Below are 115,343 nucleotides of genomic sequence, written 5' to 3' on the forward strand. Positions count from 1 at the left end.
GCCGGCCCCCTCGGCGTCCTCGCCCAGGCGCGCGATGTCGAAACGGTGCGGCTCGCACGCGGCGGAGATCGCCTCCGCCGTCTCGCGGGGGAACAGCTCCGCGTCGGCCGCCGCCTGGGCGAGCGCACTCTCCACGTCGAGCATCGCCTGCAGGACGGCGGTGTCGGACACCGCCGCGTCGACCTCGGCGTCCCCGAACAGCGGACCGAACAACCCAGGCACCTCAGGTCCGTCAGACCGCGAAGAAGCAGGTCTCATTCGCACCCTGCAGCCTGATGTCGAAGCGGAGCCCGTCCTCGTCCTTCCGGGCGACCAGTGTGGCGCGCGCCGCGGCTGGCAACGCCGCGAGCACCGGGTCGGCGGCGTTCGCTTCCTGCTCGTCGGGGAAGTAGATCCGGGTCACCAGTCGATCGAGCATGCCGCGGCCGAGAACCGACACGGTGAGGTGCGGCGCCTCGAGGTCGCCGTCCGGGCACGGCAGGCACCCCGGCTTGACCGTCAGCACCCACCAGCGGCCGTCGGTGTCCGTCGGGCTGCGGCCGAAGCCGCGGAAGCCCGGCACGGTGGGTGGACACGCGCCGCGCGGGTCGTCGGGGTGGTCGAAGCGTCCGGCCGGGTCGGCCTGCCAGGTCTCGATCAACGCGTCGGGGACGGGTACGCCGGCGCCGTCGACGACCTGGCCGCCGATCCGGACGGCATCAGGCGTCCCGGCGGGGACGACGTACGAACCGTCGGACCACGGCAGGCCGAGGGAGAGGTACGGACCGACCGTCTGCGACGGCGTGATCCCCCACCGGGTGAGGGATCCAGCGTCACTCGTCATCCTCTTCCTCCTCCTCGAACGGCGTGGCCTCGCGACCGCGCAGCACGATGTCGAACGAGAACGCGAGCGCCCACTCCGGCGTCGTACGGTCGTGGTCGTAGCGGGAGACCATCCGCTGCCGCGCGCCCTCGTCGCGTACGGACAAAAAGATCGGGTCCTGGTCGAACAGCGGATCGTCCGGGAAGTACATCTGCGTCACCAGCCGCTGCGTGAACGCCCGCCCGAACAGCGAGAAGTGGATGTGCGCCGGCCGCCAGGCGTTGGGGTGGTTGCGCCACGGATAGGCGCCCGGCTTGATGGTGAGGAACTCGTACCGTCCCTCGGCGTCGGTCATCACCCGACCCGCGCCGGTGAAGTGCGGGTCGAGTGGCGCCGGCCAGGTGTCGAGAGCGTGGCGGTAGCGGCCGGCGGCGTTGGCCTGCCACACCTCGACCAGGGTGTTCGGGACGGGCCGGCCGTCGCTTTCCAGGACCCTGCCGTGCACGAGGATCCGCTGGCCGAGCGCCTCGCCGCCCGGGTGCTGGCGGGTCAGGTCGTGGTCGAGCTCGCCGATGCGTTCCTCGCCGAGCAGCGGTCCCGTCATCTCGGTGAGCCGCTGGGGCAGCACGACGAGCGGGGCGTGCGGGAAACGCAACCCGGTCGACTTGTAGCCGGGCGAGTCCAGCGGGGGATGGACCCCGATGGCGGGCTCGTACCTCGGCAGGACGAGGCCGGTCTGCTGGTGCGTCATCCTCGCGCTCCCGTCACTGTGGATCGACCGTGCGGACACGTGGGCTGCCTGGGCTGGCGCGTCGGGATCATGGGCTCTCCAGGATGACGGCGAGGCCCTGGCCGACGCCGATGCAGAGCGCGGCCAGGCCGCGTCCGCCGCCCCGGCGGTGCAGCTGCCACGCCAGTGTCCCGAGGATGCGCGCGCCGGAGCAGCCGAGTGGATGCCCGAGCGCGATCGCTCCGCCGAGCGGGTTGACGATCTCGGGATCGAGCTCGCGCCATTCGGCGAGGCAGGCGAGCGACTGGGCCGCGAACGCCTCGTTCAGCTCCACGACGTCGAGGTCGGCCCAACGCAGGCCGGCGCGGCTCAGCGCCCGTTCGGCGGCATGCACCGGCGCGATACCGAAGAGCTGCGGCTCGACGGCGGCGACACCGCGCGCGACGATCCGCGCCAACGGCTCACGGCCCGCCGCGGCCGCACCGTCCGCGTCGCCGATGAGCAGCGCCGCCGCGCCGTCGTTGAGGGGTGAGGAGTTGCCGGCGGTGACGGTCCCGTCCGGCCTGAACGCCGGCTTCAGGGCAGCGAGCGCCGCCATCGAGGTGTCCGCCCGGATGGACTCGTCGCGTTCGAGGGCGGTGCCGGGCATGACCGTCACCTCGTCGGCGAACGCCCCGGCCTCCCACGCGGCAGCCGCCCGCTGGTGGCTCCTCAGGGCGAAGGCGTCCTGGGCATCGCGGCCGACGGCGTACTTCTCGGCGAGGATCTCCGCGCCCTCACCCAGCGAGACCGTCCACTCAGGCGTCATCGCCGGATTGACGAGGCGCCAACCGAGCGTCGTCGAGACCAGCGTCTCGTGCCCACGCGGATAGGCCCGTTCCGGCTTCGGCAGCACCCACGGCGCCCGGCTCATCGACTCCACGCCACCCGCGATGGCGAGCGACGCGTCGCCGAGCGCCACCGCGCGGCTCGCCTCGACCGCCGCCTCCATTCCCGACCCGCACAGCCTGTTGAGCGTCGCGCCGGGGACGGATGTCGGTAGGCCGGCGAGCAGGACGGCCATCCGGGCGACGTTCCGGTTGTCCTCGCCGGCGCCGTTGGCATCCCCGAGGAGTACGTCGTCGATGCGGGCGGGGTCGAGCTGCGGACTCCTGCGGACGACCTCGCCGACGACGTGGGCGGCCAGGTCGTCCGGGCGTACGCCGGCCAGGGCGCCGCCGTGCCTGCCGATCGGCGTACGGACCGCATCGAGGATGTAGACGTCCCGGCTCACCGCGTACCACTCCGTTCGGCCGGTCGGGTGCTCGGCGTCGTCGGCGTGGACTCCGTGGTCGGCCTGGGCTGTGTCGTGCCGTCGCCGCCGAGCATCGTGGCCATGAGGGTACGCAGGACGGCGAGTTCCCGCTCCGTCGGCGGTTCCGTCCGTTCGACCTGCGGCGCGACGGCGAGGTCCCATCCGGTCGCCGCGCGGGCCTCGTCGACACTCACGCCGGGATGCAGGTGGGTGAGGGTGAGTTCGCAGGTCTGCGGATCGGGTTCGAGGATGCCGAGGTCGGTGATGACGAGTCGGGGTCCCGCGCCGGTGAGGCCGAGCCGCTGCCGGTCGCCCGGGCCGGTGCCGAAGCCCACGGAGGTCACGAAGTCGAGCCGCGGGACGAACGTCCGCTGGGTCTGGCGTACGACGACAACCCCCTCCTGGCAGGACGCCGCGATCTCCGGCGCGCCGCCGGCTCCGGGCAGGCGGACCTTCGGGTTCGCGTAGTCGCTGCCGATCATCGTCGTGTTGATGTTGGCGTACCGGTCGATCTGCGCGGCCCCGAGAAAGCCCACGTGGACGCGGCCGGGCTGGAGCCAGTAGTTGAACACCTCGGGGACGCTCACCACGGCGTCGGCCGTCTCCGCGAGTACCCCGTCTCCGATGGACAGCGGCAACCGGCCGGGCTTTGCCCCGAGGCACCCGGACTCGTAGATCAGCACCAGGCCGGGCGCGTGCGTCGCACGGGCGAGGTTGGCGGCGGTGCTCGGCAGGCCGATACCGACGAAGCAGGCCGTGTTGTCGCGCAGCCGCCGCGCCGCCGCGACCGTCATCATCTCGTCGGAGGTGTACGCCTCACTCACCGCTGCCCCCTCCCGCACCGCCGCTCCACGGTTCGCTCCCGGGTCGTCATCGTGATTGGCCGTGCGGTTCGCCTACTCCGAGCACGTGGTCGGCAATCCAACGCTGGAAGGTTTCCCGGTCCCGGCTGATCGGATCCCACGCGACGTAGAAGTCGTTGTCGCGGACGGAATACCCCATGGCGTACGACGGATGCGCCCCGCCCGGGACTTCCGCGACCGCGGTGACCGCCCACGTGGGAAGCACCACCTGGTCGGGCACGGGCGTGAGTTCGTCGACGATCTCCTCGACGGTCACGAGCGACCGTTCCGCGGCAAGGACTGCCTCCTTCTGCACGCCGGTGATGCCCCACATCGAGACGTTGCCCGCCCGGTCGGCACGCTGGGCGTGGACGATCGCGACGTCGGGACGCAACGCCGGGACCGCGGTCAGGACCTCGCCCGTGAACGGACAGGTGATCGGCCTGATCGTGTCGGTGTACTCGAGCAGGTCGGTGCCCGTGTAGCCGCGCATCACCGCGAACGGCAGCCCCGACGCACCCGCGACATAGCGGTTGGCCATGCCGGCATGGCTGTGCTCCTCGATCTCGAGGGGACCCGGCCAGCCGTTCTGGACGGCATCGCGGAACCGGTGCAGCGATCCGACGCCGGGATTGCCGCCCCAGCTGAAGACGAGCCGGCTGGCGCAGCCCATGCCGATGAGCTGGTCGTAGATCAGGTCGGGCGTCATGCGGACCAGGGTCAGGTCGCGGCGTCGCTGGCGGATGATCTCGTGCGCGGCGGCGAAGGGGATGAGATGGGTGAAGCCCTCGAGGGCAACCATGTCGCCGTCGTGGACGAGGTCCGCGACGGCCGCGCTGAGCGGGAGGATCTCAGCCACCGCCCCACCCCCAGGAAGTCCTTCTCCGCCGCGACAGCGAGCCGTCGTCGTCGGGTCGATGTTCGCATCGCGGACGCATGTTCTTATCACGAACATACGGGCTCCTGGCTGTACGCGTCAACGTCTCGTGGCGCTCGGAGCACCTCCGGCGGCCAGTGTCGTCCTCACCCACTGCTGGGGCACCCGCGCCACGGCGGGCTTCGCGCGTCGGCAATGTGGCGGCTGCCATTGACGGCGGAGGCGGGATGTCTCTACGTTCTCATAGTGAACAGTCGTTCGTGCAGCGAACACTCGTCCAGAAGCGTCTGGACCTCCGCTTCGTAGGAGAGATCGATGCGGCGTCTCGTCAGCAGCACCACTGTCCACGCAGGTGCGGTCGCCCGGGTCGCTGCCGCGGCCGTCGCCACCGCCCTGCTGTTCGCCTCCGCCGCCTGCGGCAGCCTGTCGGAGAACGCACCCGGACCGCCGGGGGGCGGTGAGCGGGAGAGTACGAAGGACGAGAAGTCCGCCGGCGGTCTCGACAAGGTACGGGTCGGCGCGATCCCGATCGTCGACGTCGCGCCCCTGCACCTCGGCAAGGCCAAGGGATTCTTCGAAGAGCAGAACATCGACCTCGAGGTCGTCAACACCACCGGCGGTGCCGCTGCCGTGCCCGGTGTGGTGAGCGGTGACTTCGACTTCGCGTTCGGCAACGTGACGTCGCTGATCATCGCGCGGTCGCAGAACATCCCGCTCAAGGCCATCGCCAACGGCAACGCGTCGACCGGCGAGGTGGGCAAGGACTTCGGCGGCATCGTCGTACCCGAGGACTCACCCATCAACTCTGCCAAGGATCTCGCCGGCAAGACGGTCGCGATCAACAATCTCCAGAACATCAGCGACACGACGACGAGAGCGTCGATCCGCAAGGATGGCGGGGATCCGACCGGCGTTCGGTTCAGCGAGCTGCCCTTCCCGGAGATGCCGGCGGCCGTCGCCAACCACCGGGTCGACGCCGCGATGGTCGTGGAACCGTTCCTCACGATCGCGATGGACCAGGGTGCGAAACTCGTCGCGTCGAACTTCGCCGATCCCGCGCCCGACCTGACGATCGCGTGCTATTTCACGACCGAGAAGGTCATCGCGGAGGAGTCCGATCTCACCAAGCGGTTCACGGCGGCGATCGAGAAGTCGTTGGCGTACGCCGATGAACATCCGGACGAGGCCCGCGAGATCCTGTCGACCTACACCGAGATCGACCCCGCCGTGGCGGACAAGATCGTCCTTCCCGCATGGCCGCCGGACGTCAACGCCGATGCGGTGCAGACCCTCGCCGACCTGATGTACGAAGACGGCCTGATCAAGGAGAAGTTCGACGTCGGGGACGTCCTGCCATGACGTCGACGGTGGTGACGCGGCCCGGCGGCGGCCGCGCCACCGCACGCCGGCTGGCGGGTTCGAACGCCGTCCTCGGCATCCTGGGGTTCGGCGCGTTCCTGCTGCTGCTCGAACTGGTGCCCCGCGTCGGCCTGGTCGCGCCGGAGTACCTCCCACCCTTCAGTGGGATCGCGGCGGCGCTCGCCGAACAACTGGGCACGCCCGGGTTCTGGATCGCCGTCGCCGAGACGGTCCGCGGGTGGTTCGTCGGGCTGCTGGTGGCGCTCGTTCTCGGCATCGGGTCGGGCGTCGTCATCGGCACGGTCCCGGCGCTGCGCAGTATCACGGCGTCGACGATCGAGTTCCTTCGTCCGATCCCGTCCGTTGCCCTGATTCCCCTTGCGGTGTTGGTCTTCGGCACAGGGCTCGGCTCGACGCTCCTGCTCGTCGTCTACGCGTCGATGTGGCAGATCCTCGTGCAGGTGTTGTACGGCGTCCAGGACGTCGATCCGGTGGCGCGTGACACGGCGCGCACGTTCGGGCTGGGGCGGTTGGCGCGGATCCGTCATGTCGTGTGGCCGAGCGCGCTGCCCTATGTGATGACCGGCCTGCGCCTCGCCGCCGCGGTCGCGTTGATCCTCACCATCACCGCAGAGCTCATCATCGGTACGCCTGGGCTCGGCAACCGGATCGGCACGGCGCAGGCAGGTGGGGCGGTCGACACGATGTACGCCCTGGTGCTCGTCACCGGCCTTCTCGGCGTCGCGGTCAACCTCGCGGCGAGACTGCTGGAGCGCCGCGTACTCCGTTGGCACACGTCGGTCCGAGGGGAGCGGCCCGCATGAACGGCAGCAACGCAGGGGTCGGCGTCGTTCGGGCCGCCCGGTGGATCGGCCTGACCTTCGGGCTTCCCGTCGTCCTCCTCGCCTTGTGGTGGGTGGCGTCGGCGGACAGCGAGAGCTACTACCTGCCGCCACTGTCCGGCATCCTGGCGAGCTTCGACGACGTCTGGTTCGGGGAGCGTTTCGTCCAGGACGTGGTGCCGAGCGTGCTCCGGCTGGCCGCCGGCTTCGGCGTCGCGCTCGTCGCCGGCGTCGGTGTGGGGATCGTCATTGGTTCGTACCGCCGGGTGCGGGCTTTCTGCGAACCGATGTTGGAGTTCCTGCGCGCGATCCCGCCCCCTGTGCTGGTGCCGGTGCTGATCCTCTTCGCCGGCCTCGGGCACACGATGAAGGTGCTGGTGGTCGTCTCCGGTTGTCTCTGGCCGATCCTGCTCAACACCGTCGAAGGCGTCCGCGCGGTCGACGAGGTGCTGGCGGAGACGTGCCGTTCGTACGGAATCCGTGGCTGGGCAAGGCTGCGCCATCTCGTGGTCCGCGGGGCCAGCCCGCAGATCGTCACCGGCATGCGGCAGGCGCTGTCGGTGGGGATCATCCTGATGGTCATCAGTGAGATGTTCGCCGCGAACAACGGGCTGGGCTTCACGGTGATCTCGTTCCAGCGTTCGTTCGCGGTGACGGACATGTGGACGGGGATCTTTCTCCTCGGTCTGTTGGGTTTCGGCCTGGCGTTGGCGATGCGGGCCTTCGAGCGTCGCGTCCTCGCCTGGCATGCCAGTGCGCTGGGTTCCGTGGGCCGTCCCACGGACAGACACAGCGGCCGGGGCTGAACGTGGCAGGAGGTGAGGTGATGACGTCGGCCACCACCGGGTCGGTGCCGCGAACCGCGGGTGCGTTGCTGGAGGTCCGTGCGCTCGCGAAGGTGTACGAAGGGCCGGGCCGTTCGGTCGAGGCCGTGCGGGACCTGAGCTTCGGCGTCGCCAAGGGCTCGCTCGTGTGCGTCGTCGGGCCGTCCGGTGCCGGGAAGACGACGCTGCTCAAATGCGTGGCGGGGCTGCTGGCGCCCACGTCCGGGTCCGTCGTGCTGGATGGCCGGGACGTCGACGGGCCGCCGCCGGGAATGGCCGTGGTGTTCCAGGAGTACGCCAGAAGCCTGTTCCCGTGGATGTCGGTGACCGCCAATGTCGAGCTCCCGTTGAAGCAGAAGAAGCTACCGTCGGCACGCCGACGCGCACTCGTGGTCGAGGCGCTCGAGGCGGTGGGGCTGGGCGACGTCGGCTCGGCGTACCCCTGGCAGCTCTCCGGTGGCATGCAGCAGCGGGTGGCCCTCGCGCGGGCGGTGGCGTACGAACCCCATGTCTTGTTGATGGACGAGCCCTTTGCCGCGGTCGACGCGCAGACCCGCGCCGACCTGGAGGATCTGGTGCGGGCACTGTGGCAGCGGCTCGGTGTGACGATCCTGTTCGTCACCCACGACATCGACGAGGCGGTCTATCTCGGGCAGCGGGTGCTCGTGTTGTCCGCCGCGCCGACCGTGGTGATGGACGACGTACCCGTCGACCTGCCCGACGCCCGCGACCAGCTGACCACCCGGTCGTCGACCCGGTTCGGCGAGCTGCGGGCACATGTCTTCACCCAGATCCAGCGGGCGAAGCAGGGCCACCGGACGGCGGTCTCCGCAGCTGGGTCTGCTGAGGAGTCCGCGGTGGCGGCAGGGACCGAGTGGGCGGAGCGGGTTGAGAGGGGCAAGCCGTGACGACCGTCCGCGAGGCGACGGTCCGCGAGGCGACGGTCCGCGAGGCGACGGTCCGCGAGGCGACGTACGACGTCCTGCGTGACTGCGGCCTGCGGACGGCTTTCGCCAACCCTGGTTCGACGGAGGTGCCGTTCCTCGCCGGGATGCCGGACGACTTTCAGTTCGTTCTCGCACTGCACGAGGGTTCCGTGGTCGGGATGGCGACCGGGCACGCGATCGCGACGGGCCATCCGGCGTTGGCGATCCTGCACACGACCGCTGGTCTGGGCAACGCGGTAGGCGCGCTCGCGACCGCGCGGGTCAACCGCGCGCCGCTCGTCGTTCTCGTCGGGCAGCAGGACCGTCGGCATCTGGCGCTGGAGCCCTTCCTGGCCGGCCGGCGGCTGGACGCGTTGGCCGGCGCGTATCCGGTGTGGGCCGACCAACCGGTGCTCCCGCAGGACGTACCTGCCGCGATCCGGCGGGCCTGGCACGAGGCGGCGACGGGGCGCGGACCGGCTCTCGTCGTCGTTCCGATGGACGACTGGTCGGCTGAGATCGACCCCGCGGCCGGGCTGGGATTGGCTGCACCCCAGGTCGTACGCCGCGCGAGCGCCGCCGATGCCGCGACCACGGCGGAGATCGCGAAGCGGCTCGACGCGGCGCGGACGCCTGCAATCGTCGCCGGCGCGGGGGCCGATGATCCAACCACGTGGCAGGCGCTGACCGCCCTGGTCGAACGCCTCGGCTGCCCGGTGTGGCAGGAGTCCTTCGGTGCGCGGGCGGGGTTTCCGCAGGACCACCCGCTCTTCGCGGGTCACCTGCCGGCCGGGCGGGGAAAGCTGCGCAGGGTTCTCGAGACCTACGACGTGGTCGTGGTCGTCGGCGCGCCCGCGTTCCGGCAGTATCCGTACGAACCGGGGCCGCTCGTTCCGGCCGGCGTCAGCATCATCGTGGTGAGCGACGACCCCGCGGAGGTCCACCACAGTGCGGCAGCCCTGGGCGTCGTCGCCGACCCGGCCCTCACCTGCGCCCACCTCGCGACTCTCGTCACCCAGCGCTCCGGGCCCGCCGCCGAAGCGTCCCCGCCGGTCCGCACCGGCGAAGCACCCCAGGACCGCGGCGAACCCGTGGGCGGCCGACCCCTCCTCCGCGCCGCCCACGTTTTCGCCGCGCTCGCCCAACGGCTCCCCGCCGACGTCGTACTCGTCGAGGAAACCCCGTCGACCCGCCCCGACCTGCATCGGCTCCTTCCCGCTCGTGCGCCGCGCGGGTTCGTCAGCGCGGCGATGGGTGGCCTCGGTTTCGCGCTGCCCGCGGCGGCCGGCCTCCGCATGGGCGACCCGAGCCGGCCGGTGGTCGCGGTGGTCGGCGACGGCTCGGCGATGTACGGGATCCAGGCCCTGTGGAGCGCCGTGCGGTACGGATGTGGCGTGCTGTTCGTCGTCCTCTCCAATGGCGGCTACGCGATCATGGACCGGTTGGCCGAACGCCACGGGGGTAGGCCACCGTGGCCGGGTTTCGACGGCGTGGACATCCATGCACTCGCCGGCGGTCTGGGCTGTCCGGCCCGGCGGATCGACGACCACGCCACGTTGACCGCGGTGCTCGACGAAGTGGTACCGACGCTCGCCGGCCGCCAGGATCCCCTGCTCCTCGACATCCGCGTCGTCGCGGAGGAACACTTCGACCCCTGACGACCATCGACCCGCCTCCGACCCCTGGCCGCCTACGACCCCACGCCTTCGACCCCACGCCTTCGACCACGAGAGGGAGCCGAGCATGACACTCCTCGACGACAGCACCTGGTCCGGACGGATCTTCAGCTCCGGCTGGGTGACCGCGGAAGGCGGTGCGGCTCCCGTCGTGGAGCCTGCCACGGGGGAGGAGTTGGGCCAGGTCGGCCGTGCGGACGCGGGTGACGTCGCCACGGCGTGCGCCCGTGCGGCCGAGGCGCAGCGGGCCTGGGCGGCGACCGGATTCCAGGAGCGGGCCGCGGTACTCCGCCGGGCCGGAGCCCTCTGGGACCAGCACAAGGAGGAGATCCAGGGTTGGATCATCCGGGAGACCGGCTCGATCCCGCCCAAGGCGGAGTTGGAGACGCACATCGCGACGCAGGAGTCCTACGAAGCGTCCACGCTGCCGTCGCGGGCCCTGGGCGAGATCATCCCGTCGGAGCAGCCACGCCTCAGCATGGTGCGTCGACTGCCAGCGGGCGTCGTCGGCGTGATCGCGCCGTTCAACGCTCCGCTGATCCTGGGCATCCGGTCGGTCGCGCCGGCGCTGGCGCTGGGCAACGCCGTCGTTCTCAAGCCGGATCCGCGTACCGCCGTGTCGGGTGGGGTGACGATCGCGCGGATCTTCCAGGAGGCGGGCCTGCCCGATGGCGTCCTCCACGTACTCCCTGGCGGCGGCGACGCCGGCCAGGCGCTGATCACGGATCCACGGGTGCGGGTTGTCAGCTTCACCGGCTCGACGGCGGTCGGACGCAAGGTCGCCGACGTGGCCGGCAGGCACCTCAAGCGCGTCCACCTGGAGCTCGGCGGCAACTCCGCACTCATCGTGCTCGATGATGCCGACCTCGACCTCGCGGCGTCGGCGGGTGCGTTCGGTTCGTTCCTGCACCAGGGGCAGATCTGCATGACGACCGGCCGGCATCTCGTGCATGAACGCATCGCGACCGACTACACCGAACGCCTTGTCCAGAAGGCGAATCATCTCCCGGTGGGCAACCCTGCCGTCGACCAGGTGGCGCTCGGACCGATCATCGACACCAGCCAGCGGAACAAGATCCACTCCCTGGTCACGTCCAGCATCGGTGCGGGGGCGACGCTCGCGGCCGGTGGGACGTACGAAGGACTGTTCTACCGCCCCACCGTCCTATCCCACGTGACTCGCGAGACGCCCGCCTGGGCGCAGGAGGTGTTCGGTCCGGTCGCCCCCGTGACGGCGTTCGGCGACCTCGACGAGGCGGTCGCCCTCGCCGGCGACACGGAGTACGGTCTCTCGCTCGGCATCCTCAGCCGCGACGTCATGAAGGCGATCGCCCTCGCCGAACGCATCCCCAGCGGCATCGTCCACATCAACGACCAGACGGTGAGTGACGAGGCGGTCGCGCCGTTCGGTGGGGTGGCGGCGTCCGGGACCGGCGCGCGGTTCGGCGGTGCGGCGGCGAACATCGAGGCGTTCACCGAGACCCAGTGGCTCACGGTGCAGGGCGACATCTCGCCGTACCCGTTCTGAGCCGCGTGTACCGAACGTCGCCTGGTTGGATGAGGGCCCCTTCCTACGAACCTATTGGGTGAGGGGCACCCTCCTACGGAAGCGGACTGGATGAGGGGCACCCTCATGCGAGGGAAGGGAGCAACCGTTGCGGACGCAGGTCGGCATCATCGGCGCGGGCCCGGCGGGGCTGATGCTCGCGCACCTGCTGCACCTGCGCGGCATCTCCTCGGTGGTCCTGGAGATCCGCAGCCGCGACTACATCGAGCACCGACTCCGCGCGGGCGTCCTCGAACAGGGTGCCGTCGACCTGCTCGTCGAGTCCGGCGTCGGCGACCGACTGCTCCGTGAGGGGATGGTGCACGAGGGCGTCAACCTGCAGTTCGCGGGGGAGCGGCACCGGGTGCCGATGACCGAGCTGACGGGGAGGGCGATCACCGTCTACGGCCAGCAGGAGGTGGTGAAGGACCTCGTGGCGGCCCGCCTGTCCGCGGGGGAGCCGATCCTCTTCGAGGTTTCCGACGTACGCCTGCACGGTCTCGATGTCGACGAGCCCGTCGTCGCCTTCCGACACGAGGGCCGCGACGTGGAACTGCGCTGTGATGTCGTCGCCGGCTGCGACGGCTTCCACGGCGTGAGCCGGTCCGCCGTGCCAGAGGGCGTCCTGACGACGTACGAACGCACCTATCCCTTTGCCTGGTTGGGCATTCTCGCCGCCGCGCCGCCCGCGACGAATGAGCTGGTCTACTGCCACTCCGAGCGCGGCTTCGCCCTCGTCAGCATGCGTACCCCGGAACTGTCGAGGCTCTATCTGCAGGTTCCTCCGGACGAGAACGTTGCCGCCTGGCCCGACGACCGGATCTGGGCAGAGTTGCAGGCCCGGCTCGCGATGGCTGACGGGTGGCGGCTCACCGAGGGCGAGGTGCTGGAGAAGGGTGTCACCGCGATGCGCAGCCTGGTCGTCGAACCGATGCAGTGGCGGCGGCTCTTCCTCGCCGGTGATGCCGTGCACATCGTGCCGCCGACCGGCGCGAAGGGCATGAACCTCGCCCTCGCCGATGTCAAGGTGCTGGGCGAGGCGCTCGCCGCGTGGTACGCCGACGGCCGCGACGACCTGCTCGCGAGCTACTCCGACACCTGCCTGCGCCGGGTCTGGCGGGCGCAGCACTTCTCCTGGTGGATGACCTCGATGCTGCACCGGTTCCCCGGTCACGATCCGTACGAGGTGAAGCTCCAGCTCTCGCAGCTGCGCTATGTCACGACGTCACCGGCGTACGCCCGCAGTCTCGCGGAGAACTATGTCGGCATCCCCTAGGGGGTGCCGGCGCGCGACCTACTGCCCGAAAGGTAGGCGGTGCGCTACCATGCAACCCCTTCCACGGGGTTGTACGACGTGCAGGAGGTGCGCGATGCGGCGCAACGGCTCGAAGCGACGGCTCCGTTCACGCAACACTCTGGCCCGGCCGGCGGTCGCGGGGGTCCTGGGCGCCTCGGTCGCGCTCATGCTCGCGGTGCCGCCCGCCGGTGCCGCCGCGCGAAGCGTCGGTGGTGCCCCTGGTACCGGCGAGACCGCCCGGACCGCAGGCGGCGCGGCGGGGCGCTCCTGCGCGTTGCCCGGGCAACAGTGGACGGCGACGGCCGAGATCGACGAGGGACGCACCCAGCGGTTCGCCGACTACGGCAACAGCGGCGTCGGCTGGACCGGCGGGGACAGCACCTACTCGGTCCCGCTCACCAGTGGTCGCACCCTGTGGCTGTTCTCGGACACGTTCTGGGGTCCGGTCAACGACGACCTCAGCCGGCCGACCACCGTTCCGTTCCTCAACAACTCCTTCGTCGTGGAGGATGGCGACGAGCTCACGACCGTCAGCGGCGGCACGCCTGACGCGCCCGAGTCCCTGGTTCCGCCGGACGAGCCGGACACCTGGAACTGGCTGGGCGCCGGCACAGTCACGCCGAACTCGCTCGACGTGATGTTCCTGGAGTACGGCAGAACCGGCCCGGAACCCTGGGACTTCGCCTGGCGGGAGAACAAGCTCGGCCGCTTCGACCCCGACCGGTTGACGCTACGGGAGCTCGTTCCCATGCCATCGGCCGCCGGTGTGCAGTGGGCGTCGTGGCTGCAGCGGGTCGGCGGTTACACCTACATCTATGGAGTCGAGGATCTCGGCGCCACGAAGTACATGCACCTCGCCCGGGTCAAGGGTGGCGACGTCGCCGCCGGGCCGTGGTCCTACTGGACCGGGTCCGGCTGGTCGGCCACCGAGACCGACACGGCCCGGATCATGCCCGGTGTTGCCAACGAGTACAGCGTCGCACCCTTCCGGGACGGCTACCTGGTCATCACGCAGGACACGACCGAGCTGTTCAGCAGGAACATCGTGGCCTACGTCGGGTGCTCACCCACCGGGCCCTTCACTCGTGCGACGACCGTCTACGTCACGCCCGAAACCGGCGCGGACGGGTCCTACGGCAACCCGAACATCATCACCTACAACGCGCACGAACATCCCGATCTCCGCAGCGGTGACCGGCTGCTCGTCACCTACAACGTCAACAGTCTCGACCCCAACGCCGACCTGTACGACGACGTGACGATCTACCGCCCCCGATTCGTCGAGGTGACGCTTTCGTCAGGGTGACGCTTCTCGGGGTGACGCGTTCGTCGGGGTGACGCTTTGGGCGGCCGAACCGGCCGGGTTAGCCTTGTCTGTCGTGGTCGCTCGATGAGAACCTTCCGGCTGGCGCGATCGCTGTCCCCGGCGGTGCAGGTGTTGCTGGTCAACACGTTCGGCATCGCCTTCGGGTTCTTCGTCCTGATCCCCTTCCTCGCCACCTATCTTCGCGACGAGCGCCACCTCGCGGCGGCCGCGGTCGGTGCCATCCTCGGCCTACGGGTCTTCTGCCAACAGGGCCTGACGCTCGTCGGTGGTACGGCGGCCGACCGGTTCGGCGCCCGCCCGGTGATCATCGTCGGCTGCGCCCTGCGGTGCGTGGCCTTCGGAATGTTCGCGATCGTCGACCAGGTGGTCGGACTCGTCGCGGCGTCGATGCTGGTCGGACTCGCGGGTGCGTTCTTCAGCCCGGCGGCTCGTGCGTACATCGCGGTCGAGGCCGGGGACCGGCGGCTCGACGCCTTCGCCCTGCAGAACATCGCGAGCACCGTCGGGGCGCTGACCGGTCCCCTGCTGGGCAGCGTGATGGTCGCGGTCGACTTCCGGTGGACGGCGGGCGTGGCGGCGGCGATCTTCGGCGTTCTCACGATCTGGCAGTGCTTCGCGCTGCCCTCACGGCCGGTCGAGCCACTCACGCAGGGACTCGGCGCATCCGTGCGCGACGGTCTGCGCAACCGTGCGTTCACCGGATTCGCGGTGGCCACGTCCGTGCTCTTCCTGCTCTACAACCAGTTCTATCTGCTGCTTCCGCTCGAGGCGACCCGCGTCACCGGGTGGGCGGGCGCGGCCGGGTGCGTGTTCCTGGTGTCCACCGTGCTGACGTTGGCCGCCCAGCTCCGGATGATCAGGTGGCTACGCCGCCGCCTGGCGCCGGGTACGGCGATCACATGCGGCCTGGTCGCCACCGCGGCCTCGTTCGTGCCGTTGGCATGGAGTACGACGATGACGCCACTGGACGGGTCGGGCGACGATGGCACAGCGGTGGTCGCGGTCGTGGTGGCCGCGCTGCCGGTGTTGGCGGCGACACTGCTGCTGACGTTGGGACTCGACGTCGCGCAGCCCTACGCACTCGACCTGGTGAGCGGCTTCGCCCCCGTAGGGCTGACCGGAACCTACATCGGCCTCGCGACGACCGCCGCCGGCATCACCACAGCCCTCGGCAACACCGCCATCGGCTACGCCGAGGACCTCGGCCAGCGATGGTCGACGCCGTGGCTCAGCCCGGCCATGCTGGGAATCCTCGCGGTCGGCGCGGCGGTGACCGTTTATGTGTTGCAGCGACGCGGGCGACTGAGCCTCGGCCCGCCGGAGCCGACCTGATACTCCACTTTGGAAAGAAGTGAAACAGAAAGGCCTTTGCGGCGACGAATTCACCAGCTGCCGGAATTCGCTCCAAACCGATCGCCTTCTGATCTAGATTCGAGACGTTCATTTGCTTTGTCTTCGGCGCCGTCAATGTCGGGCAGAAGTCATGTGCTGCCGACAGAAGTCATCCGGTCACGGGGGTGTGTTCCCATGCGTGGGATGGGCCTGATCGTGGTACTCATCTCCGTCCTGTCGCTCACGGGGTGTGGCGGCGATCCGGAGCCTGCTCGATCCGGTGCGGCCACTCCGAAGCCGGCGAAGGCGACCCCAACCCTGCAGATCGGCAGCAAGGCTGAGCTCGCCGGCGTGCGGGCCAACTATCACGGCACGAAGGACATCACTGGTGCGCGCAAGGTCAGCATCGAGATCGAGGACAACTACTTCTCTCCGACGGTGATCAAGGGAACGCCGGGGCAGCGCATCGTGGTGTCTTTGGAAAATGAGAGCCAGTCGCCGCATACCTTCACGATCGCTGGTACGTACGTCGACATGCAGATCCAGCCCGGCGGCGTCTCCGAGGTGCCGGTGAGGTTGCCGAAGTCGGGAAACCTGTCGTTCTTCTGTACCTTCCAGAAGAAGAACGGCATGGCGGGTGTGTTCAATGCGTCCGGGCCGATCGACAAGCCCGGACCGAAGGCGACGGCGAGGCGTTAGCAACCTCTCGCCGCCCGTAGGTCATCGCGTCGGCTCACCGGGTCAGAAGATCGCGAGCGGATTGACCGGGGAGCCCGTCCCGCCAGGAACCCGCAGGGGCGCCGCCACGAACAAGAACTCCCAGCGGTCCTCTCGCACACACCGTTCGGCGAGCTCCTCGAAGTGCAGATAGTCCAACAGGTGGATCCCCATCGCGTTGATGGCGAGAACGTGCACGGGAAAGGCGACCCCGTCGGTCGTACTCGGTGCGGTGTCGCTGTTGGCGTCACACCCGAGCGCAGCGACCTCCCGCTCGGCCAGAAAGGTCACCGTTGCCGGATGCAAGCCGGCCTTGACACGCGCCGTGTCCCACGGTCCGAGCTCGTCGAGCCGGCGAGCATGCCCGGTGCGGACGAGCAGGATGTCCCCGGTGCCGACCCGCACCCGCTGCTCGTGTTCGGCGGCTTCGAGGTCCTTACGGTAGACGTGCTGGCCGGGTTCGACCCACCGGCTGCCGCGCACCCGCGGGATGTCGAGCAGAACCCCGCGGCCCACCAGGCCTCCGGCGAGCGTCGCGATCGAGGCGTGCTCGGCACCGTAGGACGTCACCGTCTCGGCAGGTACGCCACCGTAGAGCAGGCCGTCGAAGTCGACGTGGCACAAGGCATCGACGTGGCTGTGCGTGTCATGGTGGTAGTCGAGGCCCACATAGTCGGTGGCGAAGTGGACGGTGCCAGTGGCGTCGGCGTCGCTCTCGCCACCAGGTTCCGGTGTCGAGGTCATGACGTGCACGGCCGGCGACGGATTCGCCGGACCCCTGTGCGTGTCGAGGACCCGGCCGAGCGGCACCGTCACTCCCGTACGCACCAGTCGGGCGGCCGCGGCGACGCGGTCCGGGGTGAGATGACGCAGCGCCCCACGCTCGGCCGGTTCGCCTGCCCTGTCCCAGGCGGAGACGGCGGCGAAGAGCGTACGAAACTCACCGGCCGACAGGCGACCGGTCGTCTGTGCCATGGTGATCGCCTGCCCGCCGGCGGCACTGCTGTCGGACCGCTTCCTCGCCGGGCACACTAGCTCTGCTCGGCGTTGGCGGCCGCGAGCTGCTTGTCGAGCTCCCGCCCTTCGAGGTCGACCTCTTTCTCGACCAGCCGCTCGGCCCGGGTGAGAGCCTTGTCGAGCTTCTCCGCGAGTCGGTCCCGTCCGATGACGATCAACGCGGCCTCGCCGGTGTCGAGGGTCTCGCCGAGCTCCCGGACATCCTTGCGTGACATGCCGTGCGCGAAGTGCCCGACGAGGCCACCCGCGACGCCGCCGACGAACGCGGTGCCGACGATCGACGGCGGGAACAGGATCCCGAGTACCGCGCCGACGCCGACGCCCGTCCAGGTGCCTCGACGGGTCGGCGTCTCGACCTTGTGGACATGGACGTCCCCGTCGTGCCGGTCGACCACGGCAGCGTCGTACGTCCCGATCGCGCCCTCCCGGTGCAGGGTCTTCACCGCCTGCAGGTCGGCCTCGGCGTCGGCTTCGTTCGCGTACGTACCGAGATAGACGAATACGTCGTGGCTCTTCGCCATCACATTCCCCCACATCTGGTCGGACATTTTCCGACGCACTCTCACCATCCCGCCGCCGCACCCGCGGTCCCCTCACCCGGGCCGGGTGAAGTCGGGCATGACGTGTGCGCGCCGCAACCCCCGTCGATGGGTACGGGTCGGGTGGCAACGGGAGGAGAGCTGATGACCGCGCTCGGGCGTGTGCTCGTGGGCCCGCAGCGGCACGCGGTCGGCCGTGCGCTGCGTGGCGCGATCGTCATTCCCACGCTCTTCGCGTTCGCCCATGTGGTGATCGGCAACCGCCAGGTGGCGCTCTTCGCGGCATTCGGTGCGTTCGCGCTGTTGGTCATGGTCGAGTTCTCCGGCAGACGGAGTACGCAGGTGGTGGCGTACGCCGCCCTTGCGCTGACCGGTGCCGTCATGATCGCGATCGGGACGCTGTGCTCCGGGAATCCCTGGGTCGCGGCGTCGGTGACCACGGTCGTCGGCTTCCTCGTGCTCTATTCCGGTGTGGTCAACGGCTACTTCGCGGCGGCCGGCAACGGAGCGGTGCTCACGCTCGTCCTTCCGGTCTCGCTGCCCGGCGGTGTCAGCGACCTGCCGGACCGACTCGCGGGCTGGGGCCTGGCATGCGCGGTCGGAATTCCGGCCGCGATGTTCCTCCTGGCCGACCAGCCGACCGACCGGCTGCGGCTGGCGGCCGCCGATGCGTGCGTCGCCGTGGCGCGCCTGATCGAGGCGGCAGGGCTGGCGGGCCCGAAGCGCCCGGACGCGCTCGGTGAGGCGCCGCCGGTGAAGCGTACGGCGGCCGGCACGATCGCGGAGATGCGGGACATCGCCGTCGGTACGCCGTTCCACCGGACCGGCGCCGCTGGCACCGACCGGGGGCTCGCCTGCCTGGTCAACGAGATCGACTGGCTGTTCACCCTCGTGCAGGCCGCCGCCGCGACCAGGGACGACACACCCGCACCGATGGCGCAGGGCGAGAACCGCCGGGTCGGCGCCCAGGTCGTCGGCGTCCTCCAGGCGAGCGCGGACCGGTTACGTCGGGGGAACGGTGTACCGGATCTCGAGGCGCTGGAGCGCGCCCGCTCGCAGATGGCGCTCACGGTCCTTCGCCGGATCGACGAGACGTCGGTCGCGCGACCGGAGCCGGAGGACAGGGCCCTGCTCGCGGCGATCGAGCCGGCGTTGCGCATGCGGGCGCTGGCGTTCGCCACGGCGTCGGTGGCGGTCAGTGCCCTCCGTGCCACCGGTGGCGCGGTCAGCGAGAGCGGTGTCGGGGGGAGTACGCCGGCGGACAGCGCCACACGCGAAGCAGTGGCGGGCGGTATCGAGGCGCGGCCTGTGCCGTCCGCCGCGTTCGTCGGACAACGGGCCCGTGAGGGTCTGGCCGCGGCGGTGCGGAACTTCCGCCCGGACTCGCTGTGGTTCCGCAACTGCGCCCGGGGCGCCGTGGGGCTCGGCGTCGCCGTCCTGGTCGCCCACCTGGCCCATCTGCAGCACGGCTTCTGGGTCGTGCTCGCCACGTTGGCGGTGTTGCGGTCGAACGCCCTGCGGACCAGCTCGACGGTCGTCCGGGCGGTCGCCGGGACGGTCGTCGGCGTCGTGGCGGGCGGCGCCCTGATGGTGGCCATCGGATCGCACCAGGTGGTCCTGTGGGCGATCTTTCCGGTGGCGGTGTTCTTCGCGAGCTATGCGGCCGGACGGCTGTCGTTCGGTGCCGGGCAGGCGGCGTTCTCGCTCATGGTGCTCATCCTGTTCAACCTGATCGTGCCGACCGGCTGGCAGGTGGGCCTGGTCCGGCTCGAGGACATCGCCGTCGGCTCGGCGATCAGCCTGCTGGTCGGGATTCTCCTGTGGCCCCAAGGGGTCACGACCGTGCTTACCCACGACCTGTCCGCGGCGTACCGTTCGGCGATCGCCTACGTCACCGCATCCGTACGCCGGATCGCGGGCGTGCCGGGAGCCGAGCCGCTGGCCGCGTTCGCCCACCCGGCCATCGACGCGGGCCACCGCCTGGACGAGGCGTTCGGCCACTATCTGACCGACTGGGGTGCGCGGCCGATCCCGGTGGCGGACGTGGGCGCGCTGGTGGCGGGTGCGAACCAACTCCGGTTGGCGGGCCACTCCTTGCATCACCTGGCCGGAGCCGTTGACCACCGGGCCGATGCGTTCGGTGCGCGGGATCCGGCGATGGTGTCCTACGCCGAGGGGATCGAGGCGTGGTACGAGGACCTCTGCGGCGCGCTGACCAGCGACGACTCCATACCGCCACCGGCACCTGTCGATCCCGCCGACGAGACCCATCGGCTGGCCTGCCTGCGTCAGGCGGCGGCCGACGGCGGGCAGTCACCTGCCGGCCATCGGCTGCAGCTGCTCTGGATCCATCAGGTGCTGGACGAGCTTCGGCAGCTGGAGGCGAAGCTCGCCGAGCCGGCGGCGCGGGTGCGTCAGGCAGCCCGTCGCGGCGGCCGGTCTCAGGTGCTGCCGCGCGGTTTCAGGTCCTCGTCGTGATCGGCCTCCAGCGCACCCATGGCGTCCAGCCGGTAGAGCAGGACGAGCGGTGGGATGACGAGGATCGCCGCGACCACGACGACGAGCACCAGCCAGTTCAGTGAACTGCTGGGCGCCGCGCCCTGCTCGATGGTCAGCGAGGTCGGAAGGATGTACGGATGCTGGGCGACGCCCCACGCGAACACGGTCGCGCCGACCGCGCCGACCGCCGTCACGCGGGGGATCCGGGGGATGCCGCGGCTGACGAGAACGGCCGTGAGGACCGTGAGGACCGGTATTCCGAGGGTGAAGAGCAGTGCCCCACCACTCCACAGCCCGGCGAAGAGGCGGGGTGTGTCGAACCGCACCACGGCGAGAGCCGCCGCACCGACCACCATGAAGGCGCCCGCCGCCACGACGGAGCGGCGGCGGAAGTACGTCACCAGGTCCGGTGCACCGAACCGGCCCGCGTCGCCGGTCAGGAACACCGCCGCGATGAATGCGGTGGCGGCGAGCGACACGAGACCGAACGCGACGGACGTGGGATTCAGCCAGCTCGACACGATCGTGGCGTCACGACTGCCCAGCGGGACCCGCCCGGACGCGATCGCGCCGAGTGCGGCCGCGAAGAAGAAGGGCGTCAGGATCGAGGAGACGCCGAACAACGCGGTGAAGCGGAGCCGGCTCCTCGGGTGCCGGGTCGGCTTGCGGAACGCGAAACCGACACCCCGCAGGATGAGTCCGAGAATGGCGAGCGTGAGCGGGATCCATGCCGCGGAGAACACCGCCGCGAAGACCTTGGGAAAGCCGGTCCACGTGATGACGAGGACGAAGACCAGCCAGACGTTGTTGACCTCCCAGACCGGAGCCATCGCGTAGTCGATGAGCCGCCGGGGGCGGTCGCCGCGCTCGACGCCACCGGCCGCGAGATCCCACATGCCCGCGCCGTAGTCGGTGCCGCCGCCGCAGGAGTACGCCGCCACACCCAGGAGCAGGACGAGGGCGACAATGGTGGCGGCCGTCATCACGGGGCCCCGTCCCGATCCTCGTCGTCGCGCTGCGGGGGACCTTCGGCTGAACCCGGCGGCGGATTGTTTGCAGTCGTGGTTCCCGCCTCCGACGGCGGGCGCTTCCCGGCTTCGTGCGCTTCCCGCGCGGCGGCCTCCGCGTCGGCCAGCTGCCAGCGCAGCCGAAGCCGCAACAGCAGCCGGATGAACGCCGTCGCGATGAGGACGTAGAGGACGACGATGACGGCGAAGGTCGTCCAGATCGTCGCGGGTCCCACGCTGCGGGTCACCGCCTCGGACACCCGCATGAATCCGTACACGATCCATGGTTGGCGGCCCACCTCGGTCGTGATCCAGCCGAACTCGATGGCGAGGATGGCCGCCAGCCCGGACAGGGCGGTGCACCGGAAGAACCACCGCGACCGTGGCAGGTCGCGATGCCGCCACCAGGCAAGGGCGTACCACGCCGAGAGTCCGAACAGCAGGGTGCCGAGGATCACCATGAGGTCGAACGACGTGTGGACGAGCGTCGCGAGCTCAGGTGACGGGCGGTTGTTCACCGGTACGGACGCCAACCCCTGGACACGGGTGTCGGGGCTGAACCCGGCGAGCATCGAGTCGAGCCACGGAATCGGGATGCCGCCGGAGACGGTGCCGTCGGCGTTGAGCCGGCCGAAGATGTACTCCGGCACCCGCGTGTCGGTTCTCCAGACCAGCTCCATGGCGGCGAACTTCACCGGCTGCTCACGAAAGACGGCGCGGGCGATGATGTCGCCGACGATGAGCTGGATCGGTGTGGCGATCGCCGCCACCGTGAAGGGCACGGTGATGCCGAGCTTGTGATAGCGGTCCCGGCGCCCGCGAAGCCAGCCGACCGCATAGATGCTGGCGACACCGAAACCGGCGGCCATGTACGCGGCGAGGATGAAGTGCCAGTACTGCGGCCCGAGCAGGGGCGTGAAGAGAACCCGCCGGATGTCGATCGCGCTCGGGTTCCCATGGGCGTCGAGGGTGAATCCGCGCGGTGAGTTCATCCAGGCGTTCGCCGCGAGGATCCCGAACGCACCGAGCAGGGCGACGGCCGGCAGCGGCAGACCGACGAGGAAGTGTGTCCACGGTTTGAGGCGTCGCCAACCGTAGAGGTAGATGCTGATGAGGATCGCTTCCAGGAAGAACGCCCAGGCCTCGATGCCGAAGCCGCTGCCGAAGACTCCGCCCCAACGGCCCATGAGACCTGGCCAGAGCAGGCCGAACTCGAACGAGAGGATCGTGCCGGACACGACGCCCACCGCGAACTGGATCGCCATCACCACCGACCATCGGCGGGCGAGCTTCAACGCCACCTCGTCCTTCTTCCGCAGGCCACGCCAGTTCATGACCAGGGTGATGAACGGCAGTGCGACGCCGAGAGGCACCAGGATGATGTGCGTCATCAGGGTGAACGCCATCTGGAGGCGGGCCGGCAGCGTCTGCGGCGGCGGCTGGGCGAGGAACAGGTCCGCCGCGGCGGTCATCGACTGTGCCCCGATGTCGATCACTGGTGTTCTCCCGGTGGCCTTGGTCGCGCGGCAGGCGCCGGGGACGCCGGGGGCGCTGGTGAGCCCGGTCGCTCGGGCGGCCCTGGAGCCGTCGGGGCGTAGATCTCGCGGGCCGCTTCGAGCTGGCGGGTCGTGAACGCACGCTCGCGGCGTGCCTCCGAGGTGAACGCGACGAGCCAGCTGAGGACGGCACCCACCCGGTTGCGATAGCCGGTGAGGAACGCGATGTGCAGCAACAACCAGCCGAGCCAGCCGAGGAACCCGCTGATGCGGACGGATCCCACGGACATGACGGCACGTCCGCGCGCGATGTAGGCGGCTGAACCCAGATCCCGGTACCTGAACGGCTTCTGCGGTTTCTGTCGGCACTCGACCTGATGCCTGATCCGGGTCGCGGCGTACATCCCTGCCTGCATGGCGACCTCGGCGACGCCGGGCAACCGGTCCAGGCTCATGATGTCGCCGACGACGGAGATCTCGGGATGCCCCGGGATCGTGAGGTCCGGCGCGACCTTGATCCGGCCCGACCGGTCCTGCTCGGCTCCTGCGGCCTTGGCGAGGGTGTCCGCCACTGCAGGTGCGGTGACACCGGCCGTCCACAGGATCGTTCCCGCGTCGTAGCGGACGGTCCTGCCGTCCGCCTGCCTGACGTCGAGGCCTTCGTCGTCGACACTGGTGACCCGCGTGTGCAGGTGAAGTTCGACGCAGAGTTGGGTGAGTGAGCGCGCGGTCTTGTCGGCGAGCTTCGTACCGAACGACGCGAGCGGCTCGTCGCCGCCGTCGAAGAGGAGAACCCGCGCGTCCTCCGGCGTGATCGTCCGGTATTCGTTGCGAAGCGTGTGCGTGGCGAGTTCGCGGATCTGCCCGGCCAGTTCGACACCGGTCGGTCCGGCGCCGACCAGGGCGAACGTCAACCAGTGCTTGCGTTCGTCCGCGTTCGCCGCCGACTCCGCCAACTCGAACGCGCCGAACACCTTCTGCCGGATGGTCAGCGCGTCCAGGACCGACTTCATTCCTGGTGCGTAACGGGCGAACTCGTCGTGCCCGAAATAGGACTGCTCGACCCCGGCGGCGACGATCAGATCGTCATAGTCGACGCGTACCTCGAAACCGTGCGGTCGGCGGGCGATCACCTGTCGGCGGTCCAGGTCGAAGTCGGTCACTTCGGCGAGCAGGGACTCGACATTGTGATGCCGCCTGAGGACGCTTCGAAACGGCGCGGCGATCTCGCCCTCGGAAAGGATTCCGGTTGCGCACTGGTAAAGCAGCGGTTGGAAAAGGTGGTGAGCCGCACGGTCGATCAGCGTCACCCTGACCGGTGCGTGGCGAAACGAGCGGGCTGCGAAGAGTCCCGCGAATCCCCCGCCGACGATCACGATGCGCCGCGGCCTGATGTGATCGTCCATGATTCCCAGGGTGTCGGCCAGCCGTGAGCACCGGGACCACCCTCAGCGGGTGAAGCCGGGCGTTTGGTCCTGTTGTCTCCCGCGGTTCTCTTTCCCCGCTTGGCAAATCCCACAACCCGACGACGCGCCATTGTCTCCCTCAGAAGCAACGCGAAGCGTGCGGAATTGGCCCACAAGTGCTGGTCATGTCCGGTCATTGCTGGCGGACATTGAAGCCGCGGTTTCCGCACGGCCGTGAAAGGTCACACCTAGGATGACGAATCAGTAGTACGCAAGTCACAGAGCGTCTCGATGCGTGCAGGGCAACGAGCGGGATGCCATGCGGGGGAGGGGAATGATGAGCAGCACCGCTGGTCGCGAAGGCGGAAGCTACAGCTGGAAAGACCCACGGACATTCTTCGGACTGCTGTTAATCGTCGCGTTCGGCGCGTTCGTGTCGTACCTCTCGATGCGCGCGAATGCCTGGAACCAGTATCTCAGTCTCTATGCCGGCGTCACGGCCGTGATGACCGGCGTTCTCGGCGCCATTCTCGGAGCGGTGATCACCGCTAGCCGGGTGACGGACGCCAAGACCGAGATGAACCACGCCATCATCGAACGCCAGGAAGCCCAGACCAAGCTCGAGGCCATTTATCACACGCTCGCCGACGCCCGCGAAACCCTGGCGAAGGTCGAACTCGTGCTACGCGAAGCCGGTGCCCTGCGGCATGCGCGGAAGAACGACGGTACGAAGTTCGTCGAGCGGATCGGCTTCGATTCATCGGTGCTGAACGACGCCGTCAACCCGGTCAAGGCCAAGCTGCCGCCGGAGGCGGAGTTCGTCGACGCGACCCGCGTCCACGAGGTCGACCCCAAGCTCGACACGCTCGCGCTGAGCGCGGAGGAGCTTCTCGACGAGGTACGCAGCCGGCACCGGTACCTCAAGCGCCCGGAGTAGAAAGCCCGGAGTAGAAAGCCGGGCGCCCGGGCCGCCGCCAGCTCGGCACGTGGGATGAGGGGCCCCCTCGCGCGAACCTCGTGCGTGAGGGGGCCTTCTTTCTCGGTCGCCAGGCCCTATTCCGGCCTGATGTTCTGGTTCAGGTGGAAGAGGTTGGCCGGGTCGTACTTCTTCTTGATCGCGACGAGCCGTTCGTAGTTGGCGCTGTAGTTGTCTTCAGTACGAGCCTGGTCGTCGCCGGACATGAAGTTGATGTAGCCGGCTTCCTCAGAATGCGGCGCGATGGCGGAGTAGTAGTCGCGTACCCACGAGATGTTCTGTGCATTGTCTGCTGGGTCGGGCCAGATTCCGGCGATCACCGTGGCGAAGGTCGTGTCCCGATAGGCAAAGGCAGTGGCGTCGCCCGCCACCTCGTTGCACGCACCGTTGACGGGATAGACGTGCACGGTCGAGTTCAACGCCGGGAGCCGCGGTCCGAACTCCAGGTGAGCGTCGACCGCGGGATCAGTGAGCTCCCGGGCGAAGTTGGCCTTCCAGTACTGCTGCATACCCGGCGGGACGAGCGCATCGAACGCCGTGTTCAGGGCGGGGTAGGGCATCGGGCCGAGAGACTCCGCGACCACGGGAGCGACATCGCGAATCGGTGCCACCATCGAGGGACCCTCCGAGAGTGGTCCCGCCCAGCACGACACAAGGCCCACCAGCGGATCGCCGTGGCGACCTGGCGGAATGAACGGCAGCGGCGGCGCGATCTGGAACGCCGGAAAGACGGCGAGTCGATGGTCGGCCGAGGTGATGAAGTCGCGATAGAACTCCAACACGTCACGTGCCCTTTCGAGCTCGAAGAAGACCGGCCCGCCGTAGATGTCGACGACCGGGCTGAGCCGAAACTCGAACGACGTGACGACACCGAAGTTCCCGCCACCGCCACGGATGGCCCAGTAGAGGTCGGCATTGTCCTGCGCACTCGCCAGGAGAAACTGCCCGTCGGCGGTGACGACATCGGCTGCGACCAGATTGTCGCAGGACAGGCCGAGGCTGCGGGTCAGATAGCCGATCCCACCGCCGAGGGTGAGTCCGGCGATTCCTGTGGTGGAGATGATCCCGCCCGTCGTGGCAAGGCCGAACGGATACGTCGCGGCGTTGAAGTCGCCCCACGTCGCGCCGCCGTCCGCACGGGCCAGCCGGCGGACGGGATCGACCCGGACGCCGCGCATCCGGCTGAGGTCGATGACCAACCCGTCGTCGCAGGTGCCGAACCCGGGCACGCTGTGCCCACCGCCGCGGACCGCGAGGTCGAGAGTGTTGTCGCGGGCGAAATCGACCGCGGCCATCACGTCGCCGGAATTGGCGGGCCGGACGATGAGGCGCGGATGCCGGTCGATCATCGCGTTGTTGACGCGGCGCGCCTGGTCGTATTCGTCGTCCGCCGCGGTGATGACGCGGCCACGAAGGCGTTCGCGGAGTTGCTGGAGCGCGGAATCGACCATGATCGGTCCCCCTGATGTCGTAACATCCCGATGCGCTGGCGCTGGCCTGAAGTCCAACCTACGCCCGGACAACCAGGAGAATGGCCACGCGCCCACAACCCCTATGTCCCACTATCGTGTCGCCATGACGAATCTGCCTGAGCCGGTACACCCACGGGCGCACCTCCGCGCGTCCGACGCGGATCGCGAACGCGTGGTCCAGCTGCTGGGTGAGGCGCTTGCGGACGGGCGGCTGGAAACGCATGAGCATTCCGAGCGCCTCGACGCGGTCTACACCGCGAAGACTTTGGGGGAACTGGTACCGCTGACCCATGACCTGTCCGATGTGGTGGAAACGCCGGGAGCGGACTCGCAGGCGCGGGCCCGGAGCCCCGTGATCGACCAGGCCGGGGCGTCCACCGAGACCGACCACCTGATCGGGATCTTCGGCGGTGGCGAACGGAAAGGTCGCTGGCGCGTGCGGCGTCGGACGAATGCGGTCGCGGTGTTCGGCGGCTTCGATCTGGACATGACCGAGGCGACTTTCGACGCGCGTCGAGTCGAGATCAGGTTGTTCGCCCTCTTTGGTGGGATCAGCATCACCATTCCCGATGGCGTCGAAGTGCAGAACCAGTGCGGCGGCGTCCTCGGTGGCGTCAGCATCAACACCGGCGACACGCCACCCCCGCCTGGTGCGCCGGTCATCGTGCTCAAGGGTGTGGCGATCTTCGGCGGTGGCGATATCCACGTACGCCGGAAGTAGCACCTGGGTCGGAGTCGGTGGGACGGCTCCGGGTGGGCATAAGGTCCAAGGGTGCCACCGTGGGGTGAAGGAACTGGCTTGCTGAGGAGCCGCGACGCATGCAGGTGACGTTCGCGACCGTTGCCGGTGATCCCGCGATCCCGAACGAGGACTTCGTGGTGGCCTCCCCGGATGTGGTGGTCGTCGTCGACGGGGTGACACCGCTCGATCGGTCCGACACCGGCTGCCGGCATGGCGTCGCGTGGTACGCCCGGACGCTCGGGACCCGCCTCTTCTCCCTGGCGGGGAAGGGTTCCGAGCCACTCACCGACTGCCTCGCCGCGGCGATCGCCGAGACTCGGGACGCGCATGGCGGCGGCTGCGATCCCGCGCATCCGGACAGCCCGGCCGCGACGGTGGCGGTCGTACGTCTCCGCGAGGGGACGCTCGAACATCTGGTCCTGTCCGACGCGGCCATCGTCGTGGACACCGGCGGGGAACCGCGGCTCATCACCGACAACCGGGCGGGCCAGGTAGGTCGCCGGCTGCGCGCGGATGGGATACGCCCGACGGGCCCGGTGGTTCGAGCGCGGCGGAACCAGCCTGGCGGCTACTGGGTGGCGGCCGAACGTCCGGAGTCGGCGTACGAAGCGCTCACCGGTGAGTCCGCACTGTCGGGCGTACGCACGGTGGTGGCGGCCACCGACGGGGCGACCCGCCTCGTCGACACGTTCGGGTGGGGTGACTGGCGGGACGCCCTCGAGGCCCTGCGCGCGGGCGGCCCGCACGCCTGGATCGCCCAGACCCGGGCCGCCGAACGCGCGGACGCGGGACAACCGGCAGGCCAGCGCCGCACCACGGCGAAGGTGCACGACGACGCGACGCTGGCCCTCCTCCGCATACACGGAGACGCGTAGGCCGTGACTGGAGATACCCGCCCATTGACGCAACCGATCGGTTGCCATAAAGTAGCAACCAAACGGTTGCTACTTGTGGAGGCTGTCATGGCATTCCCCGATCGGATCGAGCGTGTCGTCGAGATCGCCCACCCGCCGGCCAAGGTGTGGGCGGCGCTCACCACGGCCGAGGGTCTGGGCACCTGGTTCGGCAACCAGGCCACCATCGACCTACGCCCGGGCGGATCAGCCCGGATGACCTGGACCAGCGGCGACACCGCCGACATGCGCGTCGAACGGGTCGAGGAGCCGACGGTGTTCGGCTTCACCTGGCACATCTACGGCCTGCCCGAGGGCGATCCGCGCCGCACCTATGTCGAGTTCACGCTCGAACCGGTCGGTACGGGGACGCGGCTGACCGTCGTCGAATCCGGCTTTGCCCAGTTGCCGGCAGACGCCCACCACAAGGCGTACGACGGCAACACCCAGGGCTGGGCAAGCGAGCTGGGCGAACTGGTCGACTACCTCGATGCCGCCTGACACCGAGGCGATCGCCGAACAGGTTTTCGTCGCCCTGGCCGACCCGACCCGGCGGGCCATCCTGGCCGCGCTGGCGTCGGGCGGACCGGCCACGGCCACCGACCTGGCCGGTCGCCTGCCGATCACGCGGCAGGCGATCGCCAAACACCTGGCCCTGATGGCAGAGGCCGGCCTGGTGACGGCCGAACCAGGAGAGCGGCGCCGGGTGCGGTACCGGCTCCACTCCGCCCCGATGCAAGTGGCACAACAGTTCCTGGCCGCGCTGGCCCGCGACTGGGACGGCCAGCTCGATGCGTTGAAGGACCACCTCAGCCGGTAGGCCCCGCGCGGCAGGTGGTCGCCCGGGCCCCCGGGGCAAGCCGAACGGGACCAGCCCGGCGCGTGGGTATGAACCTGAGCGGGAAGGAGAACATCACCATGAAAACACCACCGATCGTTTCGCCACAGGAGTGGGAGGCTGCGCGCGAGCAGCTGCTCGTGAAGGAGAAGGAGCTGACCCGGGCCCGTGATGCGCTGGCCGCGGCGCGTCGGCGGATGCCGTGGCTGGCGGTGGAGAAGGCGTACGAGTTCGACGGGCCTGCGGGTAGGGCGAGTCTGCTTGACCTGTTCGAGGGTCGTCGACAGCTGATCGTCTACCGCGCCTTCTTTGAGCCCGGTGTGTCCGGCTGGCCCGACCACGCCTGTGTCGGCTGTTCCATGGTGGCCGATCACGTCGGCCACCTCGCCCATCTGAACGCCCGTGACACCACACTCGTCTTCGCCTCGCGTGCGCCGCAGCCGGACATCGAGCGGGTGAAGGCGCGGATGGGCTGGACGATGCCGTGGTACACCATGACCGACGAGTTCGACGCCGACTTCGGTGTGGACGAGTGGCACGGCACGAACGCGTTCATCCGCGAGGGTGACAGCGTGTTCCGCACGTACTTCATCAACGCCCGCGGCGACGAGGCATTGGGAAACACCTGGAATTACCTCGACATGACCGCACTCGGGCGTCAGGAGCAGTGGGAGGACTCGCCCGAGGGCTACCCCCGAACCCCGCCGTACGAATGGTGGAACTGGCACGACGAATACGGCGACGCCGAACGGGCGCAGGGGTAGGTGGACCGGACCGGCCGAAGACCACGACGCCGGCGATCCTGAAAGCACCGCCGGAGGGCTGAGTGGCCGAGCGAGCCGGACGACAGGGAGCGGTGCCGAGGGCCGACCTCCTGGCCGCCGCCGGGAAGACGATTCCGGACGTCACGGCGCCCGGCCTCACGGTGCTCTTCTGCGGGATCAATCCAAGCCTCACCTCTGGCGCGACCGGTTGGCACTTCGCCCATCCGGGCAACCGGTTCTGGCGCGCCCTCCACGACGCCGAGCTGACACCACGCCAGCTGCGGCCGGCCGAGCAGCGGGAGTTGCTCGACTACGGGCTCGGCATCACCAACCTCGTCCCACGCGCGACAGCTAAGGCGAGTGACGTCGAACCGGCAGAGTTACGCGCTGGTGCCCGCCGCCTCCGCCGCCTGGTCGCGCGCCAGCACCCGACCTGGGTAGCGGTCGTCGGCGTGACCGCCTACCGCACCGCCTTCGACTCCCCCGCCGCGAAGGTCGGACCGCAGGACGCCACGCTCGGGGCGGCCCAGGTCTGGGTACTGCCGAATCCCAGCGGTCTCAACGCGCACTACACCCCGGCAGGTCTGGCCGCCGAGTTCACCCGGCTTCGCGAGGCCGCCATGTCCGGACGGCCGCCCTGAGGGCCGACGGCAACGACGTGGGACCGCGAGCCGGCCCTCTCGCCACGAGGTTCTGCACCTCACGGGGTTCCGACCGTCACGAGGCGAGACGGCGTGGCATGGCGACATAGCGGACGTCAGGCCGATCGTCGGCCTCGGGGCTGTCGCGTCCGGTGAGCAGGGCGGGACGGACTCCTTCGTTGAAGGAGAGTCGCGCGTAGGGCGCGTCGAGTACGTCGAGGCCGTCGAGCAGGTAGCCGGCGTTGAACCCCACCGTCGTACCGGATCCGTCGAGGTCGGCGGGCAGTCGTTCACGCCCGCGGGTGTCGACGTCGCCGGCGGCGCCCACCACGACCTCGTCGGAGCCGATCGACAGCTCGACCGCCGCGTAACGGTCGGCGACGATGCACACCCGCCGCAGCGCGGCGCCCAGCAGTTCGGCGTCGAGGGTGACCGCGCCCACGAACGAGGTCGGCACCTTCGACCGCAGCGCGGGATAGGTGTCGTCGAGCAGGCGGAGGGTGGTGAGTCGGTCGTCCGTGCCCAGACTCAACAACGGATCGCCGGCGCCGCCGACGCCCGCCGTGAGGACGTCGTCGGAACCGAGGCCCTTGGCGGCCTCGGCGAGGAGCCGGGCCGGGGCGACCGCCCTGGCGGGCAGCTCGGCATCGGTCGGCTTCCAGGGCAACTCCCGGATCGCGACCCGGAAGCGGTCCGACGCGGTCATGGTGAGCGAGTCGTCCGCGAACTCACACAGCGTGCCCGACAGCACCGGGATGACGTGCTCGCGCAGCGCGATCCGGGCCATCTGTGCGGCCACCTTGGCAAACGACCCACCGTCGACCACCCCGGTCGGTGCGGGCGGTGCCGGCAGCTCGGGGTAGTCGGCCATCGGCAGGGTCGGCAGCGTGAACTCGATCGTGCCGGCCGCGATCTCGACCGTGCCGCCGGCCGCGCTGACCTCGACCGATCCGGCCGGCAACGCACGCACGATCTCAGCGAACACCCGGCCAGGCAGGAGCAGCTCACCAGCCTCGCCGACCTCGGCGGGAAAGCTGACGACGGAGCTGGCCTCGTAGTCGTAACCCGTCAGGCGTACGACATCCTCGCGCGCCGACATCCGCAGTCCGGACAACGACGGGATGGATGCGCCGTTGCCGGCGGTGTGCCGCGCGGCGAAGGCGGCGGACCTGCCCAACTGCGCGGTGTCGCAGGTGAACCTCATCGGAGGGTCCTTTCGTACGAATGTGTGAAGGCGAGGCTAGGTGGCAGCACCGACAACGCCGGGGGTGCGCCTGTGGGCGGCACCCGTACCGCAGGGGAGTACGGGAGTTGTCCACAGGCACCTCGGCGCGCCCGGCGGAACCAGTGGAGAATTGACCTCTGACCACTGCAGCGGACGGGGGACGACGTGGCACCCAAGACCAACGCCCGCGACGACCTGCGCGCGGGCGCGAAGGGCTTTCGCACCTGCGGTGAGGACGTCGATACGGCGGTCAGCACGCTGAAGCGGGAGACGACGGGGACGAACTCGCCCTGGGGCGGCGACGACCTCGGCACCGTGTTCGGCGGCATCTACCAACCGATCGCCGACAGAGCATTCGCCTACTACCAGGAACTCGGTGAGGGGATCGTCGAGATCGGCGAGGCACTCGAGACCATCGCGAAGAAGTGGGAACGCACCGAGGACGGCGCGGAGCGCGACGTCGAGGACGCCGGCGGTGGCTGAGTAGCCAACGACCCGGTAACCCGTGACGCAGACCTCATCGAACGTATCGAGCACTGGGGGCGGCAGTGTGGATTCCCTTACCCGAGGAGCTGGGCGAGTTCCTCACCATGGTCGGTTTCATCTGGCCGCAGGCAGACGAGGAACTGCTCTGGGAGTGCGGCGACGCGTGGCAGAAGTTCGCCTCCACGCTGCGTGAGCTGAAGCCCGACGGCGACGCTGCAGGACGTAAGGTCACCGCCACCAACGCCGACGAGGCGATCGCGGCGTTCTCCGAGCACTGGAGGAAGTACGCAGCCGAGGAGGGGTACCTGAACGGCGGCGCGGATGCCGCCGACCTGGTGGGTACGGCGTTCTACACGGCCTCGATCATCGTGATCACCTTGAAGATCGCGGTGATCGCCCAGCTGATCTATCTCGCCTACACCTGGGCGGTCGCCATCGCCGGCGCCGTCGAGACCCTCGGTGCGTCGCTGGCGGCTGCCGCCGCACAGACCGTGGCAACCCGTGCGGCCGTCAAGGGTCTCTATCTGGCGGCCATCAAAGCGCTGAAGGAACTGGGGCCCAGGATCGTCGCCAAGGCGCGCGCCAAGCTCGACGACGCCATCAAGCGCGTACGCAAGGAACGCGAGCCGGAACCGAGGAAGCCCCGTGGCGGCCGGCCCACCCCGAAGAACCGCCAGGATGCCGAGGACATCCTTGACGACGGCGCCACCATCGAGAAGGAGTCGAAGGGTAAGGGGCATTCGAAGATCGCCGTCCGGAACGGCGGACGCACCCAGGCCGAAAGCGATTTCGCCGAGATTACGGAGGGCCTTCAGGTGAAGTCCTATCCCAACGGCACCAAGGTCGCGGAGCTGCCTGACGGTTCTGACATATCGCTGCGGAGTTCGAGCGACGGCAGGACGACGATCTCACTGCAACAGAAGGGCCAGCCGGATACCAAGTATCGATACGATCCGTGAGATCGGCCGCGATGACCGTGCCCATGAGGACGGCCCATGAGGACGGCCCATGAAAACGGCGCATGAGGGCTGCCCATGGGGACTCACGTAGGGAATCAGGAAGGACCAGGTAGGACAGCGATGTCGAGCAAGCAGATGCCGATCGACGAGGTGGCGCGTTGTCGAAGAACGCTGCTCGCCTCCGACCAGGAATTCCGCGCGGACTGGTTGGCCGACGGCGATAGGACGGTCGTTCCGATCGAGGAGTTCAACTCCTTTTCCGACGATCCGGCGGGGGAGCGCATTGTCTCCGCGCACCGCGCTGCGGGAGATGCCCGCCTCCTGTGCCTGACGACTGCCGACCTCGGGCCGGACGAACCATCCCAGGCTGCTGTCGTCACGCTGGATCCGGTCGAACTCGATGCCTGGTGGGAGGAGGTGCGGCCGTTCGACGTGGTTCTCGCCTCGCCTGACCTGGTCCGCGCAACCCTTGTTTCGGTGGACGAGTTCGCACTCGTCGCAGGTCCCGTGGCGTTCGTCGAGCACGCCGTGGGGATGTCGGTCGTGGAAGCGCGCAAGGCATTCGCGGTCTACGCCGACGACATGAAGAGTGCGTCACGGCATCTGCCGGCCCTTGCGGAGAAGTACGGCTGCCGGTGAGCACGAACAGGTTGAGCGCGACAGGTGAGCACAACCAGGTTGAGCACGACAGGTTGAGCAGTGGAGGATGCGATGACCGGCTTTCCGTCGTTCGATCTCGGTGAACTCGGCACCGACGGGCTCGAGGATCGGCTCAACGAAGTACGCGGTGACCCGACTTCCGCCGCGCGGGAGTTGCAGCAGGCCATGGCCGAAATCCGCGGCACGGGAGCGTCCGAGGACGGCACCGTGGCGGCGGTGACGTCGACGGACGGGACCTTGATGGAACTCACGGTCGACCCGCGCCTGCTCAGGAAGGGATCAGAGGTGCTCGCCGCGACCGTGATGGAGGCCGTGAACGCCGCCGCCGCGGACGCGCGTGGCCAGGTCGGCGAGCAGTTGCAGGGCGGAACGAATCCGGCAGCGAAGGCGGCAACAGACCTGCAGCGTGGCCTCGACAACGTGATCGACCAGGTCCTCGCCGACGTCGCCCGGATCCAGGACCGCCTCCGCTGAGACGGTGGGGATCCGACGTTCGTACGAAGGTCGGCCCCGTCAAGCGGTTCGGCCCTCGCCCCGTGCAGCTCGCCCCATGCGGCCCCGCCCTCGCCTCAGGCGATCGGCCTAGACGGCGGTGATGGTCCAGGAGGCTTCGTGGAGTTCGCCGGGCGCGAGCACCAGCAGGTCCGTGCGGGAGTTGAACGCGTCCGGCGGGCAGGTCATCGGTTCGACGGCGAGGCCGGACCGGTTGAGCTCCGGTTCCGGGCGGTCGGCCGTGTGCACCTGCACCCACGGGAGGCTCTCCGCGCTCCACGACATCTCCACTCCGCTCCCGTCGCCGGTCACGACCCGCACCCGGGTCCGCCCGCCCGGGTCGCGACCGAGGCCGGTGTAGGCGTGGTCGAGGAACGTGTCCCCGATGTCGTGCGCGCGGCGGAAGTCGTACGACGTCCCCTCGACCGGCGTCACCCGCACGGGCAGCAACCGGTCGGGCGTCACCTCGAGGTAGTCCGCCGCCGGCAGGTCCAACGTCCAGTCGTCGACCCGGCCCGGCCCGGCGACGAGGTAGGGGTGCGGCGCGCACCCGTAAGGCGCCTCGTCCACGCCGGCGTTCAGCGCCGTGAGCCGGGTCGTCAGCCCGTCGACGGAAAGTACGTAGGACACGGTGAGATCGAGCCGGAACGGATACCCGTCCTGCGGGAACAGCTGGTACCCGAGGACCACCCGGTCCGCTGAGCGTTCGAGCAGTGTCCAGGGCACCCAGGCGACCAGGCCGTGCAGGGCGTTGTGCCGGGCCGGTTCGCTCAGCGGCAGCTGGTGCGTCGTACCCCCGAAGTCGTACGCACCGTCCGCCACCCGGTTGGGCCAGGGGGCGAGCACGGCGCCACGGTAGGCCGGCCGGATCTCCTCGGCGTCGAAGCCGGCGACGAGCGCGCGTCCTTCGTGGGCGAGCTTGCGCAACGTGGCACCGACCTCGGTCACGGTCGCGGTGTAGCCGACCGCCGTCATGGAGTACTGCTCTCCGCTTGGCTGCACGAGTTCTGTCCTCCGCTCCAGGGCCATGCTTTCCGCCAGCCTAGAGGACTGGTTCCGTGGGGGGTGTGGCTGAAGCGGGTCAGGCGATCCCGCTCGGACTGACTCCATCCAGCGCGACCATGCAACTCGCCTCGCGTGGTGAGGACGGCACTGACGAGATCGCTTGCTACGTTGGCGGCACGGGGTCGTACCCCGTGCAAGGGGTGGCGATGTCAGGCGTGCTGGAGGGGCGGACGGCGCTCGTGACGGGCGGCTCGCGCGGTATCGGACGCGCGGTCGTCGAGCGCCTCGCGCGCGACGGTGCTTCGGTGGTGTTCAGTTTCGTACGACACAAGCAGGCGGCCGACGAGGTGGTCGAGACCGTGCGCGCGGCAGGTGAGGTCGCCCACACCGTGCCGGCGGATCTCGGCAGCGTCGCCGACCTACGACGGCTCTTCGACACGGCCGACGAACTGCTGGGCGGTCTCGACATCCTCGTGTGCAACGCCGCGACGAGCCGGCTGGCGAGCCTTGCCGAGGCGAGCGAGGACGACTACGACGCGGTGATGAACGCCAATGCCAGGTCGACGTTCATCGCCTTGCAGGAGGCCGCGCGGCGGATGCGCGACGGCGGGCGGATCGTGGCGCTCTCGACGCTCAACACCGCGTTGCCGGTGGCGGGCAACGGGCTCTACCAGGCGAGCAAGGGTGCGGTCGAGATGTTGACGCGTACGGCCGCGAAGGAGCTCGGCGCGCGCGGCATCACCGCCAACATCGTCTCGCCCGGTGCGACCGACACCGACCTGCTGCGGTCGACCAATCCGCCCGAAGTGCTGGAGCAGATTCCCGCGATGACCACGCTCGGCCGGCTGGGCCAGCCCGCGGACATCGCCGACGTCGTGGCGTTCCTGGTGGGGCCGGACGGCAGGTGGCTGACCGGCCAGAACCTCTGCGCCGCCGGCGGCCTGCCCTGACCCCGGCGGCCTCCACGCGCCCCGGCGTACGGCGTCAGACGACGGCACCGGAACCGGACTGGCGGGCCCGGCGCCGGGCAGCGGCCTCCGGTGCGCGCGACCGGGTCCTGGGCGGCCCGCTGGCACTCTTCGCCTGCAACGTGATCGCGAGCGGCGTCGCGGTGAAGACCGAGGAGTACGTACCGACGAGCAGCCCCAGCAGCAGCGCCACCGCGAAGTCGGTGAGCGACGACCCGCCGAGCACCGCCAGTGCGGCCAGGATGAACATCGCGCCCAGCCCGGTGTTGATGGTCCTCGGGACGGTCTGCAACGCCGCGGTGTTCGCGGTCGTGGCGAACGGCGTCCGCGGACTGCCCGCCCACAACTCCCGCACCCGGTCGAAGACCACCACCGTGTCGTTGACCGACAGGCCGATGATGGTGAGCGCCGCCGCGAGGTAGACGCCGTCGATCGGCCGGCCCAGCCAGGCGAACACACCGGTCACGAACAGGATGTCGTGGAACATCGCCAGCACCGCCGACACCCCGAAGGTCCATCGGAACCGGATCGCGAGATACGCCATCTGCGCGAGCAAAGCCACCCCGAGCGCGATGAGCGCCTTGATCCGTAGTTCGGTGCCGAGGCTCGGCCCGATGAGTTCGTCGCGTTCCTTGGTGACCTCGCCACCGACGTCGCCGAGCGCCTCCTGGACCTCGACGGCCTGCTGGGTGGTGAGTTGGCCGGTACGCACGGACACGTTGTCCTCGCCGGAGCGCTGGACGACCGCGCGCGGGAACCCGGCGTCGGCCACGGCCTCGCGTGCCGCGTCGATGTTGACCGGCCGGCTCGTGGAGTACTCGATCACCCGGCCGCCGGTGAACTCGACCCCCCAGTTGAGCCCGCGGACGAAGATGCCCGCGATCGCGACGATGACGACGGTGGCCGAGATAGCGAGCCAGAGGTTCTTCCGCGACATCAGGTCGGGGTTGCGTTCGGTGAGCCAGGTCCGCACCCGCCCCAGGGCGGCGAGCCCGGTGATTCCTGGGCGCTTGCGGACGAAGCTCCGCTTGACGGCCCACTCGGTGAGCACCCGGGCGATGATGAGCGCGGAGACGAGCGATGCGATGACACCGACCGACAGCGTGACGCCGAACCCGCGGACCGGTCCGGACGCCAGGAAGAACAGCAACCCGGCGGCGAGCAGCGTGGTGACGTTGGAGTCGATGATGGCGCTCCACGCCCCGGAGAACCCCCGGCTCAGGGCCGCGGTGAGCCCGCGTTTGGGCGCGGCGGCGTACTCCTCCCGTGCGCGTTCGAAGACGAGCACGTTGGCGTCGATCGCCATGCCGATGGCGAGGACGAAGCCGGCCAGGCCGGGCAGGGTGAGGGTGGCGCCGAGCGCGACCAGGGTGGCGTAGGACAGCAGGGCGTAGCTGGCGAGCGCGATCGTCGCGAGCGCACCCATCAGCCGGTAGACGACGATGATGAACAGGCCGGTCAGGGCGAGGCCGATCACGCCGGCCTTCCAGCTCGCCTCGATCGCCTCGGCACCCAACGTCGGCCCGACGGTGCGCTGCTCGATCCTCTCGACGGGCACCGGGAGCGCACCGCCCTTGATGAGGACTGCGAGTTCCTGGGCCGACTCCTGGGTGAAGTCGCCTGTGATCGTCGTCTCGCCGCCGGCGATCCCGACGTTGCAGGGGACGGTCGTCTCGACCTGCGGTGAGGAGATCACCCGGTTGTCCAGGACGATGGCGACCCGCCGCTTCGGATCACCGGGCTGCGCACACGCCGCCTCGCCCGTGACCTTCGCCCACGCGTCGCCGCCGGCTCCGGTGAACTTGACGTTGACGAACCAGCCGAGCCCCTGCTGCGGGTCGGTCATTCCGGAGGCGTCCGTGACACCCTCGCCGGTGAGGGCGGTCGGGCCAATCTTGATCCGCTGGCCCTGCTCGTCGGCGATGATCTTCTCGCCCTTCTTGGGCTTCTCCTTCGGCTGGGCGACGCCGACCACGGGATGGAAGGTGAGCTGGGCGGTACGACCGATGACCCGCTCGGCCTCCCGCGGGTCCTGCACACCGGGCAGCTCGACGATGATCCGGCGGTCACCGGACTGGGTGAGGCTCGGCTCTGACACACCCAGTGCGTCGACCCGGCGGCGGAGGACCTCCAGCGCACGACTCGTCGATTCGGCGTCGGCCTTGGCGGCGGGACCGTCATGGGTCTCGAGGACGATCTGGGTGCCGCCGCGCAGGTCGAGGCCCAGCTTGACCGGCGTACTGATCGCGAAGTACAACGCCGCGGCGAGGATGCCGAACGTCAGGATGGCGCGGAACAGAGGTGCGCGGGACACGGTGCCTCCGGGGAGGATCGGTGGGGTCGCGGGCCGAGGAAGGAGCCTTTCGCCTGCGGTACGCCCGAGTCAGCGAAGGGGTTCGTGAGGGTCGGCGTGATCCTGGTGTTCAGGCGTTCAGGCGGCGGAACCGACCTCCGGGGGAGCACGCTCGACGGGCGCTCCACGCCATCCGGTGGAGTGGACGACGTCCGCGCCGGAGAGGACTCCCGCGGCGTGGGTGGTGTCGCCGGCGGCCCGTGCGCGTTCGTGCGTCGCGCCGGCCGGATCGCTGGACGCGCTTGGTGAGCCCGAGCCGCTCATGCCGTGGACCGCAGAGGATTTCGGGGCGATATGACCGAGACCGCTCGGTCTGCCCCGCGACGTACCCTCCGACGCGCTCTGCGACGTGTCCTGCGACATGCCAGCGAATGCTCTCTCCGACGTGCTCTGCGATGCGGACGTCGCGCGATGGGTCCGTGCGTCGGTGAGCGGCTGGGCGGCGGTGCGGCTGTTGCCGCCGACCGGCTCCCGATAGGCGGCCCGGAGTCCGGCCATGCCCGGCTGAGCCACGCCGAGGAGGACGCCGAGCAGGATGCCCATGGCCGCCGCCGCGGGCCCGCGGATCCGGCTGTGCAGCGCGCATCTGCGTACCACGACCGGTCCTCCGCTGGTTCCGACGGCTTGGGGACTCGACAGTCTACGGCGAGGAGGGTCCGCGGACGTGGACCAGCCGGGGTGCCGGGTCGTCGCCCCGCGGTGGCACGATCAGTGGGCGAGCATGACACGGGCCTGCACACGTGAACGACAAGGGAGAGGGTGGGCCGGATGGGTGGGGCGTCCGAGCAGGTTTCACCGCTGTTCGATCCTGCCTCCTGGAAGGCGGTCGAGGGGTTCGACTTCACCGACCTCACCTACCACCGGGCGGTCGACCAGGGGACCGTGCGAATCGCGTTCAACCGTCCCGAAGTTCGCAACGCGTTCCGGCCGCACACCGTCGACGAGCTCCACCGCGCCCTCGACCACGCCCGGATGACCCCGGACGTCGGCTGTGTCCTGCTCACGGGCAACGGGCCGTCGCCCAGAGACGGCGGCTGGGCGTTCTGCTCCGGCGGTGACCAGCGGATCCGGGGTCGTACCGGCTATCAGTACGCCGACGGGGAGACCGCCGACGGCGTGGACACCGCGCGTCCCGGGCGGCTGCACATTCTCGAATGCCAGCGGCTGATCCGCTTCATGCCGAAGGTCGTGGTGTGTGTCGTACCCGGCTGGGCCGCCGGCGGTGGCCACAGCCTCCACGTCGTCTGCGACCTCACCCTCGCCAGCCGCGAACACGCGCGCTTCAAGCAGACCGACGCCGATGTCGCCAGCTTCGACGGCGGATTCGGCTCGGCCTATCTCGCCCGTCAGGTCGGGCAGAAGTTCGCCCGGGAGATCTTCTTCCTGGGCAGGGCGTACGACGCGGACGAGGCGTACCAGATGGGCATGGTCAACGCCGTCATCCCGCATGCCGATCTCGAACGTACGGCGCTGGAATGGGCCCGGGAGATCAACCGGAAGAGCCCGACGGCCCTGCGCATGTTGAAGTACGCCTTCAACCTGATCGACGACGGTTTGGTCGGACAGCAACTCTTCGCCGGTGAAGCGACCCGGCTGGCGTACATGACCGACGAGGCGGCCGAGGGGCGCGACGCCTTCCTGGAGAAGCGCGATCCCGACTGGTCGCCCTTCCCTTTCCACTACTGAGCCCTTGCCACTGCTGAGCCCTTTCCCACTGCTGAGCACATTTCCGCTGTTGCAACCCTCCACTACTGAACCCTTTCCTCGTTGAGCTTCTGTCGTTCGTTCAGCGTTGGTGTACGACGCGAAACCCTGCGACCACCGCATGGTCTCTGGTGGCGGCGGGTTGGTGAATGGGTCCACATCAGTGCCACCGCTGTGGTTACGCTGATCGGGCAGGAGTGCCGGAATGCCTGTCGACGTCGCGCCAGACGCGTCGCGAGAGGGGCACTCGTGGAGGAGATCTCCGGCATCCTCCAGCGGTCGGGGTCGGCGATCCACTACTGGATGGCCGGTCCCAAACGCGCACCGATGGTGGCTTTCACCCACGGTGCCTCGATGGATCACCGAATGTTCGCCGCCCAGCTGCCGGCCGTGTGGAAGGCGGGCTACCGCACGCTCCGCTGGGACATCCGCGGCCACGGCAGGTCGAAGCCACTGGGCAAGGTTCCCTTGAGGATGACCGATGTCGCCGAGGATCTCCAAGCATTGTTGGACAATCACCTGCTCGGCCGGCAGGTGTGCCTGGTCGGTCAGGCGCTCGGCGCGCAGGTGTCCCAGCAGATCGTGTTCTCCCGGCCCGAACGCGTCGCCGCACTGGTCGTCATCGGCGCCGGCTGCGTGACATTTCCGGCGGGGCCGTGGCACGCGTGGGCGTCGGCGTGGTCGCGGGCGGGGTGTCGGCTGCGTTCGGGACGTACGCTGCGGCAGCGCCTGGCGCGCGCGAGCGGCATCCTCCCGGCGGTGCAGACCTATGCTTACGACGCGACCCAACGGCTCACGAGGGGCGAGCTCCTCGCGGCCCTACGGGCCGGTGCCGGGAAGATCAGATCGGATCCGACCTATCGGATCGAGCAGCCGCTGCTGCTCGTCCATGGCGAGTACGACGGTACGACGGGAGTCCGCCGGCTGGCACCGCGATGGGCGGCGAGGGACCCGCGGTGTCGGTACGAGGTGATCCGCCGGGCCGGGCACCACGCCCACCAGGACAACCCCGCGGCCTTCAACCGACTGCTGCTGGAGTTCCTCGCCGAGCACTTCCCCCTGCCCCGCGGCCTCCACCCTTAGCCCACCCACCCTCCAGGTGACGGCCGGATCCCCAGCGCGATCAGGCTTGTGACCGGGCCCAGGCCTGACGGGCACGGCGGCCGCTGAGCACCGAACCCCGCTGGTCGTGGGTCGGGCTGATCGGTTCCGGCACTGTGGCCATCCGCCCAGCCGCACGCCGGTCAGATCCAGCCGCACGCCGGTCAGATCCAGCCGCACGACGACCAGACCTGAGCCGGGCCCGCACCTCCCGGATGCCGTCGACGTACCGGACGACCGGAGCGAGCCCCGCTCGGACGAACAACCGTTCTGCCCCGGGCCGGCCGGCGATCCCCACCGACACGACGTCCTCGATGCCCTCGCTCCTGGCCCTTCGCACGAGGCTCCGCAACAGCAGCGTCCCCACCCCACGTCGCTGCCAGGTGTCTACGACGACGAGGCCGATCTCGTGGCGGCCCGGCCGATCGCTGCCGGCGGGCCCCGGAGCCACATCCCCGCGTACGTCCTGATCGGTGTCCGGCAGGCACTGGGCCATGCCGATCAGCGCTCCGGTTTCTGAGTACGCCAGGACCGCGAAGCCCCCGGCCGGCGATGCCAGCCGCGCGAGCCACTCGTCCGACAGGTGCACCGTCGGGGACATGAACCGCCCCTGCCGCGTCGACTCGCTGCAGCGTTCGAGCAGGTCAGCCACGTCATCGGTGTCGGCGGGCGTACCGTCCCGGAGCCGCACTTCGGCGCCGTCGGCGAGGGTGGCGCTGTGCCCCGCCCTGGACCGTGCCCGGGCGATGCTTGCCGCACAGGCGAGGAACCGGTCGACCCGGGCGCGTTCGACGACGGTGAACGGCGCCCAGTCCCGCCGGATCACCATGACCTCGCCGGTGGGCGGCACGATCACGACGAGTTCGTGGTCGGACTCGGCCGGGATCCGGTACCTCGGCTCGACACTGTCGCCGCCGACCAGCTGGCACACCAGCTTGGGCATGCTCGCCGGATCCTCGACCAGTCGCTCGGCGAGGGCAAGTGCGTGGCTGGGGCCGTCGACAAGTTCCTGCGCGCGTGCCCGACGGGCGTAGACCGGCTCGGTCCCCTCCACCGCCGCGGCCAGCGCCCCGCCGAGCTCAGCCTGCGTCACCGAGTCAGGTACGTCGACGAACAGGTCGTCGTGCACGTGCGTGGTGTCGCAGCCCTGGACGTCGATGCCGACCACATTTCCTGGTACGGAGCCGAGCGCGGTCGCGAGGCGCGCCAGCGTGCCGGGAAGATCGCGAACCCGGGTGCGTACCTGCCACAACGTCATGAGGTCCCCCTCAGATCGAGCGTCCCGCGAAGCCCCCTCGCCCGCCTTGTGCGACCCAGCTTCGCTCGTCCGCATTTCGCCGGTCGACCAGGCATGTTGCTTCCAGGAAAATCCCCGTGCTGATCACCGGAGTACGCGACGGAGGTTCGCCGCGTACGGACCGCAAGCGGGGACAAGCGACCCCGCCGTTCGCTCGTCTACGTTGACTTCGACATGGGCAACGGATGGGCTTCCAGGCGGTGTGCGATGGCGGTGTGCGATGGCGGTGGACTGATGGCGGTGGACTACGAGGCGATGGTGCGGGACACCATGGCCGAAATCGCCCGCAGGCTGGACGATCCGCCCGGGTTTCGTGAGCTCGCCGGTCGGGTGTTCCTGTCGCCCTATCACTTCCACCGGATCTTCCGGGCGATGACGGGCGAATCGCCCGCCGAGCTCATCCGTCGGCTCCGGCTCGAACGTGCGGCCTGGCAGGTACGCAACACCTCCCGGCCGATCACGGAGCTGGCTTTCACCGCGGGATATGCCACCCACGAGGCATTCACCAAGGCCTTTCAACAGGCGTACGGAATGCCACCGTCAAGATTCCGCAACGGCCTGCGGACATGTCCGGGTATCCGGGCTCCCAACGGTCTGCATTTCCATCCGGGCGGACTGACCCTTTTCCATCTTGTCGATCGGGGAGGAGACCCGATGAAACTGGACATCGTCGAGGTACCGGCGAAACGCCTTGCGGCCGTACGCCACAAAGGCCCCTACTACCTGATCGGCGCGGCTTTCGGCGCACTCGCGCAGCAGGCAGGTCCGCTCGGTCTGATGGACGATCCCGAGGCGATGCGGCTCGCCATCTACTACGACGACCCGGAAACCAAACCCGCCGAGGAACTGCAGGCCGTCGCCGCGGTCAGCGTGCGTGACGACGCGAAGATCGGTGACCTCGAGGAGGAACGGTTGCCGTCGGGGAAGTTCCTCCGCGCGGAGTTCGTCGGCCACTATTCCGGACTCGGCGAGGCCTGGGCCCGGCTCTACGGCGAGCACATTCCGGCCGGTGGTCACACGTTGCGAGAAGGCGTCTGCCTCGAGGTCTATGTCAGCGACCATGACAGCACGCCGCCGGACGAACTGCGCACCGATCTGTACGTCCCGATCGACTGAGCGCGGCAGTTCGGAGGTCGACCCGGCGAGGGGAGACGCCGGCGACCGGGGTTCGCCATCGCGGAGCCTGTCGCCGGCATCGCCGGTCGGGCAGACTCGCTCGGGTGACGGTGCGACTGACCGAGGAGGCCGTGGGTGAACACCTGCGCGCCCGCGGGATCGCCCCGGCGGGCGCCGGCCTCCGGGTCACCACCCTCGCTGGTGGCGTGAGCAGCGCGACGTTCCTCGCGGTCGGTGGTGGGCAACGGTACGTCGTCAAGCAGCCGCTGCCGTTCCTGTCGGTCGCCGACGTGTGGCCGGCGCGCCAGGAACGTGCCGGTGTCGAGGCGCGGGCGATCGGCCTGCTCCAAACGCTGACACCCGGGCGCCTGCCGCGGCTGCTCGACTACGACCCGGAGCGGTTCATCATCGTCTTGTCGGCGGCACCGGAGGGCTGGTCGGAGTGGCGTACCTCCCTGCTGGGCGGCACGATCGCGGTTCCGGCCGCCATCACGCTGGGGCACGTGCTCGGCACCTGGCACGCGGCGACCCGGGGGGACGCGGACACGCTGGCAGCCTTCGCCGACCTGACGATGTTCCTCGAACTCCGCGGCGACCCGTACCACCGCACCGTCGCCGCCAGGTGTCCTGACCTTGCCGCCGCCGTGACCGCGTGTCTGGACGAGTTGCTCACCGAGCAGACCTGCCTCGTCCATGGCGACTTCTCGCCGAAGAACGTCCTGACCGGTGGCGACGACCTCTGGGTGCTCGACTTCGAGGTCGCGCATGCGGGCAATCCGGTGTTCGACGTCGCGTTCCTGCTGCACCACCTGGTGATGAAGGCGGTGCACCTCGCGACCCGGGCGGAGGGGGCGCGGGAGCGGCTGACGGCGTGCGCGCAAGGCTTCCTTGACAGCTATGCGGCGGCGGGTGGGCGGGCCGGTGCGGAGGAGTCGGTCGTACGCCACACCGGCGCGCTGTTGCTCGCCCGCGTTCACGGGAAGTCACCGGCGGCGTACCTGACCGCTGCCGAGGCGGCAGAGGTGTCGAGGCTCGGCACCCGTGCGGTCCGGGGCGAGGTCTCCCGCGTACGTGACCTCATGAACCGCAACAACTAGGGGCGCGCTCAGCGGGAAGACACAACCATTCGATGTGAGGCCGCCGACCTGGTGGCGGCGTTCTTCACCGAGCGGCGCACGCTCCACCTGTCCGACAGGCCGAGGTGATCGACGGTGGGTGATCCGGACACCCGGCGCGTGGGTGTCCGGATCTGGTGACCGTTGATCACCTGTTGGACCGTTCCGCGATCGTCACGCGTGTGACCGGGCCGCAGGTCTCACGCGGCGGACTTGCCGGCCAACATTCCGTGCGGGTCGAGGACGTACTTGCACGCCTCTCCCTTGTCGAAGTCCTCGTAGCCGTTCGGTGCGTCCTCCAGCGGGATCACCTTGGCGTTGACGGCTTTCGCGATCTTGGTCCGGTCGTGGAGGATCGCCTGCATCAGTCCGCGGTGGTAGCGCATCACCGGGCACTGGCCGGTCGTCATCGACAGCGACCTCGCCCAGCCGAGTCCGATCCGGATGGACAGACTGCCGGTCTTTGCGGCCTCGTCGGCGCCGCCGGGGTCACCGGTGACGTACAGCCCCGGAATTCCGAGCTTCCCCGCCGGCCGGGTGATCTCCATGATCGAGTTGAGAACGGTCGCGGGCATCTCGGTGTCGGCGTCCTGCCCGTGGCCGCGCGCCTCGAAGCCGACCGCGTCCACGGCGGCGTCGACCTCGGGAACTCCGAGGATCTGCTCGATCTGTTCGGGCAGGGTCGCGTCCTCGGTGAGGTCCACGGTCTCGCAGCCGAAGCTGCGTGCCTGTTCGAGCCGGCGCCGGTTCATGTCGCCCACGATCACCACCGAGGCGCCCAGGAACTGGGCCGCGTGTGCCGCCGCCAGCCCCACCGGACCCGCTCCGGCGATGTACGCCGTCGCCCCGGTCGTCACCCCTGCGGTAAAGGCGCCGTGGTAGCCGGTCGGGAAGATGTCGGACAGCATCGTCAGGTCGAGGATCTTCTCCATCGCCTGCGCCTTGTCCGGGAACCTCAGGAGGTTCCAGTCGGCGTACGGAACCATCACATATTCCGCCTGTCCGCCGACCCATCCACCCATGTCGACATAGCCGTACGCAGCGCCCGGCCGGTCCGGGTTCACGTTGAGGCAGACACCGGTGTTTCCTTCCTTACACATTCGGCACCGCCCGCAAGCGATGTTGAACGGCACCGAGCAGAGGTCGCCGACGTCGATGAACTCGACGTCACGCCCCTTCTCCACGACCTCGCCGGTGATCTCGTGGCCCAGCACCAGCCCGGACGGTGCCGTCGTACGGCCACGCACCATGTGCTGGTCGGAGCCACAGATATTGCTCGCCACGACCTTGAGGACGACGCCGTGCTGACACTGACGACCGACATTCGCCCGTGGTACGCCGGGGCCGTCGTGCACCTCGAGGGTGGGATAGTCGATCGTGCGTACTTCGACCTTGCCTGGGCCGATGTACTCCACTGCTTTGTTTCCTGGCATTTTGTGCTGCCTCCCCCTGCGGCGCCGCGTGGACACGATCCATTCGCATCCCGGCGTTCCGCGTTCTGCGTGGCCGGCCGCCCGGAAGGAGAGTGACGTACGACATCGCTTTGGACGTCGCCGGATCCCGGACACGGGTGGCCTGCGTGGGACACCCTCAGAACACTGCCGCGACGATCCCGTGTACTCCCCAAAAAGACCGGCCGCAGGGGGGACCTTCGCCCCAGGTGGGCTGCCTGGAGTCAGTGCGTACGAGCCAGTGCGCCCATCGGATCCCACGCGGGAAGCACGATCGGCTCCTCGCCGAGCGCCGCCTGGAGCTCCGCGGGCAGCCGGTCACGGCGTACGGCGATCTCGAAGACGTACTCGTCGAACCACGAGTCGTTCATCGTGTAGAAACCCTGGTCGGCGTCCTTGTCACCCCAGCTGTTCTCCACCCGCCAGCGCCGTGCGGACTCACCCTCGATGTCGACGCCGGTGAAGAGCATCGCGTGGGTCATCGCCGTCTCGTGGAAGAGCAGCCGGTCGGCCTTGCCGAGGTCGAACTCGGTGTCATAGACGGCGCCGACGTCGTAGAGCGCGGCGTCCCAGATCCCGATGTCGCGGCGCATCATCTTGCCGACGTCGCAACCGAACCACACCGGTTCGCCGTCGACGATCGTCTGCCTGGCAAGGGACTTCATGAGGGCGACGTCGACGTTGAGGTAGATGACCCGCGGGCCGTCGACGACGTTGCCGAGTCGGTCGACGGTGAACGTCCTGCCCTGAGGGCTGCTCTCGCGCGGGTCATGGACAAGGCAGACGTAGTCGTCCAGCGGAAGGTCGACGTACTTCTCGGCGAACTCCTGCGGCGTGAGCTCTCCGTCGCGGTGGAAGGCCCGGTCCTTGTCGGTCCACTGCCAGTGGAAGCGCTCCGGAGGAGTGCCGAGGTGCATGCAGAGAACGCGGTGCACCACCTCGAGAATCGCCTGCTTGCGTTGCCGGGCAGCGTCGACATCAGTCGCGGTACGCAGGTCACGGGCGCCCTGGCGCAGCACCCGGCGCAGAATGTCGTTCATCCGGGCCGTTGCGGACGAGCTCTGCGTCTCGGGCATCACCGACTTGGGCACGAGACCGTGCTTGCGGACGAGGGCGACGAACATGTTCCACTGCCCGCCGTCGCCCGCGACATCGCGCAGCAGGTGCGCGACCGTGCGGTCGTCGACGTCCCGGTCGGCGGTGTCGGTGATCTGTTCGAGAAAGTAGTTGGCCCGTTCTAGCTTGTCCCAGAACATCACGTGGTTCTGCGAGAACTCGAACTTCTTGAGGTTCATCTTCGTCATGGCGCCGACCCGCAGGAGGTTGAGGCCGGCGAAGAGCCAGCAGCGGCCGCTGCTCTTCTGGTTGGTCGCGCTCCAGTCGTCGAGCAGGTGGGACACCGACCGGTCCGTGCGTACGACGATCTCCCGGTCGAGCGCGAGGTCGTCGAGCGAGGTCTGGGTGAGCGCGTTCTGGGCGAGGCGGTAGGCCGGGTTGTCGGCGAAGCCCTTGCGCATCAGTTCGAGCTCGGCGGGCGTGAGGCCGGCGTCCATGTGGTGAACCCCCTGGGTGGCGATGATCTTGATGGCGCTGCTGGTGGTCTTGGTAGCGGTGGTCCTGGTGGCGGTGGTCCTGGTGGCGGTGGTGCCGCTGCCGTGTCGAAGCCTTTCCTGTTGACCATAGTGTCCCGAGGCGACATGCGGCGATCGCGCGGGCGAGGTCGCGGCGACGCGCCCTGTCCCGCTTGGGATCATCGAACGTTCTCGGGTGCGAGGATGGGACCGTGGCCGAGGACGCGAGGACGGCTGGCGGAGCCGGTGATCCGTCCGGCGAAGATTCGTCCGCACACAGCGCCCGCGTCCGAAAGGCCGGCGCCGAGAACGCCGACGGGGGCAACACCGACCGCGCCAACACCGACCCCGCCAACGCCGACATTGCCAGCACCGCGACCCCCAGCAGTGACACGGCCGGCACCGCGGACGCCAGCAGTGAGCCTGCCGGTGTGGACGATCCCGGCGTCCGCGAGCCCGACTACCGGTTCACCCTCGCCAACGAGCGGACCTTCCTCGCCTACGTCCGTACCGCGCTCGCCCTGGATGCCGCGAGCGTCGCGGCGATGCAGTTCCTCACAGCCGTCGAGGATCTGCGGGTCCGGCGCCTGATCAGCAGCGTCCTCGCAGTCGCGGGGATCGCGGCGTCGATCGGCGCGTACGTCAGGTGGCGGGCCAACGTCGCCGCCATGCGCCGGGATGCGCCCCTCCCACCCACTCTGATGCCACTCGGCCTCGCCGCATCAGCGCTGGTGGTGTCGCTGGCCGTGATCGCCCTCGTCGTCTTCGGGTAGGGCAAGTGGATCTTCGGATGGGTCAGTGGTCGGGGTGGGGGCACGAATGAGGGCGGCCGGACCGGCGGGCGACAGGGCCGCGACCCGGGTCTATGACCAGGCCGCCCAGTTGGAGCGCACGGCCATGGCCTGGAACCGCACCCTGCTCGCGCTCGCGGTCAACGGGGCCCTGCTGATCCGCAGCTCCTCGGCTACGGGACTGTGGGCGGCTATCGCCGGATTCGTCGTCCTTGCACTCACTGTTCCCGCCTGGGTGGTTACTCATCGTGCATATCGCGGTCTGATGGGAGGCCCTGCTGCGGTCCTGCTCGCCCGGGGTGGGTTCACTGTCTGTGCCGCTGCACTGGTCGTGGTCGTCGGCGCCCTCGACCTCGTGGCCGTCGTGACCCACCGTTGACAACCCCCCTAGCATTGGCCCGGGCCATCGCTGGACCGGACACGAAGACTTCGACAGGAGTTCGCCGTGCGCTTCCGACTCACACCGGTAGACACGACGTTCTACGATCTGTTCGCCAAGTCCGCGGCGAACCTCGTCGACGGCGCCCGTTTGCTGGCCGAACTGCTGGTCGACGACAACGACCGCACGGTCACCGCTCGGCTGATGAAGGACGCCGAGCACCGCTGCGACGAAGCCACCCACGAGATCATCCGGCGGGTCAACTCGACCTTCGTGACGCCGTTCGACCGGGAGGACATCTACCGCCTCGCCGCCGGCCTCGATGACGTCATGGACTACATGGAGGCCGCGGTCGACGCCATCGCGGTCTACGAGCTCGACATCCTTCCCGAAGGCATGGAGGAGCAGGTCGAGGTGCTCCAACGGGCGGCCGATCTCACGGCCGAGGCGATGCCGCGGCTGCGGACGATGCGCCACCTCGAGGAGTACTGGATCGAGATCAACCGCCTCGAGAACCTCGGCGACCAGATCCACCGGCAGATGGTCGCGAAGCTGTTCAGCGGTGCGTACGACGCCCTGACCGTCCTCAAACTGAAGGACGTGGTCGAGCAGCTCGAGCTGGCTGTCGACGCGTTCGAGAAGGTCGCCAACACGGTCGAGCAGATCGCCGTCAAGGAGTCGTGAGCAGGCGGTATGGAGCTTGCCCTCGTCGTGGCGGTCGTCGCGATTGCCCTGGTCTTCGACTACACCAACGGCTTCCATGACGCGGCCAACGCGATCGCGACCTCGATCTCGACCCGCGCACTGACCCCTCGCGTCGCCCTCGCCCTCGCCGCCGTGATGAACCTCGCCGGCGCGCTCGTCTCCGAAGGTGTCGCCAGCACGATCGGCAGCGGGATCATCACGCCGAGCGTCGACTCGCACGGCATGACCGTCGTCCTGTCCGGCCTGATCGGTGCGATCACCTGGAACCTCCTCACCTGGCGGCTCGGGCTGCCATCGTCGTCATCGCACGCCCTCATCGGCGGGCTCATCGGAGCTGGTATGGCCGCCTCGGTGACGGTGCACTGGGACGTGATCCTCGACAAGGTCGTCGTCCCGATGGTGATGTCGCCGTTGCTCGGCTTCACCCTGGCCTACCTCGTCATGGTCGGACTGCTCTGGATCTTCCGTAGGACCAGCCCGAACAAGGTCAACCGACACTTCCGCGCTGGCCAGTCGGTGTCGGCGGCGGCCATGGCGTTCGGTCACGGGCTCCAGGACGCCCAGAAGACGATGGGCGTCATCGTCCTGGCTCTCGTCACGGCCGACCTTCACACTGGTACGGATGTGCCGCTGTGGGTGAAGCTGTCCGCGGCGGGTGCGATCGCGCTCGGCACCTACTCCGGCGGTTGGCGGATCATGCGTACCCTCGGACGGCGGGTGATCAAGCTCGACCCGGCGCGGGGCGTCGCGGCGGAGACGACCGCCTCGAGCGTGCTCTACGTGATGGCCATCGGTCTCGATGCCCCGGTGTCGACGACCCACACGATCAGCTCGGCGATCATGGGTGTCGGCGCGACCAACCGTCTCTCCGCGGTTCGGTGGGGCATGGCGGGCAACATCCTGCGGGCCTGGGTGCTCACCATCCCGATGTCGGCGGCGGTAGCGGCGTTGGTGTACGCCTTCGCCCGCCTCTTCCTCCCGTAGGCCCGGCCCATCTGCCTGGCTCCATAGCTGCGGCACTTTGGCTGGCACACATGAGCAAAGCTCCATCCGTCGGGCGAGCTCCACTGGCTGCCGGTGCTGGTCCGCAGCCGGCGCAAATGACCACGCTGAGCTGGTCAGTGGTCTCCTCACAGGCGTCGGCACCTTGCCCGGCTGACATCCGCCTGGCTGACCTGGCCGCTTGCCTGGCTGACATGGCAACAGATGGCTCACCTGGGCGGCGTGGGGCCACCAAGGTGGCCGACCTGGGCGGCGTGGCGGCGGGGTGGCTCACCTGGGCGGTGTGGTCACTGGTGGCGGATCTGAGCGTTCGCGCCGAAACGGTGCGTCACTGCCGCTGACCCTTGCCGCATCAGCGCTCGGTTTCTTCCACAGGTGACGCACCGGCAAGGTTCTCCACAGGTCTTCTGCACGACCGCATGTGCCAGACAGCGAAGAGCCATCGTCTGCCGCATGACCGAATTCATCCATGGCCGGCTGCCGGTGACCTCCATCGCTGCCGGCGGAGGACTCTTCACCCGGCCCCAGGCGCTGGCTGCCGGCGTAAGCGACAGGGAGATCCAGCGGCTGGTCAGCTCCGGTGAGTGGCGCCGTATTCGCCGCGGCGTCTACATCGACGCGCACACGTACGAGACCATGTCCCCCAACCGCCGACACCTTGTCGAGGTCCGCTCGGCATTGCTGCGGGTGGACGGGCCAGCGGTGACGAGTGTGGCTCGGACTGTGCTGGACCTCGCGCGCCTTTCCTCGTTCGACGCCGGCGTCGTCGTAGCCGACTGCGGCCTCCGTCGAGGTGCGAAGCGGAGCGAGCTCGTGACCGAACTCCTCGCCTGCCGCGACTGGGCCGGCTCGCGGACCGCCAGTCGGGTCGTTGCGTTCGCGGACGGTCGCAGCGAGAGCCCGGGCGAGTCGCTTGCTCGCGTCGCCTTCGACGAGCTTCGCCTCCCCACGCCCGAGCTGCAAGCTGTCTTCCGGACGCGCGATGGATCCGTCGTCGCCAGAACGGATTTCCTCTTCCGGGAGTACGGGACAGTCGTAGAGTTCGACGGCCGGCGAAAGTACTACCGCGACCTAGGCAATGATGCGGACCCTGGCGAGGTCGTCTGGCGGGAGAAGCTGCGCGAGGATGCCCTGCGAGAGCACTTCGGGTTGGAGGTCGTCCGGCTGACCTGGGCCGACCTCGGTCCGGAGCGTCGTACGCAGCTCGCCAAGCGGATCCGGTCAGCGTTCAGCCGAGCCTCTGCGAGCACGAGGGCGGCGTAGCGGGCGGGGAGAGGCCTTGCCGACCAGGCGAGTGCACCCTTGCGAGGTGTCGACGCCTGTGCCGGCTGACACAGGCATGGGCAGCGTGGTCATTGTCGCCGGGAAGCGTGGTCATTGTCGCCGGGCGCTGGCAGGGCGGCAGGCCCCGGGCACGCCGCGACTGTCGAAGTGCCCGACTCGGGCGAACGCTCCGGTGGGTCAGCCGAAGCGGCCGGTGATGTAGGCCTCGGTCGCCTTTTCCGACGGGTTCGAGAAGATCTTCGACGTGGTGTCGAACTCCACCAGCATGCCGGTCCGGTTGCCGGTCGTCTCGTCGGGCCGGGCGGTGAAGAACGCCGTACGGTCAGACACCCGTGCCGCCTGCTGCATGTTGTGCGTCACGACGACCAGCGTGTACTGCTCGCGCAGCGACTGCATGAGGTCCTCGATCCGCGCGGTGGCGATCGGGTCGAGAGCGGAGCACGGCTCGTCCATCAGGATGACGTCGGGCTGAACGGCGATGGTCCGGGCGATGCAGAGCCGCTGCTGCTGGCCGCCGGACAGGCTGTAGGCGTTCTGGTTGAGCTTGTCCTTCACCTCGTCCCACAGGGCCGCGCCGCGCAGCGCCTCCTCGACCACGGCGTCCATGTCGTCGACCTTCATGCCGGTCACCCGGGGGCCATACGCCACGTTGTCATAGATCGACTTCGGGAACGGGTTCGGCTTCTGGAACACCATGCCGACCCGGCGGCGTACCTCGATCGGGTCGACCCCGGCGCCGTAGACGTTCTCTCCCCGGAACGTCACCTCACCCTGGACGCGGGCGCCCTGGATCAGGTCGTTCATCCGGTTGAGGCACCGCAGGACCGTGCTCTTCCCACATCCGGACGGTCCGATGAGCGCGGTGATCTCGTTGTGGCCGAACGGAAGGTCCACGTCGTGGACGGCATGGAACGCACCGTAGAAGACGTTGAGCTTGCGGCACTCCATCACCGCGGCCGGAGTGGTCGGCAACTGATGCTCCGTGAGGGGCGGTGGCTCGACGTACCGCTGACCGGTGCCGGTGCCGGTGCCGGTGCCGTTGGCCCCGGCGCGGTCCACCGGACTGGCAGTGCTGCCCTGACCGGCCGCGGTTTCGCCGCCCTGCTCCACGGCGCTGTCGCTGCTCGACGCCGTCGAGGTCGGGTGCGTGGGTGTCATGGGTTCCCTGTGTGCCATGTGAGAAGCCCTCATCGTTGTCGGGATCACCAGCGGCGCTGGAAGCGGTTGCGGATGTAGATGGCGAGGCCGTTCATCGCCAGCAGGATCGCCAGGAGAACGATGATCGCCGCGGAGGCGACCGTCTTGAAGTCGGCCTGCGGGAGCTGGACCCAGTTGAAGATCTGGATCGGCAGGGTCGTGAAGCCACTGAGCAGGCCGTTGGGGTCGTACGTGACGAACACGAGCCCACCGAGCAGCAGCAGGGGAGCGGCTTCGCCGATGGCACGCGACAAGGCGATGATGGTGCCGGTGGCGATGCCGGGCAGCGCGGCCGGAAGGGTCTGGCGCCACACGGTCTGCCACTCCGTCGCGCCCAGGGCGAGCGACCCTTCCTTGATCTCGGCGGGTACGGCGCGGAGCGCTTCGCGGGCCGTGATGATGATGACCGGCAAGATCAGCAGCGCGAGGGCGAGTGAGCCGCCGATGACGATGTTCTTGTTGGCGACGCCGAGGACGGCGAGGAAGCCGAGCGCCAGCATGCCGTAGATGATCGACGGTACGGCTGCGAGGTTCGCGATGTTGAGCTCGAACAGCCGGTTGTACCACCGGTGCCGGTCGGCGAACTCCTCGAGGTGGATCGCGGCGGCGACGCCGAGCGGCACGGCCAGCAGTGCGCAGAAGCCCACGACCATGAGCGAACCCAGGACCGCGGCCCGTGCCCCCGCCCGTTCGGCGAACGACGATGTGTAGTTGGTGAACAGCGTCGCGTCGAGGCGCGGGAGCCCGTCGATGAGCGTCGTCATGATCAGCGTCAGCAGGAACGCGAAGGCGAAGAAGAGGCTCAGCCACAAGGCGACCAGGAACACCAGCGACTTCGCGCTCCGTTCACCGCCGCTGGCCCGGCCGAGCGCGGCACCACCGGCGGTGGTTGTGACAGCGGCCATCAGTACGCCTCCCGGAACCGTCGGACCAGGCTGATGCTGACGAGGTTCACGACCAGCGTCATCACGAAGAGCAGCAGGCCGACGGCGAAGAGGGTGTTGTACTCCACCGAGCCGACCCGGCTGTCACCGAGCGCCGCCTGGGCGATGAAACCCGTCATCGTCTGGCCGCCCTCGACCGGGTTGAGCAGCATCACCGGCTGCTGACCCGAGGCGATGGCGACGATCATCGTCTCGCCCACCGCACGGGAGATGCCGAGCACGACCGCGGCGACGATCCCCGACAGTGCGGCGGGGAAGACCACCCGGAGCGTCGTCTGCATCCGGTTGGCGCCGAGGGCGTACGAACCCTGCCGCATGCTGAGCGGCACGGCCGACATGGCGTCCTCGGACAGCGAGGCGACCGTGGGGATGATCATGACGCCCATCACGAGCCCCGCAGAGAGCACGCTGAACGTCCCGAACGGCAGGCCGAGGATCTCGCGGAAGAAGATCCGGTTGACGAACTCGAGCGCGAAGAATCCGTACACCACGGTCGGAACCCCGGCGAGGACCTCGAGAATCGGCTTGAGGATCCGGCGCGCGCCCGCCGAGGCGTACTCACTGAGGTACATCGCGGCGCCGAGGCCGAACGGAATCGCCACGGCCAGCGCGATCACGGTCGCCCAGACCGTCGCGGTGATGAGAGGCAGGACGCCGAAGCTCGGGTTGGAGAACCGCGGTGCCCACCTGGTGTCGGTGAGGAACTCGACGACCGAGACCTGGCCGAAGAACTCCACGGCGGGCACGAGCAACGACACCACGATCCCGACCGTGATCACGATCGACAGCGCCGCGGCGCCGGCCAGGACGGCCTTGATGATCCGTTCGCCGTACCTCGGGCTCGAGGAGCGCAACGGGGAAGAGTTGCCGCGGCGGGAGTGCGACTCGCGAGTCGCACCCCCACCGGCGGCTGCTGTTGTCGTCACGGTCGGACGATCCTCCGTGGCAGGGTGGATACCGGTACCAGCGCCCGGCACGTGCAGGATGTCAGGCGCCACTGATCCCGGCGACCGCATCCTGCGCCGTGGTGCGCTGCTCGTCGTTGAGCGGGACGAACTTCGCCAGCTCGGTGATCTCCTCGTCGCTCTTGACGTAGAAGTCGACGAACGCCTTGACGTGTGGCTTGTCGGCGTACGCCTTCTTGGCGACGTAGATGAACAGCGGACGGCCCAGCGGGGCGTAGTCACCGGCCTGTGCGGTCTCGATCGAGGGCTCGACACATCCGCTGCCGCCGTCGATCTTCACGGCCTTCAGCTTGTCGGAGTTCTCCTCGAAGTACGAGAGACCGAAGTAACCCAGTGCGCTCTTGCTGCCCGCGACGCCCTGCACGAGCACGTTGTCGTCCTCGGAGGCGTTGTAGTCCGCCCGCGAGGCACCCTCCTCGCCGTTGATCTCGTCGGTGAAGTAGTCGAAGGTGCCGGAGTCGGTGCCCGGGCCGTAGAGGTCGAGCTTCTCGGCCGGGAACGTCGGGTCGACCTGCTTCCAGGTGGTGACCTTCTTCTCGGCCTCAGGCGCCCACATTGCGTTGAGCTGCTCGACGGTCAGGCATTCGGCCCAGGTGTTCTCCGGGTTCACGACCACCGTGAGTGCGTCGTTGGCCACCTGCACCTCGGCGTACTCGATGCCGTTCTTCTCGCACTCCGCCTTCTCTTCGTCCTTGATCGGGCGGGACGCGTCGGAGATGTCGGTCTCGCCGGCGCAGAACTTCTTGAATCCGCCGCCGGTGCCGCTGGTGCCGACGGAGACGTTCACCCCCGACTCCTGCTCCTTGAAAAGCTCGCCCGCGGCCGCCGTCAGCGGCTGAACGGTCGACGACCCGTCCACGCGGACCTCGCCGGAGAGAGCGGAGCCTTGGCCGCCTTCGCCGGTCGTGGACTCGGATCCGGTGTTCTGCCCGCCGCAGCTGGCCAGCACCAGGGCGCCACCCAGAGCGGCAGCCGCGAATGCGGCGAACCGGTTGTGGTTCACGTTCTTGCCCTTGCCCTTCGGGTCAATGGAAATACGCGGTCACCACGGAACGTAGGCAGTACAGGTGAAACCGCTCCCCGGCTCGCGTGAACGAAGGGTGAACGTCGGCCGGCGGAACCGTGACGCCTGCGCGACGCTGTGGCGGACGTCACGTGAACTGCCGGTCCGGTGCGCTTGCCGGCGCGCCGGCTGTCGAGGCCGCCGCCTCCTGCGCGGGCGGAGGCGGAGAACGGAAATGATCACGCAGAGCGTGATCATTTCCCGTCTGGGTGCTCCACCGCGAATGGGGCGTTGTCGTGGAGGTGTACGACGACGAACTCGGCCGGGTCGAGAGGGATCGGGGTGACACCGAGCGCCTCGAAAATGGCCGGAAGCGTCGGCCGGTGCGTACACAGCAGCGTCGGCTCGCGCACCCGCCGCAGCCCGACCGCCGCCGCCCGCACCACGGTGTCCGGGGCCTCTTCGGCGAACGCCGGGTCGACGTCGACGCTGAGGCCGTGGCGGATGGCATCGGGGAGAACGGTGTCCACGCACCGCCGCGCCGGCGATGACACCACGTGGCGGATGCCGTACGCATCGAGCGTGGGCCGTAGCTGCTCCGCCTCAACGATCCCCTCCGGGCTCAATGGACGGTCGGGGTCGGGGCCCGACCAGCGGGCGCGCTCGATGGCGTGGGCGTGCCGGAGAACGACGAGGGTCTGGGTGGCCACGGGGCGCAGGTGGCCGAGGAGGGCGCGGTCGCGAGGGTGGGTGAGCTGGTGCGCCGCTTCGCGCCGCCCGAACCACGCGCAGGCGTCGACCTCACGGTTGGGTTGGAACGACGGGTTGGCCATGGCTCCGGGGGTGCCAGCGGTGCCAGGGGCGGCGGCACCTGGGCGCGCGGCGGGTCCTGAGCGCGCGGCGGGTCCTGAGCGCGCGGCGGCACCTGAGGGGGCGGCAGGACCTGGGTGGGCGCTGTCGGAACGGGCCGTGTCTGGGCCTCTGCTCGAAGGGCCGGCGCGTGAGCGGGTGGCACCTGGGCCGGCCGGGCGTCCGGGGTCGTGGGGAGTGGCGGCCCAGTACCGCACCACCTTGTCCGACCCGTTCGCGAGCGGATAGTGGACGCTCGGCAGGACCGGGCCGAGCCGCACGTGGACGCCGGTCTCCTCCCGTACCTCGCGGACTGCCGCACCCTGCGCGCGTTCACCGGGTTCGAGCTTGCCCTTGGGAAACGACCAGTCGTCGTACTTCGGCCGGTGGATGAGCAGCACCTCGACCTGCTCATGTTCTCCTTGGCGCCAGACGACGGCGCCTGCCGCCTCGACCACGCGTCGGCCGCCGGACCCTGTCGTACGCCCGTCCATGGGTCAGTGCTCCTCGTCCAACCAATGGTGGTACCTCGGCCGGCCGGCTTCCCGCCACACGTCGCCGAACGACTCTCGGGCGACCCTGGCGGCAGCGCGTTCCTCCGCGTGGAGCACGCCGAGCCAGTACGCCACCCGCGCCGGGACCCGGCCGGAGGTCGCGAGCCGGGTGAGGGTGGCAGCGGCGACCACGGCGTCCTGGTGCTCCCCGAGCACGTCGGTGACCCGGGAAAGCTGGCCGGCCAGCCGCCTCGCGGGCTTGCCGAGCGCGGGTGCGCATGCCTCGGCGGCGTACCGCGCGCGCTTCGCGGTGATGCGTACCTCGTGCCACCGGGTGTCCGGCGCGTCCGCGTCGAGACCGCGGGTGGCCTTCTCCAGTCGTCCGTACGCCCGGCGCGCGAGCGGCGGCAGCACCTCCGCGCAGGGTTTCTTCGCGGCCTTCACTGTCGCGGGTGCGTCCGCGGCCTGGAGCAGCTGGTGGTGAAGAGCAAGGTAACGGTCGGTGTCGAGCACCGCCAGGCTTGCCCCGCGAGAGGTCGCGAGCTCGCGGCCGAGGCGCCGACGGAGGAACGTCTGGACCTCTTCCGTGGCCTCCGCGTCCGGTAGCCGCCCCGCCCGGTCGACCAGGCGGGCAAGCTGGACTTCGGCGTCGCGGGTCGGCGCGAAGCTGGTCGCCAGCCAACGCAGGTCGGTACGCAGCGCGTCCTCCCAGCCGGTCACGAACAGGGGCCGGAACGCCCGAAGCCCGCTGCGCAGCCGGCGGGTCGCCACCCGCAGCTGGTGGACCGAGTCCTCGGCATCGAGGCGTACGCGGAGATCCTCGCGCCGCAGCGCCCGGGTGTACGTCGCGAGGTGCGCGCGCACGGCCGCGGCCGCCGGTGCGTCGGGGGACAGCGATGGTACGGGCGGCACGGCCGGTGGGAGCTTGGCCGGGTCGCCGAGCACCTGGACGGCCTTGGACTCTGCGGCCGGCGGTTGAGCACCGGCGTCCGCCAGGTGGGTCGCCACGGCGTCGAGGAGCCGCCGACCTTCAGGCGTGGCCGCACCGTCGCGTTCCTCCAGCTCCAGCTCTCGGAACGCCCCGAGTGGAACGCCCGTCGCATGCGGGGTCCCCGGTGGTGACGCCGTTTCTGGATGCGGGATCCGTTCATCCAGATCGGCGGGGCCGACCGTCACGCGATCGTCGGCGAGTTCGGCGAGCTCGGCGCCGCCGGGTGTGAGGAGCGTCCGGCGGGTGCGTTCGGTACGGATCCGCCCCCGCGGGCTGACCTGGGCGCTGGCGAGGGCGACCCGGACCAGGCCGAGGAGCTCAGCGGGTGGCGCGTCCAGGTGGTCGCCGCGCCGTGCGGGCAGGCGTACCTCCGACCGCACCCGGGTGTCCGGCCCCGCACCTCCGCCCGCCGCGCCCGCCGCGCCCTCGCCGTCGGCGATCGCGGCCGGGAACTTCAGGTGCCAGCCTGCGTCCGGCCCACCGCTGCGGTGGCGCAGCACGATGCCGTCCCGCCACAACCGCAGGTCAGCGCTGTCGAGGTACGTCGTGACGAGGACGTCCGTTCCCTCCTCACGCACGGTCACGACATCGCTCAGGTCGGGGACCGCGTACGCCTCGTCGACACCGAACTTCCGCTCGACCTCGGTCCCGGTCTCGACCCCTGAGCCTGCCCGCCCACGCGCCACGACTAGCGCCGCCGGAGCTTGGTGGCGATCAGATGGTCCTGCAGGTCCAGGAGCGGCGCACCGTCCGCGTCAACCCGATGTTGCGTCCAGCCACCGCCACCACCGTCGAGCACCCACGCCGCCGTACCCTCGTCAAACGCCAGATCCAACAGGTCGGTCAGCTCGTCTACATGGTCCGGCGCCACGACCTGGACGAGCGCCTCGACGCGACGGTCGAGGTTGCGGTGCATGAGGTCGGCCGAACCGGTCCAGACCTCCGGTGACCCACCGCCGGCGAACCAGAAGATCCGCGAGTGTTCGAGAAACCGGCCGAGGATACTTCGCACCCGTACCGTCTCCGACAGCCCAGGTACTCCGGGTTTCAGCGCACAGATCCCGCGGATCAGCAGGTCGATGGGCACACCGGCGCGGGAGGCGTGGTAGAGCGCGTCGATCACCGCCTCGTCCACCAGCGAGTTGGCCTTGATCCGGATCCGTGCCGGACGTCCGGCCCGTTGGTGGTCGACCTCGGCCGTGATCCGGTCGATCAGCCCGTCCCGGATCGTCCGCGGCGCCACGAGCAGCCGGCGGTACTCGGTTGTCAGGGCGTAACCCGACAGGTGGTTGAACAGCGCGTTCAGGTCGGTGGTGAGCACCGGGTCGGAGCTGAGCAGCCCGAGGTCTTCGTAGAGCCGCGCCGTCTTCGGGTTGTAGTTGCCGGTGCCGATGTGCGCGTAGCGGCGGATGCCGTCGGGTTCGTCGCGTACGACCAACGACAGCTTGCAGTGCGTCTTCAGCCCGATGAAGCCGTAGACCACGTGGCAGCCGGACTGCTCCAGCTTGCGCGCCCAGCGGATGTTCGCCTCCTCGTCGAACCGCGCCTTGATCTCGACCACGACAAGGACCTGCCGGCCCGCCTCGGCGGCATCGATCAGCGCGTCGACGATCGGCGACTCCTCGTTGGTGCGGTAGAGGGTCTGCTTGATCGCGAGCACCTGTGGGTCGGTCGCGGCCTGCTCGATGAACCGCAGGACGCTGGTGGAGAACGAGTCGTACGGATGGTGCAGCAGCACCTCGTGCTGGCGGACGGCGGCGAAGATGTCCGGCGGGTGGGAGCTCTCGACCTCCGCGAGGTCGCGGTGGGTGGCGGGGACGAACGCGGCGTACTTCAGCTCGGCCCGGTCGAGGTCGGCGATCGCGGAGAGGCCCGTGAGATCGAGCGGCCCGGTGAGGTGGCAGACCTCCGCACGACTGACCCCGAGCTCGGAGACCAGCAGATCCAGGACGTGCGGGTCGATCGAGGCCTCGACCTCCAGCCGGACCGGAGGGCCGAACCGCCGCCGCATCAGCTCCCGCTCCAGCGCCTGCAGGAGGTTCTCGGCGTCGTCCTCCTCCACCTCGAGGTCCTCGTTGCGGGTCACCCGGAACGTGTGGTGCTGCAGGATCTCCATGCCGGGGAACAGCTGGTCGAGATGGGCCGCGATGACATCCTCGAGCGGGACGAAGCGACCGTCGTCGACGGGCACGAAACGGGGCAGGATCTGCGGGACCTTCACCCTCGCGAAGTGCTCCGTGCCGGTCTGTGGATTGCGTACGACGACCGCGAGGTTCAGTGAAAGGCCCGAAATATAGGGGAACGGATGGGCCGGGTCGACAGCGAGCGGCGTCAGGACCGGAAAGACGCGCGCGCCGAAGAGGTCGTGCATGCGCTTCTGCGCGGACTCGTCGAGATCGGCCCAGCGCAGGATCTGGATGCGCTGGCCGGCCAGCTGCGGGTGTACCTGATCGTGGAAGCAGGACGCGTGGCGGATCATCAGCTCCTGCGTATGGGTCCAGATCGCCTCCAGCACGTCGCGGGGGAGAAGCCCGGACGCGGCGCGGACCGCGACACCGGCCGCCATCCGGCGCTTCAGTCCGGCCACCCGCACCATGAAGAACTCGTCGAGGTTGGCCGCGAAGATCGCGAGGAAGCGGACCCGTTCGAGCAGCGGGATCCGGGAGTCCTCGGCGAGTTCGAGCACCCGGGTGTTGAAGTGCAGCCAGGACAGTTCCCGGTCGAGGAACCGGTCGGCGGAAAGGTCGCCCCCGGACACGTCGTACGGCGGCTCGATGTCGTACTCGGCGACCTCGGGGCGGATCAGCTGCGAACTCACACTGCCATCGTGACACCGCTGTGTGAACGCGGGGTAGCTCGCGACCGGGATCTCCCGGTCAGTCCGGTTCCGGCGGCCCGGTTCCGGCGGCCCGGTTCCGGTGGTCGGCGCTGATCAGGGGTGCCGGTACATCACGTCGGTGGCCGCGTGGGCGAACCCGAGTCTGGTGTAGAGGCCGACAGCCGGGCCGTTGTCGGCCTCGACGTACAGCATGACGGTCCGCAGACCGCGGTCGCGCAGATACCTGAGCCCGGCGACCGCGAGGGCCTTGGCGAGTCCGGCGCCCTGCGCCTCCGGCGCGACGCCGAGGACATAGATCTCGCCTACCGGGCCAGGCCCGTCGCCGCGTACCTCCCCTTCGTGCACCTTCGTCCAGTGGAACCCGACCAGGTGACCCGGCTGGTCGTCGCGTTCGGCCACGAAGAAACCCGCCGGGTCGAACCATGCCGCGCCCAGCCGCGCGTCGAGATCCTTCCGTGTCCACCGGCCCTGTTCCGGATGCTGCGCGAACGCCGCCGCGTTGAGGGCGAGCCAGGTGTCGTCGTCGTGGCCCGGACGGAATGTCCGGATCGTGACGCCCGCGGGGGAGGGTGCGTCGGGAAGAGCCCGCGCATCGGGACCAGCCAGCGGCCGCCGAAGCCAGGCGAGTTCGCGGACGGGTACGAACCCGGTCGCCGCGGCGAGTCGTTCGGCCCCGGGGTGTGGGCCGTGGGCCCACATCTGGACTGCCCGTCCGGCGGCGTGCTCGAGCAACCGGTCGAGGAGCAGGCGGCCGAGGCCACGACGGCGGTGGTCGGGGTGGACCACGAGGTCGGCGACCGCGTCGGGCGTCGGGGCGGTGCCGGATGCTGGGGCGGTGCCGGATGCTGGGGCGGTGCCGGATGCTGGGGCGGTGCCGGATGCTGGGGCGGTGCCGGTCCCCGGACTGTCGTCGGGTCCCGGCCCGGTGGAGAGCGTGGCGTCAGGATCGGCAGCACGTTCGAGTCGGGCGTACCCCGTGATCAGTCGCCGGTCGCCCGTCAGCAGATGGGTGGATCCTGGTGCGCCCAGGTGCAGCGAGGCCTGTTCGTCGAGGGCGCGGACACCGTCGACGCGGGCGGCGGCCGCCACCAGGCTCTCGACGCCCGCGAGTTCGCCGGGAGCGAGTTGACCGGTGACGCGTACGACATCCGGCGATTCAACCATTCCCCCACCGTACGGCTGGTCGTGCCGAAGATCGCCGTCCTGCCTGGCCCTGGTTTGTGGACGAACGCCGCCAACGGGACGTCAGCGTCGGTACCGTACGGCGTGCGGTGATCGAATGCGACGCCGCCTTCAGCGTTCTGGCGAGGAGAGGCGGAGGGCCGCATGGCGCGGAGGGGATCGGCTGGTGGACGTGGGATCCGTGCGGTGGCAGGTGTCGCAGCTGTCGGGATCGCAGCTGTCGGGATCGGTGTACTCGGGACCGCCCCGGCAGCCGGCGCAGGCCCTGAAGTTGGTGCGGGCCTCGAGTCCGGCACAGGCTCGGCGGCCGGCGCGGATGCCGATGGCGGTCGGGCCGACTTCACGCTGACGGTCCTACACACCAACGACGACGAGTCGCAGCTGCTCGGCGTCGACGGCGACACCGACGGCAACGGCACGATCGAACCCGACGAGGAACGCGCCTACGGCGGCGCGGCGCGCTACGCGACCCAGTGGGACCGCCTGCGCGAACACGCGCGGCTCGGGCCGGCCGACCTGCGGGGTGGTCGACGTGGACTGCTCACCCTCTCCGGTGGCGACAACTTCCTCGCCGGACCGGAGTTCTCGGCGAGTCTCGAGCAGGGCCCGCCCTTCTACGACGCCCTCGCCATCCGGCGGCTGGGCCTCGACGTGTCGGCGATCGGCAACCACGAGTTCGACTTCGGTCCGGACGTCCTCGCGGACTTCATGGCGGGGTTCGACGACCGGTTGCCGTTCGTGTCGGCCAACCTTGACGTGAGTGCCGAACCCAGGTTGCAGGAGTACGCCGACAAGCGCGTCATCCGTAGGTCGACAATCGTGCGTACGGCCGGCGAGCGGGTCGGCGTCATCGGCCTCACGACGCCGGAGCTGCCGACGATCTCCAGCCCGCGCGGGGTGAAGGTGCTGACCGACCTCGCCGGCATCGCGAACGCCGAGGCGCGCGAGCTGACTCAGCAGGGCGTCGACACGATCCTGCTCGTGAGCCACCTGCAGGACATCGACAACGAGTTGGCGCTGGTGCCGCAACTGCGCGGCGTCGATGTCGTGGTGGGCGCGGGAGGTGGCGAGATCCTCGCCGACGAGGGCGACGCGCTGATCCCGGGCGACGAGGCCGAACGTAACTACCCACTGTGGGCGGACGACGCCGACGGCCGGCAGGTGCCAGTGGTGACGACGACGGGCAACTACAAGTACGTCGGGCAGTTGGTGCTCCGCTTCGATCGCTCCGGTCGGCTGCTGGGAGTCGACGAGGAACGGAGCCTGCCGGTGCGCGTGTCCGGTGCCGGCGACGATGCCGTACGCAAGGACAGCTGGACCTTCGCCCGGGTCGAGGAGCCGGTGGCCGCGCACGTCGCCGCGCTGGAGGAGGCGGTCGTGGCGCAGAGCGAGGTCGGTCTGGACGGCGTCCGCGACCACGTGCGCAGCGGCGAGACCAACCTCGGCAACCTCCTCGCCGACGCGCTGGTGTGGGCTGGTGCGCAGCAGGCGGCGGAGTACGGCGTGCCCGAGCCGGTCGTCGGCATCCAGAACGGCGGCGGCATCCGCAACGACGCACTCATCCCGGCCGGTGACGTGACCGCGCTCGACACCTACGACGTGGCACCGTTCGCCAACTTCGTCGCCGTGGTGCCGGAGGTGCCGCGGGAGACGCTGCGTCAGCTGCTGGAGCGTGGGGTCGCGGGTCTGCCGTCGGCGGCCGGTGCGTTCACGCAGGTCTCGGGACTGTCATTCACCTACGACGTGGCCCGGCAGGCCCAGGTCGTCGACGAGAGCACCGGCGAGATCGTCACGCCGGGGGAGCGGGTGCGCCAGCTCGTGCTCGACGCCGGGACGGTCCTGGTCGAGGACGGTCAGGTGGTCGACGGACCGGCGGTCCCGCTGGCGACGAACGACTTCTCGGCGCGAGGCGGTGATGCGTACCCGCTGAAGGGTCTCGACTTCACGCCCGTGGGTACGACGTACCAGCAGGCGCTGCAGGCGTACCTCGAGGCCGGGTTGTCCGGCAAGGTCCTCGCGGCCGACTACCGCGAAGGCGGCGAAGGCCGGATCACCCCAGGCAGCTGATCCCCGACGCCGCCGATCCCCACGCCAGCTGCGGGGCAGCCCGCGGGGCGGCTGGTCGGCCGCGGGACGTCGGCGAGGACGCCAACGGCTGAGGCCGCCGCGTCAGTCCGCGGAGTCGTGGGTGAGGGTGCGGGCGTCGTCGGGAACCCGTGAGTCAGCCACCCGGGGCGCGGAAGCGGCGGCATCGCTGGCGTCCGACTCGTCCTCGGGTACGTCCTGGGCGATCTGCTGCGCGACGAAGCGGTAGCCGACGTTGCGGACAGTGCCGATCAGCGCTTCGTACTCCGGCCCGAGCTTCGCCCGCAGTCGCCGCACGTGGACGTCGACGGTCCGCGTACCACCGAAGTAGTCGTAGCCCCAGACCTCCTGCAGCAGTTGCTGCCGGGTGAAGACCCGCCCTGGGTGCTGGGCGAGGAACTTCAGGAGCTCGAACTCCTTGAACGTCAGGTCGAGCGTGCGCCCACCGAGTCGGGAGGTGTAGGTGTCCTCGTCGATCACCAGTTCACCGCGCCGGATCACGTGGGGCCGGTCCTGCTCGGCAGACTTCAGCGCGAGCCGCCCGATGCCGACCCGCAGCCGGGCGTCGACCTCGGCGGGGCCGGCGTTGTGGAGGAGTACGTCGTCCATGCCCCAGTCGGCGTTCACCGCTGCGAGACCGCCCTCGGTGACGATGATGAGGAGGGGAACGTCGATTCCGGTCGTACGAATGACCCGGGTCAGGCTGCGCGCCTGGACGAGTTCGGAGCGGGCGTCGACGAGTACCGCGTCAGCCGGGCCGACGTCGAGCAGCGCACTCGCCTCCGCCGGGGCGACCCGGACGTGATGGGCGAGAAGTCCGAGTGCGGGCACGATTTCGGCGGACGGCTGCAGCGCGTTCGTCAGCAAGAGAAGTGTGCTCACCGGGGCGTCTCCCTGCTGATGAGGGACCTGGAACCCGATGACGGCGATGTCGCCCAGGTCCGCCGGTTGGAGGCAGGATATCCCACGTGTCCCACGAGGTGACGGTCACTGTTCGTTATTGGGCGGCGGCGAAAGAAGCGTCCGGGCTGGCTGAGGAGCAGGTCAGCGCGGTGACGCTCGCCGACGTTCTCGCCGACGTACGCTCCCGGCACGCCGATCGGCCCCGGTTCGCGCAGGTTCTCCGGCTCTGTTCCGTACTGGTCGACGGTGACCCGGTGGGTGCCCGCGACCCGGCTGCGGTGACCCTGACGGCCGGTGCGCGGATCGAGGTCCTCCCGCCGTACGCCGGCGGGTAGGTGGTGCGGTTCGTGCGTGAGGTCGGTGACGGACTCCGGTTGATCAGGAAGCGGGCCGGCCGGGCCGATCTCCGCCGCCCGGTGATCATTCCGGTGCACCGTCACGGGGTTTCGTGCGACCATCACCCCCGTGCCGAATGAACCTCCGCAGCGGCCCACACGTGAAAAGGGTGTGGGGTCGGCGGTGTCACGCGGTGAGACCACCGACGACGAGTTGATCCGCGCGCTCTACGCCGAGCACGCGGGTGCGCTCTTCGGCTACGTCCTGCGGCTGGTACGAGGAGACCGTCAGCGGGCCGAAGACGTCGTACAGGAAACACTGTTCCGCGCCTGGCGGCACCCGGAGTCACTCGACCCGGCCCGCGGCCCGCAGCGGGTGTGGCTGGCGACCGTCGCCCGCAACATCGTCGTCGACGGTGAACGGGCACGCCGCGCCCGCCCGCCGGAGGTCGGCGAGGAGGCTCTGCGGGTCGTTCCCACCGCTGAGAACGACATCGATCGGGCGATGCTGTCCTGGGAGGTCATCGAGGTGCTGGCGGAACTCGCGCCGCACCATCGGCACGTGCTGGTGGAGGTCTACTACCGCGGTCACTCGGTCGCCGAGGCCGCGGCGAACCTCGGCGTACCCCCGGGCACGGTCAAGAGTCGCACCTACTACGCACTGAGGCAGCTCAAGCTCCTGCTCGAGGAGCGCGGTATCACCCCGGAGGTAGCGCTATGAACTGCGCGGAAGCCCGCGCGGCGCTTGGCGTCGACGTCCTCGGGGCACTCGATCCGGCCGAGTCGACGGAGCTGCGCGAACACCTCGCCGGCTGCCCTGACTGCCAGGCCGCACAGGCGGAGCTCGCCGACGTACCCACCCTGCTGGGCCTTGTCAGTGCCGACGAGGTGATCGACGGCTTCCCGCACCCGGACGAACGCGGCCTCGAACGGCTCCAGGAGCGGGTGCGCGCCGAACGCGGGCGCGAACGCCGCGGCCGTTGGCGTACCGCCCTCGTTGCCGCCGCCCTGGTCGCCATCGCCGTCGGTGGCGGAGGTTGGGCGGTCGGGCGCTGGGTCACCCCGCACCAACCTGTCGCGCTCTCCACGCCGTCGGCTCAGCCGACGACGCCGTCCGCGTCCGCGCAGCCGAGCACGCCGTCGCCTGGACCCTCCTCTCCGACGCCGCACCTGACCGCGCCGCCGGTGGAGTGGTCGGCCGTCGATCCCGACTCGAACGTCAACGCCGTCGTCACGATGAACCCCGTCGCGTGGGGTACGAAGGTCGACATCGTGCTGACCGGCGTCAAGAAGGGTGACGTCTGCTCGCTCGTCGTCTACGACGCGTCCGGCCACCGGTGGGACGGCGGCAGCTGGAAGGTGGCGTACGACAAGGGCGTCCGCTGGAGCGGAGGGGTCGCGGTGCCGGCGGACCAGGTGTCCCGGATCGAGATCTTCGCGCCCGGCTACGAGTCGATCGTCAAGCTCGAAGGCTGAACGGCCCACCCCAGCGCGACCTGGGCCGGTTCGCCAGGTTACTTCCCGCTCTGGCGTATTCGTCCGGCCTCGTACTCTGGACCCATGACCACTGGACTCGCCGTCCTCGTCGTCGCGCTCACCGTTGCCACGGTGCTGGGTGTGGCGAAGCGGCGGTACGACGGCCGCTTCCGCGACGCCGGACCGTCCCCGCGCGCAGACGTCGGTGCTCCCGCGCCCCCGGCCGCTGGCGTCGTCGAGGTGCTGACCGCGGCCGACCTGGGCGGCGAGCTCGGCGAACGGGCGACCCTCGTGCAGTTCTCGTCGGCGTTCTGCGCGCCCTGCCGCGCCACCCGGGCGCTCCTGCGCGACGTGGCCGGCAAGGAGGAGGGCGTGGCCTACGTCGAGGTCGACGCCGAGTCCCAGCTGGACCTGGTCCGGCGCCTGCGCATCATGCGTACTCCCACGGTCTTCGTCCTCGACGCCGACGGCAAGGTCATCGTCCGGGCGTCGGGACAGCCCAGGCGACCGGACGTTCTGGCGGCCCTGCTGCGCGCCACCGGCCAGCGCGTGACCTGAGCCATCGTGTCAAGACTGTCCGGCGCGATGCCGGCAGGCGTACCCTCCTCTCGGGCGAAGCTTCGCTGACATCACCCGCGATTCGGCTGGTGAGAGGCCGGTGGCACTGTTGCCGAGTCCGCTTCGAGGGGTATAAGACCCCCATCGGAAGGTGTGTAGGTCCGGAAAAGGTCGGGTTACCCCCGATTTCGGCAGATGTCACCCCCGCGACACCATCGCGGAGGGGGGCCATGCCAGGCTTACCGCCGGAGTCGAGCTTGCTCCAGTCCGTGCATGACCGAAGTGCGCCATCTTGACGCTCACGAATGGTGTGCTGAGGATGAACCGCTGGCCGACACGAGGAGCCGGTCCATGGACCTCCGCCAACTGCTTGGGCGGTGCCGCATCCGTCGCGGCGCCGGTATGGGTGACGTCGCACCCGTGATCCCGCTCGACCCGGCACTCGTCGCGCGTACGGACCGGCCGACCCTGCGGGTCGCCCACTTCTCCGATACCTGGCTGCCGCGTCGCGACGGGATCGTGACCGCTCTGCAGACGCTGACCGCGGCGATGTCCGACCAGGGGCACGCGAGCCTGCTCGTGGTGCCGAGGCACCCTGACCAGCTGGCCACCGGTGACGTCGAGCTCTTCCGGCTGCCGTCGGTGCCCTGTGGCGTCGCGCAGTACCGCGTCGCGGCCTGGCCGCGCAGCAAGCACGTCGAGCGGGTGGCCCACTGGCTGCCGCACGTGGTCCACGTCCACACGCCCGGACCGGTCGGGCTGCTGGGCATCCTCGCCGCCCGGCAGCTGGGGCTGCCGCTGGTGGAGACCTACCACACCGATCTTCGGGCGTACGCCGATGCCTACCGGTTGCCGTCGCGGGTCCTGTCAGGGATCGCGCGTTGCGCGGCCCGCCGGCTGGGCAGCCCGAAGCCGGACATTCCCCGCGGGGGCACGCGCACCGAACGTCGCAACGCGGTCGTCGACGCCTGCACCGATCTGCTGCTCGCCGACGCCGACGCCGTACTCGTCCCGACGCCGGCGATCCTGACCCGCTGCCGGCTGCCCGTCGAGGACGCCCGCATCTATCTCGCCCCGGCGGGGGTGTCGTTGCCGCGCGTTCCGCCAGGTTCGGGCGAGGAGTTCCGCCGCCGACACGGCATCCACGCCGACGAGCAGGTCGTGTTGTTCGTCGGCCGGGTCAACCACGAGAAGGGCATCGACCTGCTCGCCGAGGCGTTCGGCCGGCTCGCCGGCGTCGTACCCTCCGCCCGCCTGGTCCTCGTCGGCGCGGTCTACGAGCCCCGCTGGGTGCACAAGTTGCTCGACCAGGCCGGCATCGTCGGCCGCACGATCCTCACCGGCCAGCTTCCGCCCGACCAGGTGGCCCAGGCCTACGCCGCGGCGGACGTGTTCGCGTTCCCGTCCCTCACCGACACGCAGGGGCTGGTCGTGCAGGAGGCCGCCCTCGCCGGGCTGCCCACGGTTCTGGCCGACGAGGCGCTGTACGGCAGTGGGCCGCTCGCCGGCACCGGGGTCTTCGGGACCACCGACGCGATGCGGTACGCCGAGGCGATGGAGGACCTGCTCACCGACCCTGACCACCGCAAGCAGGTGGGCGACGAGGCGCGCCGGCGGGCCGAGCAGAACACCCCGGCGGAGTACGCCCAACGGATGGCCGCGATCTACGGGCAGGCCGTACGCCGGGCCGCGTCGGCGACCCGCCTCTCGCGACAGCGCCGACGTGGGCCGTTCCGTTCCCGCCGGCTGATCGCCTGACCCGCCGTTGCCGTACTGCTGGAAGGCTGCGCCGGTTCGCTGAAGGGGTTGCTTCGGTGGCTTGGTTGCCGTGCTGCCGGGCACCTTGGCCGTCTCATTGCCTGATGCGGCTGCCCATTATGCGAGACGGCCGTGACAGTAGTGGCAACGGTCCGTAGCCTGAACAGCGTGTTGCGTACGACTTTGTTGACCAAACGACGTGCCGTGGATCATTGCCGCACGTCGACCTGTCTGTGTCGTACGTCCTGATCGGACGGCGTTAGTCCGTCTCTGCCCCGCATCCGTCGGATGCGTCGAGCGTTCGCAGAGTGGCGCCGTCCTGAGCGGGATCCCCGCGTGGATTCTCCGCTCCCTCATCCCGGCCTCCGCCTCGCCACAGGAGCGTTGTAGCCATGTCGGAATCGGACCAGAGACCTCAGCCGTCGCCGATGTCAACCTCGACAACATCCACCCCGCACGGGTCAACCGGCCAGCCGGCCGCGGTCCTCGACCCGCGCGGGCTCCGGTTCGCCGCCGCCGTGACCGCGGTGGTCCTGGCGATCGTCCTCGTCACGGACAGTTCCTGGCTCCTGGCCCTCCAGGCGGTCGTCTTCGCGGTGGGCGTGGCGTTCGGGCTGCGGCGGTCTCCGTACGGACTGATCTTCGCGCGGCTCGTCCGGCCCCGGCTGGGCCCGCCGGCCGAACTGGAGGCGGAGGCGCCACCGCGGTTCGCCCAGGGAGTCGGGCTGGCGTTCGCCGTCCTGGGCATCGTGGGCTACCTGTCCGGAGCGACGACACTGGGCGCCGTCGCCACCGGTCTCGCACTCATCGCCGCGTTCCTCAACGCGGCATTCGGGCTCTGCCTCGGCTGCGAGGCATACCTGCTCGGTCGCCGCGCCCTGTCGGCACTCACTCACCAATCACCAAGCAAGGAGGCTTCCGCATGAGCCGTGACACGTCCCTGGTTTCCGCTGACTGGGTGGAAGAGCGCCTGGACGATCCGAAGGTCGTCGTCGTCGAGGTCGACGAGGACACCAGCGCCTACGACAAGGGCCACATCTCCGGCGCGATCAAGCTGGACTGGAAGGAAGATCTGCAGGACCACGTCCGTCGCGACTTCGTGGGCAAGGAGCAGTTCGAGAAGCTGCTGTCCGAGCGCGGCATCGCCAACGACCAGACCGTCGTGCTGTACGGCGGGAACAACAACTGGTTCGCCGCCTATGCGTACTGGTACTTCAAGCTCTACGGCCACGCCGACGTCAAGCTGCTCGACGGCGGCCGGAAGAAGTGGGAGCTCGACAGCCGGGCCCTCGTCGAGGAGGCGCCGTCGCGGGCGGCCACGCAGTACGTCGCGAAGGACCCCGACCTGGCGATCCGGGCGTTCCGCGACGAGGTGGTCGACGCCATCGGGCAGCGCAACCTGGTCGACGTGCGGTCGCCGGACGAGTACACCGGCAAGCTGCTCGCCCCGGCGCACCTGCCGCAGGAGCAGGCTCAGCGGGCCGGGCACATCCCGACCGCGGTGAACGTGCCGTGGAGCAAGGCGGCCAACGAGGACGGCACGTTCAGGTCCGAGGACGAGCTGAAGGAGATCTACGGCGAGGCCGGTGTCGACTTCGGCAAGGACACCATCGCCTACTGCCGGATCGGCGAGCGCAGCTCGCACACCTGGTTCGTGCTGCACGAGCTGCTCGGCCAGGCCAACGTGAAGAACTACGACGGAAGCTGGACGGAGTACGGCTCGCTGGTCGGCGTGCCCGTCTCGCTCGGCGACCAGCCTGGGGAGGCTTCATGAGTGCCAACGACAGTTGCGGCGCGCCGGTGGGCGGTGCCGCTCTCGCCGGGGTCAACCTGGCGAAGGAAGCGGTGATCCAGGGCGTCGTGCGGCGTGACGCGCAGCCCGTCAAGGGGGCGTACGTACGCCTGCTCGACGGGTCGGGCGAGTTCACCGCCGAGGTGCCCACCGGCGATGACGGCGTGTTCCGGTTCTTCGCCGCGCCGGGCACGTGGACGGTGCGGGCGCTCGCGCCGAAGAGCGTTACCGCCGAGGGTTCGGTGGAAGCGAAGCTCGGCACGGTCGCCGAGGTGGAGCTGGCCCTCACCGCGTCCGCTTGACGGTCCAGATCGGCAAGGTTGTCGGAGGTTTGTCGGGGCTCTACCCCGAGGAACCTCCGACAACGTGCGCCTGCATGGTTGCTCGTCCGTTCCCGACCTACGCTGGCGCTGCCACCGCAAGCCCGGTAGAGCCGGCGGCGTCGCCCAGGCGTTTGTCGTAGGTCAGGAAGGCGTCGAGTCCCCGCGCGATTGTGGCAGCGGTGGCCAGGTGCAGCGCGTCGAGGGTCCGAAGTTGTGGCGTTCCGACACTCGCGGCGTCGATCACGATGTCGCTCGACATCGGCACGGTCATGATGCGCTGGAACAACGCGACCGCGCGTGGCAGCAGGGCTGGCTGGTGGCGAGTGACGGCGCGGACGAGCTCGGGATACAGCAGCACCGATGACACGAGGGGCGTGGTCAGTCGTTCGGCGAGATAGAGGGTGAGGGCAGCGGACTCGGCCTCGGTGTGGACGAGCTTTGCCGCGGCGGAGGTGTCCAGGTAGATCACTCGTCGCCCGCTGCCCGGTCGCGTTCGGCGACGATCTCGGCAGAAAGACTGGACCCGTCCTCGCTCGGCTCTGGCATCGGCAACAGGTCGAGGATCGTTCCTGGAACTGCCTGGGGCGTGAGGCGGCCCTCGGCGATCCATCGGTCGATGGTCGGGTTACCGGTGACGGTCGGTGGCGGCGGGGTCAGAAATGCCACGATCTTTCCGCGCTCGGTGATGGGCAGGGTATGACCTGCTTTGACCCGACGAAGAACCGCTGTGGTCCGCTGGTTCAGCTCCGTGACCGTGACCGTAGCGTCCGAGTCGGATGGCTGCGCGCTCATGGCAGCAGTCTACTAGGTACCTACTAGATCGGCCGGGCTGCCAGGCGAGCAGCGTTCCGTCAGACCAGTTCGGGGTGGTCGCGGAACCACGCGATCGTGCGCCGGAGGCCGTCCTCCACGGTGATCTTGGGCTCCCATCCCAGCAGCCGTTGGGCCTGGGAGATGTCGGGTTGCCTGATCCGCGGGTCGTCCTCCGGGCGAGATACGAACTCGATGTCCGACGCCGACCCGACGAGTTCGAGGATCCACCGCGCCAGCGCGAGGACGGAGAGCTCATGGGGGTTGCCGAGGTTCAGCGGTCCGGCGTGGGTCGAGTGCAGCATCGAGACGATGCCCGTCACCATGTCGTCGACGTAGCAGATGGACCGGGTCTGGCTCCCGTCACCGGCGACGGTCAGCGGCTCGCCGCGCAACGCCTGCCGGATGAAGGTCGGGATCGCGCGGCCGTCGTTCGGGCGTAGTCGCGGGCCGAACGTGTTGAAGATCCGGACGATTGCCGTGTCGAGGCCGTGGGTCGCCCGGTAGGCCACGGTGAGGGCCTCGGCGAACCGCTTGGCCTCGTCGTAGACGCCACGCGGACCGACCGGATTGACGTTGCCCCAGTACTCCTCGCGCTGCGGATGCTCGAGCGGGTCGCCGTAGACCTCGGAGGTGGACGCGAGAACGAACCGCGCCCCCTTGTCGCGGGCGAGACCCAACGCGTGCAGGGTTCCGACCGAACCCACCTTCAGCGTGTGGATGGGCAGTTGGAGGTAGTCGACGGGAGAGGCCGGTGACGCGAAGTGCAGGACGGCGTCCACCGGACCGGGCACGTGGATGAAGTCGCTCACATCGCAGCGGACGAGCCGGAAACCGTCCCGCTCGATCAGCTGAGCCACATTGTCGGGGCGTCCGGTGAGGAAGTTGTCGAGGCAGATGACCTCGAACCCTTCGTCCAACAGCCGCTCACACAGGTGGCTGCCGAGGAAACCGGCGCCACCGGTGACGACAGCCCGATGCGCCATCGTGTGTGCCACCCCTCTCCGGCGGATGCCTTCGCCGACGATACGCCGTCCGGACCCCGCTTCCGGGGACGAGCCTGGGCCGTCGGCCCCGCAGTGCCCGATCGGTCGACCAGACGCAACAGTCGTGCGTACCCAGGCATTTCGTCATACGCAATGCGCACCGTCACACACCGGAGCGCGTCCACCTGCCTGGCGTCTCCGGAGGGTTTACGGTGTTTCCTACCACCTTGACCGATCGGTGCCGCGACCTCGACGATGATCCGGCCGTGCACGGGCTGGGCAACCCGACCACCGCATCGCAGGTCGGACGAGGACGAACGCTGGGGGACATCGCAGCGGAATGGCGATACTGAAGGAGCCGGGCGCACGTCTCGGCGACGGGGACATGGCGGGTGACGCCGCCCACCGGCGACCGCCGCGTGGCATGGCGGCACGCGGCATGCGCTGGTTCGCTCTCGCCGTCGCGGTCCTCGACCTCGGACTCATCGGCGCCGCGACGCTCGCGGCTACTCTCGTACGCTTCAGGGTCGTCGAGACCGAGATCGCAGGTGCGTGGCGCGGAGCCAACCTCGGCGGTGTTCCCTACACGTTCGTCGCCCTCGCGCTGACCGGCGCCTGGGTAGGTGTCCTGGCCGTCCGCGGCGGTTATTCGCCCCGCACGTTCGGATCGGGCACCGACGAGTACAAGCTCGTCCTCTCGAGCAGCGTGCTGGCGGCTGGCCTGGTGGCGATCGTGTGCTACCTCGGTAAGATCGAGTTGTCCCGCGGGTTTCTCGCGACGGCGTTCCCCCTCGGCACCATGGTCGTGCTGCTCGGCAGATTCGGCGCACGCAAGGTGCTCCATGCGCTCCATCGCCGGGACCGCCTCGTCCATCGCGTACTCCTCGTCGGCATGCCGGCCGGTGTGGCCGAACTCCTCGAGGTCATCAAGCGGGAGCCGCACATGGGTTTCGCCGTGGTCGGCGCCTGCCTTCCGCGGTTGTCGAAGGATCCCGGGGACGAGGTGGCCGACCAGGGTCTGCCGATCCTGGGCTACCTCGACGAGGTACGGGAGGCCGTCGAACGCGGCGGCATCGACACGGTGGTCGTGAGTGCCCTCCCCGGGCGGTCGTCCCGGCTGCTACGCCGGCTGTCGTGGTCTCTGGAGGGCTCCGGTGTCGATCTCGTCGTCGTACCCAGCCTGACCGACGTCGCCGGTCCACGCATCCACGTCCGGCCGGTTGCCGGTCTGCCACTGCTGCACGTGGAGGAGCCCGAGTTCAAGGGCGCCCGCCGGATCGTCAAGAACATCTTCGACTGGGTGGCGGCCGTCCTGCTCGCCATCCTGGCCGCTCCACTCCTGGTGCTGATCGCCATCGCCATCAAACTCGACGACCGCGGTCCGGTGTTCCTCCGGCAGACACGGGTGGGGGTGCACGGCAAGGAGTTCCCGTGCTTCAAGTTCCGTTCGATGGTGGTCGACGCCGAGCAACGTCTCGCCGAACTCCACGCCGACAACCAGCACGACGGTGTGCTCTTCAAGATTCGCAACGATCCGCGGATCACCCGGGTGGGCAGGGTGATCCGCAAGCTGTCCCTCGATGAGTTGCCGCAGGTGTTCAATGTCCTGCGCGGCGAGATGAGTCTGGTCGGTCCGCGGCCGCCGCTGCCGAGAGAGGTGGAGCAGTACGGCGAGGACGTCCGCCGCCGGCTGCTCGTACGCCCCGGGATCACCGGCCTCTGGCAGGTGTCGGGTCGGTCGAACCTGTCCTGGGACGACTCCGTACGCCTCGACCTCTACTACGTCGAGAACTGGTCACTGTCAGCCGATCTGGTGATCCTCGCCAAGACCGTGGGCGCCGTCCTCAGCCGCGACGGCGCGTACTGAGGTTAGGCGCGCACAAGTTGACTGAAAGATCTGACACGCTGATCGGCGCCCGGGGCCGCGCTGGCAAGGCGGACGACAAAGCCGATACTGGGGTTCGTATCGGCGAGGAGGACAACGCCGACAGCGTGGATGCCGGGCGCCGATCAGTTAGCGGACTTCGTCGCCCAGGACATCTTCCTGTGAGCCGTTCTTCTGCAGCCAGGGGCCGATCCTGTCCGCCCGGACGGCCTTCCACAGCGCGGCGCCCTTCGCGTCGTCGAGGTAGACAACCGACTGGCTGCCTTCCATGCCGGTGCCCTTGGTGGGGGCGGTCATGAAGGTCACGCTGCTTGCCCGCAGGCTTCGCATGTCGAGAGCCAGGTCGCGCATCGCCTTGGTCGTGAACTCCTCGTCGACGGAGAGGTTCTGCGTGATCGCGTCGAGTGCGCGGCCCAGTTTCAACGGGTTGCTGATCGTGCCGTTGGAGAGGGTCTGACGCATCAGCGAGCGGAGGAAGTTCTGCTGTCGCGCCATCCGGTCGAAGTCGCCACGCTGCAGCGTCTTGCGCTCACGTACGTAGTCGAGGGCCTCTTCGCCGCTGAGGGTGTGCGTGCCGGCGTTGTAGTACTTCCCGCTGGCGAAGCGCGTGTCGTCGTCGAACGTCATCTGGACGCCGCCGAGGGCGTCGGTGAGTGCCTTGAATCCGGCCCAGTCGATCACGGCGAGATGGTCGATGCGTAGCCCGGTGAGCTTCTCGACGGTCTGGATGTAGAGCGGAGGGCCACCGAAGGAGTACGCGGCGTTGATCTTGTTGTTTCCTCGTCCCGGAATCTCCACCCAGGAGTCACGGGGGAGCGAGATCAGGTAGGCGCTCTTCCGGTCGCCGGTGATGTGCAGAATCATGATCGTGTCGCTGCGCTGGCCGCCGCTCTTCCAGGCGTCACCCTTGCCCTGGCCGGTCGTACCGGAGTCGTCGTCGGTGCGCGCGTCGCTGCCGGCGAGCAGAATGTTGACGGCATCGGCCCCCGCGCCCGTGGGCTTCTTCGGGCGGAGTTTCTCCGGGAGCTGGGAGAACGCGGAGAACCGGTCGATCTGGCCGCCGAACTTTTCCGACAGCATGTAGCCGGTGAGGACAATCCCTCCGCTGAGCATGAGCAGCAGGGAGAGCAGGACCAGGAGAACCGTCTTCGTGCGGGTCTTCTTCTTGCGGCGATCTCCGCGTGGCCCTCGCGAGTCATCGTCCTCGCGCAGGTTGATCGAGCGCAACTCATCATCGGCGCGGTAATAGCTCATGGCTTCCTTGCGTCCTCGTACCGTGTGCCGCGGGCGGCAGCCCTGCGCTGTCCAGACAGTCGGTCACTTCACAGTGGTCAGTCGGCCGTCGGTCAGTTCACCGTGATTCAGTTGGTACTGACGTGCCGTGAACCAACGAGGTTGCCGCATGGCGGGCTACGGGTTGCCACGCACATCCCCGCTGATCCTGCGACGAATGCTGCTCCCCCACGGTCGAGGGCTCAGGCGAGCTTGTCGTACCACATCGTACGCAGGGCACCGGCGACCCAGCGTCATGATCGCGATAGGCGAACATTACGCAGGATGTACGGTCACGCGCGCCCGCGGGTTCACTGTCTGACACATGGCGGGGCGTCGCCGGTCGGCCGCCGGGGCGTCGCCGGTCGGCCGCCGGGGCGCAACTAAACTCCTGGATCGTGATCGAATCGGTGTTCGCCGGACTGCTCATCCTGGCCGTGCTGGCCATCGGAGTCGCCGGAATCTTCGTTTTGTTCCGGCTGGTCCGCCGGCCTGAGCGCGGACCGGCGGCGACCCGCGCCGTCGCGTCCGGAACCGCCCGAAGTGGGGGCAGCGGCAGAGGAGCCAGCGGCGGACGAACCGGTCGGACACGGAACGTCAGCGGAAGTACCGCCAGCGCACGGATCGAGAGCACCACCGACACCGGAGCCAGAGCCTGATCATCATGGCAACGCCGACGCCATTCGAGATCCCGCCCGACCTGCACCCGGACTGCGTACCGCTCGCCTTCCTGCTCGGCCGTTGGGAGGGGCGTGGGCACGGCGACTATTCCACCATCGAGCCGTTCGAGTTCGGCCACGAAGTGGTCTTCAGCCACAACGGAAAGCCATTCCTCTACTACACGAGTCGCTCCTGGTTGCTCGACTCCGAAGGCACCGCGGTCCGTCCGCTGGCGATGGAGACCGGTTTCTGGCGTCCCCAGCCTGACGGCGGGCTCGAGGTCGTCCTCGCACACCCCACCGGTGTGGCCGAGGTGTGGTACGGCCAGATCGACGGAGCCAAGATCGAGCTTGCGACCGATCTGGTGGCGCGGACGGCGACGGCCAAGGAGTACGACGCGGGGCGCCGCCTGTACGGCCTGGTCGACGGTGCGCTGCTGTGGGCCTTCGACATGGCGGCGGTCGGCGAAGGTATGCAGTCCCACCTGTGGGGTCGGCTCGAGCGGGCTGCGCCCGTTTCCTGACATTCGTACGTGCTGCTCGTAGGGGCGCGACCGGCATGATCACATCGGCCGGTGGACACGGCCTAGAATTTCTGCCGATGGGTGACCGACCGCATGGCGACCTTCCTGGCGGCTCCGACCTGCACGAGGAGCTGCGGGCCAGGGGATTTCGGCTGACCCCGCAGCGGCAACTCGTGCTCGAGGCGGTCGAGGAGCTGGGCCACGCGACGCCGGAGAAGATCCTCACCGTCGTCCGGCAGAAGGCCAGCGGCGTCAACATGTCGACGATCTACCGCACGCTCGAACTGCTGGAGGAGCTCCAGCTCGTAAGCCACGCACACCTGGGCGACCGGGCGCCGACTTACCACGCGATCAGTACGCCTGACCACGCCCACCTGGTCTGCCGTTCGTGCGGTCGGGTGATCGAGGTGGCGTCGGCGGAGATCGAGCCGCTGTCGGACGGGCTCCGCGAACGCCACGGCTTCACCATGGACGTACGCCATCTCGCGATCTTCGGCTCCTGTACGAACTGTTCGAAATGACCGGGCTGGACTGCCCTCAGCGGGTTGTCGCCTGGGACGCAGGCGGCGGTGGCACCCCGGCTCGGCTCGGAGCCCGTAATCTCGAAGGCGTGACTGCCACCGATACCGACGCTTATGCCAGCCCACTCCTCGGTCTCGCGGGAGCCGTTGCCGCCGACCCGCCGGACAGCGGCGTCGCGGCCCACTACGGCGACCCGATGCGCGAACAACGCCGCCTCGCCGTCGACCGCTTGGGTTTCGTCGACCTTTCCCACCGGGGTGTGGTCCGGGTCGCCGGCCCTGACCGGCTGTCCTGGTTGCATGCCCTCACCACGCAGGATGTCGAGCATCTCGCTCCGGGCGAATCGGCGAGTGCGCTTCTCCTCTCGCCGCACGGCCATGTCGAGCACGCGTTGGCCATGGTCGACGACGGCGAGGCGGTGTGGATGCACGTCGAGCCTGGCACGGCACCGCAGGTGGTCGCGTTCCTGGAGTCGATGCGCTTCCTGATGCGGGTCGAGGTGAGCGACCTGTCTGCGGAGTACGCGATCCGGTGGGAGCCGACGGCTGACGGAGCGACGGACCAGCTCACCCGGCAGGGCGCGGATTCGCTCGGCGGCCGGGAGATCTTCGTCCCACGCTCGAAGCTGGCAGAGACCGCTGGGAGTGTCATGGGGGCGGACACCGCGGCGAGCCCGGATCGGCCGGCTGGCCTCTGGGCGTACGAAGCGCTGCGGATCGCAGCCCACCTGCCAAGGGCGGGATTCGAGACCGACCATCGCACGATCCCCAACGAGGTGGGCTGGCTGGGCACCGCCGTCCACCTCGACAAGGGTTGCTACCGCGGGCAGGAGACGGTGGCGCGTGTGCACACCCTCGGCCGCCCGCCCCGCCGGCTGGTGTTCCTGCATCTCGACGGCTCGGTCGATCGGCTCCCAGGCCACGGGGCACCGGTCACCCACGAGGATCGGGCGGTCGGGTTCGTGACGAGTAGTGCGCGACACTTCGAGATGGGGCCGGTGGCACTCGCTCTGATCCGCCGCAACGTCCCCGTCGACGCCGACCTCTTGGCCGATGGGGTCGCCGCGGCCCAGGAGGTCGTCGTACCTCCCGATGCCGGCTTGCATGTCCGTCCCCAGCTCCGCGGCTGAGCTGCCGGACGCTGCTGTCGTCCCCACCACCGCACCTGAGGTGCCGGACGCTGCGTCGCGCGCATGCCTGGTCGTTCGCGTTCCGTGGAAACGCGAACGAGGGGCGGTGCCGGAGCACCACCCCTCGTTCGGGATTTTGTCAGGTGAGGCGTCGATGGTAGTGGCGCCTCGAGCGCGGATCAGCTAGCCGGTGTGATCCCCGCGTAGGCCCGGCCGATCTCGACCTTGGAGCCGATCGGCAGGCCGAGGGTGCCGTCCTTGACCACGATCTCGATCATGGTGACCTCGATCGTGCGGGCGTCGCGCCTGACCTTGCGGAGTGTAACCTCGGCAGCCCCGTCGAGCAGCGAGATCTTGGTGTTGGGTGCCACGCCCAGGGTGGCCAACGGGTGCCCGGCGACCGTCAGGCCGACGAACCGCGTGCCCGAGTCGGTCAGGGTGATCGGACCACCGTTACTACGCGTGGCCGTGGCCGCTGCCACGAGGGCATCGGCCCTGATCAGGCCGCCGAGGGCCTCGATCGAGGTGATCCGCTGTCCCACCTTGCTGCTGGCATCGGTGGCGGTCGTCTCGCCGATCGCGTCCGTCTTGGCCGCGCCGGCCTTGGCGATGTCGGGCAGGTCGACCGTGGCTGCGGAGTTCACGTCCCTACCGCCGGTGCAGGCGACCTTGGCCAACGCAGTCGCGCCGGAGTTCACCGCTCCGTTGGCCAGGGTGATCCTGGAGGCGAAGCCCTGCCCCTTGAGGAAGCCGACCGACGGCGCGGTCAGCGCGGCCTTGGAGTTGCCCAGCCACACGTGCAGACCCTTGCCTGGCAGCCACGGGTTGTCCGACAGCAGGACGAGGTGGAATGCCGTGGTGATCGCTTCGAAACCACCGTCGACCGGGCGCTGGATCTGCCGGTTGAGTTCGACGTATCCGACGTCACCCAGCAGCGGCAGGGAGAGGTCGATCCGGGTGTTGGGCGCCGGATCGGCCGCGACCCGCAGGCCGAGGATCCTGAGGTCGGCGAGCGACGAGGTTCCCTCGGCACTGAAGCCGGAGCCGTCCCAGGTCGTCCGGGTCTCGGACTTGATCACGCCGGAGCTGATCAGTCCACCGAGGAGATTGAGGCTCGCGGTGCGCGAGTTGGCGAGCGAGGTCCGCGACGTGTCGGTCTCGATCGACTCGACGTAGGTCGACTGGGCGCCAGCGTTGCCGAGGAGCTCGGGGAGTATGACCTGTGCGGTCTTGTTGGTGACGACCTCGCCGGGCGCGGTGCCGCACGCGATGTCGCTGTAGGCGGTGGGCCCGCTGCCGAGGCGTCGGTCGTCGGTGAACGCATAAGAGCCGTAGGCCTGGGCCACGAAGCCCGGCTGGGCATCGTCCGCGTGCGCAGGTGTCGCAGCGATGAGCGTGCCGGTGGCGACGGCCACCGACGCGAGTATCCCCGTACCTCGACGAGCGAGTGTTGCTAACTGCATCGTCCCCCCTTGAAGGGTGATCAGTGGTCAGACGTGGAAATCTACACGTATCGTGATCAGTCAGGCGCAGAGCGTATCCGATCGGCGGGGATGCGTGCCCGCCGAGTGTCCGCTTGTGACCGGTTCGTGAAGAAATTAGCACTTTTGCGACGTAGGCGCGTGATCTTATGCACCGAAGTCTGGTAGGCGTATCCCCGCCCCGAGCAGGTCTTCGATCGCCGCGGCACTCCGAGCGGCCGCCTTGCCGTCGCCGTAGGGGTTCCTCGCACTCGCCATGGCTTCGTACGCCCGGTCGTCGTCGAGCAGCTGAGTCAGCGCGGTGTGCACCGTCGCGCGATCCGTACCGACGAGGCGTACGGTCCCCGCCTCGACCGCCTCGACCCGTTCGGTGGTGTCGCGGAGGACGAGCACCGGACGGCCGAGGCTCGGCGCCTCCTCCTGGATCCCACCGGAGTCGGTGAGGACGAGGTGGCAGTCGCGCAGCAACCGCGCGAAGTCGGCGTACGGCAGCGGCTCGACGAGGTGGACGTTGGGTCGGCCGGCCAGTTCGTCCTCGACCACCCGGCGGACCGCGGGGTTCGGGTGGAGCGGGACCACGATCTCGATGTCCCGGTGCGTCCGCGCGGTGTCGGCGACGGCCCCGGCCGCGGAACGCAGCGGAGCGCCCCACGACTCGCGCCGGTGGGCGGTGACCACGATGACGCGGCGGCCAGAGGCGACGACCTCTGCCACCTTCCGGTCGGCGTACGGCAACTGGCGGCCGGCGATCTCGATCAGCGCGTCGATGACGGTGTTGCCCGTGACCACCACGGAGTCCTCACCCACTCCGGCGGAAAGCAGGTGTGCGCGGTTGGTGGCCGTCGGGGCGAGATGCAGGTGGGTGAGCTGCGTCGTGAGCCGGCGGTTCATCTCCTCGGGAAACGGCGCGTATCGGTCGTGCGTACGCAGGCCCGCCTCGACGTGGACGACGGGGACCTGGGCGTAGAACGCAGCCAGAGCACCCGCGAAGCACGTGGTCGTGTCGCCCTGGACCACGACGGCGTCCGGCTCGACATGTCGGATGACAGGAGTGAGCCCGGTGAGGGCGCGCTGGGTGATGTCGGTGAGTGTCTGCCCTTCGGTCAGGATCGCGAGGTCGTGGTCTGGCGTGATCCCGAACAGGGCGTGGACCTGGTGGAGCAACTCCCGATGTTGTCCCGTGACGGCGACGACTGGTTCGACCACGGCCGACGACCGCAGCGCGGAGATGAGGGGCGCCAGTTTGATCGCCTCGGGACGGGTCCCGTAGACCACCATGACGCGTTTCATCCGCGGGTCAACCCTTCCCCGGCCGTGGTGGCTCCATGGCCCTGGTCGATGGCTCTGGTCGACGTCCCTGGTCGACGTCCCTGGTCGAGTCCCTGATCGACGTCCCTGGTCGACGTCGCCACCGCACGGCCGCGATGGCGCGGCGCGCCGGCAGCACAGGCTACCCAAGCCGCACGTGCCGGTAGGCACGACAATGGCCCTTGGACCAGCATGAACGTTGGTGGCGGAACGCCTACGGCCGTTGCGCCGTCGATGGTGATGGGCTACGGCCGGGTGATCTCGCGAGGAGGGCCGTTCGGTGTCGAGGCTGCGCATGCTCGGTGCGGTGGGGTTGGCGGCGATGGTGGCGCTCGACGTGGTGCTCGTCGTTCTCGCGGTACGCCACACCCACGCGGGCTCGCCGGCAATGACCGGCATCGTGGCGACGCCCGCGCCGACAGCGAGCCACTCGTCCACGCCGGGTGCGGACCCCGCTGGCAGTCCGAGGGCGACCGGTGGCCCGGGGGCGACCGTCCGACCCGCGCTCGATCCGGGTGCGCCGCGGGTCCTCGTCGACATCGGGGCAGCGGGTGCCGTGGCGCGGGCGGCGACCGGGGCGTGTGGCACAGGCGGCGCGACGATCGAACTGTCCCGCGACGGCGGCGAGTCGTTCCAGCGGGCGAGCGTGCCGGCCGCGGCGGTCGTCCTGCGGGTGGCCTCGGTCGACGCGGAACAAGCCTGGGTCGTCGCCGCCGGCGCCGACTGCGCGACGCTGACGACCTTCACGACGACCGATGGTGGCGGGACGTGGACCCCCTCCAACGGCTCGGACGGGAGCTGGCACCGCCTCCCCGTGGCCGGCGCCCGCATCCACGCGCCGACCGGTGACGTCGACGTCCCCTGCCCGCGACGGCTGAAGGTGCTGGGCTACAGCACGTTGTCCCGCGACCAGGCGTACGTCTTGTGTGGGAGGGAGGGCGCGGCGCCAGTGCTGCTGCGGACCGTCGATGGCGGGGCGTCGTGGAGCGACCGGGGTGAGATGCCCGGCGCGGTCGACCTGGACTTCGTCTCCGCGACGACCGGCCTCGCCGCGGTGGCGGGGAACCGGTCGTGTGCGGGGATCTCCGTCCATGCGTCGACCGATTCCGGAGCGTCCTGGAAGCCGCGTGCGTGTGTCGAGACGACGGCCGGCGGTCTCCCCGACATCACCGCCGACGGCGACCGTGCGTACCTCGGCGTCGGTGAGGCGTTGTGGTTCAGCGGCGACGGCGGTCGTACGTGGGCGAGCCGGCCGGCGTGATCCGGACAGGTCAGGTGACGCCGACGGTCTCGCCGGGCGCTCGCGACCGCCGCCGCCCGCCCTCGACGCCGTAGCCGTAGCCGTAGCCGTACGTCATCGCGTCCGGCCCTCGCGACGGCGCCATGTTGAGCACCGAACCGAGCAGCCGGGCGTCGACCTTGGCGAGGTTGCCGATCGCCGTCTCGAGCTGGTCCGTTCCCGTCTTGCCATGGCGTACGACGAGGACCGCACCGTCTGACATCCGGGCCAGGAGCGCGGCGTCGGTGACCGGCAGTAGCGGCGGCGCGTCGATGAGGACGACGTCCGCGCGGTCGTCGAGTTCGCGCAGCAGGTGTTGCATCGCCCGCGACTGCAGCAGCTCGCTCGGGTTCGGCGGCAGCGGCCCGCTGGCGAGCACCTGTAACGGGATGTCGCCCCACGGCTGGATCGCGTTGTCCGGGGAGACCCGGCCGATGAGGATGTTGGTGAGGCCGACGCCGCCCTCGAGGCCGAGGTACTCCGCCAGCCGCGGCCGGCGGATGTCACCCTCGACCAGCATGACCCGCTGACCGGCCTGCGCGAGCGTCAGACCGAGGTTGCACGTGGTCGTGGTCTTGCCCTCGGACGGCACCGAACTCGTCACGACGATCCGCTTCGGGTGTCGATCGACGTCGACGAACTGCAGGTTGGTCCGCAGCTGCCGGAACGCCTCCGCCCGAGGTGATCGCGGTTCGATGTGGACGACCAGCGGGTTGGTCTGCGCGTCGGCGTCGTGGGCGATGACGCCGAGGTTCGGTGCACCCGTCCGGGCGGTCAGCGCCTCGGCGGACTTGACGCTCGTGTCGAGCACCTCGCGGAGGACGGCGATCCCCATGCCGAGGACGAGCCCGGCGAGTAGGCCGAGACTGATCGTCCGGCTCGGGTTCGGCGTCACCGGCGCACCCGGCAGTGTGGGCGTGTCGATCGTTGTCGCCCGGATCGGCGAGGGCTGGTCGGGGCTTGGACGTTCGAGCTCCTGAACGAACGTCTTGAACTCCTCGGCCACCGCGCTGGTGAGTCGCTGCGACCGGGCGGGGTCGGTGTCGGTGACGGTGATCTCGAGGAGCACCGTCTCGGGAAGGACCCGCGCCCCGATCTTGCCGCCGAGCGTGGCCGGTGACATCGAGAGCCCGAGGTCCTGGACCACGGCGCGGGTGACGGCCTCCCCGCGCACGAGGTCGGCGTAGGAGGCGGCCCGCTGCTGGGAGAAGAGCCCACCTTGGTACGCCCCCGCGGGGGTGTTGTCGCTCTGGGTCACGCTGAGGAACAGCGTGGTCTGTGAGGCGTAGGTCGGCGTCGTCCGAAGGACCACGAGCGCTGCGATGCCGACGGTGACGGTTGTGCAGCAGATGATGAGCATCCACTGCTTGCGGACGAGCCTGAGATAGTCGCGCAGCTCCACGGGGAGCAACCTTCCTGGGGTCTTTCGGGGACAGAGCGCGAACACGCGAGTTACGCCCGACACCCCGTGGCCCGACCGCCGGCTGCTGCGCATTCGTCGGCACCGAGTGTGGCACGGGCAAGACCTGACATGCTTCGCAAGACGTCAGGTAACGTCCGTCATCGCAACGTTGTGGTCCTAATCCTGCTATCTCGACTCGTACTGTCTCGACGCACGGGGGAGCGTGGTTTCGTGGGTGGCGCAGGTCCGGCGCCGGTCGTGCCGTGGTCGCGCCTGGGCATCGTCGCTGGCGACCTTCTCGCGTGGGCGGGCTCCCTCGTCCTGGCGACGGTGTTCCGCTACGACGGCGCCCTCGACCGGATCAACCTCGGCGGGATGATCGCCGTCTGCGCCGTGGCCTGTGGACTTCAGCTGGGCGTCGGCCTGCTGGTCAAGCTCTACCAGGGCGGCTACCGCACGGCGAGTTTCGACGAGGCCGTCGTGATCGTGGCGTGCGGGCTGATCATCGGGGCGTCCGTCCTGGTCGTCGACCTGGCCGTGCAGCCGAGCCGGCTGGTTCCGTTGAGTGTGCCGCTCGGCGGCACGATGGCGGCGGTCCTCGCGATGGTCACCACCCGTGGCGTCATCCGCGGGCTGCGGGAGGGGACCGCCCGGCCACGTAGCGGTGCCAGGACGCTCGTCTTCGGTGCGGGTGACGGCGGCCAGCAGTTGATCCGGTCGATGCTCACCGACCCGGCGAGCCCCTACCTGCCGGTCGGGTTGATCGACGACGATCCGGGCAAGCGGCACCTGCGGATCTCCGGCGTACGCGTCCTCGGCACGCGGCACCACCTCGCCGAGGTCGCGCGGCACCACGACGCCAGCGTCCTCGTGGTGGCGGTTCCCAGCGGACAGGCCGAGCTCTACCGCGACGTCGCTCGGGAGGCCCGCCAGTGCGGCCTCGAGGTCAAGGTGCTCCCCGAGCTCGCCGAGTTGCTCGCGCCGAGCCACATCTCGATCCGCGACGTCCGCGACATCGACGTGACCGACCTGCTCGGACGCCACCAGGTCGACACCGACATCCAGGCGATCGCCGGCTACCTCGAGGGCAAGCGGGTCCTGGTCACCGGAGCCGGTGGGTCGATCGGTGCCGAGCTCTGCCGGCAGCTCACCAGGTTCGAACCGGCCGAGCTGATGATGCTCGACCGCGACGAGTCGGCGCTGCACGCCGTCCAACTCTCGATCAGCGGACGCGCGCTGCTCGACACCGGCGATGTCATCCTCGCCGACATCCGCGACCGCGACCGCATCGTGTCGCTCTTCGCCGAACGCCGGCCCGACGTGGTCTTCCACGCCGCCGCACTCAAGCACCTGCCGATGCTGGAGCAGTATCCGGAGGAGGGCTACAAGACCAACGTCCTCGGCACGATCCACGTGCTGGAGGCCGCGGCCAAGGCCGGCGTCGAACGCTTCGTCAACATCTCCACCGACAAGGCCGCGGACGCCACCAGCGTGCTGGGGCGGAGCAAGCGGTTGGCCGAGCGGCTGACCGCGCATTTCGCCGGGTCCGCCTCGGGCAGCTTCCTGAGCGTACGGTTCGGCAACGTCCTCGGCAGCCGCGGCTCGGTGCTCACGGCGTTCGCCCGGCAGGTCGCCGGCGGCGGGCCGGTCACGGTGACCCATCCCGAGGTGACCCGCTACTTCATGACGATCCCCGAAGCCGTGCAACTCGTCATCCAGTCGGCGGCGATCGGGCGCGGCGGCGAGGTGCTCGTGCTCGACATGGGTGAGCCCGTACGCATCGTCGACGTCGCCCGCCAGCTCATCGACATGGCTGGGGCCGACGTCGAGATCGTGTTCACCGGCATGCGGCCCGGCGAGAAGCTGCACGAACAGCTCCTCGGCACGGATGAGCGGGACGAGCGGCCGTTCCATCCGCTGATCTCCCACGTCGAGGTCCCGCCGCTGGCCGTGGCCGAGGTCGAGTTCAGCGACGTCCTCGGGGCGGGATCTCGGGCGGAGGACAGCGCGGTCGGACCCGCCGAGGACCTGTTAGTCTGCGCCGACAGCGAGCCGCTGATCACGTCAGACCTGCCGGCACCGAGCTGACCCGATCGCGGCCGCGACCGCGACGAGGCCGTCGAGGTGGTCGACCAGAGCGCACAGAGATCGCGGACCTGTCCGCGATCTCTCGTGTCCTGACCATCGACCAACCGCAAGCTCTATGGAATAGGCAATGACCGGTAGCTCCGCACCGCGCAACACCGCATCGAGTGGGGCCGGATCCAGTGGGGCCGGCCCGTCAGGCGACGGTTGGCCGGTCGATGCGGGGTCTCGGCGGCCGAAGGCCGTGCACGTGTCCATCGTGCACCGTGCCACCGACATCCGGATCTTCCACAAGCAGTGCCGGACCCTTGCTGCCGCAGGCTACGACGTCATCCTGTACGCACGCGCTGAGGAGGCGTACGACGCGGCCGGCGTACGGGTACTCCCCGTACCTGCCCCCCGGTCACGGCTGGTCCGCATGACGACGGGCGTGTGGGGTCTGCTACGACCGTTGCTCGCCGAACGGGCGGACGTCTATCACCTCCACGACCCTGAGTTGATCCCCCTGGGGTTCGCCCTCCGGGCGAGGGGGCGGACGGTGGTCTTCGACGCCCACGAACCGCTTCCCGACCAGATCCTGGCCAAGCACTGGATACCGCACCGGCTGCGGCCCGTGGTGGCGTGGGGGACAAGGTTCCTGGTCGGTGCCGCCGGTCGGGGCATGAGCGCGGTCGTGGCCGCCTCGCCACTGGTGGCGGGTGTGTACGCCGGCGCGCGGAACCTCGTCACGGTCAACAACTTCCCCATCCTCACCGGCGGAGCTGACGGTGCCGGTGGAGCTGACGGTGCCGGTGGAGCTGACGGTGCCGGTGGAGCTGACGGTGCCGGCGGGGACAGGGACGGCCGGGACGGGGTCGGCGGCGAGAGTGGTGGCGGCGGGAGTGGTGGCGGCGGGGTCACGGCGTACACCGAACGTCCGCGCGGCATGGTCTACGTCGGCGGCATCTCCGACCTGCGTGGTCTCTCGAGCATGCTCGACGTCGCCCGGATCGCCGGCCGCCGGCACGTCGAGAAACTCACCCTGATCGGCCCGTTCACGCCACCTGAGCTGCAGGACCGGTTGAGCGAGCCTGACCTCGCCGGCGTCATCGACTATGCCGGCGTCCTTCCCCCCGACGCAGCCCGGAAGCTGATCGGCGAGGCGAAGGTGGGCCTGATCCTGCAACTCGGGCCGGAGGCGTACAAGAAGAACCTGCCGACGAAGATGTTCGAGTACATGGCCGAGGGGCTCCCGGTGGTGGCATCGGACTTCCCGGTGTGGAGGGAGATCCTTGCCGAGGCCGACGCCGGTGTGGTCGTCGACCCGGAGGACGGCGAAGCCGCTGCCGAAGCGGTCTCCCGCCTGCTCGCCGATCCCGCCGCGGCCGCCGCGATGGGCGAGCGTGGCCGCCGCGCGGTCCACGCGAAGTACTCCTGGGAGACCGAGGCAGGGACCCTGCTCGCGCTGTACGCCGGCTTCCTCCCCGCCGGTGCTCGCGCCGGCGACAGCATGGGACCGTACGCCGGGTCCGACACCGCACCGAGCGGCGCGCGCCGGACGGGCGGGTAGATGGGCGCACTCGGGGGAGCGCCGCGAGAGAGCCTGGACGGTACGCCGATCTCCGGCAAGGCCCGTCCCGGCGCCCGGCGTGGTGTGGTCGAGATCGTCCTCGGCACCGTCGTCGGCCAGGGCGTGATCGTCGCGGGGGCGCCGGTCCTGTCGCGGCTCTACGCGCCTGCAGACTTCGCCCTGCTCCAGCTCTTCACCGGTGTCGTGGCGATCGGCGCCGTCCTCGCGAGCATGCGGCTCGAGCTTGCGATCCCGCTCGCGCAGGACCTGCGGGAGACGCGCGCGGTCGTGCGGGTCGGCCTGCTCAGCTCGGTCGTGATCGCGGGCGTCCTCGGGATCGCCGGCTACGCGACCTCGCCGTGGTGGGCGCGCGGCGAGACGCTGCGCGGGTTGCGTGCCATGTGGTGGCTGGTGCCGCTCACGATCGCCGTGCTCGCGATGTTCCAGCTGGTCAGCGCGGTTCTGATCCGGGCGGAACGGTACCGGGACCTGGCGGGTCGCAATGCCGCCCAGGGGCTCGGCACCGCGGCTGCGCAGCTGTCGTTCGGCTTCGCCGGCGTCCGACCGCTCGGGCTGCTCCTCGGGCTGGGCATCGGCCGGATCCTTGGTCTGGTGTCGGTGGTCGGTCGCCAGCCGCTGTTCGGCGGCCCGAAGCGCGACAGCGAACGACCCGGCACCGAACGACCCGGCACCGAACGACCCGACGATGAACGCCTGACCACCGCAGACCTGCGCGCCGCACTTCACCGCTTCCGCCGGTTCCCCGCCGTCACCACCTGGTCCGCGTTGCTCAACAGCTCCGCCCAGTGGGCGCCCGCGTTCGTCTTCCCGGCCACGTTCGGGGCGACACCGGCCGGTTGGTTGGCGTTCACGATGCGGCTGCTCACCCTTCCCGCCACGGTCGTCGGTCAGTCGGTGGCCCAGGTCTTCCTCGGGCGGGGCGCGGCGGCGCAGCGTACCGAGTCGGGTCAGCTGCCCCGGCTCACCTGGCTCGCGGTCCGCCGGCTGTTCGTCGTGGGCGTCGGTCCGGCCATGCTGCTCGCGGTGGCGGGGCCGTGGGCGTTCGGCTGGGTGTTCGGCAGCACGTGGGAACAGTCCGGGGTGTACGCACGGATCCTGGCCGCGGCGTTCCTGCTGCAGTTCGTGGCGAGCCCGATCGGCAACGTCTTCAACCTCGCCGGGCGCCAGGGCGTCGCCCTTGTCTGGGACGCCTGCCGGCTGGTTCTCGTCATCGCCGTACCCACGCTGGTGTGGGCGCTCGGCGGCTCCGACGTGCTCGGTGTCACTGCCTACTCTGGGGTGCTTGTGTTCTCCTATGCCGGTGTGCTCGGCCTCGCGTGGTGGGTGTTGCGACGTGCGTGAAACCACGGCCACGACTCTGACCGGGGCCAGGGCTCTGACCGGGGCCAGGACGCTGGCCGGTCGGCCGTTCCGGCGTCCCCGGCCGGCCGACGCTCCACGGCTCGGCCGCCGCGGTCTGCTGTGGCTGGCGGTCTACGCGGTCGGGCTCGGCGCGTCGCACTTTTTCGTCATCGCGCCGTCCTTTGCCTACCTGGGCTTTGAGAAGGTGGGGCCGAACCCCTTCGTCGCGCTCGTTCTGTTGCCGAGCTACCTGCTGTGTGCCCGGCGGCTCCCGGCGTCGTGGAAGCGTCCGTCGACGATCGTCTACTGGATGCTTTTCATGATCGTCGTGGCCCCCATCCACGTCGTCCCGGTGTTCACGACCAGGCTGTCGACGGCGGTGTGGCTGATGGTGGGCTCGGTGGCGGCGGCGTTCTGGCTGCTTGGCCTGATCTACTCCCTCCGTCTCCCGACGCTTCCGCGCCTGCACCTGCCCGCGCGGTTGTACTGGCCGCTCTTCGCCCTCGTGTGGATCGGCCTGGTCAGCGTCGTCGTCGCCTACTACGGGCTGCAGTTCCGGTGGGTGGCGCTGTCGGAGATCTACGAGATCCGCGACACGTACCGCGACTCGTTCGAGCAGGTGCCGCGGCTGGCGCGCTACGCCATCACCTGGCTGGGCAACGTGATCGCGCCGATCGCCATCGCGCGCGGCCTGACGACGAAACGCTTCGCCTGGACGGTGTTCGGCGTGGCGACCGAACTCTTCCTCGTCTCGATCACCGGCTTCAAGCAGATGCTGTTCTCGTCGGTCCTGGTGGCGGCCGTGGTGATCCTGGTGCGCTCGACGGCGGTCTCGCGGGTCGGCTACCGGGTCGCCGCGATCGTCGGCAGCGGGGTCTTCGCGGTGACGGCGTACGACTTCTTCACCGGCGGGTGGAGCACCTCCTCGGTGCTGATCCGCCGGATGGTGCTGACGAGCGCGGTCAACACGAAGTACCACTACGAGTTCTTCCTGCACAACCCGAAGGGCTTCCTCGGCTACGGGCTGCTGAGCCGCTGGGTGGAGTATCCGTACGAACTGCCACCGGCGTTCCTGATCGGTCAGGTCTACTACGGCAATCCCGAGACCAGCGCGAACGCCAACATCTGGGCGGACGCGTTCGCCAACTTCGGCCTGGTCGGTGTGTTCGGCTTCACGGCGGTCCTGGGCATGGTGCTGTTCTTCTTCGACGCCATCGCGAAGGGGCTGCCGGAAGGGCTCGCGATCGCGGCCATGGCGCAGTCGGCGTTCAGCCTGTCCAACACCGCGATGCTGACCGTCTTCCTGACCCACGGCATGCTGCTCGCGGTCCTGATGGTCTACCTGATGCCGGTGGGCGGCGCCACGGCCACCAGGCGACGGCAGCCGCTGCGTCCTCGCGTCACCCCGCGCTCCGAGCCGGACGCCACGTCACAGAGCGCCGGACAGGACGCCGTGGGACAGGGCGCCGCGGGACAGGGCGCTGCGGGACACGACGCCGCGGGTGCGGCCGAGACGGGGAGCGAACGGCAGTCATGACACCGCGCCGGAGCCGTACGCAAGGGGCCGGCGGACGTCGCCGAGTCCTCGTCCTCAACCACTTCGCCCTGCCCCGTTCACAAGGGGGAGGGACGCGCCACGTCGAGCTGTTCGGCCGGCTCACCGGATGGGCGCACCTGATCGTCGCCGGAGACCGCAACAACAACACCCGCGAGCGGTTCGTGAGCGACTCGCCGGACTTCGTGACGATCCGGGTGCCCGGCCACGAGTCCAACGGACTCGCCCGGGTCGCCGGCTGGCTGCGCTACGCCGCCGGCGCCCTGAGGGTGGGGCTGCGGCGGCGCGACGTCGGCGTGGTCTACGCGTCGTCCCCGCATCTGGTGACGCCCCTCGCCGGGTGGCTACTGGCGAAGGTCCACCGGGTCCCTCTCGTGCTGGAGGTCCGTGACCTGTGGCCGCGGTCGATGGTGGAACTCGGCTACCTCAGCGCCGGATCGCCGCTGCACCGCGTCCTCGTCGGTCTGGAACGCTTCCTCTACCGGGCGGCGGACCGGATCGTCGCGGTCGCCGACGGCTGGAACGCCCACTTCGCGTCGTTCGGCGTACCGCCTGCGAAGGTCGCCCTCGTCACCAACGGTGCCGAGCCGGCCGACTTCGTCCCGACGGTGACCCGGGAGAAGGCCCAGGCCCAGCTCGGCGTCGACGGGTTCGTGGCCGTCTACGCGGGGGCGCACGGTCCGGCCAACGGCCTCGACCTGGTGCTCGACGTGGCGAAGGACCTCACCGACGTCACGTTCGTCCTCCTCGGCGACGGGCTGGACAAGCAGCGGCTGGTGGCGCGGGCCCATGACGAACGCCTGGTCAACGTCCGCTTCTGCGACCCCGTGCCGAAACGCGACCTCGGTAACGTGTTCGTCGGCTGTGACGTCGGCCTGCACACCCTCGCGCAGTCGGAGTTGTTCCGCGAGGCGATGAGCCCGAACAAGATGTACGACTACATGGCGGCGGGCCTCCCGGTGATCACCAACGTCGGCGGTGGGCTCGAGGCGCAGCTCGTCGACCACGGCTGCGCGGTGCCCGGATCGCCACGCGACGGTGCCTCCGGGCGTGCCGCACTGGCCACCGCGATCGAGGTGCTGCGTGACCGATCCGTGGACGACCGGGAGACGATGAGCCAGCGGGCTCGCGATTATGTGGACCGGCACGCGTCCCGTACCGTGATGGCGGCCCGCCTCGAGAAGGTGCTGAACGACCTCGTCGCCGCACCTTGACGCGACCGTCCGTCCGGGAGGAGCTGCACATCACGTGGGGGCAGGTGAAGCGAGGACGATGCGCCACGGGCGCGTGCGCTTGACGTGGCGCACCCCGTTCGCCCTGCGGCGGCGCCGCCGTGGGTCGGCGTACCTTCGCACGACCATGGCGACGGTCGGTGTCCTCGTGCTCACCGCCACCGCGTGTGCGGACGCCTCGCGTATCCAGCAGGCGTCCGACGAGCCCTCGCCCGTGAGCACCCAGGCCCGTTCGGTGCAACACAACCGGTTGGTCGACCGGCTCGCCGACCGCGCGGTGCAACCCGAAGCGCCGATCCTGCCCGTCAACGCGAGCTTCGAGGACCGGCCGTTCACCCGCTGTCCCCGTAGCTGGACCTGCGGGCGCACCGGCAGGCCCGCGACCGCGACCACGACCGACGTGGCGAAGGGGGGCGAGCGGTCGCTCCGGGTGGCGGTGCCCGCTGCGGGCGACCGCTTCACGCTGCGCAGCGCCGCAATGCCCGCCCTTCCGCAGCGTACGTACGAAGCAACGGTGTGGCGGCGCTCCTCGGTCGACGGTTCGTCCGGCGGTGAGTCGGTCAGGATCGTGTTCTACGACGACAACCGACGCGTCATCGGCTCTGGCATCGACCGGGGCGCAGACGCGGTGAAACACCGGTGGGAGGGTGTCTCGGCCAAGGCACGGTCGCCGGTGGGTACGTCGTTCGTCGAGGTGGAGGTCGCGGTCTCCGGGCCGGGGCGGACCGTCTGGCTCGACGGTGTCAAGCTGGCGCAGAGCCCGATCCTCGAGGTGTGGGGCGGCACCGGCGTCCGCCGGGGCGAGCGCGACGACACGCTCTCCCTGCAGGTCACGACGCCCACACCGGGCGGTGTCCATGTGGGCACCATCGACGCGTTCGGTGAGCACCTGCAGGTCGTCGGCCGGCGCGCGTTGGCGAGCGAGGGCGGCGTCAGGATGACGTACGAACTGAGCGGCGCCGCCCGCTACGACGCCTCGACCCGGACCATCCTCGTCCGGCCGGGAGAGTCCGCGACCATCCACGTCACCGGCCGCTTCAGCCCGACACCGGGCACCGGCTTCCCGGTCGCGACACTGGGCGACCCCATGGCGCAGGCGGAGTTCCCGATCTTCGTCGCCGCGCAGAACTTCGACTCGCGGGCCGATGGCGTCCAGCTGCCCAACCGACTGGCCGTACGCGGGGCTGTCGACAAGCTCGCCGGCTACCTCGAGGAGCGCGAGACGCGCGACGGCGGTTGGGCGATCGCCCATCCGTACTGGCAGGGCGACATCCGGCAGGACCCGCAGGCCATCGCGGTCCTCACCCAGGGCTACCTGAAGCGGGCGCAGTCCTCGCAGGAGGCGGAGTACGAGGCACAGGCCCGCCGCGGCCTCGAGTGGCTGGTGAGGCACCAGCGGGCCGATGGTTCGTTCGGTCTGCCCTGGGCGTTCGGCACCGGGCAGGGACATTTCAGCGCGTCGGCGCACTATCACGGGGGCACGACCACCCACGCGGCCGGCGAACCGCTCGCCGTGGTCACCATCGCGGCGGCGAGTGCCCTGCTGGAGGGCTTCAAGGTCTACGGCAACTCGCGCTACCTCGCCGCGTCCGTCCGTGCGATGGACTACCTGCTGCGCGGATCCAACGGATTCCAGTGGCTCGACTCCAAGCGCACCCGCGGCAGCATCCCCTACTGCACCCTGGAGCCGATCCTGCCGCCGGGTGACCCCCGCGTGCGTACCCACCGCGTGGTGTCCGCCGTCAGGAACTCCTCGGTCGAGGTCTACAACATCGACGGCGCCGGCCTGTCGTTCCTCAAGGCGTTGTACGTCGAGACCGGTGACAAGCGGCTGCTCACCTACGGCGACGCCATCGCGAGAAACCTCGCCAGCAAGGTGCGCGCGGACGGCTCGATTCCGTACTCGTGGTACGAGAGTTCGCCGCACTCGGGCGGCTACGCCAACATCGCCTACACCGGACTGCTGGAGTACGGCGAGATGCGCGGCCGCGAGGACTGGGTGGGCCACGCCGCCCGCGGATTCAGCTGGATGGCCAACCATGCCCGCGACGGCCTGGTGCCGACCGAGGGCTACGCGTCGGTCTACGGCCTCAACCTGAGCTCGGACATCACGAGCTACGTCGGTGACGCGATCCGCAAGCAGCGTTCGGACGGTTCGTTCAGCGGTGGGGAGGCGACGCGGCACGATGCGGTGATGTTCGCGATCCTGTCCGACCTGCTCCTCAACATGGGAGGTTGACCGATGGCCCTGCCCCTGCCCGAGGGGTCGGACCTTCCCCGTGGAACGGTCCTGTCCGAGGGGGCCCGTTCTGGTGGGCCGATCGTGCCGGTGACCGAGCGGGCCCGCGACCTGGCGGCCTTCGGCGGCGTACCCGTCCGGCAGGCCCCGTTTCCGCCGTGGCCGTACTTCGCCGACGACGAGGTACGCGCCGTGGTCGGCGTTCTGCGTTCTGGCCTGGTCAACTACTGGACCGGCGAGGAGGGACGGGAGTTCGAGCGGGAGTTCGCGGCGACCGTCGGGGCGAGGCACGCCGTGGCACTCAGCAACGGCACGGTGGCGCTCGAACTCGCGCTGCGTGCGACCGGTGTGGGCCCCGGCGACGACGTCGTCGTACCCGCCCGGACGTTCATCGGTACGGCGAGCGCGGCGGTCGCGGTCGGCGCGTCGCCGGTGGTCGCCGACATCGACGCCGTGAGTCAGACCCTCACCGCGGCAACCGTCCGACAGGCGGTGACGCGGCGGACGAAGGCCATCGTCCCGGTGCACCTGGCCGGCTGGCCGGCGCCGATGGGGGAGTTGGTGGCGCTCGCCGACGAGATCGGTGCCGTCGTCGTCGAGGACTGCGCCCAGGCACACGGGGCGACGCTCGACGGGCAGTCGGTCGGCACGTTCGGGCACGTGGCGGCCTGGTCGTTCTGCCAGGACAAGATCCTCACCACCGCCGGTGAGGGTGGCATGGTCACGACCGACGACGAGGCGATCTGGCGGGCGGTCTGGGAGTACAAAGACCACGGCAAGAGCTACGAAGCGGTGTACGAACGCGACCACCCGCCGGGGTTCCGGTGGCTGCACGAGTCGTTCGGGACCAACGCCCGGATGACCGAGGTGCAGGCCGCTGCCGGCCGGCGGGCGCTGGCGAAGCTGCCGGAATGGTCGCGCCGGCGCCGCCGGAACGCCGCGGCGCTGGACGCCGGGCTGGGCGCCCTGCCAGGGCTGCGGGTGACAGTTCCTCCGGCCAGGGTCGGGCACGCCTACTACAAGTACTCCGTGTTCGTCCGGCCGGAGGCACTCGCGCCCGGCTGGAACCGGGACCGGATCATGGCCGCCGTCGCGGCCGAGGGCGTGCCGTGTCTGCAAGGCGCGTGCGCGGAGATCTACCGGGAGAAGGCGTTCGACGACGTGCCCGGCGGTCGGCCGGCGGCGCCGTTACCCGTCGCTCGTGAGCTCGGTGAGACGTCGCTCATGCTGGTGGTGCATCCCACCCTCTCCGACCGGGACATCGACGACACGGTGGCGGCGTTCCGCAAGGTGATGGCGGTCGCCACGGCGTCGTGAGAGGTGTGTGCACCGACCGGACGTCGCGCCGGCCGGGCTTCTGGGTTTCCCGCCTGCGGGATGTCCGTGCTTCGTTAGGCTCATCCGCTATGACCGCTATATCCACGGGTCTCGTCGCGGCGACTGCCGACGTCGACGAGCGCGCGACGCTCGGGCCGGGATGCGCCATCTGGCATCTCGCCCAGATCCGGGAGGACGCCGTGCTCGGCGCGGGCTGTGTGGTCGGACGAGGTGCCTACGTCGGCGCCGGCGTCCGCATCGGCGACCACGTCAAGATCCAGAACCACGCCCTGGTCTACGAACCGGCGATCCTCGGCGACGGTGTCTTCGTCGGGCCGGCGGTCGTCCTGACCAACGACCAGTACCCGCGTGCGGTCGATCCGGCGGGCGCGCCGAAGCGGGCCGGGGACTGGGCGCCCGTGGGTGTCACCGTGCGCGAGGGTGCATCGCTCGGAGCCCGCGCCGTGTGCGTCGCGCCGGTCACGATCGGGCGGTGGGCGATGGTGGCGGCGGGTGCGGTGGTGGCGGCCGACGTTCCCGCCTTCGCGCTGGTCGCGGGAGTGCCGGCGCGGCGGATCGGGTGGGTGGGACGGGCCGGCGTACGCCTCGAGCCGGTCGGCGCGGGTCGGTGGCGGTGCCCGGCGACCGGTGCGGCGTACGTCGAGGACGGCGAGAACGGGACCGCGCTGCGGGAAGCGCCCGGCGGTGACAGGAACGACGACGGGGACGGGGAGTAGTGACGATGATGGAACTCGCGGGGGCGAACGGTCCGTCGACGGGGCAGATCTCGGCGGCGAGGCCGCTCATCGGCGAGGAGGAACGCCAGGCGGTCGACCGGGTCCTCGCCAGCGGGATGATGGTGCAGGGGCCGGAGGTCGCGGCGTTCGAGACCGAGTTCGCCGCCCTGGTCGACGGGCGTACCTGCGTGGCCGTCAACTCCGGCACCAGCGCCCTGCACCTCGGCCTGCTCGCGGCCGGGGTCGGGCCGGGCGACGAGGTGATCGTCCCGTCGTTCACGTTCGCCGGCACCGCCAACGCGGTCGCGCTCGCCGGGGCGACGCCGGTGTTCGCCGACATCGAACCGCGCTTCTTCTGCCTCGACCCCGCCTCCGTCGAGGCAGCGGTCACACCCCGCACGGTCGGGATCATGCCGGTCCACCTCTACGGCCATCCGGCCGACCTCGACGCCCTGCAGGCGATCGCGGACCGCTACGGCCTCGCCCTCTTCGAGGATGCCTGCCAGGCGCACCTCGCCCGCTGGCGCGGCCGGCCGGTCGGTGCGTTCGGCAAAGTGGCGGCGTTCAGCTTCTATCCCACCAAGAACATGACGACCGGCGAGGGTGGCATGGTCGTCTGTGCCGACGAGGCGGTCGCGCGCAAGGTCCGCCTGCTTCGCAACCAGGGGATGGAACGCCGGTACGAGAACGAGGTCGTCGGCTTCAACACCAGGATGACGGACATGGCCGCGGCCATCGGCCGCGTGCAGCTCGGCCGTGTCACCGGCTGGACCGCACGCCGACGGGCCAACGCCGCCGTGCTGTCCTCGGAGCTGGCCGTCGAGGCCCCGGGTGTGGCCCTTCCACAGGTGGCGGAGGGTGCCGAGCACGCCTATCACCAGTACACGATCCGTACCGACGACCGCGACGCGATCCAGTCGCGACTGCAGGAGGCCGGAATCGGGACGGGGGTCTACTACCCGATCCCGACCCACCAGCTGCCGTCGTTCGCCAGCGGTGCCGGGTGTGGCGTCGAGCTGCCGGTGACCGAGCAGGTCTGCCGCGAGGTGCTGTCCCTGCCGGTGCATCCGGCGCTCTCCCACCCCGACCTCGAACGCATCGTGGCCGCGGTGGCGAAGGCGGTCGCCGGATGAGTGCGTGGCCTGCCCCGAGACGGGGGATACCCACCCGTGGACGACGGGCACTGGCACGACTCGCGCCCGCGCGACGGGGGGGATGAGGGATGGGAGTGCTACGCGCCGGCCTGGTCGGGCTCGGCATGATGGGCCGGCACCATGCGAGAGTGCTCCGGTCGCTCGAGGGCGTCGAGCTTGTCGCCGTTGCGGACCCGGGTGGCGACCCGCACAAGGTCGCGGGCGGGCTCGATGTGCTGCCCGACGTCGAGAAGCTCATCGCCGCGGGCATCGACATCTGCGTACTCGCGATTCCCACCGCGAGCCATGAGGAGGCCGGTCTCGCGCTCGCCTCGGCCGGGGTGCACACGCTCGTCGAGAAGCCGCTGGCCAGTTCGGCGGCGGGCGCTGCCCGGCTCGCCGAGGCGTTCGAGGCGGCCGGCGTCGTCGGCTGCGTCGGTCACGTCGAGCGGTACAACCCTGCGCTGCAGAACCTCCGCGCGCGCCTCGAACACGGCGAGCTCGGCGAGATCTACCAGGTCATCACCCGCCGGCAGGGACCGTTCCCGAACCGCGTCGCCGACGTCGGGGTGGTCAAGGACCTCGCCACCCACGACGTCGACTCGACGGCGTGGGTGACGCAGCTGCCCTACCGTTCGGTGTCGGCGCGCACTGCGCACAAGAGCGGCCGGCAGCACGAGGACCTCGTCGCCGTCGTGGCCCAACTCGCCGACGGCACGGTCGTCAACCACCTCGTCAACTGGCTGTCGCCGATGAAGGAGCGCGTCACCGTCGTGACCGGCGAACGCGGCGCCTTCATCGCCGACACCATCGCCGCGGACCTGACGTTCCACGCCAACGGTGTGCGGCCGCTGGAGTGGGAGACGATGGCCTCGTTTCGTGGGGTGACCGAGGGCGACATGATCAGGTACGCGATCGCGAAGCCGGAACCCCTGCGGACCGAGCTCGCAGCCTTCCGCGACGCCGTGCTCGGACGAGGGGACGCCAACGTCGTCGTCGGCATGCGCGAAGGGCAGGCGATCGTCGAGGTGGCCGAGGCGATCATTCGTTCCGCCGCCGAAGGCCGCACCGTCGACCTCCCCTGAAGCAGCCTCGCCCTCTCGGTTCTCGCTGCTTGCTCGAGGGGCGCCCTCGTCCAGGGTACGAACGAGCGAATCGGCGATCCCTCAGACGTAGCCCGTCGATCCGTCCGGTCGCACCGGCAGCTTGCGTTCCCAGTGCACGTAGTCGTCGGTCGCCAGCGCGTCCTCGTCGATCTCGACGCCCCAGCCGGGTCGGTCGGGACGGAGTTCGAGATGACCGTCGCGCGGAAGATAGGGGTCCGGACACCAGCGTGTCTCAGGCACCTTGTACTCGAGGATCTTGAAGTTCGGTTGCGCAGCAGCGAAGTGCAGGTTGACCGCGGTGGCCAAGGGCCCCATCGGATTGTGCGGCGCGACGCTGACGTAGTGCGCCTCGGCGATGGTCGCGATCTTCCGCAACTGCAGCAGACCGCCCACGACACACACGTCGGGCTGGATGATGTCGGCCCCTCGCACCTTCAACAGCTCCAGGAACTCGAACGGCGAATAGAGGCACTCGCCCGTGGCGATGGGCGCCTTCAGCTGACCACGCAACTGGCCCCACGCGGGGATGTGTTCGGGGCGGATCGGCTCCTCGAAGAACAGCGGATCATACGGCGCCAAGGCGTTTCCCAGCTGGATCGCCTGGTACGGCTCGAAGATCTGTGCGTGCGCGTCGAAGGCGAACTCCCATTCGGTCGGGCTGAGCTCGCGCAACGAAGCGAAGTAGTCCGCCGCCAACCGGCACGTCTCGCCCCAACGTCCCTGGTTCAGGTCGCGCCGATAGGGGCTGAGCTTGAACGCCGTGAACCCGTACTCGGCATTCAGCCGCTGCGTCAGATCACGGCACTCCGCCGGATCAGGCGCAGAGTAGACACCGCAGTAGACGCGCACGCGGTCGCGGGCATGACCGCCGAGGAGCATGTAGACCGGCAGGTCGGCCGCCTTGGCGGAGATGTCCCACAGCGCGTGGTCGAGGGCGGACAACGCCGCCAACCCGAGCGCGCCGGGCGGGAACCGCGACGACTGCAGCAGCCTTCGTACGATGAACTCGATGCGCCGCGGATCGACGCCCCTGATCTGGGCGAACAGGTAGTCGAGCAACGGGACGAGCGCCCAGTCGGGCCCGTGGTTGAAGGCCTCGCCCCATCCGACGATTCCTTCGTCGGTCTCGACCTTCACCAGCAGTCGGGGCCGCTCGCCGACCCGTTGCATGTACGTCTTCACCGCCGTCGTCCGCATCCGCTCACCTTCTCAGCGCGCGACCGCACGGCGGTAGAGGTCGTCCACGAGGGTAAGGACGTCAGGGAGAAAGGGAGGCACATGAGCGGACCGTCGAGGCCGCCGACCTCGATCTCGCCGACGCCAGTGACAGCGACGCCGTCGACTCCTACCGCGCCGACTCCTACCGCGCCGACGCCGGCGACTCCGACCGCACCGACCACGCGGCCGGAGCCGTCCGCGTACTGGTGCGAGCTCGCCTGGATCCCGCCCGGCATCACGCCGACAGCGAACGTTCTCGTCCGCGTCGACCGCGACCGGATCGTGGGGGTCGAGCCGGACACCCCGTCGCCGCCCCCTGGAGCGAAGACGCTGCGCGGACTCACGCTGCCCGGTCTCGCGAACGGCCACTCCCATGCGTTCCACCGCGCCCTCCGCGGTCGTACGCACAGAGCGAGCTCCGAAGCGTCCAGCTTCTGGACCTGGCGGACCCAGATGTACGACGTGGCGGACCGGCTCGACCCGGACAGCTACCTCGACCTGGCGACGGCGACATACGCCGAGATGGCGCTCGCCGGCGTCACGTGTGTCGGGGAGTTCCACTACCTGCACCACGACCGACAGGGCAGGTCGTACGCCGAACCCAACGTCATGGCGGACGCCCTCGTCGCCGCGGCGCGCGCCGCCGGGCTGCGGATCGCGCTGCTCGACGCCTGCTACCTGTCCGGAGGGATCGGTCTGCCGCTGGCCGGCGCCCAACGCCGCTTCGGCGATGGCGACGTGGACCGCTGGGCCGACCGGGTGGAGCGGCTCGACCACGCCTACGCGGCCGCGGCGGACGTCGTGATCGGCGCGGCCATCCACTCCGTACGTGCGGTGCCGATGGACCAGCTCGCCGGCGTCGTCGGCTGGGCAGCCCAGCGCGAACGTCCGCTGCACGTGCACCTGTCGGAGCAGCGCCGCGAGAACGACGACTGCGCGGCGGCCTACGGCGTTTCCCCCACGAGGTTGCTCTTCGACGCCGGCGCACTCTCTCCGCGTACGACCGCAGTCCACGCCACCCACCTCGACGGTGACGGCATCGGCCTGCTCGCCGGGACGGGCACGACCATCTGTCTGTGCCCCACCACCGAACGCGACCTGGCCGACGGCATCGCCCCCGCCGCGACGCTCGACCGCGCCGGCAGCCGGTTGGTTCTCGGCACCGACAGCCACGCGGTGATCGACATGTTCGAGGAGGCCCGCGCCCTCGAACACCACGAGCGGCTCGCGTCCGGTCAACGCGGGCACTGGTCGGCCGCCGAGCTTCTCCGCGCCGTCACCGAGTCCGGTCACCACGCGCTCGGTACCGACGACGCCGGTGTCATCAGCGCGGGCGCCCGCGCCGACCTGGTCTGCGTACGACTGGACTCGGTGCGCACGGCGGGCGCGACGCCGGACCAGGCCGCCGACGCCGCGGTGTTCGCGGCGACCTCGAGTGACGTCGACGTCGTCGTCGCGAACGGAGTCCTGGTGGTCGAGGACGGCCGTCACCGCCTGCTGGGCGACGTCGCCGCGCGGCTGGAGCGCACGATCCGCGCGCTGTGAACAGCCCCTCGCGGGGCTCGTCTCTGGCGTGGGTACTGGGACACCCGCACGGGTCCCGCATCCGCCCGATTTGACCGATTGTGGACGCTGCGCACTGCGGACGTACATGAGGATTTATCCACAGTCCCGGCGTTGCGCACCAATTGGGACTTGTTTTCCACAACCCACCTTCCGGGCGATCCGGGAATTGCTCTAGGCTCCGTCTGTTTCGTCCAGACGACACCCTCGGGGGGTCACACGTGAGATCGCGCCTGGTCGGCGGCCTGGCGGCTCTAGCCACTGTGCTGAGCGGTTCGGCAGTGGTTGCCACAGCAGCTCCGGCCAACGCGGGCTCGTTGACGAGTCCCGTGTTCGGAAAGCAGCCCGACGCCATCGTTTCCCAGCGGGGGAACGACGGCACCGTGCGTGTCCTTGAGTCCAAGGGCGGCACCATCGAGCGTCCACAGGGCATCACTGCCAAAGCCAAGCCAGAGGCGGCGGCCGAAGCTCACCTGACGCGTTACGCGCGTGCATTCGGCGTCCAGAGCGAAGAGCTCAGCCTCGCCAAGGCCACCGACCTCGGCGACGGCAGTGCCGTCCGGTTCGACCGTTCCGTGGACGGCATCGACGTCTTCGGTGGCCAGGTGGTCGTCTCGCTCGACAGCCTCAACAATCTCGAGTTCATCGTGGGTGAGACCGGCGGCAAGCCGCAGCGGTCGTTCCCCACGCTTGACCTCTTCGGCGAGAGCAAGCTCGCGAACGCCGCCAAGCAGGTCGTCGCCCGGCGCGAGAAGCTGGGGTCGACCAGCGGCCTCGAGGTCGAGTCCGAGGGCAGGGCGTGGTACGACGGCAAGGTGCTCGGCGTGCCTGACGCCAAGGGCATCGAGCCGGTCTACAGCTACAAGGTGCACAGCGAGAACCTCGACATCTCCTACCAGGTGCTCGTGAACGCCGCCACCCGCAAGACCGAGATCGCATACTCGCTGGTGCAGCACGCCATCAACCGCGTGGTGTGTGACGCGGAGTCGCAGGTCGTCGAGGAGTACGCCTGTGACGGCGAGACGGTGGCCTACGCCCGCACCGAGGGTGACGCGCCGTCGGCGGTGGATGACGTCAACAAGGTCTACGACTACTTCCACGACACCTCGGTCCGGTTCTCGAGCTACATCAACACCGACGTGACCCAGCTCATCGGGACCGACTACGGCGACGGGCAGGGTAAGGCCCTCCGCGCCACCGTGCGGGTGTGCACAACCGAGGCGTGCCCTTACGAGAACGCCTTCTGGGATGGCGAGCAGATGGTGTTCGGCGAAGGCGTCACGACCGACGACATCACCGCGCACGAACTCGCGCACGGTGTCACCCAGCAGACGTCGAACCTCGCGTACATCTTCCAGTCGGGGGCCATCAACGAGGGCCTCTCCGACTTCTGGGGCGAGATGGTCGACATCAACAACGGCAGTGACGACGACAACGCCGACACCCGTTGGCAGATCGGCGAGGGCTCCTCGCTCGGCGTGATCCGCGACATGCAGGACCCCGGATCGCTCGGTCAGCCCGACCGGATGACGTCGCCGGACTTCTTCGACGGCACGTCGTTCGAGGACAACGGTGGCGTCCACTACAACAGCGGTGTCTTCAACAAGGCCATCTACCTGATGACCGACGGCGAGGACTTCAACGGCTACCAGATCCGTGGGCTCGGGCCGGCGAAGACCGCGAAGATCGGCTGGACGCTGCAGAACCTTCTGCCGCCGGGTGCGGACTACAAGGACGTCTTCTACACCCTGCCGCTGTCCTGCCGGAAGAACATCGGTCGGGCCGGTAGCTACATCACCGAGGACGACTGCCAGCAGGTCGACAAGGTCGTCCGGGCGACGGAGATGTACAAGGACCCGGTGCAGGGTTCGGCGCAGAACGTCGACTACTGCGAGGACGGCCTGAAGCACACGCCGTCCTACGTCCAGGGCTTCGAGTCCAAGAACGATGGTTGGACGTTCCAAGGCAACTGGTTCCTCAGCAACGAGGTGGGCTTCTACCGCTACGCCGCGGTCGGTGAGGAAGCGGCGGTGGCCTGGTCACTCGCCGGCGACGACATCTCGCTGACGCAGAGCGTGGCAGTGGAGATACCGGCCGATGCGTTCATCCGGTACGACCACGCCTATCTGCTCGACGACGGTGACGGCGCGGCACTCGAGTACTCCGAGGACAACGGCCTCACCTGGAAGCCCGCGGCTGACCTGCCGAATGTCAACGGTGAGGACGTGCCGGTCGACACACTCGGCGGTGCCGACAGCTTCGCCGGTAACTCGCTGGGCTTCGGCGGCACCCGCTACGACGCCTCCAGCCTGGCTGGGAAGTCGGTGAAGTTCCGGTTCCACTCGGCGGTGGCGACTGACAACTCCGCCTGGTGGGTCGACAACTTCAAGATCTACAACTGCGGCTGAGTCATAGCCGTACCCCCAGGGGCCTCGGTCCGCCTCCTCACAGGAGGTGGTTCGGGGCCCTTGGCGTTCGCGGGCTTTTCGTACGGTTCATGACAGACGTGTGTCGGTTGTCTTGCGGTGTTTTGGCCTGTCTCGGGGCGTGTTTCCGGTACGCACCGTTGGGTAGGCAATGCGCCCGGTCTGCTACTAGGCTCTCGCCGGCACCGTTCTCCGTGACCCCGACCGACGGTTCCGACGATGGGAGTCCCTGTGAAGTACCGACGCGCAGTCGGCGGCCTGGCCGCCCTGGCGACGGTCATCAGCGGAAGTGCACTGGTCGCGCTTGCCGCTCCGTCCTATGCCGGATCGTCGACCGGCCCCGCGTTCCCCGTCGAGCGGTCCGACGACGGAGTCACTCTGCTCGAGGGAGCCGACGGGCTGGTCCGTGGCCTGTTGGCCGATGACGCCCCGGTCGCGTTACCCCAGGGAATGACCGGGTCGCCGGAGGACGCGGCCCGCACCCACCTCGAACGCTTCGCCGCGAAGATGGGGATCGATGCCGACACGCTCCGGCCGGCGGGCGCGTCGACGGTGGCCGGCGGAGAGGTGGTTCGGCTGCAGCAGTACATCAACGGACTCCCGGTGGTGGCCGGCGACGTCACGGCGACCCTCGACCACTCGGGCGGACTCGAGGCGCTGCTCGGGGAGACGGTCTCGGGCGTGGTCGAGGCTCCCACCAGTCTGTTCAGCGACGCGCGCGCACGGGTGGTCGCGCGGGAGTACGTCGCGGACAAGGCCGATGTCCCCGCCCTCGGCCTGCGCGTGGAGGACCAGGGCGACTGGATCTACAACCCCAGACTGCTCGGCGCGCCGGGGCCCGCGGTCAACCGCGAGACGCAGAAGTTGCATGTGTCGAGCCGCGACGGCCTGATCGACTACACCATCTTCGTCGACCCGGGTTTCGAGTCGGTTGCCCTCGCCTACAGCAACAATCACGAGGCGGTCAACCGCAAGGTCTGCGACCTGGACAACCGCGACGTGGGCGTGCCCGAGAGTGCGGCCTGTGACGATTTGACCGTCGCGTACTCCCGCCAGGAAGGTCAGGGGCCCTCCGGCATCGCCGACGTCGACACGGTCTATGACAACCTCGGCGAGACGGCCGAGCAGTACTCCAGGCTGGCCGGCCTCGACGTCTCGGCCCTGGTCGGAGGCGAGGACAGGAGCCTCCGGGCGACCACCCGCGTCTGCGCCACCGGCTACCAGGAGGGGTGTCCGCTGGCCAACGCGTTCTGGAGCGACACCCTGCAACAGCTGGTCTACGGCGACGGCGTGACCGGCCTCGACGTCACCGCACACGAACTCGCCCACGGGGTGACCGCGCACACGTCGCAGCTCTACTACGTCTACCAGTCGGGCGCGATCAACGAGTCGATGTCCGACGTCTTCGGCAACCTGATCGACCTCGCGGCCAACCCGGAGAAGCAGGGCAGCGCTGAGGCCTGGTACATCGGTGAGGACAGCCGGCCGGGTGCTGCGTCGATGCCGGTTCCGCTGCGGAGCATGGCGGACCCGACGGCGACCCAGAGCCCCGACCGGTTGACGTCCTCGCTGTGGGACGCCGACCCGGACCATCAGGACTTCGGCGGGGTGCACAGCAACAGCGGTCCGGGCAACAAGGCCGCCTATCTGATCGCCCAGGGCGACAGGTTCAACGGCTATGACGTCCGCGGACTGGGCCTGGACAAGACGTTCACGATCTACTGGACGGCGCAGCGGATCCTCACCTCCGGCGCGGACTACAAGGAGTTGTTCCACGTCCTGCCGTTGTCGTGCCGGAAGAACATCGGCAAACCCGGCACCGGGATCACCGAGGACGACTGCGCACAGGTCGACAAGGCCGTACGCGCCACCGAGATGCACAAGGACGCGGCCGAGTCCGCTCCGGTTGCGGCGGCGTACTGCCCGGCGGGCGAGCAGGTCGAGGCGTCCTACACCCAGGCGTTCGACGCCCCGCCCGTCGACTGGGACGTCGACAGCGAGGGCTCGGGCCTGAGCGTGGCCGACTTCGGGTTCGCCAACGTCAACCGCGGCGCCGACGCCCTGCTTCTGTCCACCACGGAGGGCGAGATCGAGGAGACGTCGGTCACCTCGGAGCCGATCCCGGTTCCGGCGGGCGGTCGCCTCCGGCTCGACTACTCGACCCTCTTCGGTCTGTACGCACCTGTCGACGGACCCACGGCCCGGCTGGAGTACTCCACCGACGGCCTGCTCTGGCTTCCGGCACAGTCGCTCGCGGCACGCAACGGCGGCCCGTGGAGCGGCCACTCCTACGGTTGGTCGTCGGCGAGATACGACCTGTCGTCGCTGGCGGGACACCACGTGCGGTTCCGGATCAGCGTGGAGGGGACGACGGGGGACGACAACAACCCGTCGTCCGTCCTCAACGTCGACAACGTCAAGGTCTACACCTGCAGCTAGCCGCCCACGGTTCCCGATCAATACCCAGCCCGCCCCGCGCCCGCCGGGTCCGCCCGTGATCATGCGGGCCGTGGCGGGACCGTACGGGTCCTCGGTCCGTACCAGTGATCGGCCCGCACCGGTGATCGGCCCGCCACCAGAGCTACGGTCATCCGCACCTTGATGGCGGTCAGGTTTGCCCCTCTTCGTACCGCTAAAGGATCCTGCCGCCGAACTGCGCACCGAACCTGAGTCATCCCGACTCAGGTCTATTGACAGAACTCGGTGCCCCCTGCAGGATTGAGCGCAGATGACTCAAGGCTGGCCCGGGTACTGAAGCGGCGCCGTCACCCGGTCGGCCTGCCACGCGTAGGTGTCGCCGCCGGCCCGTGCAGGTGCCGGTGATCGAGGAAAGGTTGCAACACGATGGCTCGTGCGGTGGGTATTGATCTTGGTACGACGAACTCTGTGGTTGCCGTCCTGGAGGGCGGAGAGCCGACGGTTGTGACCAACGCCGAGGGCTCGCGCACGACGCCGTCGGTGGTGGCGTTCGCGAAGTCCGGTGAGGTCCTGGTCGGTGAGGTCGCCAAGCGGCAGGCCGTGACGAACGTCGACCGGACGATCCGGTCGGTGAAGCGGCACATGGGCACGACGTGGAAGACGGAGATCGATGGCAAGTCGTTCTCGCCTCAGCAGATCTCGGCGTTCGTCCTGCAGAAGCTGAAGCGCGACGCAGAGGCCTACCTGGGGGAGGCTGTCACCGACGCGGTGATCACGGTGCCGGCGTACTTCTCCGATGCGCAGCGGCAGGCGACGAAGGAGGCCGGGGAGATCGCGGGACTGAACGTCCAGCGGATCATCAACGAGCCGACCGCGGCCGCGCTGGCCTATGGCCTGGACAAGGAGTCCGACCAGACGATTCTCGTCTTCGACCTCGGTGGCGGCACGTTCGACGTGTCGTTGCTGGAGATCGGTGAGGGTGTCTTCGAGGTGAAGGCGACCAGTGGCGACAACCACCTGGGTGGTGACGACTGGGACGCGAAGATCGTCGACTGGCTGGTGACGCAGTTCAAGAACAAGCAGGGCATCGACCTGGGTGCCGACAAGATCGCCAAGCAACGGCTCACCGAAGCCGCCGAGAAGGCGAAGATCGAGCTGTCGAGCGCGTCTGAGACCCAGATCAACCTGCCCTACATCACCTTGGGTGAATCGGGCCCCCTGCACCTGGACGAGAAACTGACGCGGGCCGAGTTCCAGCGCCTGACCGCTGACCTGCTCGAGCGGTGCCGTCGCCCGTTCCAGCAGGTGTTGAAGGACGCGTCGATCGACATCGCCAAGATCGACCACGTGATCCTGGTCGGTGGATCGACCCGCATGCCGGCCGTCGCCGACCTGGTGAAGGACCTGCTCGGCGGCAAGGAGCCACACAAGGGTGTCAACCCCGACGAGGTCGTCGCCGTCGGCGCGTCGCTGCAGTCGGGCGTACTCAAGGGTGAGGTCAAAGATGTCCTGCTGCTCGACGTCACCCCGCTCTCGCTCGGCATCGCCACGAAGGGCGGTGTCTTCACGAAGATCATCGAACGCAACACCACGATCCCGACCAAGCGGTCAGAGGTGTTCACGACGGCGGAGGACAACCAGCCGTCGGTGATGATCGAGGTCTTCCAGGGCGAGCGCGAGATGGCCCGTGACAACAAGTCGCTCGGCAACTTCGAGCTGACCGGGCTGCCGCCTGCGCCGCGTAATGTCCCGCAGATCGAGGTCGGTTTCGACATCGACGCCAACGGCATCGTGCACGTGTCGGCGAAGGACCTCGGCACCGGACGCGAGCAGAAGATGACCGTCACCGGTGGTTCTGCGTTGCCGAAGGACGACATCGACCGGATGGTCCGCGACGCCGAGCAGTACGCCGAGGAGGACCGCAAGCGTCGCGAGGCAGCCGAGTTGCGCAACCAGGCGGACTCAGCGGTCTACCAGACCGAGAAGTTCATCGCCGACAACCCCGACACGGTCCCGGCCGACGCCAAGGAAGAGGTCGAGCGGGACGCAGCCGAACTGAAGAAGGCACTGGAGGGCGACGACAACGACGCCATCAAGGCGGCGTTCGACAAGCTGTCGGAGTCGCGCAACAAGATGGGCGCCGCGATGTACGCCTCGGCGCAGCAGTCCCAGACCGCTGACGCCGGTGCGACGACGGACGAGTCGGGCGAGGGCGGCGCTCAGACCGAGGATGACGACGTCGTTGACGCCGAGATCGTGGACGACGAGAAGTCTGGTGGCGAAGGGCAGGGCGGTCAGAAGTGAGTCCAGCCGAGGAGAACGAGGAAGGCCCCGTGATCCGCGACCGGCGACGCATCGACCCGGAGACCGGTGAGGTCCGGGAGGCGGCCCGGCCGAAGTCGTCGACCCGGGCGCCGGGCGCGCATCGCCGGGAGGACGTCGACGAGACCGAAGTGGCTGAGGGGGCTGCCACGCCGGCGGAAGCGGCGGGCGAGGCCGCAGAGCCGATCGCCCAGCTGAAGGCCGCGCTGGCCGATCGCACCAACGACATCAAGCGGGTGCAGGCGGAGTACCTCAACTACAAGCGCCGGGTCGAGCGTGACCGCGAGGCAGTGCGCGAGCTCGCCGTGGGAGGCGTGCTGTCCGAGCTGCTCCCGGTCGTGGACGACATCGGTCGCGCCAGAGAGCACGGCGAGCTCGAAGGTGGGTTCAAGGCGGTGGCGGAGGCGCTCGAGTCCGTCCTCACCAAGCTGGGCCTGGTGGCCTTCGGCGAACCGGGCGATCCGTTCGACCCGAGGATCCACGAGGCGCTCATGCACTCGTACGCCGACGATGTGGACGGCCCGACCTGCTCGTCGATCCTCCAGCCCGGCTACCGCATGGGCGAACGCATCCTGCGGCCGGCCCGGGTCGCGGTCGCCGAACCCACGGCCGGGCTGCCCGCACAGCAGGTCGACGGTGACCGTGCCGCCGGCCCCGACGACCTCGACGGTCCGGGCGGCCCCGGCGGTGCCGACGGCGCGTCCCCAGCATCGGACGACGTGTAGCCAGAAGGGGGTGAGGAGCACCGATGGGCACCAAAGAGTGGCTGGAGAAGGACTTCTACAAGGTGCTCGGCGTCCCCAAGGATGCGTCGGCCGACGACATCAAGAAGTCCTACCGCAAGCTTGCCCGGCAGAACCACCCGGACGCCAACAAGGGCGACCCGAAGGCTGAGGAACGCTTCAAGGAGGTGTCCGAGGCCTATTCGGTGCTGTCCGACCCGACCCGCCGCAAGGAGTACGACGAGGCGCGGTCGTTGTTCGGCGGCGCCGGCGGCTACCGGTTCCCCGGTGGGCCGGGCGGCGGCCAGACCGGGAGCGGGTTCCCGTTCGACCTGGGCGACATCTTCACCCAGCAGGGCGGCCGCCAGACCGGCGGCCTCGGTGACCTGCTCGGCGGCATCTTCACCGGTGGGCGCACCCGCACCCCGCCGCCCGGCACGCGGGCCCGCCGGGGTGCAGACGTCGAGACCGAGGCGACGATCGGCTTCCGGGACGCGGTCGACGGCGTGACCGTGCCGCTGCGGATGACCAGTGACAGCCCGTGCCCGGCATGCTCGGGCACCGGCGCCAAGGCTGGAACGGTGCCGCGCGTCTGCCCCGACTGTGAGGGTGTCGGCATGCGGGCCACCACCCAGGGTGGCCGGTTGGCGATGAGTGAGCCCTGCCGGAGTTGTCGGGGCCGCGGGCTGGTCGTCGACGAGCCGTGCCCGACCTGCCACGGCTCCGGCCGCGGCACGTCGTCGCGCACCATGCAGGTGCGCATCCCGGCAGGAGTTCGCGACGGTCAGCGGATCCGGTTGCGCGGCAAAGGTGCGGCCGGTGAGCGCGGTGGCCCCGCGGGCGACCTCTACGTCACGGTGCACGTCCAGGCGCACGAGCGGTTCGGGCGGCGTGGCGAGCATCTCACGATCACGGTGCCGATCACGTTCCCCGAGGCGGCCCTGGGTGGCGAGATCACGGTTCCCACCCTCGCTGGCCCGCCGGTGACCTTGAAGGTTCCGCCCGGCACTCCCAACGGCCGCACCTTCCGCGTCCGGGGCAGGGGCACGGCGCGCCGTGACGGCACCAAGGGCGATCTTCTCGTGACCGTCGAGGTGCTCGTCCCCGACCATCTCGACGACGACGCGAAGGCAGCGCTCGACGCCTACCGCAGGGCGACCGGCGTCGACGGCGCACGGCAGGACCTCTTCGACGGTAAGGGAGGCGCCTCATGACCGACCGGAACACGCGGTCCCGGATGCCGTTCGACATCACGATGGACGCCGACACGCCGGCGTACGTCATCAGCGTCGCCGCCCAGCTGACGGGCCTGCATCCACAGACCCTCCGGACGTACGACCGGATCGGACTGGTGACGCCGGGGCGGGCCGTCGGCGGGGGTAGGCGCTACTCGATGCGCGACATCGAGACGCTTCGCCACGTCGCGCAGCTCACCGCGTCTGGCATCGGGCTGGAGGGCGTCAAGCGGATCCTCGAGCTGGAGACCCAGGTTGAGCTGTTGAGCACGCGGGTCGTGGAACTCGAAGACGCTCTCGAGGATGCCCGCACGATGTTCGAGCGCGCCGCCGAGCAGGCCGCGTTCCTGCCGGAGCTGATGCCGCAGACGAGCCAGGCGGTGGTGGTCTGGACCGGCCATTCGGCCCGCCGCCGTCGGGGCGGATCGGGGACCCGATGACCAGCCACCAGCGACCTCACCACCGACGTCCGACCCGACGTCGCCACCGACCTTCCGGCCGGCACGCGTTCCGGCCGTCCAGGTAGGGAAAGAACGAACGAAACATGGACGCACAGAAGCTGACCACCAAGAGCCAGGACGCCCTTTCGGCGGCCGTCCGGCAGGCGGCCAACGCCGGTAACCCGGCGGTCGAACCGGTGCACCTGCTCATCGCGCTGCTGGCCGACCCGGAAGGCACGGCAGGCGCGCTCCTCGACGCGGTGGGAACCGACCGCGTGGCGGTGCAGAAGGCGGCGGCCGAGGCAGCCGAGCGGCTGCCGGCCGCGAGTGGATCGACCGTGCAGGCGCCCGGCCTGGCCCGCCCGCTCTACCAGGTCCTCCAGGTCGCGCAGGACCAGGCGACCGAGCTCGGCGACGAGTACGTCTCGACCGAGCACCTGCTGGTCGGCCTCGCGACGGTCGCGAGCGGCGCGAAGGACGTGCTCGTGAAGGCCGGTGCCACCGCTGACGGTCTGCTCGCGGCGTTCTCGCAGGTACGCGGGTCCGCCCGGGTCACCTCGCCCGATCCCGAGTGGACGTACAAGGCACTCGCGAAGTATTCCGTCGACCTCACCGACCGTGCCCGGGAGGGCAAGCTCGACCCGGTGATCGGCCGCGACGCCGAGATCCGCCGGGTGGTTCAGGTCCTGTCCCGGCGGACGAAGAACAACCCGGTGTTGATCGGCGAGCCCGGTGTCGGCAAGACGGCTGTCGTCGAAGGGTTGGCGCAGCGGATCGTCGCCGGTGACGTGCCGGAGTCGCTCAAGGGCCGCCGCCTGGTCAACCTCGACCTCAGTTCGATGGTGGCGGGAGCGAAGTACCGCGGCGAGTTCGAGGAACGCCTCAAGGCCGTGCTCGCGGAGATCAAGGAGTCCGACGGGCAGATCATCACGTTCATCGACGAGCTGCACACGGTCGTGGGCGCGGGTGCGACCGGAGACAGCTCGATGGACGCCGGCAACATGCTCAAGCCGATGCTGGCCCGCGGCGAGCTGCGGATGATCGGCGCCACGACGCTGGACGAGTACCGCGAGCGGATCGAGAAGGATCCCGCGCTCGAACGGCGCTTCCAGCAGGTGTTCGTGGGCGAGCCGTCCGTCGAGGACAGCATCGCCATCCTGCGCGGTCTGAAGGAACGCTACGAGGCGCACCACAAGGTGCAGATCGCCGACAGTGCCCTGGTCGCCGCAGCCGCGCTGTCCAACCGCTACATCACGGGGCGCAAGCTGCCCGACAAGGCGATCGACCTGGTGGACGAGTCGGCCAGCCGGCTCCGGATGGAGATCGACTCGAGTCCGGTGGAGATCGACGAGCTCCGCCGCCAGGTCGACCGGATGAAGATGGAGGAGCTCGCGCTCGCCAAGGAGGACGACGTAGCGAGCCAGGAGCGGCTGGCGAAGCTCCGGGCGGAGCTGGCCGACCGCGAGGAGTCCCTGCGTGGCCTCGAGGCGCGGTGGGAGAAGGAGAAGTCCGGACTCAACCGGGTCGGTGAGGTCAAGCAGCGCCTCGACGACCTGCGCGGCCAGGCTGAGCGCGCTCAGCGCGAGGGCAATCTCGAGGCCGCCTCCCGGATCCTCTACGCCGAGATCCCGGAGCTGGAGAAGGAGCTCGCGGCCGCCGCAGAGGTTCAGGTGGCGGAGCCCGCCGGGCCCCCGGAGGCGGCGCCGATGGTGCGCGAGGAGGTCGGCCCCGACGAGGTGGCGGAGGTCGTCTCGAGCTGGACCGGCATCCCCACCGGACGCCTGCTGGAGGGCGAGACCGGCAAGTTGCTCCGGATGGAGGAGGAGCTCGGCCGCCGGCTGGTCGGTCAGCGCAAGGCGGTCGCCGCGGTGTCCGACGCCGTACGCCGGGCCCGGGCGGGGATCTCCGACCCGGACCGGCCCACGGGGTCGTTCCTGTTCCTCGGGCCGACCGGTGTGGGCAAGACGGAGCTGGCCAAGGCGCTCGCGGAGTTCCTCTTCGACGACGAGCGGGCGATGGTGCGGATCGACATGAGCGAGTACTCCGAGAAGCACTCGGTGGCCCGCCTCGTCGGGGCACCGCCGGGTTACGTCGGCTACGAGGAGGGCGGGCAGCTCACCGAGGCGGTCCGTCGTCGTCCGTACTCCGTGATCCTCCTGGACGAGGTGGAGAAGGCGCACCCGGAGATCTTCGACGTCCTGCTCCAGGTGCTCGACGACGGCCGGATGACCGACGGGCAGGGCCGCACGGTCGACTTCCGCAACGTGCTCCTGATCCTGACCAGCAACTCCGGCTCCCAGTACCTCGCCGATCCGTCGCTGGACGAGGACAAGAAGCGGGACCTGGTGATGAACGTCGTCCGGGCGTCGTTCAAGCCGGAGTTCCTCAACCGGCTCGACGAGATCGTGCTCTTCGACCCGCTGGGCACCGAGGAGCTCACGCGGATCGTCGATCTCCAGGTCGCGGCGCTGGCGAGGCGCCTGGGCGAACGCCGGATCACCCTCGACGTCACCGAGGGCGCGAAGGAGTGGCTGGCCATCACCGGCTATGACCCGGTTTACGGCGCCCGACCGCTGCGGCGGCTCGTCCAGTCGGCGATCGGTGACGGACTGGCCCGCCAGATCCTGTCCGGTGAGGTCCGCGACGGTGACCACGTGCTGGTCGACGTCAACGACGCCAACGACTCACTCGAGCTCCGCGCGGCTGGTGCGGCTGCGGCGCAGACATGAAGTTCAAGACGCGAAGAAAGGTTTGAGCACCATGGCCCGTGCGGTCGGAATTGACCTTGGTACGACGAACTCGGTGGTGGCGGTCCTCGAAGGCGGTGAACCGACCGTCCTCACCAATGCGGAGGGCTCGCGCACGACGCCGTCGGTGGTGGCGTTCGCCAAGAGTGGCGAGGTGCTCACCGGCGAGGTCGCCAAGCGGCAGGCGGTGACGAACGTCGACCGGACGATCCGGTCGGTGAAGCGGCACATGGGCACCGACTGGTCGACGAAGATCGACGACAAGTCGTTCACGTCCCAGCAGATCTCGGCGTTCGTCCTGCAGAAGCTGAAGCGCGACGCGGAGGCCTACCTCGGCGAGACGATCACCGACGCGGTGATCACGGTGCCGGCGTACTTCTCCGACGCGCAGCGGCAGGCGACGAAGGAGGCCGGGGAGATCGCCGGTCTCAACGTCCAGCGGATCATCAACGAGCCGACGGCCGCGGCCCTTGCCTACGGTCTGGACAAAGAGTCCGACCAGACCATTCTCGTCTTCGACCTCGGTGGGGGGACCTTCGACGTCTCGCTCCTGGACATCGGTGAGGGTGTCTTCGAGGTGAAGGCCACCTCGGGTGACAACCACCTGGGTGGTGACGACTGGGACGCGAAGATCGTCGAGT

Annotated in this window: 102 protein-coding genes and 1 pseudogene (1 of these 103 running past the window's edge); 67 read left to right on the plus strand and 36 right to left on the minus strand. The window is 69.5% G+C overall.

Annotation, left to right across the window (positions count from 1 at the left end):
• From ABN028_RS23545 to ABN028_RS23570, 6 genes and pseudogenes are all read right to left on the minus strand, one after another.
• Positions 1–222, minus strand: a pseudogene (locus ABN028_RS23545) (hypothetical protein); the annotation flags it as partial.
• A gap of 10 nt (positions 223–232) precedes the next feature.
• Positions 233–823, minus strand: coding sequence for a protocatechuate 3,4-dioxygenase subunit alpha (gene pcaG, locus ABN028_RS23550; RefSeq protein ID WP_349698134.1), 591 nt, complete (start codon positions 821–823; stop codon positions 233–235).
• Complete coding sequence (gene pcaH / locus ABN028_RS23555) at positions 813–1,553, minus strand: protocatechuate 3,4-dioxygenase subunit beta (protein WP_349698135.1); 741 nt, start codon at positions 1,551–1,553, stop codon at positions 813–815. The genes pcaG and pcaH overlap by 11 nt, the downstream gene beginning before the upstream one ends.
• 67 nt (positions 1,554–1,620) lie before the next feature.
• Positions 1,621–2,805, minus strand: coding sequence for a thiolase family protein (locus ABN028_RS23560; protein WP_349698136.1), 1,185 nt, complete (start codon positions 2,803–2,805; stop codon positions 1,621–1,623).
• Positions 2,802–3,668, minus strand: coding sequence for a CoA-transferase subunit beta (locus ABN028_RS23565; RefSeq protein WP_502879207.1), 867 nt, complete (start codon positions 3,666–3,668; stop codon positions 2,802–2,804). Before ABN028_RS23565 ends, ABN028_RS23560 begins: the two co-directional genes overlap by 4 nt.
• A 28-nt stretch (positions 3,669–3,696) precedes the next feature.
• Positions 3,697–4,527, minus strand: a complete 831-nt coding sequence (locus tag ABN028_RS23570) for a CoA transferase subunit A (protein WP_349698137.1) — start codon at positions 4,525–4,527, stop codon at positions 3,697–3,699.
• A gap of 333 nt (positions 4,528–4,860) precedes the next feature.
• Between ABN028_RS23570 and ABN028_RS23575 the strand changes: the two genes are divergently transcribed.
• The 10 genes from ABN028_RS23575 to ABN028_RS23620 all read left to right on the plus strand — a co-directional run bounded on the left by ABN028_RS23575 (position 4,861) and on the right by ABN028_RS23620 (position 16,373).
• The gene (locus tag ABN028_RS23575) at positions 4,861–5,904 is read left to right on the plus strand and encodes an ABC transporter substrate-binding protein (RefSeq protein ID WP_349698138.1); all 1,044 of its coding nucleotides are present in this window, start codon (positions 4,861–4,863) and stop codon (positions 5,902–5,904) included.
• Positions 5,901–6,728, plus strand: coding sequence for an ABC transporter permease (locus tag ABN028_RS23580; RefSeq protein WP_349698139.1), 828 nt, complete (start codon positions 5,901–5,903; stop codon positions 6,726–6,728). Before ABN028_RS23575 ends, ABN028_RS23580 begins: the two co-directional genes overlap by 4 nt.
• Positions 6,725–7,552, plus strand: coding sequence for an ABC transporter permease (locus ABN028_RS23585; protein WP_349698140.1), 828 nt, complete (start codon positions 6,725–6,727; stop codon positions 7,550–7,552). The genes ABN028_RS23580 and ABN028_RS23585 overlap by 4 nt, the downstream gene beginning before the upstream one ends.
• A gap of 20 nt (positions 7,553–7,572) precedes the next feature.
• Positions 7,573–8,478, plus strand: coding sequence for an ABC transporter ATP-binding protein (locus ABN028_RS23590; RefSeq protein ID WP_349698141.1), 906 nt, complete (start codon positions 7,573–7,575; stop codon positions 8,476–8,478).
• Positions 8,475–10,154: a thiamine pyrophosphate-dependent enzyme gene (locus ABN028_RS23595; RefSeq protein WP_349698142.1), complete on the plus strand. Its 1,680-nt coding sequence runs from the start codon at positions 8,475–8,477 to the stop codon at positions 10,152–10,154. Before ABN028_RS23590 ends, ABN028_RS23595 begins: the two co-directional genes overlap by 4 nt.
• 85 nt (positions 10,155–10,239) lie before the next feature.
• Entirely contained in the window at positions 10,240–11,700 is a 1,461-nt protein-coding gene (locus ABN028_RS23600; RefSeq protein ID WP_349698143.1) for a benzaldehyde dehydrogenase, read from the plus strand.
• Between the two features lie 127 nt (positions 11,701–11,827).
• Entirely contained in the window at positions 11,828–12,994 is a 1,167-nt protein-coding gene (locus ABN028_RS23605; RefSeq protein ID WP_349698144.1) for a 4-hydroxybenzoate 3-monooxygenase, read from the plus strand.
• Between the two features lie 94 nt (positions 12,995–13,088).
• Positions 13,089–14,321, plus strand: a complete 1,233-nt coding sequence (locus ABN028_RS23610; protein WP_349698145.1) for a DUF5005 domain-containing protein — start codon at positions 13,089–13,091, stop codon at positions 14,319–14,321.
• 84 nt (positions 14,322–14,405) lie between these two features.
• The gene (locus tag ABN028_RS23615; RefSeq protein WP_349330209.1) at positions 14,406–15,674 is read left to right on the plus strand and encodes an MFS transporter; all 1,269 of its coding nucleotides are present in this window, start codon (positions 14,406–14,408) and stop codon (positions 15,672–15,674) included.
• Between the two features lie 204 nt (positions 15,675–15,878).
• The gene (locus ABN028_RS23620) at positions 15,879–16,373 is read left to right on the plus strand and encodes a cupredoxin domain-containing protein (RefSeq protein WP_349330208.1); all 495 of its coding nucleotides are present in this window, start codon (positions 15,879–15,881) and stop codon (positions 16,371–16,373) included.
• Positions 16,374–16,415: 42 nt separating this feature from the next.
• Here the strand turns inward: ABN028_RS23620 and ABN028_RS23625 are convergent, their stop codons facing one another.
• Both ABN028_RS23625 and ABN028_RS23630 read right to left on the minus strand, forming a co-directional pair.
• Entirely contained in the window at positions 16,416–17,366 is a 951-nt protein-coding gene (locus tag ABN028_RS23625) for a cyclase family protein (protein WP_349698146.1), read from the minus strand.
• Between the two features lie 56 nt (positions 17,367–17,422).
• Positions 17,423–17,956, minus strand: coding sequence for a DUF1269 domain-containing protein (locus ABN028_RS23630; RefSeq protein WP_349330206.1), 534 nt, complete (start codon positions 17,954–17,956; stop codon positions 17,423–17,425).
• Positions 17,957–18,091: 135 nt separating this feature from the next.
• Here ABN028_RS23630 and ABN028_RS23635 point away from each other — a divergent pair, with 135 nt between their 5' ends.
• Positions 18,092–20,425, plus strand: a complete 2,334-nt coding sequence (locus tag ABN028_RS23635) for an FUSC family protein (RefSeq protein WP_349698147.1) — start codon at positions 18,092–18,094, stop codon at positions 20,423–20,425.
• Here the strand turns inward: ABN028_RS23635 and ABN028_RS23640 are convergent.
• The 3 genes from ABN028_RS23640 to ABN028_RS23650 are packed head-to-tail and all read right to left on the minus strand — an operon-like array spanning position 20,389 to position 24,355.
• Positions 20,389–21,429, minus strand: a complete 1,041-nt coding sequence (locus ABN028_RS23640) for a cytochrome d ubiquinol oxidase subunit II (RefSeq protein WP_349330204.1) — start codon at positions 21,427–21,429, stop codon at positions 20,389–20,391. The genes ABN028_RS23635 and ABN028_RS23640 overlap by 37 nt on opposite strands.
• Positions 21,429–22,949: a cytochrome ubiquinol oxidase subunit I gene (locus ABN028_RS23645; RefSeq protein WP_349698148.1), complete on the minus strand. Its 1,521-nt coding sequence runs from the start codon at positions 22,947–22,949 to the stop codon at positions 21,429–21,431. The genes ABN028_RS23640 and ABN028_RS23645 overlap by 1 nt, the downstream gene beginning before the upstream one ends.
• Entirely contained in the window at positions 22,946–24,355 is a 1,410-nt protein-coding gene (locus ABN028_RS23650) for an NAD(P)/FAD-dependent oxidoreductase (RefSeq protein ID WP_349698149.1), read from the minus strand. Before ABN028_RS23650 ends, ABN028_RS23645 begins: the two co-directional genes overlap by 4 nt.
• A gap of 337 nt (positions 24,356–24,692) precedes the next feature.
• On the opposite strand from ABN028_RS23650, the gene ABN028_RS23655 reads away from it, so the two are divergent.
• Complete coding sequence (locus ABN028_RS23655) at positions 24,693–25,292, plus strand: hypothetical protein (protein ID WP_349698150.1); 600 nt, start codon at positions 24,693–24,695, stop codon at positions 25,290–25,292.
• Positions 25,293–25,408: 116 nt separating this feature from the next.
• Here ABN028_RS23655 and ABN028_RS23660 read toward each other — a convergent pair whose 3' ends face one another.
• Positions 25,409–26,782, minus strand: a complete 1,374-nt coding sequence (locus ABN028_RS23660; protein ID WP_349330200.1) for an FAD-binding oxidoreductase — start codon at positions 26,780–26,782, stop codon at positions 25,409–25,411.
• Positions 26,783–26,906: 124 nt separating this feature from the next.
• On the opposite strand from ABN028_RS23660, the gene ABN028_RS23665 reads away from it, so the two are divergent.
• The 6 genes from ABN028_RS23665 (at position 26,907) to mug (ending at position 30,681) form a co-directional block, all read left to right on the plus strand.
• Complete coding sequence (locus tag ABN028_RS23665) at positions 26,907–27,524, plus strand: DUF1707 SHOCT-like domain-containing protein (protein ID WP_349698151.1); 618 nt, start codon at positions 26,907–26,909, stop codon at positions 27,522–27,524.
• 98 nt (positions 27,525–27,622) lie between these two features.
• Complete coding sequence (locus tag ABN028_RS23670; protein ID WP_349330198.1) at positions 27,623–28,420, plus strand: protein phosphatase 2C domain-containing protein; 798 nt, start codon at positions 27,623–27,625, stop codon at positions 28,418–28,420.
• 87 nt (positions 28,421–28,507) lie between these two features.
• Positions 28,508–28,939 carry an SRPBCC domain-containing protein gene (locus ABN028_RS23675; RefSeq protein WP_349330197.1) on the plus strand — a complete coding sequence of 144 codons (432 nt, stop codon included), beginning with the start codon at positions 28,508–28,510 and terminating at the stop codon, positions 28,937–28,939.
• The gene (locus tag ABN028_RS23680; RefSeq protein ID WP_349330196.1) at positions 28,929–29,258 is read left to right on the plus strand and encodes an ArsR/SmtB family transcription factor; all 330 of its coding nucleotides are present in this window, start codon (positions 28,929–28,931) and stop codon (positions 29,256–29,258) included. Before ABN028_RS23675 ends, ABN028_RS23680 begins: the two co-directional genes overlap by 11 nt.
• 98 nt (positions 29,259–29,356) lie before the next feature.
• Positions 29,357–30,040, plus strand: coding sequence for a DUF899 domain-containing protein (locus ABN028_RS23685; protein ID WP_349698152.1), 684 nt, complete (start codon positions 29,357–29,359; stop codon positions 30,038–30,040).
• A 92-nt stretch (positions 30,041–30,132) separates the two neighbouring features.
• Positions 30,133–30,681 (plus strand): G/U mismatch-specific DNA glycosylase, encoded by a 549-nt coding sequence (gene mug, locus ABN028_RS23690; RefSeq protein ID WP_349330194.1) that lies wholly within the window; start codon positions 30,133–30,135, stop codon positions 30,679–30,681.
• Between the two features lie 76 nt (positions 30,682–30,757).
• Here mug and dnaN read toward each other — a convergent pair whose 3' ends face one another.
• Positions 30,758–31,885 carry a DNA polymerase III subunit beta gene (gene dnaN, locus ABN028_RS23695; protein WP_349330193.1) on the minus strand — a complete coding sequence of 376 codons (1,128 nt, stop codon included), beginning with the start codon at positions 31,883–31,885 and terminating at the stop codon, positions 30,758–30,760.
• A 186-nt stretch (positions 31,886–32,071) separates the two neighbouring features.
• Here dnaN and ABN028_RS23700 point away from each other — a divergent pair, with 186 nt between their 5' ends.
• From ABN028_RS23700 to ABN028_RS23715, 4 genes are all read left to right on the plus strand, one after another.
• Positions 32,072–32,389, plus strand: a complete 318-nt coding sequence (locus ABN028_RS23700) for a WXG100 family type VII secretion target (RefSeq protein WP_349330192.1) — start codon at positions 32,072–32,074, stop codon at positions 32,387–32,389.
• A gap of 65 nt (positions 32,390–32,454) precedes the next feature.
• On the plus strand, positions 32,455–33,351 hold the full coding sequence (locus tag ABN028_RS23705) for a WXG100-like domain-containing protein (protein WP_349330191.1): 897 nt from the start codon (positions 32,455–32,457) through the stop codon (positions 33,349–33,351).
• Between the two features lie 120 nt (positions 33,352–33,471).
• Positions 33,472–33,990 carry a hypothetical protein gene (locus ABN028_RS23710; protein WP_349330190.1) on the plus strand — a complete coding sequence of 173 codons (519 nt, stop codon included), beginning with the start codon at positions 33,472–33,474 and terminating at the stop codon, positions 33,988–33,990.
• 72 nt (positions 33,991–34,062) lie between these two features.
• The gene (locus ABN028_RS23715; protein ID WP_349330189.1) at positions 34,063–34,485 is read left to right on the plus strand and encodes a YbaB/EbfC family nucleoid-associated protein; all 423 of its coding nucleotides are present in this window, start codon (positions 34,063–34,065) and stop codon (positions 34,483–34,485) included.
• A 108-nt stretch (positions 34,486–34,593) separates the two neighbouring features.
• Here the strand turns inward: ABN028_RS23715 and ABN028_RS23720 are convergent, their stop codons facing one another.
• A complete protein-coding gene (locus tag ABN028_RS23720) occupies positions 34,594–35,505 on the minus strand; it encodes an aldose 1-epimerase family protein (RefSeq protein ID WP_349698153.1) in 912 nt (303 codons plus the stop codon).
• Positions 35,506–35,570: 65 nt separating this feature from the next.
• Between ABN028_RS23720 and ABN028_RS23725 the strand changes: the two genes are divergently transcribed.
• Positions 35,571–36,458 carry an SDR family oxidoreductase gene (locus ABN028_RS23725; RefSeq protein WP_349698154.1) on the plus strand — a complete coding sequence of 296 codons (888 nt, stop codon included), beginning with the start codon at positions 35,571–35,573 and terminating at the stop codon, positions 36,456–36,458.
• A gap of 34 nt (positions 36,459–36,492) precedes the next feature.
• Here ABN028_RS23725 and secD read toward each other — a convergent pair whose 3' ends face one another.
• Together secD and ABN028_RS23735 are read right to left on the minus strand one after the other, a co-directional pair.
• The gene (secD, locus tag ABN028_RS23730; protein ID WP_349698155.1) at positions 36,493–38,790 is read right to left on the minus strand and encodes a protein translocase subunit SecD; all 2,298 of its coding nucleotides are present in this window, start codon (positions 38,788–38,790) and stop codon (positions 36,493–36,495) included.
• Positions 38,791–38,907: 117 nt separating this feature from the next.
• Positions 38,908–39,426 carry a hypothetical protein gene (locus tag ABN028_RS23735; RefSeq protein ID WP_349698156.1) on the minus strand — a complete coding sequence of 173 codons (519 nt, stop codon included), beginning with the start codon at positions 39,424–39,426 and terminating at the stop codon, positions 38,908–38,910.
• Between the two features lie 171 nt (positions 39,427–39,597).
• Here ABN028_RS23735 and ABN028_RS23740 point away from each other — a divergent pair, with 171 nt between their 5' ends.
• Positions 39,598–40,515: a 1,4-dihydroxy-2-naphthoyl-CoA synthase gene (locus tag ABN028_RS23740; RefSeq protein WP_349330184.1), complete on the plus strand. Its 918-nt coding sequence runs from the start codon at positions 39,598–39,600 to the stop codon at positions 40,513–40,515.
• Between the two features lie 267 nt (positions 40,516–40,782).
• A complete protein-coding gene (locus ABN028_RS23745) occupies positions 40,783–41,616 on the plus strand; it encodes an alpha/beta fold hydrolase (RefSeq protein ID WP_349330183.1) in 834 nt (277 codons plus the stop codon).
• Positions 41,617–41,656: 40 nt separating this feature from the next.
• Here the strand turns inward: ABN028_RS23745 and ABN028_RS23750 are convergent, their stop codons facing one another.
• Positions 41,657–42,892 (minus strand): GNAT family N-acetyltransferase, encoded by a 1,236-nt coding sequence (locus ABN028_RS23750; RefSeq protein WP_349330182.1) that lies wholly within the window; start codon positions 42,890–42,892, stop codon positions 41,657–41,659.
• Between the two features lie 273 nt (positions 42,893–43,165).
• Here ABN028_RS23750 and ABN028_RS23755 point away from each other — a divergent pair, with 273 nt between their 5' ends.
• Together ABN028_RS23755 and ABN028_RS23760 are read left to right on the plus strand one after the other, a co-directional pair.
• Complete coding sequence (locus ABN028_RS23755) at positions 43,166–44,047, plus strand: AraC family transcriptional regulator (RefSeq protein WP_349330181.1); 882 nt, start codon at positions 43,166–43,168, stop codon at positions 44,045–44,047.
• Between the two features lie 104 nt (positions 44,048–44,151).
• Positions 44,152–45,144: a phosphotransferase family protein gene (locus ABN028_RS23760; RefSeq protein WP_349698157.1), complete on the plus strand. Its 993-nt coding sequence runs from the start codon at positions 44,152–44,154 to the stop codon at positions 45,142–45,144.
• A 218-nt stretch (positions 45,145–45,362) separates the two neighbouring features.
• Here ABN028_RS23760 and fdhA read toward each other — a convergent pair whose 3' ends face one another.
• A complete protein-coding gene (gene fdhA / locus ABN028_RS23765) occupies positions 45,363–46,595 on the minus strand; it encodes a formaldehyde dehydrogenase, glutathione-independent (protein WP_349330179.1) in 1,233 nt (410 codons plus the stop codon).
• Positions 46,596–46,837: 242 nt separating this feature from the next.
• On the minus strand, positions 46,838–48,166 hold the full coding sequence (locus ABN028_RS23770) for a C1 family peptidase (RefSeq protein WP_349698158.1): 1,329 nt from the start codon (positions 48,164–48,166) through the stop codon (positions 46,838–46,840).
• A 230-nt stretch (positions 48,167–48,396) separates the two neighbouring features.
• Here ABN028_RS23770 and ABN028_RS23775 point away from each other — a divergent pair, with 230 nt between their 5' ends.
• From ABN028_RS23775 to ABN028_RS23800, 6 genes are all read left to right on the plus strand, one after another.
• Positions 48,397–48,957: a YidH family protein gene (locus ABN028_RS23775; RefSeq protein WP_349698159.1), complete on the plus strand. Its 561-nt coding sequence runs from the start codon at positions 48,397–48,399 to the stop codon at positions 48,955–48,957.
• 46 nt (positions 48,958–49,003) lie between these two features.
• Entirely contained in the window at positions 49,004–49,354 is a 351-nt protein-coding gene (locus tag ABN028_RS23780) for a DUF202 domain-containing protein (protein ID WP_349698160.1), read from the plus strand.
• Positions 49,355–49,420: 66 nt separating this feature from the next.
• The gene (locus tag ABN028_RS23785; protein ID WP_349330175.1) at positions 49,421–50,038 is read left to right on the plus strand and encodes a DUF47 domain-containing protein; all 618 of its coding nucleotides are present in this window, start codon (positions 49,421–49,423) and stop codon (positions 50,036–50,038) included.
• Between the two features lie 9 nt (positions 50,039–50,047).
• A complete protein-coding gene (locus ABN028_RS23790; protein WP_349698161.1) occupies positions 50,048–51,043 on the plus strand; it encodes an inorganic phosphate transporter in 996 nt (331 codons plus the stop codon).
• Between the two features lie 212 nt (positions 51,044–51,255).
• Positions 51,256–51,402 carry a hypothetical protein gene (locus ABN028_RS23795; protein WP_349698162.1) on the plus strand — a complete coding sequence of 49 codons (147 nt, stop codon included), beginning with the start codon at positions 51,256–51,258 and terminating at the stop codon, positions 51,400–51,402.
• Between the two features lie 112 nt (positions 51,403–51,514).
• The gene (locus ABN028_RS23800; RefSeq protein ID WP_349698163.1) at positions 51,515–52,324 is read left to right on the plus strand and encodes a type IV toxin-antitoxin system AbiEi family antitoxin domain-containing protein; all 810 of its coding nucleotides are present in this window, start codon (positions 51,515–51,517) and stop codon (positions 52,322–52,324) included.
• A gap of 198 nt (positions 52,325–52,522) precedes the next feature.
• Here the strand turns inward: ABN028_RS23800 and pstB are convergent, their stop codons facing one another.
• The 8 genes from pstB to mshD all read right to left on the minus strand — a co-directional run bounded on the left by pstB (position 52,523) and on the right by mshD (position 62,791).
• Complete coding sequence (gene pstB, locus ABN028_RS23805; RefSeq protein WP_349690512.1) at positions 52,523–53,293, minus strand: phosphate ABC transporter ATP-binding protein PstB; 771 nt, start codon at positions 53,291–53,293, stop codon at positions 52,523–52,525.
• 254 nt (positions 53,294–53,547) lie between these two features.
• Positions 53,548–54,447, minus strand: coding sequence for a phosphate ABC transporter permease PstA (gene pstA, locus ABN028_RS23810; protein ID WP_349330172.1), 900 nt, complete (start codon positions 54,445–54,447; stop codon positions 53,548–53,550).
• On the minus strand, positions 54,447–55,412 hold the full coding sequence (gene pstC, locus ABN028_RS23815) for a phosphate ABC transporter permease subunit PstC (protein WP_349330171.1): 966 nt from the start codon (positions 55,410–55,412) through the stop codon (positions 54,447–54,449). The genes pstA and pstC overlap by 1 nt, the downstream gene beginning before the upstream one ends.
• A gap of 61 nt (positions 55,413–55,473) precedes the next feature.
• On the minus strand, positions 55,474–56,454 hold the full coding sequence (locus ABN028_RS23820) for a PstS family phosphate ABC transporter substrate-binding protein (RefSeq protein ID WP_349330170.1): 981 nt from the start codon (positions 56,452–56,454) through the stop codon (positions 55,474–55,476).
• 254 nt (positions 56,455–56,708) lie between these two features.
• Positions 56,709–57,797, minus strand: coding sequence for an NUDIX hydrolase (locus ABN028_RS23825; RefSeq protein WP_502879208.1), 1,089 nt, complete (start codon positions 57,795–57,797; stop codon positions 56,709–56,711).
• Positions 57,798–57,800: 3 nt separating this feature from the next.
• Entirely contained in the window at positions 57,801–59,474 is a 1,674-nt protein-coding gene (locus tag ABN028_RS23830) for a CYTH and CHAD domain-containing protein (RefSeq protein WP_349698164.1), read from the minus strand.
• A 2-nt stretch (positions 59,475–59,476) separates the two neighbouring features.
• Positions 59,477–61,564, minus strand: coding sequence for an RNA degradosome polyphosphate kinase (locus ABN028_RS23835; RefSeq protein ID WP_349330296.1), 2,088 nt, complete (start codon positions 61,562–61,564; stop codon positions 59,477–59,479).
• Positions 61,565–61,720: 156 nt separating this feature from the next.
• Positions 61,721–62,791 carry a mycothiol synthase gene (gene mshD / locus ABN028_RS23840; protein ID WP_349698165.1) on the minus strand — a complete coding sequence of 357 codons (1,071 nt, stop codon included), beginning with the start codon at positions 62,789–62,791 and terminating at the stop codon, positions 61,721–61,723.
• 162 nt (positions 62,792–62,953) lie between these two features.
• Between mshD and ABN028_RS23845 the strand changes: the two genes are divergently transcribed.
• Complete coding sequence (locus ABN028_RS23845) at positions 62,954–64,876, plus strand: bifunctional metallophosphatase/5'-nucleotidase (protein WP_349698166.1); 1,923 nt, start codon at positions 62,954–62,956, stop codon at positions 64,874–64,876.
• A 102-nt stretch (positions 64,877–64,978) separates the two neighbouring features.
• Here the strand turns inward: ABN028_RS23845 and ABN028_RS23850 are convergent, their stop codons facing one another.
• Positions 64,979–65,776, minus strand: coding sequence for a winged helix-turn-helix transcriptional regulator (locus ABN028_RS23850; protein ID WP_349330166.1), 798 nt, complete (start codon positions 65,774–65,776; stop codon positions 64,979–64,981).
• An 86-nt stretch (positions 65,777–65,862) separates the two neighbouring features.
• On the opposite strand from ABN028_RS23850, the gene ABN028_RS23855 reads away from it, so the two are divergent.
• From ABN028_RS23855 to ABN028_RS23890, 8 genes are all read left to right on the plus strand, one after another.
• On the plus strand, positions 65,863–66,132 hold the full coding sequence (locus ABN028_RS23855; protein WP_349330165.1) for a MoaD/ThiS family protein: 270 nt from the start codon (positions 65,863–65,865) through the stop codon (positions 66,130–66,132).
• Between the two features lie 184 nt (positions 66,133–66,316).
• On the plus strand, positions 66,317–66,853 hold the full coding sequence (locus ABN028_RS23860; protein WP_349330164.1) for a sigma-70 family RNA polymerase sigma factor: 537 nt from the start codon (positions 66,317–66,319) through the stop codon (positions 66,851–66,853).
• The gene (locus ABN028_RS23865; protein ID WP_349330163.1) at positions 66,850–67,608 is read left to right on the plus strand and encodes an anti-sigma factor family protein; all 759 of its coding nucleotides are present in this window, start codon (positions 66,850–66,852) and stop codon (positions 67,606–67,608) included. Before ABN028_RS23860 ends, ABN028_RS23865 begins: the two co-directional genes overlap by 4 nt.
• An 84-nt stretch (positions 67,609–67,692) precedes the next feature.
• Positions 67,693–68,166, plus strand: a complete 474-nt coding sequence (locus ABN028_RS23870) for a TlpA family protein disulfide reductase (protein ID WP_349698167.1) — start codon at positions 67,693–67,695, stop codon at positions 68,164–68,166.
• Between the two features lie 351 nt (positions 68,167–68,517).
• Positions 68,518–69,924, plus strand: coding sequence for a glycosyltransferase (locus tag ABN028_RS23875; RefSeq protein ID WP_349330161.1), 1,407 nt, complete (start codon positions 68,518–68,520; stop codon positions 69,922–69,924).
• A gap of 428 nt (positions 69,925–70,352) precedes the next feature.
• On the plus strand, positions 70,353–70,850 hold the full coding sequence (locus ABN028_RS23880; protein WP_349330160.1) for a DUF4395 domain-containing protein: 498 nt from the start codon (positions 70,353–70,355) through the stop codon (positions 70,848–70,850).
• Positions 70,847–71,698, plus strand: coding sequence for a sulfurtransferase (locus ABN028_RS23885; protein ID WP_349330159.1), 852 nt, complete (start codon positions 70,847–70,849; stop codon positions 71,696–71,698). Before ABN028_RS23880 ends, ABN028_RS23885 begins: the two co-directional genes overlap by 4 nt.
• Positions 71,695–72,018: a DUF1416 domain-containing protein gene (locus ABN028_RS23890; protein WP_349330158.1), complete on the plus strand. Its 324-nt coding sequence runs from the start codon at positions 71,695–71,697 to the stop codon at positions 72,016–72,018. The genes ABN028_RS23885 and ABN028_RS23890 overlap by 4 nt, the downstream gene beginning before the upstream one ends.
• A 97-nt stretch (positions 72,019–72,115) precedes the next feature.
• On the opposite strand, the gene ABN028_RS23895 is transcribed toward ABN028_RS23890, so the two are convergent.
• The 3 genes from ABN028_RS23895 to ABN028_RS23905 are packed head-to-tail and all read right to left on the minus strand — an operon-like array spanning position 72,116 to position 73,835.
• Positions 72,116–72,508 carry a type II toxin-antitoxin system VapC family toxin gene (locus ABN028_RS23895; RefSeq protein WP_349330157.1) on the minus strand — a complete coding sequence of 131 codons (393 nt, stop codon included), beginning with the start codon at positions 72,506–72,508 and terminating at the stop codon, positions 72,116–72,118.
• Positions 72,505–72,831 (minus strand): type II toxin-antitoxin system Phd/YefM family antitoxin, encoded by a 327-nt coding sequence (locus ABN028_RS23900; RefSeq protein ID WP_349330156.1) that lies wholly within the window; start codon positions 72,829–72,831, stop codon positions 72,505–72,507. Before ABN028_RS23900 ends, ABN028_RS23895 begins: the two co-directional genes overlap by 4 nt.
• 59 nt (positions 72,832–72,890) lie before the next feature.
• Entirely contained in the window at positions 72,891–73,835 is a 945-nt protein-coding gene (locus ABN028_RS23905) for a UDP-glucuronic acid decarboxylase family protein (protein WP_349698168.1), read from the minus strand.
• Between the two features lie 340 nt (positions 73,836–74,175).
• Between ABN028_RS23905 and ABN028_RS23910 the strand changes: the two genes are divergently transcribed.
• Positions 74,176–75,702 carry a sugar transferase gene (locus tag ABN028_RS23910; protein WP_349330154.1) on the plus strand — a complete coding sequence of 509 codons (1,527 nt, stop codon included), beginning with the start codon at positions 74,176–74,178 and terminating at the stop codon, positions 75,700–75,702.
• Positions 75,703–75,849: 147 nt separating this feature from the next.
• Here the strand turns inward: ABN028_RS23910 and ABN028_RS23915 are convergent, their stop codons facing one another.
• Positions 75,850–76,974, minus strand: a complete 1,125-nt coding sequence (locus tag ABN028_RS23915; protein WP_349698169.1) for an LCP family protein — start codon at positions 76,972–76,974, stop codon at positions 75,850–75,852.
• Between the two features lie 416 nt (positions 76,975–77,390).
• Here ABN028_RS23915 and ABN028_RS23920 point away from each other — a divergent pair, with 416 nt between their 5' ends.
• From ABN028_RS23920 to ygfZ, 4 genes are all read left to right on the plus strand, one after another.
• A complete protein-coding gene (locus ABN028_RS23920; RefSeq protein ID WP_349330152.1) occupies positions 77,391–77,651 on the plus strand; it encodes a hypothetical protein in 261 nt (86 codons plus the stop codon).
• Positions 77,652–77,656: 5 nt separating this feature from the next.
• On the plus strand, positions 77,657–78,175 hold the full coding sequence (locus tag ABN028_RS23925; RefSeq protein ID WP_349330151.1) for a heme-binding beta-barrel domain-containing protein: 519 nt from the start codon (positions 77,657–77,659) through the stop codon (positions 78,173–78,175).
• Positions 78,176–78,252: 77 nt separating this feature from the next.
• Entirely contained in the window at positions 78,253–78,696 is a 444-nt protein-coding gene (locus ABN028_RS23930) for a Fur family transcriptional regulator (protein ID WP_349330150.1), read from the plus strand.
• 89 nt (positions 78,697–78,785) lie between these two features.
• Positions 78,786–79,826, plus strand: coding sequence for a CAF17-like 4Fe-4S cluster assembly/insertion protein YgfZ (ygfZ, locus tag ABN028_RS23935; RefSeq protein ID WP_349330149.1), 1,041 nt, complete (start codon positions 78,786–78,788; stop codon positions 79,824–79,826).
• Between the two features lie 179 nt (positions 79,827–80,005).
• Here ygfZ and ABN028_RS23940 read toward each other — a convergent pair whose 3' ends face one another.
• Together ABN028_RS23940 and wecB are read right to left on the minus strand one after the other, a co-directional pair.
• The gene (locus ABN028_RS23940) at positions 80,006–81,241 is read right to left on the minus strand and encodes a choice-of-anchor P family protein (RefSeq protein WP_349330148.1); all 1,236 of its coding nucleotides are present in this window, start codon (positions 81,239–81,241) and stop codon (positions 80,006–80,008) included.
• Between the two features lie 213 nt (positions 81,242–81,454).
• A complete protein-coding gene (gene wecB / locus ABN028_RS23945) occupies positions 81,455–82,597 on the minus strand; it encodes a non-hydrolyzing UDP-N-acetylglucosamine 2-epimerase (RefSeq protein WP_349698170.1) in 1,143 nt (380 codons plus the stop codon).
• A 298-nt stretch (positions 82,598–82,895) separates the two neighbouring features.
• On the opposite strand from wecB, the gene ABN028_RS23950 reads away from it, so the two are divergent.
• Positions 82,896–83,876 carry a WD40/YVTN/BNR-like repeat-containing protein gene (locus ABN028_RS23950; RefSeq protein ID WP_349698171.1) on the plus strand — a complete coding sequence of 327 codons (981 nt, stop codon included), beginning with the start codon at positions 82,896–82,898 and terminating at the stop codon, positions 83,874–83,876.
• Between the two features lie 10 nt (positions 83,877–83,886).
• On the opposite strand, the gene ABN028_RS23955 is transcribed toward ABN028_RS23950, so the two are convergent.
• Positions 83,887–85,296, minus strand: coding sequence for a tyrosine-protein kinase domain-containing protein (locus ABN028_RS23955; RefSeq protein WP_349330145.1), 1,410 nt, complete (start codon positions 85,294–85,296; stop codon positions 83,887–83,889).
• Positions 85,297–85,527: 231 nt separating this feature from the next.
• Here ABN028_RS23955 and ABN028_RS23960 point away from each other — a divergent pair, with 231 nt between their 5' ends.
• The 10 genes from ABN028_RS23960 (at position 85,528) to ABN028_RS24005 (ending at position 99,590) form a co-directional block, all read left to right on the plus strand.
• Entirely contained in the window at positions 85,528–87,384 is a 1,857-nt protein-coding gene (locus tag ABN028_RS23960; protein ID WP_349698172.1) for a polysaccharide biosynthesis protein, read from the plus strand.
• Between the two features lie 247 nt (positions 87,385–87,631).
• The gene (locus ABN028_RS23965; RefSeq protein WP_349698173.1) at positions 87,632–88,930 is read left to right on the plus strand and encodes a glycosyltransferase family protein; all 1,299 of its coding nucleotides are present in this window, start codon (positions 87,632–87,634) and stop codon (positions 88,928–88,930) included.
• Positions 88,931–90,292, plus strand: coding sequence for a lipopolysaccharide biosynthesis protein (locus ABN028_RS23970; protein WP_349698174.1), 1,362 nt, complete (start codon positions 88,931–88,933; stop codon positions 90,290–90,292).
• On the plus strand, positions 90,285–91,829 hold the full coding sequence (locus tag ABN028_RS23975) for a hypothetical protein (protein WP_349698175.1): 1,545 nt from the start codon (positions 90,285–90,287) through the stop codon (positions 91,827–91,829). The genes ABN028_RS23970 and ABN028_RS23975 overlap by 8 nt, the downstream gene beginning before the upstream one ends.
• On the plus strand, positions 91,826–93,061 hold the full coding sequence (locus ABN028_RS23980; protein ID WP_349698176.1) for a glycosyltransferase family 4 protein: 1,236 nt from the start codon (positions 91,826–91,828) through the stop codon (positions 93,059–93,061). Before ABN028_RS23975 ends, ABN028_RS23980 begins: the two co-directional genes overlap by 4 nt.
• Positions 93,062–93,206: 145 nt before the next feature.
• Positions 93,207–95,318: a hypothetical protein gene (locus ABN028_RS23985; protein ID WP_349698177.1), complete on the plus strand. Its 2,112-nt coding sequence runs from the start codon at positions 93,207–93,209 to the stop codon at positions 95,316–95,318.
• A 3-nt stretch (positions 95,319–95,321) separates the two neighbouring features.
• Positions 95,322–96,635, plus strand: coding sequence for a DegT/DnrJ/EryC1/StrS family aminotransferase (locus tag ABN028_RS23990; RefSeq protein WP_349698178.1), 1,314 nt, complete (start codon positions 95,322–95,324; stop codon positions 96,633–96,635).
• Between the two features lie 89 nt (positions 96,636–96,724).
• Positions 96,725–97,372 carry an acyltransferase gene (locus ABN028_RS23995; RefSeq protein ID WP_349330137.1) on the plus strand — a complete coding sequence of 216 codons (648 nt, stop codon included), beginning with the start codon at positions 96,725–96,727 and terminating at the stop codon, positions 97,370–97,372.
• A gap of 5 nt (positions 97,373–97,377) precedes the next feature.
• A complete protein-coding gene (locus ABN028_RS24000; protein ID WP_502879209.1) occupies positions 97,378–98,505 on the plus strand; it encodes a DegT/DnrJ/EryC1/StrS family aminotransferase in 1,128 nt (375 codons plus the stop codon).
• An 89-nt stretch (positions 98,506–98,594) separates the two neighbouring features.
• Positions 98,595–99,590 carry a Gfo/Idh/MocA family protein gene (locus ABN028_RS24005; protein ID WP_349698179.1) on the plus strand — a complete coding sequence of 332 codons (996 nt, stop codon included), beginning with the start codon at positions 98,595–98,597 and terminating at the stop codon, positions 99,588–99,590.
• A gap of 81 nt (positions 99,591–99,671) precedes the next feature.
• Here ABN028_RS24005 and ABN028_RS24010 read toward each other — a convergent pair whose 3' ends face one another.
• The gene (locus ABN028_RS24010) at positions 99,672–100,808 is read right to left on the minus strand and encodes a mandelate racemase/muconate lactonizing enzyme family protein (RefSeq protein ID WP_349698180.1); all 1,137 of its coding nucleotides are present in this window, start codon (positions 100,806–100,808) and stop codon (positions 99,672–99,674) included.
• A gap of 81 nt (positions 100,809–100,889) precedes the next feature.
• Here ABN028_RS24010 and ABN028_RS24015 point away from each other — a divergent pair, with 81 nt between their 5' ends.
• The 9 genes from ABN028_RS24015 to dnaK (ABN028_RS24055) all read left to right on the plus strand — a co-directional run.
• Entirely contained in the window at positions 100,890–102,374 is a 1,485-nt protein-coding gene (locus ABN028_RS24015; RefSeq protein WP_349698181.1) for a formimidoylglutamate deiminase, read from the plus strand.
• 401 nt (positions 102,375–102,775) lie between these two features.
• On the plus strand, positions 102,776–104,800 hold the full coding sequence (locus ABN028_RS24020) for a M4 family metallopeptidase (RefSeq protein WP_349698182.1): 2,025 nt from the start codon (positions 102,776–102,778) through the stop codon (positions 104,798–104,800).
• A 249-nt stretch (positions 104,801–105,049) separates the two neighbouring features.
• A complete protein-coding gene (locus tag ABN028_RS24025; protein WP_349698183.1) occupies positions 105,050–107,257 on the plus strand; it encodes a M4 family metallopeptidase in 2,208 nt (735 codons plus the stop codon).
• Positions 107,258–107,662: 405 nt separating this feature from the next.
• Entirely contained in the window at positions 107,663–109,540 is a 1,878-nt protein-coding gene (gene dnaK / locus ABN028_RS24030; RefSeq protein WP_349330131.1) for a molecular chaperone DnaK, read from the plus strand.
• The gene (gene grpE, locus ABN028_RS24035; RefSeq protein WP_349330130.1) at positions 109,537–110,283 is read left to right on the plus strand and encodes a nucleotide exchange factor GrpE; all 747 of its coding nucleotides are present in this window, start codon (positions 109,537–109,539) and stop codon (positions 110,281–110,283) included. The genes dnaK (ABN028_RS24030) and grpE overlap by 4 nt, the downstream gene beginning before the upstream one ends.
• Before the next feature lie 23 nt (positions 110,284–110,306).
• The gene (dnaJ, locus tag ABN028_RS24040) at positions 110,307–111,494 is read left to right on the plus strand and encodes a molecular chaperone DnaJ (RefSeq protein ID WP_349330129.1); all 1,188 of its coding nucleotides are present in this window, start codon (positions 110,307–110,309) and stop codon (positions 111,492–111,494) included.
• A complete protein-coding gene (locus ABN028_RS24045) occupies positions 111,491–111,955 on the plus strand; it encodes a heat shock protein transcriptional repressor HspR (RefSeq protein WP_349330128.1) in 465 nt (154 codons plus the stop codon). Before dnaJ ends, ABN028_RS24045 begins: the two co-directional genes overlap by 4 nt.
• 104 nt (positions 111,956–112,059) lie before the next feature.
• Positions 112,060–114,684 carry an ATP-dependent chaperone ClpB gene (gene clpB, locus ABN028_RS24050; RefSeq protein WP_349698184.1) on the plus strand — a complete coding sequence of 875 codons (2,625 nt, stop codon included), beginning with the start codon at positions 112,060–112,062 and terminating at the stop codon, positions 114,682–114,684.
• A gap of 31 nt (positions 114,685–114,715) precedes the next feature.
• A protein-coding gene (dnaK, locus tag ABN028_RS24055; RefSeq protein WP_349330126.1) for a molecular chaperone DnaK crosses the window boundary here: on the plus strand, positions 114,716–115,343 show its beginning. 1,292 nt of this gene lie beyond the right edge of the window; 628 of the gene's 1,920 nt are visible here — the first part of the coding sequence; the start codon lies at positions 114,716–114,718; its stop codon lies off the right edge, out of view.

This window comes from Actinopolymorpha sp. B17G11, from assembly GCF_040196095.1.
In the GTDB taxonomy this organism is placed as follows: Bacteria; Actinomycetota; Actinomycetes; order Propionibacteriales; family Actinopolymorphaceae; genus Thermasporomyces.

Coding starts and splice junctions, on each gene's coding strand:
- pcaG (WP_349698134.1), bottom strand. CDS start 823: ATGACGAGTGACGCTGGATCCCTCACCCGGTGGGGGATCACGCCGTCG.
- pcaH (WP_349698135.1), bottom strand. CDS start 1,553: ATGACGCACCAGCAGACCGGCCTCGTCCTGCCGAGGTACGAGCCCGCC.
- ABN028_RS23575 (WP_349698138.1), top strand. CDS start 4,861: ATGCGGCGTCTCGTCAGCAGCACCACTGTCCACGCAGGTGCGGTCGCC.
- ABN028_RS23580 (WP_349698139.1), top strand. CDS start 5,901: ATGACGTCGACGGTGGTGACGCGGCCCGGCGGCGGCCGCGCCACCGCA.
- ABN028_RS23585 (WP_349698140.1), top strand. CDS start 6,725: ATGAACGGCAGCAACGCAGGGGTCGGCGTCGTTCGGGCCGCCCGGTGG.
- ABN028_RS23590 (WP_349698141.1), top strand. CDS start 7,573: ATGACGTCGGCCACCACCGGGTCGGTGCCGCGAACCGCGGGTGCGTTG.
- ABN028_RS23600 (WP_349698143.1), top strand. CDS start 10,240: ATGACACTCCTCGACGACAGCACCTGGTCCGGACGGATCTTCAGCTCC.
- ABN028_RS23610 (WP_349698145.1), top strand. CDS start 13,089: ATGCGGCGCAACGGCTCGAAGCGACGGCTCCGTTCACGCAACACTCTG.
- ABN028_RS23615 (WP_349330209.1), top strand. CDS start 14,406: ATGAGAACCTTCCGGCTGGCGCGATCGCTGTCCCCGGCGGTGCAGGTG.
- ABN028_RS23620 (WP_349330208.1), top strand. CDS start 15,879: ATGGGCCTGATCGTGGTACTCATCTCCGTCCTGTCGCTCACGGGGTGT.
- ABN028_RS23625 (WP_349698146.1), bottom strand. CDS start 17,366: ATGGCACAGACGACCGGTCGCCTGTCGGCCGGTGAGTTTCGTACGCTC.
- ABN028_RS23630 (WP_349330206.1), bottom strand. CDS start 17,956: ATGTCCGACCAGATGTGGGGGAATGTGATGGCGAAGAGCCACGACGTA.
- ABN028_RS23635 (WP_349698147.1), top strand. CDS start 18,092: ATGACCGCGCTCGGGCGTGTGCTCGTGGGCCCGCAGCGGCACGCGGTC.
- ABN028_RS23640 (WP_349330204.1), bottom strand. CDS start 21,429: ATGACGGCCGCCACCATTGTCGCCCTCGTCCTGCTCCTGGGTGTGGCG.
- ABN028_RS23650 (WP_349698149.1), bottom strand. CDS start 24,355: ATGGACGATCACATCAGGCCGCGGCGCATCGTGATCGTCGGCGGGGGA.
- ABN028_RS23655 (WP_349698150.1), top strand. CDS start 24,693: ATGAGCAGCACCGCTGGTCGCGAAGGCGGAAGCTACAGCTGGAAAGAC.
- ABN028_RS23660 (WP_349330200.1), bottom strand. CDS start 26,782: ATGGTCGATTCCGCGCTCCAGCAACTCCGCGAACGCCTTCGTGGCCGC.
- ABN028_RS23665 (WP_349698151.1), top strand. CDS start 26,907: ATGACGAATCTGCCTGAGCCGGTACACCCACGGGCGCACCTCCGCGCG.
- ABN028_RS23670 (WP_349330198.1), top strand. CDS start 27,623: ATGCAGGTGACGTTCGCGACCGTTGCCGGTGATCCCGCGATCCCGAAC.
- ABN028_RS23675 (WP_349330197.1), top strand. CDS start 28,508: ATGGCATTCCCCGATCGGATCGAGCGTGTCGTCGAGATCGCCCACCCG.
- ABN028_RS23680 (WP_349330196.1), top strand. CDS start 28,929: ATGCCGCCTGACACCGAGGCGATCGCCGAACAGGTTTTCGTCGCCCTG.
- ABN028_RS23685 (WP_349698152.1), top strand. CDS start 29,357: ATGAAAACACCACCGATCGTTTCGCCACAGGAGTGGGAGGCTGCGCGC.
- dnaN (WP_349330193.1), bottom strand. CDS start 31,885: ATGAGGTTCACCTGCGACACCGCGCAGTTGGGCAGGTCCGCCGCCTTC.
- ABN028_RS23710 (WP_349330190.1), top strand. CDS start 33,472: ATGTCGAGCAAGCAGATGCCGATCGACGAGGTGGCGCGTTGTCGAAGA.
- ABN028_RS23715 (WP_349330189.1), top strand. CDS start 34,063: ATGACCGGCTTTCCGTCGTTCGATCTCGGTGAACTCGGCACCGACGGG.
- ABN028_RS23740 (WP_349330184.1), top strand. CDS start 39,598: ATGGGTGGGGCGTCCGAGCAGGTTTCACCGCTGTTCGATCCTGCCTCC.
- ABN028_RS23750 (WP_349330182.1), bottom strand. CDS start 42,892: ATGACGTTGTGGCAGGTACGCACCCGGGTTCGCGATCTTCCCGGCACG.
- ABN028_RS23755 (WP_349330181.1), top strand. CDS start 43,166: ATGGCGGTGGACTACGAGGCGATGGTGCGGGACACCATGGCCGAAATC.
- fdhA (WP_349330179.1), bottom strand. CDS start 46,595: ATGCCAGGAAACAAAGCAGTGGAGTACATCGGCCCAGGCAAGGTCGAA.
- ABN028_RS23770 (WP_349698158.1), bottom strand. CDS start 48,166: ATGGACGCCGGCCTCACGCCCGCCGAGCTCGAACTGATGCGCAAGGGC.
- ABN028_RS23780 (WP_349698160.1), top strand. CDS start 49,004: ATGAGGGCGGCCGGACCGGCGGGCGACAGGGCCGCGACCCGGGTCTAT.
- ABN028_RS23790 (WP_349698161.1), top strand. CDS start 50,048: ATGGAGCTTGCCCTCGTCGTGGCGGTCGTCGCGATTGCCCTGGTCTTC.
- ABN028_RS23795 (WP_349698162.1), top strand. CDS start 51,256: ATGGCAACAGATGGCTCACCTGGGCGGCGTGGGGCCACCAAGGTGGCC.
- ABN028_RS23800 (WP_349698163.1), top strand. CDS start 51,515: ATGACCGAATTCATCCATGGCCGGCTGCCGGTGACCTCCATCGCTGCC.
- pstB (WP_349690512.1), bottom strand. CDS start 53,293: ATGGAGTGCCGCAAGCTCAACGTCTTCTACGGTGCGTTCCATGCCGTC.
- pstA (WP_349330172.1), bottom strand. CDS start 54,447: ATGGCCGCTGTCACAACCACCGCCGGTGGTGCCGCGCTCGGCCGGGCC.
- ABN028_RS23825 (WP_502879208.1), bottom strand. CDS start 57,797: ATGGACGGGCGTACGACAGGGTCCGGCGGCCGACGCGTGGTCGAGGCG.
- mshD (WP_349698165.1), bottom strand. CDS start 62,791: ATGGTTGAATCGCCGGATGTCGTACGCGTCACCGGTCAACTCGCTCCC.
- ABN028_RS23845 (WP_349698166.1), top strand. CDS start 62,954: ATGGCGCGGAGGGGATCGGCTGGTGGACGTGGGATCCGTGCGGTGGCA.
- ABN028_RS23865 (WP_349330163.1), top strand. CDS start 66,850: ATGAACTGCGCGGAAGCCCGCGCGGCGCTTGGCGTCGACGTCCTCGGG.
- ABN028_RS23870 (WP_349698167.1), top strand. CDS start 67,693: ATGACCACTGGACTCGCCGTCCTCGTCGTCGCGCTCACCGTTGCCACG.
- ABN028_RS23875 (WP_349330161.1), top strand. CDS start 68,518: ATGGACCTCCGCCAACTGCTTGGGCGGTGCCGCATCCGTCGCGGCGCC.
- ABN028_RS23880 (WP_349330160.1), top strand. CDS start 70,353: ATGTCAACCTCGACAACATCCACCCCGCACGGGTCAACCGGCCAGCCG.
- ABN028_RS23885 (WP_349330159.1), top strand. CDS start 70,847: ATGAGCCGTGACACGTCCCTGGTTTCCGCTGACTGGGTGGAAGAGCGC.
- ABN028_RS23890 (WP_349330158.1), top strand. CDS start 71,695: ATGAGTGCCAACGACAGTTGCGGCGCGCCGGTGGGCGGTGCCGCTCTC.
- ABN028_RS23900 (WP_349330156.1), bottom strand. CDS start 72,831: ATGAGCGCGCAGCCATCCGACTCGGACGCTACGGTCACGGTCACGGAG.
- ABN028_RS23905 (WP_349698168.1), bottom strand. CDS start 73,835: ATGGCGCATCGGGCTGTCGTCACCGGTGGCGCCGGTTTCCTCGGCAGC.
- ABN028_RS23910 (WP_349330154.1), top strand. CDS start 74,176: ATGGCGATACTGAAGGAGCCGGGCGCACGTCTCGGCGACGGGGACATG.
- ABN028_RS23915 (WP_349698169.1), bottom strand. CDS start 76,974: ATGAGCTATTACCGCGCCGATGATGAGTTGCGCTCGATCAACCTGCGC.
- ABN028_RS23925 (WP_349330151.1), top strand. CDS start 77,657: ATGGCAACGCCGACGCCATTCGAGATCCCGCCCGACCTGCACCCGGAC.
- ABN028_RS23930 (WP_349330150.1), top strand. CDS start 78,253: ATGGGTGACCGACCGCATGGCGACCTTCCTGGCGGCTCCGACCTGCAC.
- wecB (WP_349698170.1), bottom strand. CDS start 82,597: ATGAAACGCGTCATGGTGGTCTACGGGACCCGTCCCGAGGCGATCAAA.
- ABN028_RS23970 (WP_349698174.1), top strand. CDS start 88,931: ATGGGCGCACTCGGGGGAGCGCCGCGAGAGAGCCTGGACGGTACGCCG.
- ABN028_RS23980 (WP_349698176.1), top strand. CDS start 91,826: ATGACACCGCGCCGGAGCCGTACGCAAGGGGCCGGCGGACGTCGCCGA.
- ABN028_RS23985 (WP_349698177.1), top strand. CDS start 93,207: ATGGCGACGGTCGGTGTCCTCGTGCTCACCGCCACCGCGTGTGCGGAC.
- ABN028_RS23990 (WP_349698178.1), top strand. CDS start 95,322: ATGGCCCTGCCCCTGCCCGAGGGGTCGGACCTTCCCCGTGGAACGGTC.
- ABN028_RS23995 (WP_349330137.1), top strand. CDS start 96,725: ATGACCGCTATATCCACGGGTCTCGTCGCGGCGACTGCCGACGTCGAC.
- ABN028_RS24000 (WP_502879209.1), top strand. CDS start 97,378: ATGATGGAACTCGCGGGGGCGAACGGTCCGTCGACGGGGCAGATCTCG.
- ABN028_RS24005 (WP_349698179.1), top strand. CDS start 98,595: ATGGGAGTGCTACGCGCCGGCCTGGTCGGGCTCGGCATGATGGGCCGG.
- ABN028_RS24010 (WP_349698180.1), bottom strand. CDS start 100,808: ATGCGGACGACGGCGGTGAAGACGTACATGCAACGGGTCGGCGAGCGG.
- ABN028_RS24015 (WP_349698181.1), top strand. CDS start 100,890: ATGAGCGGACCGTCGAGGCCGCCGACCTCGATCTCGCCGACGCCAGTG.
- dnaK (WP_349330131.1), top strand. CDS start 107,663: ATGGCTCGTGCGGTGGGTATTGATCTTGGTACGACGAACTCTGTGGTT.
- dnaJ (WP_349330129.1), top strand. CDS start 110,307: ATGGGCACCAAAGAGTGGCTGGAGAAGGACTTCTACAAGGTGCTCGGC.
- ABN028_RS24045 (WP_349330128.1), top strand. CDS start 111,491: ATGACCGACCGGAACACGCGGTCCCGGATGCCGTTCGACATCACGATG.
- clpB (WP_349698184.1), top strand. CDS start 112,060: ATGGACGCACAGAAGCTGACCACCAAGAGCCAGGACGCCCTTTCGGCG.